The sequence below is a fragment of the Streptomyces sp. JN8 genome, from assembly GCF_055808075.1.
The window spans coordinates 6,356,337-6,468,658 of sequence record NZ_CM147852.1 but is presented as its reverse complement, the minus strand read 5'-3'; the positions used below and the strand labels follow the sequence as shown (position 1 = coordinate 6,468,658).

Below are 112,322 nucleotides of genomic sequence, written 5' to 3'. Positions count from 1 at the left end.
GCGGCGCACCCGCCGTTCACCCGGATCGACAACGGCGCCGTCCGCTCGGCGCCCTTCGACGAGACCGTGCCCGACCCCAACCGGCTCCGCTGGAACCCGCTGCCCGACCCCGCCCCCGGCACCGACTGGCTGGCCGGCCTGTGGACCCTCGGCGGCAACGGCGACGCGACGCAGCGGGCCGGCATGGCCGTGCACCTGTACCACGCGAACGCCTCGATGGACCGGGTCTTCGGCAACGCGGACGGCGAGCTGCTGATCGTGCCGGAGCGCGGCGGCCTCCTCCTCCGCACCGAACTCGGCCTGCTCGCCGTCCACCCCGGCGAGGTGGCGCTGATCCCGCGCGGGGTGCGCTTCCGGGTGGACGTCCTGGAGGAGAGCGCCCGCGGCTACGTCTGCGAGAACTACGGAACCCCGTTCCAGCTCCCGGACCTGGGCCCGATCGGCGCCAACGGCCTGGCCAACGCCCGCGACTTCCGGGCCCCGGTCGCCGCGTACGAGGACGTCGAGGGTCCGGTCGAGGTCGTCAACAAGTACTGCGGCAACCTCTGGTCGGCGACGTACGGCCACTCGCCGCTCGACGTCGTCGCCTGGCACGGCAACCACACCCCGTACGTGTACGACCTGCACCGCTTCAACGTCGTCGGGACGATCTCGTACGACCACCCGGACCCGTCGATCTTCACGGTGCTCACCTCGCCCTCCGACACCCCGGGGCTCGCGAGCGTGGACTTCGTGGTCTTCGCCCCGCGCTGGCTGGTCGGCGAGGACACCTTCCGGCCGCCGTACTTCCACCGCAACGTGATGAGCGAGTACATGGGCCTCATCGAGGGCGCGTACGACGCGAAGGCGGAGGGCTTCGTGCCCGGCGGCGGTTCGCTGCACAACATGATGTCCGCGCACGGCCCCGACCGGGAGACCTTCGACCGGGCGAGCGCCGCCGAGCTCAAGCCGCAGAAGATCGACGACGGCCTGGCCTTCATGTTCGAGACCCGCTGGCCGGTGACCGCGACCCCGCAGGCCGCGGAGGCCGACCACCTGCAGAACGGCTACGACGACGTATGGCAGGGTCTGGAGCGCCACTTCCGGCCGTAGTGTCTCGGCCGTAAGCCCGTAGCCTTCGTACGGAGAACCCGTGACCGCCTTCGCTCCCGACTCGCTGGTCCTGAACCGCAAGCTGCCGCTCTGGTACCAGGTCTCGCAGTCGCTGCGCGCCTCGATACTGGGGCGCACGCCCGACGCCTCGCTGCGACTGCCCACCGAGGAGCAGCTCGCGGCGCACTACGGCGTCAGCGTGCTCACGATGCGCCAGGCCCTCAAGGAACTGGAGGAGGAGGGCCTGATCAGCCGGCACCGGCGGCGCGGGACCTTCATCGAGCCGGGCGCGCGGCGGTCCACCCCGCGCCGGCTGCTCGGCTCGATCGACGCGATCGTGGCCCAGCAGTCCGGCGAGCGGACGACGGTCCTCGGACACGGCACCGCGTCGGTGCCGGGCGAGCTCGCCGAGCACTTCCCGGACCTGGCGGAGATCGTGGCGTACCGGCGGCTGCGCCGCGACGGCGAGAGCGGCGAGCCGACCAACTGGGCGGAGAACGCGGTGCGTCCCGAGCTGGCCGCCGCGGTCGATCCGGCCGACCTGGAGCGCTGGCCGATGACGAAGGTGCTGCGGGACGTCGTGGGGGTGCGGATCAGCCGCATCACGGACACGGTCGAGGCCCGGCTCGCCGACCCGGAGACGGCGTCGCTCCTGGAGATCCCGCTCCTGTCGCCGATCCTCCACTACACCGGCGTGACGTACGACGAGGAGGGGCGGGTCGTCGACGTGGCCCGCATCCGCTACCGCGGGGACCGCTTCTCCTTCACGGTCACGGTCGAAGCCCAGTAGAACCGTCGAGCCGTCGCCCCGCCGAGCCGACGGCCTCCCACCCCCCACCACCCGACCCGCACCGCCGCACGGCCCGCACCCCCGGCGAACCGCATCGCCGCACCGCCTCACCCGGCGGCACCCCGCCGAACCGCCTCACCGTCGCACCCCGCCGCACCCCCCGCACCGCACACCCCCGCACCCCTCACTCCCGCACTCCCGCACTCCCGCACTCCGCACCGGCGGGATCCCGCCGACGGTGGAGTCCCGCGGCCGGTCGTCGTTAGCATGCGGGGCGTGACGGAAGCCCCCGGAGCGAACGACGCCGATCCGCCCCGCCCCGTCGGCGCGCCGCCGGTCGACGACCTGCCCCTCCTCGACGACCTCATGCCGTGGTCCGTCGCGCCGCTGCGCTTCGGCCGCTCGTGGATCGTGGCGCCGGACGCGCGGACGCTGCGGTCCCGCTGGGACCGCCTGGTCGCCGCCGAAGGGGCCGAGCGCGAGGCCCTGTTCCGCCCCAGCCGGGCGCGCACCCCGGCGAGCGCGGTCGCCGCGCTGCCCGGCCAGCGGACCGGGACCGTGCGCTGGGCCCGCGAGTCGGGGCCGTGCCCGGAGCCCGTGCGGGTCGCGCGCGGACCCTTCGACGAGCAGCTGCTGCTGCCCGACCACCGGCTGATCGACACCGCGCGCCCGGAGCTGTGGCGGGTCGCCGGGGAGCCGCAGCTCTTCGCGGTCGAGCAGGGGTACGTGCCGGGGGCGGCCGGGCCCGCGGTCCTGGTGACGTCCGCGCTGCCCGAGGGCCGCTCCCCCGCCGGCCGTCCGGGCCGTATCCGCCCGCTGTTCCGGCGTCCCGGCGGGGTGGAGCCCAATCTCGCTCCGGGCCTCCTGGCCTTCCTCGGCGAGCGGTACGGGCGCCGGGTCGACGCCCTGGAGTGGCTCGCGTGGACGGTGGCGGCGGCCCGGCCCTCACCGGCCGGCTGCCGGGTGCCGCTCCCCGCGGACCCCGAGGTCTGGACGGCGGGCGTGGCCCTGGGCCGGGACCTCGTCGACGTCCAGGCGCGGGGCGCGCTCAGCGGGACGAAGCCGCGACTGCCGGGCGGGCGCCGCCCGTACGTGCGGGCGGCCGTGCCGCCCCGCCCGCGGACGGTGACGTACGAGGCGGGCGACGAGGCCCTGTGCCTCGACGCGGGCCGCGTCTCCCCCGTGCCCGCGGAGGCCTGGGAGTACAGCGTCGGCGGGACGCGGGTCCTGGAGCAGTGGTTCGCGCACCGGACCGCACCGGTGGAGCCCGGGTCGCTCGACGCGATCGGTCCGGCGGCCTGGCCGCAGGAGTGGACCTCGGAGCTGCTCGACCTGGTCACGGTGCTGGCGCTGCTCGGCGCGCGGGAGGCGGAGCGTGCCGCTCTCGCCCGGGAGGCGGCGGCCTCCGCGGACCGCGAGGAGCTGCGGGCCGCGGGCGTGCTGCCCCCGCCGGCCGGGTCCCGGCGGCCCGCCTCCGTGCTTGACCACCAGGAGGAGGGACCGGAGGGCCAGTTCATGCTGCTGTGACGGGCGCCCCTCCGGAGGTGCCGGCAGCCCGGACGGGGTCCCGCGGGTGACATGTCCCCTGGTGACAAGGACCGGCCCCGCAGGGTAGGCAGGGTTCTCATGAGCACTCAGCCACTCCCCCTCGACGGCATCACGGTCGTCGCCGTCGAGCAGGCCGTCGCCGCCCCCTTCGCCACGCGGCAGCTCGCCGACCTCGGCGCGCGCGTCATCAAGGTCGAGCGCCCCGACGGCGGGGACTTCGCCCGGGGGTACGACACGGCGGCGCGCGGACTCGCCTCCCACTTCGTGTGGTGCAACCGGGGCAAGGAGTCCGTGGCGGTCGACCTCAAGGACCCGCGCGGTCTGGCCCTCGTCCGCCGGCTGGTGGCGGGCGCGGACGTCTTCGTGCAGAACCTCGCCCAGGGCGCGGCCGCCCGGCTCGGCCTGGACGCCGCAGCCCTGTGCGCGGCCCACCCGCGGCTGATCGCGGTGGACGTCTCCGGGTACGGGGCGACGGGACCGTACGCGCACCGGCGGGCGTACGACATGCTCGTCCAGTGCGAGGCGGGCCTGGTCTCGGTGACGGGGACGCCGGAGCAGCCGGTCAAGTCGGGGATCCCCGCGGCCGACATCGCCGCCGGGATGTACGCCTTCTCCGGTGTCCTCGCCGCGCTCGTGCGGCGCGGCACCACCGGCCGGGGCGGTCCGGTGGAGGTGTCCCTGCTGGACTCGCTCGCGGAGTGGATGGGGCACCCGTTGCATCACGGCATGCACGGGGGCACGCCCCCGGCGCGAACGGGGCTCGCGCACGCGGTGATCGCGCCGTACGACGCCTACCCGACCGCGGACGGGGGCCTGGTGCTGCTCTCCGTGCAGAACGACCGGGAGTGGCGGCGGCTCGCGGGACAGGTGATCGGCCGGCCCGAGCTGGCGGAGGACCCGGACTTCGCGACGAACACGGCCCGGGTGGCCGGGCGGGCGGCCACGGACGCGGTGGTCGCCGCGGCGCTGGCCCCGCTGACGGCGGCCGAGGCGCTGGCCGGGCTCGACGCGGCGGGGATCGCCTGCGCCCGGCTCAACTCGGTCGCGGAGCTCGCCGACCATCCCCAGCTGACCGGCCGGGACCGCTGGCGGGAGGTGGAGTCGCAGGTGGGGCCGCTGCGTTCGCTGCTGCCGCCCCTCGTGTTCCCGGACGGTCCCGAGCCGCGCATGGGCCGGATCCCGGCCCTCGGGCAGGACACGGACGGGATCCTCGGGGAGATCGGGGTGCCGGAGGCCGAGGTGAGGGAGCTGAGGGGGGCGGGGGTGGTCGCCTGAGGACCGCGGGCCGCCCGGCCCCCGCGCGGGGAGGGATCGGGCCCGTGGCCGGACACGACGGATCGCCGGACGGGCGGGGACACGTCCGGCGATCTCGTGGTCGTGCGGTCGGAGTCGTACGGGCGACCGGGCGGGAGCGGGCGGGAACCTCGGGGTCGCTCGACCCGGCGCACCCGGCGGCTAGTGGCGCGTTCCGAAGAGGGAGCGGCGCAGGCGGCGGAGCGGGGCGAAGAGCGAGACCCGCGCGCTGCGGCTGCGGTGACCGTGCACCGGGACCTCGGGCGCACGCGAGGTGAGCTCGCGCATCAGCAGGGTCGCCTCGGCCACCTCCCGCTGAGGTATGGCGGGACCGCCGAGCACCGCGAGGTGGCGGTCGAGGCGCGAACTCGTCGCGCTGCTCCCGCAGGTGATGGCAGGCACTCGCGGCCTGCTGCGCATTGCTATCTGTTCCATGTCACTCCCCACCCGTACAAGGGCACCCGACCCAGGGCAGGTTAACCCTATCGCCCCGCGGTGACACCCGTGTATCCCGGCGACGGGATTCACGGCACTCGTACGGGGGTTGACGGTCACCGTGCGAATCCATCTGATTCCAGGGCGAGTTGGACAGGACTCGAACACCTGCCGAACCGTCACGAACCATCCTGCCCTCCTGACCCTCCCCACCGCCTACCCGGATCCGTGTGATCTCCACCACCAAGATCGCCACCGCGTCACCGCACGCGGCCGGCCGGGACACCGGCGCAGGACCGGGGACGGGAGGACCCCCCTCGGCTACCGTGGATCCATGACGGTGATCGCGGGTCGTTACCGGCTGCTGGACGTCCTCGCCGAGGGGGTGACGGGCACCGTCTGGCGCGCCCTGGACGAGACGGACCGCCGCGAGGTGGCCCTCAAGGAACTCCGGGCCCCGGACGGCCTCCCGGCGGACGAGGCGCTCCTCCTCTTCGCGCGGCGCGAGCGCGAGGCCCGGGCCGCCGCCCGGATCTCCCACCCCGCCGTCGTGCGGGTCCTCGGCGTCGCCACGGAGGACGGACGGCCGTGGGCCGCCATGGAGCTCGTACGGGGCCTCACCCTCGCCGAGACGCTGGAGGCCGACGGGCCGCTGCCGGCGCGGGAGGCCGCGCGGATGGGGGCCGAGGTGCTGGCCGGGCTGCGGGCGGAGCGGGAGGCGGGCGTCCCGCACCGGGAGGTGGACCCCGAGCACGTCCTCCTCGCCAACGACGGACGGATCGTCGTCACCGGCTTCGGCACCGCCCCGGGGGACGATCCGGGGCCGGCGGCCGAGCGGCGCGCCCTCGGACGGCTCCTCACGGCGGCACTGCCGCCGCCGTCGGCCGCGGAGGACGAGGGGGTCCGGGAGCTGCGCGCCCTCGCCGAGGAGTCGGCGGGCGAGGACCGGGACGTCCCCGCGGACCCGGATCGGGTCGAGCGGGAGCTGCGGCGGCTGGCGGCGGGCGGGGCGCGGCTCGCGCCGACCGGCTCGGCCGGAACCGCCGGACCCCCCGGAGCCCCGGCCGGCACGTCCGCAGGTCCCGCCGGAGCGGGGCGGGGCCGACGGGGCGAGGGCGACGGCGAGGGCCGCGGCGAGAACGCCTCCGCGGCGGGCGGCGGAGCGGCGCCGGACCCGGCCGGTCCGCCCGTCCGGGCGCGATCGCCCCGGCGCTCCCATGTCGTGCTCGCGGGAGTGGTCGGCGCGCTGCTCATCGCGGGGGCGCTGGCGTACCACCTGGTCCGCGACGACGAGAGCGGCACCGGGCCCGGGCCGGGCGGTGTCACGAGCACCGCTCCGGCCGACCCCGGCGCCGCGGACGGCGGTTCCGCCCCACCGCGTTCCTGAGGGGTTCCGCTACACCGCGTTCCTGAAGGTGGGCAGGTAGCCGCCGGACTGGCCCGAGGCCGTCGGGTGGTAGGACTCCCCGATGTTCAACCAGTTGACGCTGTGCAGCCAGGCGGAGCCGGAGCAGATCTCGTGTCCGGTGAAGGCCGGGACGACGCTGGCGAAGCTGTAGCCGTGGTCGGCCGCACGCTTGGCGACGGCCGCGTTGAGGTAGTCGGAGGCTCCGTTGATGGCGCGGCGTTCGTTCTCGCTCAGCCCCGCGATGCAGCTGCCGCTCAGCTGGTAGAAGCGCGGGTAGCCGAGGACGACGACGTGGGCGGCGGGGGCCTTGTTCCTGATCGCCGTGTAGACGGAGTCGAGCTTGCCGGGGAGCGTCGTGTCGACGTAGCTCTTGGCCTGATTCACACGGCTGATGCAGGTGGCTTCGGACTGCAGCACACAGGTGGTCATGACATCGGCGAAACCGGCGTCATTTCCCCCGATCGTGACGGAGACCAGGTCGGTGGCGGAGGAGAGGGGGCCGAGCTGATTGGCGGTCACATCACCCGTTCGGGCGCCGGAGCAGGCGGTGAACGCGAACGAGGAGGGGGCGTTCGCGTTCTTCCACAGCACCGGGTACGCCTTCGTGGAGCGCTTGCAGTCGCCGCTGGCGCTGTCGTAGCTCCCGGCGCCGACGCCGGAGGAGTACGAGTCTCCGAGGGCCACGTAGTCGAGCGCGGCGGTCTCGGCGGCCTGGGCGGCGCCCGCCCCGGTGAGGGCGAGGACGGCACCGAGGAGGAGCGAGGACGAAACGGCGGCAAAACGGGACAGTCTCATGGAACCTCCCTTTAGCAGGATCTCTGCGCTACCAGGTAGTAGCATCGGATCCGCCGCGCCGGAAGTGTTCATGTCAAAAGTGGGGGTGAACATCATCCGACCCTCCGTCATGGACCGTCGGTTTTCGGCCAGGGGCGGGTGGCGTCACCGGACGACAGGGAGCGGTCGGATTGAGTCAGGAAGCGGAAGCTCCGGTCCCGCGTAACGATCACATGTGAACGCGACACATTCGCACAACAAAGCACAGGAGACTGACTTCACCTCAGTGTTCTCTGCATGCAAACGGATTGACCGAATCCGATCGGGATGGTTGCACATCTGACCGTCGAAGCTTCGCCAAACTACGGAAAAGCGGGCCACAGATCAGGGACTTGCCATACAGTCCCATTCATCAATACCGTCGTACATCTCACCCGCACCGATCCATCACGCAAGCGGCTCAGGGGAGGGCTCTCGCGTCGCCGATGGCCTCGGTGCGGGGCGCGGTAGGGGGGTGCCGTGCTCGGTGTTCGAATGTGCGCCGGGTCGCGGGTACCGCGCGGCCAGACATGCCAACTCGCCGATTCCGCAAGGAGATCGTGCATCCGCGCGGGCGTGGCGAGAACCCCCCTTTCGAACCGGACACACCATCGGACCGCCCAAGGGGTGGGCGGCCCCACCGGACGAGAGGGAAGACCAGACCTATGAGCTCGTTCCTGCGCCCATCCGTCTCGGGCGAAGAAATAACCGAGCCGAGTCGAATAGCCGCCCAGTACCGGGCCATCACCTCTCATCTGGCGATCACTCCGCCGGTGAGTGTCGTCATTCCCGCGATGAACGAAGCCGAAAATCTTCCGTACGTCTTCAAGACGCTGCCGGAATGGATTCACGAAGTCGTCCTCGTCGACGGAAATTCCACGGACAACACGGTGGACGTCGCCCGTGAGCTCCGGCCCGACGTCAAGGTGGTCAAGCAGGTCGGCAAGGGCAAGGGCGACGCGCTGATCAGCGGTTTCGCGGCCTGCACCGGCGACATCATCGTGATGGTCGACGCGGACGGTTCGGCGGACGGCCAGGAGATCGTCTCGTACGTCTCCGCACTCGTCGGCGGCGCCGATTTCGCCAAGGGCTCCCGCTTCGCCAACGGCGGCGGCACGGACGACATGACGACGATCCGCAGACTGGGCAACTGGGCCCTCTGCACCCTCGTCAACCGCAAGTTCGGCGCCCGGTACACCGATCTCTGCTACGGCTACAACGCCTTCTGGCGGCACTGCCTCGACAAGATCACCCTCGACTGCACCGGATTCGAGATCGAGACCCTCATCAACATCCGCGTCGTCACCGCCGGCCTCAAGGTGCAGGAGGTGCCGAGCCACGAATACAACCGCATCCACGGCGTCAGCAACCTCAACGCCGTACGCGACGGAATCCGGGTCCTGAAGGTCATCCTCAAGGAGAAGGCCGTCAGCAAGGCCGCCCGCCGCCGGCCCGCCCCGTTCTCGGTCAGCGTCCCCCGGGGAGAGGCGTCTTGAACGACCGCACGTCCCCGCACGGCTTCTCGGTGGTGATCTGCGTCTACACGGAGGACCGGTGGGAGGACATCCTCGCCGCCGTCGACTCCGTCCGGAACCAGTCCCTGCCCGCCCTGGAGACCCTGCTCGTGGTCGACCACAACGAGCGGCTCCTGTCCCGGCTGACCGAGGAGTACGCGGAACCGCGGCCCACCGTGGAGGTGCGGGTGCTCGCCAACGCGGGCCCCCGCGGCCTCTCCGCCGGCCGCAACACCGGAATCGCCGCCGCCCGCGGCGAGTTCGTGGCCTTCCTCGACGACGACGCCGTCGCCGAGCGGGACTGGCTCCACCACTTCTCCGCGGCCTACGACGACCCGCGCGTCATGGCCGTCGGCGGCCGGACCGTGCCCTCCTGGGCCTCCGGCCGCAGGCCGGCCTGGTTCCCCGAGGAGTTCGACTGGGTCGTCGGCTGCACGTACCTGGGCCTGCCCCCCGGCCGCGTCCCGGTGCGCAACGTGCTCGGCGGCAACGCCTCCTTCCGCCGCACCGCCTTCGACGCGGCCGGCGGGTTCGCCACCGGAATCGGACGCGACGGCGACCGGCGGCCGCTGGGCGGCGAGGAGACCGAGCTGTGCATCCGGCTCGCCAAGGCCGTGCCCGAGGCGGTGCTCCTCATCGACGACCGGGCCGTCATCCACCACAAGGTGCCCGCCGTCCGGGAACGCTTCGCCTACTTCCGCACCCGGGTCTACGCCGAGGGCCTCTCGAAGGCGCTCGTCGCCCGCAGCGTCGGCGCGCAGAAGGGCCTGGAGTCCGAACGGCGCTACACCACAAGGGTGTTGCCCGCCGGTGTCCTGCGCGGGATGCGCGACGCGCTGCGCGGCCGCTCCGGCGGCGCGGGCCGGGCCGGGGCGATCGTCACCGGCGTGACGGTCGCCGCCGGCGGCTACGCCCTGGGCACGCTGCGGGCCCGGCGGCACGGCACGACCTTCTCCTGGGGGCCGATCGAACGGACCGGGGACACGGCGGAGGGGACCGCGCCGACCAGGGCGCTGACCGCGTCCGCGCTGACCGGCCTCGCGGGCGCGGAGGCCGCCACGAGCGCGCCCGCGTCCGGCGAGGAACCGGCCACCGCGGGCACGGAGGCACGGCCGGCGGAGGCCGTGGGCTCCGAAGGAGGGGCACGGTGACCGGCACCGGCCCGGCCGAGGGCTCCACCACCCCCGTCCCCATCCTCATGTACCACGCGGTCGCCCCCGACCCCGCGCCCGCGACCCTGGGGCTCTCCGTGACCCCCGAGGCCTTCGCGGCGCAGATGGACGTGGTCGCCGAGCGGGGGTTCACCCCGCTGACCACCGCCGCGCTCGCCGCGGCCTGGCGCACCGGCGGCGAGCTGCCGGCGCGGCCGCTGCTCGTCACCTTCGACGACGGCTACGAGGGCGTCCACCGGTACGCCCTGCCGGTGCTCGACAAGCACTCCTTCCCCAGCACCGTCTTCGTCTCGACCGGCTGGCTGCGCGGCCGGCACGAGACGGGCGGCGCCCTCGACACCATGCTGGACTGGGCGCAGGTGCGCGAACTCACCGACGCGGGAACGGAGATCGGCGGCCACAGCCACACCCACCCCCAGCTGGACCAGCTCGACGCACGCACGCTCCGGTTCGAGACGCTGCGCTGCCGGGAGATCGTCGGCGAGGAACTCGGAACGGCGCCGGTCTCCTTCGCGTACCCGTACGGCTACTCCAGCCGCCGGGTCCGACGGACCGTCCGGGAGTCCGGCTTCACCCAGGCCCTCGCCGTCGGCAACGCGCTGGCCAGGCGGCGCCAGGGACCGTACGCCCTGGAGCGGGTCACGGTGCGCCGGTCCACCGGCGTCGAGGAGTTCACCCGGCTCGTGGAGGGGCGGTCGATCGCCCGGACGTTCGCCGCGGACCGGGCCCTGACGAAGGGGTACGCGCTCGCGCGGCGCGCCCGGGGCGCGGCGCGGGGTCACTGGATCTGAGCCCCAGGTCCGGCTCGGGGAGGCGGACCTCCGGGGAATCGCCCCGTTCAAAACCCGGTGCACGGCATGCCCGGTTGCCCGATCATGGGCCCATGGCTGACACCCCACCGGTACCGTCCGAGCCGCAGCAGTCGCTGCCGATCCGGCTCACCCTCGACGACAGCGACTCGCCCGCGGACGTCGTGGACGCGCTGTTCCTCGGCCGCTTCGCGACCGGGGAGCAGCCCCACTCGCACAGCACCACCGTGGACCGGGTCCGGCCCGAGGCGACCCTGCTGCCCGCCGGCGCCACCGTGCTGCGCGCCGCGAAGGACGACGACCGGAGTGCCCTGCTCGCCGAGGGCGAGGGGTGGACGCTGCTGGTCTCCCGCTGGAACCGGGGCGCCGACGTCACCGTGACGGCCGCCGACCCCGAGCTCGCCGAGCGGATCCTGAAGGAGGCCACCGACGGGGCCAAGGACGAGCCGGAGCCCCAGCCGGAGAACGTGACGATGGGGTTCTGGTACGTCTCCCCGCGGCGCGGCCCGCACCGGACGACCCGGCAGATCAGCGCCGGGACCTGGGAGGAGGTCCGGCCCAACTACTCAGCGCCGGTGGCGGAGTCGATGGACCGGCTGATGCGGGTGACGCCCGACTCGATCTCCGGTCGTCTCCTGCTGCTGCACGGACCGCCCGGCACGGGCAAGACGTCCGCGCTGCGCACCCTGGCGCGGTCCTGGCGTGACTGGTGCCAGGTGGACTGCGTCCTCGACCCGGAGCGCCTGTTCAACGACGTCGGCTATCTGATGGACATCGCCATCGGGGAGGACGAGGGCACGGCGAAGGGGCGCTGGCGGCTGCTGCTCCTGGAGGACTGCGACGAGCTGATCCGGGGCGAGGCCAAGCACACGGCGGGCCAGGCCCTCTCCCGGCTGCTGAACCTGACGGACGGTCTGCTCGGGCAGGGGCGCAACGTCCTCGTCGGGGTCACCACCAACGAGGACCTGGAGCGGCTCCACCCCGCGGTGGTCCGGCCGGGCCGCTGCCTGGCCCGGATCGAGGTGGGCCCGCTGACCCGGACCGAGTCCGTGGAGTGGCTCGGGCGCGCGGACGACGTGCCGCGCGAGGGCGCGACGCTGGCCGAGCTGTTCGCCCTGCGCCGCGGCACGCCCCCGGCGGACCTCCCGGAACCCCGCACGGCGGGGGCGGGCCTGTACCTGTAGGACGGCCGGGGCCCCACCTGGTCCCCGGCCGGGTGGATCAGCTGTCGTAGGCCGCGCGCAGGGCCTCGTTCATCGCCGCCTCCGCCGCCTCGCGGCTGAGTCCGAGGCGGCGGGCCTCCTCGGCGTACTGGGCGGCGGCGGTGGCGGCCCGGCGGGTTGCCGCGTCCCCCGCGGCGGCGACGAACGTGCCGTGCCGCCCGCGCGTCTCGATCACCCCGTCCGCCTCCAGCGCCTTGTACGCCTTGGCGACCGTGTTCGCGGCGAGGCCCAGCTGCTCCGCGAGTCCTCGTACCGTCGGCAGCTTGTATCCGACCGGCAGCCTGCCCGACCGGGCCCGCTCCGAGATCTGGGCCCTCAGTTGTTCGTACGGAGCGGTGGTGGATTCGTGGTCCACGGCGATGGTGAGTGTCACCCCGCCGATTCTGCCCCCACCCCACCGGAAAATGGGAGGCGGCGGCACACCCCCGGCCCGTAGCGTGCGACCACATGACTGTGATCGTCCGTGATGTACGGGCCGAGGACGCCGAGGGCTTCGCCCGCGTCCGGCGGGCCGCGCTCCCCTTCATGCTCGCGACCGCCGAGCAGTTCCGCTTCGACTGGACGCACGCCCACCCCGACGGCCACGAGCGTCCCCTGGTCGCGGTGGCCGAGGACGGCGGGATCATCGGGACCGCGCAGGTGCGGATCGCCCATGACGCCCCCGAGCCCGGCATCGGCTCCGTCAACGTGTACATGGACCCCGCGCACGCGGGGCGGGGCGGCGGATCGCTCCTGCTGCGCGCCGCCGAGGAGCATCTCGCCGAGCGCGGTGCGCGGACCCTGTACAGCTGGGTCCTGGACGCACCGGAGAACCTGGCCTGGGCCGAGCGGCGCGGATACGCCCCCAGCCGGTCCGCCTACTTCCTGCGGCTCGACCTCACCGCCGCCGAACTGCCGCCGCTCCAGGCTCCCCCGGCCGGCGTCGAGTTGCTGACCGCGGAGGACTTCTCGGCGGACCCGCGGCCGCTCTTCGAGCTGGACGCGCTGACGACGGCCGACGAGCCGGGCGACGTGGGCGCGGAGCTCGACGACTACGCGCACTGGCTGGCGACCACCTGGGAGCACCCGCTGTTCGACCGGGCCCTGACGACGGTCGCGGTGGTGGACGGCGTGCCGGCGGCGTTCAGCGCGGCGCAGACCGACGGCCTGGGCCGCTACAGCACCGGGATGACGGGCACCGCGCCGGCGTACCGGGGGCGCGGGCTCGCGAAGCTGACCAAGAACGCCTCGCTGCACCGGGCTCGCGCGGCGGGCCGCACGGAGGCCTTGACCGGGAACGACACCGGGAACGCGCCGATTCTGGCGATCAACGAGTGGTTCGGCTACCAGGTCGCCGCACGGGAGGTACGGCATGTCCGGAAGATCGGTTGAGGTCACCCTGACGAAGGCGGGCCGCACGAAGATCCGCTACCCGGCGGAGGTGCTCGCGGAGGACGCGGCCCGGCTCTCGGTGCGCGCGCCGTGGGCGGCGGAGGGCGTGCGGGACTTCGGCTTCGTGCGGTTCGAGCCGGGTGACGTGTTCGTGGAGCACTTCTGGCGCGACCGCTGGTTCACGGTCAAGGAGGTGTGGTCCGCCGACGGCTCCCTGAAGGGCTGGTACTGCGACATCACCCGGCCGGCCGTGATCGACGGCTCCGCGGTGGTCGTCGAGGACCTGGACCTGGACCTGTGGGTGTCGGCGGACGGCAGCGAGGTGCTGCGGCTCGACGAGGACGAGTTCGCGGCGAGCGGGCTCGCCGCCTCCGACCCGGAGGCGGCGGCGTGTGCCGTGGTGGCCCTCGACGAGCTGGAGGTGCTGGGCCGCGAGGGGCTGATCGCCCTGCTGCGGTAGGCGCCGAGCCCGGTCGGGGCGGTTCCGCGGCACCGGGTCGGTCCCCGCGCGGCCCCCGGTCTCGGGACCGTGCTGCCGGGGCCGGTTCCGCGCCGCCCCGTCGCGAACGGCGTCAGCGGAGTTCGACGGACGCGTCCTCCGTGGCGAGGTAGCCGGGCTCCGGGAGGCCCGCCTCGCCGGTCGTCAGCTGCATCAGGGCGGCGCGGACCGTGGCCGCGCCCGGCCGGTACGCGGGGTCCTTCACGACGGCGGTGTTGACCCACTCGTGGAGGTGTCCGTCGCAGACGGCGCGGGTGCCGCCGATGCCGGCGGAACGGACCCCCTGGACGAGGGTGGAACCGACGAAGACGGGGCCGGCGCTGTCGTCGAGGCAGCGGTACATGCCGGAGAGCGTCACCGTGCTGTCCTCGCCGACGGTCCCGTAGCCGTAGACGGAGAGGTCGTCGAGGGTGCGGCTGTCGCCGGTCGCGGCGGGGCCGTCCGGGACGGGTCCTCCGGTGCGGCCGCCGGCGCCCTCCGCGTGGGCGAGGGGGGCGACGGCGGCGGAGGCGAGCAGAACGCCTGCGGCGAGGACGAGTCGGACGCGCATGAGCGGGGTCCCTTCGGGGTGGGGGGGGATGGTACTGCCCGCCAGGGATACCGGATCCGGTCGCCGACTGTCCGAACTCACCCGATCGGGGGCGAGTTGAGAACCTTTCGGTAGTGAATACGGTCGTACCGCCCGTCCGTGCGCCGCTCGACGACCTCGTACCCGTACCGCTCGTAGAGCTTCTGGTTCTCCCACATCATCGCGTTGGTCAGCAGCCGGACCTCGGGGCGTCCCAGCTCGCGCGCCCGGGACTCGACGAATCCGAGGAGCCGGCGGCCCAGGCCGGTGCCCTGGGCGTCGGGGTGGACGGCGATGTTGTCGAGGTAGAGGTGGTCGGCCTCGGTCCGGAGGACCACCAGGCCGACCACCGGGTCCCCCGCGACGAACACCCGCCCGGCGGCCACGTCCGCCGCGTGGTCCGCCTCCATCGGGGCCGGCACGACGCCGATCCGTTCGATGTAGTGGCGGTAGGCCGCGTCGGTCACGGCCTTCACCCCCGGTACGTCGGTGCTCGTGGCGCGGCGGATGTCGTGTGTCATGCCGACACGTTACGGCGCCGGACGATCACCCTCCTCAGCAGCGGCCAGCCGAGCAGCAGGACGACGGTCGTGTACACGGCGATCGAGAACGGGGTGTTCACCAGACCGGACACCGAGCCGTCGCTGATCTGCAGGGCGCGGCGGAGCTGCTGCTCGGCGGCCGGGCCGAGGATGACCCCGATGACGGCCGGCAGGACCGGCAGTCCGTAGCGCCGCATCCCCAGTCCGATCAGCCCGACGACGAGCAGGACGACCAGGTCGAGCGCCTCGCCGCCCACCGCGTACGCGCCGACGGCGGCGAAGAAGAGGATGCCCGCGTAGAGGTACGGGCGGGGGATGCGCAGCAGCTTGGCCCAGACGGGGGCGAGCGGCAGGTTGAGCGCGAGGAGCAGCACCATGCCGACGAACAGCGAGGCGATCAGCCCCCACACCAGATCGGGCTCCCGCTCGAAGAGCAGCGGGCCGGGCTGGATGCCGTACTGCTGGAACGCCGCGAGCATCACGGCGGCGACGGCCGTCGTGGGCAGCCCGAGGGTCAGCATCGAGACGAGCGTCCCGGCGGCCGAGGCCGAGGCCGCCGACTCCGGTCCCGCCACGCCCTCGATGGCTCCGCGGCCGAACTCGTCCCGGTGCTTCGAGAGGCGCTTCTCCGTCACGTACGAGAGGAAGGTGGGGATCTCGGCGCCGCCCGCCGGGATCGCGCCGAACGGGAAGCCGATGAAGGGGCCGCGCAGCCAGGACCTCCAGGTGCGGCGCACGTCGTCCCGGCCGAGCCACGGACGGCCGACCGGGAGGGCCTCCCCCGCCGTGCGGCGCAGGTGCGCCGCGACCCAGAGGGCCTCGCCGATGGCGAAGAGTCCGACCGCGACGATGACGACGTCGACGCCGTCGGCGAGCTGGAGGGAGCCGAAGGTGAGGCGCTGCTGCCCGGTCATCTGGTCGAGGCCGACCAGGCCGATCGTGAGGCCGACGAGCAGGGAGGCGAGACCGCGGATCCGGGAGGAGCCGAGGACCGAGGTCACCGCGATGAACGCGAGGACCATCAGGGCGAGGTAGTCGGGGGCGCCGATGTCGACGGCGAGCGCGGCGACGGTCGGGGCGAGGACGACGAGCAGGATCGTGCCGATCATGCCGCCGGTGAAGTGGCCGATGGCCGCCGCGGCGAGTGCCTGCGCGCCCCGGCCGGCCTTGGCCATCGGGTTGCCCTCGATCGCGGCCACGACGGCCGCGCTCTCCCCGGGGGTGTTGAGGAGGATCGAGGTCGTGGAGCCGCCGAACATGGCCCCGTAGTAGATGCCGGCGAACATGATGAACGCGCCGGTCGGTTCGAGGCCGTAGGTCACCGGGAGGAGCAGGGCCACGGCCATGGCGGGGCCGATGCCGGGCAGGACTCCGATGGCGGTGCCGAGGAGCACGCCGACGGCGGCCCACAGCAGGTTCATGGGGGTGAGGGCGGTGCCGAAGCCGTCGACGAGCGAGTTGAGGGAGTCCACGGGTCAGATCACTCCCATCAGCGGACCGCCGGGCAGCGGGACGCCGAGCAGCTTGTCGAAGACGGCGTACGTCAGGAACGAGAGGACGGCCGCGATCAGCGGGTCGCGGTGGAGGTGGCGGCTGCCGAGGGCGTACGCCGCGCCCCAGAAGAGGAGCGCTCCGGCGACCGGGAAGCCGAGGGGGCCGATGAGGACGGCGAAGGCGAGGAAGACACCCGCGAGCAGCAGGACCGTGCGCCAGTCGGCGGGTTCGGTCAGGTCGACGTCCTCACCGGCCTCGGCCTCGCCGCGGCCGCCGCGCAGGACGTCGACGGAGAGGAGGACGGCGACGACGAGCAGTCCGCAGCCGACGACGAGGGGGACGGTGGCGGGGCCGACGGGCCCGCGGCCCGCGAGATCGGCCCTCAGGGTGAGGGCGTCGGTGAGGACGAGCACGCCGAGGACGAACAGCAGGATGCCGAGGCCGAGTTCGGAGCGTTCGCGCAGCCGGTTCTTCACGGTGGTGGTCACAGTCCCAGCTCCTTCAGTACGGAGCCGACGCGGCGGTCCTGCTCGGCGAGGAAGGTGCCGAACTCCTCGCCGGGCAGGAAGGCGTCGTTCCAGCCGTGGGTCTTCAGGGACGCGCGCCACTGCGGGGAGTCGTGGAGCGCGGTCACCAGGGCGACGAGCTTCTCGCGCTCGGCGTCGGAGAGGCCGGGCGGGGCGACGATGCCGCGCCAGTTGGTGAACTCGGTGTCGAGGCCCGCCTCGCGGAGGGTGGGGGCGTCGAGGCCGGGGACGCGCTTCGGTCCCGTGACGGCGAGCAGGCGCAGCTCGCCGGCCTTGATCTGGTCGAGGTACTCGCCGACGCCGGAGACGCCGAAGGCGACCTTGTCGCCGAGGATGGAGGCGAGGAGCTCGCCGCCGCCGTCGAACGGGACGTAGTTGACGTCCCGGGGGGCGATGCCGGCGGCCTGGGCCATCAGCATCGGGGCGAGGTGGTCGGGGCCGCCGGGCGAGGAGCCGCCGCCGACGGGCAGCTTGCCGGGGTCCTTCCGCCAGGCGGCGAGCAGCTCGTCGATCGTCCGGTACGGGGAGTCCTTGCCGACCACGACGATGTCCTGCTCCTCGGTGAGCCGGGCGATCGGGGTGGTGTCGGCGAGGGTGCGGGCGGTCTCGTTGGTGTGGACGGCGCCGACGACGCCGAGGCCCATGGACATGGCGAGGCGGCCGTTGCCGCGTTCGCCGACGAGCCGGGTGAGGCCGACGGTGCCGCCCGCGCCGGGCAGGTTGAAGACCTCGACGTCGCCGGTGAGGTCGGCCTCCTCGGCGTTCTTGGCGGCGGTGCGGGCGGTGATGTCGTATCCGCCGCCGGGGGTGTTGGGGACCATGAGACGCAGGCCGGGTATCCGGGTGCCGGTGTCGGAGCCGCTGCCGGGACTGAGCAGCGGTGGACCCACCAGCACCAGGAGCGCGGCCCCGAGGAGGGCGAAGGGGGTGCGCAACCGCACGTGTGCCGCCTCTCAGCTGTAGGGGAAGGGGATGTGAGGTGGCCCACATGCTGCCCGCGCTCCGGGAGGCTGTCTCTCTTCCGCAACCAACGGACGTTGTGGTCGTTGTGGTCGGGGTGGCCAGGCCTTAGCGTCGGGCATCGTGACGAACGTGCTGGTGGTGGACGACGACTTCATGGTCGCCAAGCTGCACTGCCGCTATGTGTCGGCGGTGGCGGGCTTCACGGTGTCCGGGGTCGCGCACAGCGGCGCCGAGGCGCTGCGGGCGGCCGAGCGGCTGAGGCCGGACCTGGTGCTGCTCGACGTGTTCCTGCCGGACATGGACGGCATCCGGGTCCTGCGGGAGCTGCGCGCGGCGGGCCTGGGCACGGACGCGCTGTTCATCACCGCGGCGCGGGACGCGGGCACGATCCGGGAGGCGCTGCGGGCGGGGGCGCTGCACTACCTGATCAAGCCGTTCAGCCAGGCGGCGCTGCACGAGCAGCTGCGCCACGTGGCCTCGCTGCGCAGCCGCCTCGACGACCTCGACGAGGCCCGCCAGGAGGACGTCGACCAGATCTTCGGCACCCGCCCGCGCGGCTCCCGCGAACTCCCGAAGGGCCTGGCCGCCCACACCGCCGACCTGGTGGACTCCGTCCTCCGCGCCCACCCGGAGGGCCTCTCGGCCACGGAATGCGCGGAAGCCGGCTCCCTGTCCCGGGTGAGCGCCCGCCGCTACCTGGAGTACTTCACGGAAACGGGCCGCGCGGAGGTCACCCTCCGCTACGGGGGCACGGGCCGGCCGGAACGGCGGTACCGGCGGTTGGGGTGAGGCGGTCTCATATAGTGTCGGCGGCGCTCTCCCGATACGTATGGAGGAGCTCTTCGGCGTGCACCGTCCAGGGGTGGGCGGGGCCCAGTACGCGGTTGCGCCCTGCCACCAGCAGCTCGCCCTGCTCGATCGCGTCGGCGTGCTGTCCGAGGGCGGCGAGCACGACGCTGAGTGTCTGGCGCGCGTTGAGCAGCAGGGGGTAGTCCGGAGCGAGGATACGCTCGTACCCGGCGAGGGCTTTGCGGATATGGGGCAGTGCCTCAGCCGGCCTCTCCACGGACGCGAGCGCGTACGCGTAGCCCAGCTCGGCTCCGAGAGTCATGGGGTGATCGTCCCCGGCTGTACTGCGGCAGTCCGCGATGACGCCGGGTCCCAGGGCCAGCATCTCGTCCCGGTCGGGCAGCGTGGCCGCGTCCGGGCTCCCGGCCATCTCCACGATGCTCTTCCGCGCGATGAGGGTCAGCGGGTGGAGCCTCCCGAGGGTCGTCTCCCGGCCTTGAGCCGCACGCCTCATCAGAACCCTCGCGTCCTGGAGTCGGCCGAGGTGGGGAAGCACCATCGCAAGGCGCAGACACGCCTCCAGCGTCTCGGGGGCATCGGGTCCGAGGGCCCGCTCGCAGTCGCCGAGGACCTCTTCGTAGACGGTCCCGGACTCCTCGAACCGTCCGAGCCGGAAGAGCGCACGGCCCTCCCGCAGGCGGAGCCTCAGAGCGAACACGTCGTCGGCGGGAAGGCTTGGCGTGACGAGGGCGAGGGCTTCCCGCACCACTGTCAGCGCCGAGGCGTAGTCCCCCGACCTGTGCAGGGCGATGACGAGCCGGACGACGCAGTCGGCCGCGCCCTCCACCACGTCGGGGGCGCCGCCGCGGTCGACCGCTCTCCGCAGGTGGGCTGTGACATGGGGGGCGAGCAGGGTCACCGCGGGATCCTGCGCTCCCCGTTCGGGCACCTCCGGCAGGGCCGCCCTCAGAAGACGGGTGGCCTCCGTGGCGAGCAGGTCGCGCTGGCCCTCGGGGGTGGCCCGGGCCACGCTGTCGAGGAGGATCCCATGGACGCGCAGGCAGCGCACCCGGCCCGGGACGAGCTCGGCCAGCGAGTGGTCGAGGAGCCCCCGGAGCGCGGATTCGACACGGGACGGGTGGAGTTCCGCACCGAGACCGGCGCCGGAGAGCAGGGAGAGAGGGAGCGGGTCGCCGGCCCAGCAGGCGAGCAGGCGCAGCAGCACCGTGGCCTCTGGGAGCCCCTGAGCGGTGAGCGCGTCGAGGGAGAGCTGCCAGGTCCGGCTGAGCAGGTGGCGGGATTCGGCGCCGGTCTCGGCTCCCCGGTCGAGGAGTTCGATGGGGTGGTAGCCGGCGCCGCCGTCGAGGCCGTGCCGGTAGTCGGCGAGGTTCCACGGGTCGATGATCTGGTGGGCGAGGAATCCGCCGGCGAGGGTGAGCGCCAGGGGAAGGCGCCCGAGGCGGTCCGCGACCTCCGCCGCCTCTTCGGCGCTCCCCGCGTGGGGCGCGAGGTCCTGGAGGACGAGGGCGGCGTCCTCGCGCGGCAGGACGCCGAACTGGAGGAGTTCGGCGCCCGGCCACCAGTGGGCCGCCGCCTGGCGGGAGGTGACGAGGACGATGCCCCGGGGGCTCGTCCTCAGCCACCCGCCGTCGCGGAGGACGGCGGGGGTGTCGGCGTTGTCCAGGACGAGCAGCCAGGGCCGGTCGGAGGCGTCGAGGTGGTGCCAGACCAGGTCGGCGGCGGGCCGCAGTCCGCTGCGCGCGCCGGTGAGTTCGGAGTCGGTGGCGCCCCGGTCGGCGGCGACGGCGAGCATGCCGGCGCGCAGGGAGGCCGGGTCGGACGCGTTGACCCAGAGACCGATGCGTCCGGCCTGTTCGGTGGCGTGCCGGAAGAGGGCGTGGGCGACCGCGGTCTTGCCGCAGCCGCCCATGCCGTGGAGGACGTAGGCGCGGTTGCCGACGCCGGGCTCGACGGCGGCCCTCAGCCGGTCCATCTCGGCGACGCGGTCACGGAGCACGACGGGGGTCCGGCCGACCGCGGGGTGGCGCACCGAGTCGGGGCCGGCCCACTCGGGGGCGTGATGGTGGTGCTCGATGATGTGCTGGTCGCCCGAGGCCTGGTAGATCCGGCCGTGGCCGTCGGCGCGTGCCTCGTAGTCGCCGCTCATCGTTCCTCGATGTACTGATCGCGGCCCGCCTGGTACACGCGGGCGTATCCGGAGGCGGTGGCCTGCTGCGTCACCGCGGGAACGCCGGACGTGGGCGGCTGCAGCTCGTCCAGCAGCCGCCGGAGTGCCGCGGCCTCCTCGGGATGCGTCACGAGCAGCCGCCGGATGCGGCCCTGCCACTCCGCCCCGAGTTCGCGTCCGGACTCCTGGTCGTCGCCGTCCTGCGCGGCGAGGAGGTCCGCCCGGGTCGTCTCCAGCTCGGCGGAGATCGCCTCGGCCCGGTCCGGCTCCGCCCGGCGCCACAGGGAGGCGACGCCGTCGCTGACGCGTTGCCACGCCTCCGTCGTCAGCAAGGTGACCAATGTCGTCCCCGCCGTGCCCGCCAGCACGGCCAACTCCGCGTCCAAGTCCGCTCCCCCTCAGGTCGGTTGCCGCCTGTCGGCCCAGAGTAGTCGCACACCGGCCCCCGAAGGGGGCTTCCGGGGCTTCCTCAGCCGCTGCTTAGTGGTTCCTTAAAGCGGTCCTAAGGATCGGCCTCCGTGGCTTTCCAGCAGGGATTTCGTGGATTCGGGCGGCTAGCTTTCTCGGCGTCCCCCCACCTCACCCTCGTGAAGGAGCTGTCCCCCCATGACCTCTCGTCGCACTGCATCCGCCGTCGCCGCCACCACGGTGCTGGCCCTGTCCGGGGTCGGGATCGGGTCCGGGGTCGCTGTCGCGCACGGGTCGATGACCGATCCGGTGAGCCGGGTGTCGGCCTGTTACGCGGAGGGGCCCGAGTCGCCGAAGTCGGCCGCCTGCAAGGCGGCCGTGGCGGCGAGTGGGGCGCAGGCGTTCTACGACTGGAACGCGGTGAACATCGCCAACGCCGCCGGGAAGCACCGTGACCTGATCCCGGACGGCAAGCTGTGCAGCGCCGGGAACGACAAGTACCGGGGGCTCGACCTCGCGCGGGCCGACTGGCCGGCCAGCGCGCTGGCCTCGGGGGCGCACACCTTCCGTTACAAGGGGACCGCGCCGCACCGGGGTTCGTTCGAGCTGTACGTGACGAAGGACGGGTACGACCCGTCGAAGCCGCTGAAGTGGTCGGACCTGGAGGACAAGCCGTTCGCCACGGTGACCGACCCGCGGATGGAGAGCGGCGACTACGTCTTCCAGGGCACCGTGCCGAAGAAGTCGGGCCGTCACCTGATCTACTCGATCTGGCAGCGCTCCGACTCCCCCGAGGCCTTCTACACCTGCTCGGACGTGGTGTTCGGGAAGGACAGCGGCGGCGGTACGGCCCCGGCTCCGACCGCCTCCGCGCCGAGCGACGAGCAGATCGAGGACGGTCAGGACGAGTCCTCGGTGGAGCACGGCGGGCACGGGGACGGCGACGCCTCCACGGGCGCGGAGGCGACCGCGCCCGCCCCGGGTCACGAGACGGGCCAGGGGACGGGTCACGAGACGGGCCAGGGGGCGGGCCACGAGACGCAGCCCGCCCCGTCCGCCGAGGCCTCCACCGCCGCGCCCAACGCGCCCGCTCCCGCCGGTGCTTCGGACGCCGGCTCCGGTGAGGTGCTCGCCGAGACCGGTGGCGACTCCACCACCCCGTACCTCGCGGTCGGTGGCGCCGCCGTGCTCGCGATCGGCGCGGCCGTGCTCTTCGGGTCGACGCGCCGGCGCCGTACCCGGGGCCAGGCCCTCTAGCCGACGACCGAGAGGCAGGTGGTCGGGGTCGCGCGGGCCGGGTCGAGGGCGTTGGCGACCTCGTGGAAGGCGACCCGGTCCACCGTGCCGATCGCCACGTGCTCGGACAGGTCGAGCGCGCACTTGTCCTGGATGAGGACGTTGGTGACGTTCGGGCCGCTCAGGAACTGCGAGCGGTACGGGGTGACCACCTCGTCGTACTGGGTCGCGATGACGTGGTAGCGGACCCCGGGCACGGTGTCGCCGCCCGCGTTGAGCTTGGTGATGAAGGGCGAGCCGGCGATCTGGTCGGCGAGCCCGGGGGTGTTGGCCTTGATCAGGTCCTCGGCTCCGGGGAAGTACGGCAGGAGCCTGGTGAGGCCGAGCAGGGTGGTGCCGTGGTTGTCGGGGGCGATCCCGACCAGGGCGTTCACCTTCTCGGCCCCGCCGAGGAACTTGAGGTACCAGCGCGGCATCATGCCGCCCTGGGAGTGCCCGACGATGTCGACCTCGGGGGCGCCGGTGGCGGCGAGGACCCGGTCGACGTAGGCGTCGAGCTGTCCGGCGGAGGCCTCGATGGGGCCGAGGCCGTGGAAGAACGGGACGTTCGGCAGCTGGCCGTAGTCGAGCGAGAAGACGCAGTATCCGCGGTTGACCAGGTACGGCGCGAGGACGAGCCAGTTGTCGATGGAGTTGCCGAGGGTTCCGTGGACCAGGACGACGGGCCGCGGGTGGGCGGCGGAGGGCTTGCAGGAGTAGTCGTTCCAGCCACGGCTGGTGGTGGCGGTCTCGGCCCGGGCCGAAGCGGCGGTGGTCGGGGCGAGGACGGCGGCGACGGCCAGCAGCAGGACGGACAGCGCTCTGACGGCGTGTTTCCAGGGCAGCATCGGGCGATCTCCTTGCGGCTCAAGGGGATGGTGGGGGTGCTACGCCCTGCGGTCCGGACCACAAGTGGGGATGCGCGGTGGGGATGCGCTTCAGCCAAGCTACGCACGGGTAGCCTTGGCTGGGAAGTTACGCGTCGGTAAAAACTGATGTGTCGTCACCGGAGCCCGGCGGAAGGGCCCTCAGGCCGCCAGTGATCCCGGCAGGACCGCCCGCGGGCCGAACTTCGCCCGCACCCTGTCCGCCACCGCCTCGATCCGCCGGGCCTTCTCGTCCGACGGGTCGAGGGACAGCTGGTGCGCCGCCCCCTCCGCGCCCGCGAGGCCCTCGGCGCGCAGGGCGACGCCCCGCACCCGGGCCCGCTGGAGGCCGAAGGAGTCGTGGACCGCGTACGCGAGGGCGGTGAGCGCGGCCGAGTGGGCGGTGGGTTCGGGCAGGGCGCGGCTCCGGGTGGTCGTGGTCCGGTCCGCGTACCGCACGGTGACGGCGAGGGACCGGCACACCTGCCCCTCCGTGCGCAGCCGGGTGCCCAGTTCCTCGGCGAGCGAGAGCAGGGCCCGGCGCTGACGCGTCCGGTCGGTCTCGTCGTGCGGGAAGGAGCGCTCGGCCGCGACCGAGCGGGAGACCGCGTGCGGGACGACGGGGGTGCGGTCGACGCCCCGGGCGCGCTCCCACAGGTCGCGGCCGGCCTTCGCTCCGACGAGCCGCTGGAGCACGGCGAGGGGGGCGTCCGCGACGCGGCCGACGGAGTCGAGTCCGTAGCCGCAGAGGGTGCGGGCGGTGGCGCGGCCGACGCCGTCGAGTGCGACGACCGGCCGGTCGCGCAGGAAGGCCGCGGGGTCGTCGACGACCAGGGTGGCGCCGGGCCGGGCCTCGCTCGCGGCCATCCGGGCCAGCATCGGATTGGCCCCGGCGCCGATCACGCAGTCGACGCCGTACAGGGCGAGCGCCCTGACCCGGATCACCGAGGCGAGCTCGGCCGGGCCGCGGTCGAAGTAGCGCAGGGCGCCCCGTACGTCGGCGAGCGCCTCGCGGGGCGGGGCCGCCTCGACGACGGGGGTGAACTCGGCGAGCAGGTCGATCAGCGGGGGGAGCAGGGCCTCGGCCCCGCCGCTCGCGAAGGCGGGCCCGTCGAGACGGAACCGTACGCAGAGGATCATGTCGCCGCCCTCCGCTCCTCGCCCCGCCGACTGTCCCTGTTTGCCCATGAACGCCCCTTCCCGTCCTTCCACACTAAAGCATGTTCGAATGTTTGTGCGAGTCCGAAAGAGCGTCAACCTGGGTTGACGGTCGGCGAACTGTCAACGTAAGTTGACGTCATGACCGATGCGACCGATCTCGCCGCACGGGCGGGCGACCGCGACCCACGGGTCGGACTACGGGCCGTCTCCGCCCTCCGGCGACTCCTCGAACAGCTGGAGGCCGTCCAGGTGCGCGGTGCGCGCGACCAGGGCTGGTCGTGGCAGGAGATCGCCACCGAGCTGGGTGTCAGCCGGCAGGCCGTCCACAAGAAGTACGGGAGGCAGTGATGTTCGAACGGTTCACTAAGGCCGCGCGCACCGTGGTGAAGGGCGCGGTCGAGCACGCGGAGCGGGGCGGCGCGGCGGCCGTCACCCCGGAGCACCTGCTCCTCGCCCTCCTCGACGGGGAGGGCACCCGCGCGGCGGACGCCCTGCGCACACTGTGCCCGCCGGACCGCCGCCCCGCCCTGGCGGCCGCCCTGGCCGACGCGCGGCGCCGGGCGGGTCTCTCCCGCGCGGACCAGGAGGCCCTGGCGGAGCTCGGCATCGACGTCGGCGCGATCGTGGCCAGGGTGGAGGAGACCCACGGCGCGGGCGCGCTGGCCGGCGACCGCGGGGACTCCGGGCGGCGTTCGGGCCGCCGACCCTTCTCGCGGGAGGCCAAGACCGTCCTGGAGAAGTCCCTCCGGGTGGCACTGGCCCGCAAGGACCGGGAGATCGGCGACGAGCACATCCTGCTCGCGCTCACCACGACCGGCGGGGTCGTCGCGGAGGTCCTCGCCGACCACGGGGTGACGTACGCCTCCGTCGACACGGCGGTCTCCGGAGCGGCGACCGCCTGAGCCGGGGCGGGACTTCGCGCCGGAGCGGGCCCCAGCGCCGAAGCAGGGCCGGACGCCGGGGTGGCGACCACCTGAGCCGGGGCGGGACTTCGCGCCGGAGCGGGACCTCGCCCCGGGACAGGGCCGCACGCCGAAGCAGGGCTCGACGCCGAGGCGGCGACCGCCTGAGCCGGAGCGGGACCTCGTGCCGGGGCGGGCCCCCGCGCCGGAGCAGGGCCGCGCACCCGGGCAGGGCCGCGCCCCAGGGCAGGACCGCCGATCCGCGCGGCCCGGGCCGGTCATCCCGCCGAGCCCGGGCTGCTGTGCCACAGCTTCCGTCCGCTCGGGGTCCCCTCGCCCGCCGGCTTGAGGTCGGCCCAGGGGTTCATCTCGTACCCCGTGGACATCGTGATGCGCCGCCCGGAGTCGCCGCGGCCGGCGGCGGCCGCGGTGTCGTCGGCCGGGTCCGCCGGGTCGGGCTCGGCGAGCCGTTCGCCCACCGCGTCCAGGCCCCCGGACGCCCGGAGTTCGACGAGTTCGGCGAGGTTCCAGGCCGTGGCGCCGACCACGCTGACGCTGCGCGGACCGCGCCGCTGCACCACGCCCCGGACCAGCAGCAGCCAGGAGTGGAAGACGGTGTGGGCGCAGCGCTCGTGGGCGTCGTCGAAGAAGGCGAGGTCGACCAGGCCGGTGCCGTCGTCGAGGGTGGTGAAGATGACCCGCTTGCCGGAGCGGATCGGCGGGGTCTGGGTGGCGGCCTTGGCGCCCGCGACGAGGACGGTCCTGCCGTGCGGGGTCTCACGCAGGCGCTGGGCGGAGACGACGCCGAGCTCGCGGAGGAAGGCGTGGTGGTCGCCCATGAGGTGCCGGGAGGCGTCCATGCCGAGGATGCCGAGCTCGGCGCTGAGCCGTTCCGTCTCGTCCAGGTCGGGCAGACCCACGGGGGCCGTCTTCCCGCCCTGGGCGAGCGGGAGTTGGCCGCCGTGCGAGGCCGCGCCCCGCTGGATGCGCCGGAGTTCGGTGAGGTGCAGGAGGAGGTCGCGGCGGTTGGCGCCGAAGGCGTCCAACGCGCCGACCTGGGCGAGGCGTTCGGCCACGGGGGTGCGGGGGCGGGCCCGTTCCCAGAAGTCGAGGAGGGAGGCGTACGGCTGCCCGGCCTCGATCCGCGCGCCCTCGGCCTCGCTGATGCCGTGGACGTCGGTGAGGCCCAGCCGGAGCCCCCACCGCACCGTAGATTCAGACACCAGTTCGATACGGTGGGCGACCGCCGAGCGGTTCACGTCCAGCGGCAGCACCGGCACCCCGCGCCGCCGCGCGTCCGCGAGCAGCAGCCGCTTGGGGTACATGCCGGGGTCGTGGGTGAGCAGTCCGGCGTAGAAGGCGGCGGGGTGGTGCGCCTTGAGCCAGGCGGACTGGTACGTCGGCACGGCGAAGGCCACCGCGTGCGCCTTGCAGAAGCCGTACGAGCCGAAGGCGGCCACGATCTCCCAGGTGCGGGCGACGACCTCGTCCGCGTATCCGCGCCCCGAGGCCTCCCGGGCGAACCAGAGTTTGATCCGGCCCTGCGACTCCGGGTCGGAGAGCCCGCGCCGCACCTGGTCGGCCTCGTCCCGGCCGCAGCCGGTCATGATCCGTACGATCTCGATGATCTGCTCGTGGAAGACGACCACGCCGTACGTCTCCCGGAGCGTCTCCTCCAGGTCGGGGTGCGGGTAGCGGACGGGCGCGCGGCCGTGCCGGGACTCGATGAAGGGGCGGACCATGTCGGCGGCGACCGGGCCCGGCCGGAAGAGGGAGATGTCGACGACGAGGTCGTGGAAGGAGGCGGGCTGGAGCCGGCCGACCAGGTCGCGCTGGCCCGGCGACTCGATCTGGAAGCAGCCGAGGGTCTCGGTGGAGCGGATGAGCCGGTACGTCTCGGGGTCCCCCTCCGGAATCGCGTCGATGTCCGGGCGGGTCCCGGTGGCCCGCTCGACCTCGGCGACGGCGTGGGCCATCGCCGACTGCATCCGCACCCCGAGGACGTCGAGTTTGAGCAGCCCGAGGTCCTCCACGTCCTCCTTGTCGAACTGGGACATGGGGAAGCCCTCGCCGCTGGTGGGCACCACGGGGGTGCGGGCGAGCAGCGAGGCGTCGGAGAGCAGGACCCCGCAGGGGTGCATGGCGGTCCCGCGCGGGAGGGCGTCGAGGGCCTCGACGAGTTCCCAGAGCCTGCCGTACTTCTCCCGCTCCCCGGCGAGTTCCCGGAGTTCGGGCAGTTCGTCGAGGGCGGCGAGGGCGTCCCGGGCGCGGATGTGCGGGAAGGCCTTGGCGATCCGGTCGATCTCGGCCGGGTCCAGGGAGAGGGCCGCGCCCACGTCCCGGACGGCGTGCCGGACCCGGTAGGTCTCGGGCATGGAGACGGTGGCGACGCGTGCGGTGCCGAAGCGGTCGATGATCGCCCGGTAGACCTCCAGGCGGCGGGCGGACTCCACGTCGACGTCGATGTCGGGCAGGACGGTGCGGCGCTTGGAGAGGAAGCGCTCCATCAGGAGGCCGTGCTCGACCGGGTCGGCGTGCGCGATGCCGAGGAGGTGGTTGACGAGGGAGCCGGCGCCGGAGCCGCGGGCCGCGACCCGGATGCCCATGCCCCGTACGTCGTCGACGACCTGGGCGACCGTCAGGAAGTAGGGGGCGAAGCGGTGGTGGGCGATGACGTCCAGCTCGCGGTGCATCCGGTCCCAGTAGGCGCCCCGTCCCTCGTACCCCTTGAGGACCATGCCGGCGGCGGCGCGGGAGGCGAGGACGCGCTGCGCGGTGCGGTGCTCGGCGCCGACGAGGTGCGGTTCGGGGAAGTGGGCGGAGCCGATGCCGAGGTCGTCCTCGGGGTCGACCAGGCAGGCGGCGGCGACCGACGCGGTCCGGTCCAGGAGCCGGTGGGCGGTGTCCCGGCGGAATCCGGCGGCCTCGACGATCCGCTCGGCGGCGGCCAGCATGCCGTCGGCCCCCTTGAGCCAGGCGGCACCGCTGTCGAGCTCCTTGCGGGGGTCGACGGGGACGAGGCGGCGGGCCGAGTCGAGGACGTCGGCCACCGGGCCCTGGCCGGGGTCGGCGTACCGGACGGCGTTGCTGAGGACCGGCCGGACGCCCTGCTCGGCGGCGAAGCCGACGGTCCGAGCGGCGAGCCGCAGGGAGCCGGGGCCGGTGCCGGAGCGCCCGTGGTCGACGGCCGCGAGGCGGAGCGCGTCGCCGTAGCGCTCGCGCCAGGGCGCGAGCAGCCGGGCCGCCCGGTCGGGGCGGCCGGCGGCGAGGGCGCGTCCGACGTCGGAGTCGGGACCGAGGAGAACGAAGACCCCGTCGTCGCAGAGGGCGGCCCAGGGCAGCAGGGGCCGCTCCCCTCCCCCGGCGTGGGCGGCGGTGATCATCGCGCAGAGCGAGGCCCAGCCGGCGCGGGAACGGGCGAGGAAGACGGCGCGGGGCGCGGACTCGTCGACGAAGGCGCCGCCGCGGACGGGCACCCGCCGGATCTCCTGCGGGCCGCGGCCGGGCGTCCGCGCGGCGCCGCGCGGGCCGCCGCCGGACGCGGACGCACCCGGTCCGGACGGTCCCGGCCCCGGCACCGTCGCCTCGTACGCGAGGTCCACGCCGAACAGGGGGCGGACCCCCTCCTTCGCGCACGCCTTGGCGAAGCGGATCGTGCCCGCGAGGGTGTCGCGGTCGGTCAGGGCGAGCGCGTCCATGCCGCGCTCGGCGGCCCGTCCGGCGAGGCGCTCGGGGTGGGAGGCACCGTAGCGGAGGGAGTAGCCCGAGGCGGTGTGCAGATGCGTGAACCCCGGCATGGCGCGCCTCCCGGCTCCCGCATCGAAATCGTACGTACGTTCTCACCCCCTCGTTCCTCACTCTAACCCATATCGAACGTGCGTACGATAAGCACGCCGGGGCGTCCTCCGCTCAGCCATTCAGGTGCGTCCCACCTGCGCAAACGCACCCCGCCCCGGAGCGTGGGGGCATGAGCCTCGTCGACGAACTGAAAAGCGCCGTCACCCCCCGAGCCGCCCTCCTGGTCATCGGCGTCTTCGCGCTCCAGCTGCTGTTCATCACCTCGTACGTCGGAGCCCTGCACCACCCCCAGCCGCGGGACGTCCCCTTCGGCGTCGTCGCGCCGCAGCGGGTCTCCGCGCAGCTCGTCGGAGAGCTGGACCGGCTCCCCGGCTCCCCGCTCGACGCCCGCGCGGTCGCCGACGCGGCCACGGCGCGGAACCAGATCCTGAACCGGGACATCGACGGCGCCCTGGTGGTCGACCCCGCCGGCCGCACCGACACCCTGCTCGTGGCCTCCGGCGGCGGCACCGTGCTCTCCTCGACGCTGCAGGCGATGCTCACCCGCGTGGAGGCGAGCCAGGACCGCGCCGTGCGGACCGTCGACGTGGCCCCCGCGTCCCCCGAGGACTTCGACGGCCTCTCGGCCTTCTACCTCGTCGTCGGCTGGTGCGTCGGCGGCTACATCTGCGCCGCGATCCTGGCGATCAGCGCCGGCTCCCGGCCCGCCAACCGGGAACGCGCGATCATCCGCCTCGGCGTGCTGGCCGTCTACTCGGTCCTCGGCGGGCTCGGCGGCGCGATCATCGTCGGCCCGATCCTGGGCGCCCTGCCCGGCAGCGTCGCGGCCCTGTGGGGGCTCGGGACGCTGGTCGTCTTCGCCGTCGGGGCCGCCACCCTCGCCCTGCAGTCGGTCTTCGGGATCGTCGGCATCGGCCTGGCGATCCTGCTCATCGTGGTCGCGGGCAACCCGAGCGCGGGAGGCGCGTTCCCGCTGCCGATGCTGCCGCCGTTCTGGAACGCGATCGGCCCCGCCCTGCCGCCGGGCGCGGGCACCTGGGCCGCCCGCTCGATCGCCTACTTCAAGGGCAACGACATGACCACCTCGATGCTGGTCCTCTCGGCCTGGGCGGTCGTCGGCGTGGTCGTCACCCTGGTGATGTCCTCCCTCAAGCGCAAGCCGGAACCGGAGCCGATCGCGGAGGAGGTCGGCGGCGCGCCGACCCCCTGACCCCGCAAACCGCTGGCCCGTCCGGCCGACGGCCGCTACGTTCGCGGGGCAGACCGAACGCCCCCGAACGACAAGGCCCTCCGTGACAGTTGTGCGCCCCGCCCGTCCCGACGAACTCCCCGCCCTGGTCGAGCACCCCGACGACCCCGAACGCAACGCCGCCACCCGCGCGTACCTCGCCCAGCTCCTCGACAGCGGGTGCACCCGGCCCGAGTGGTGCCTGGTCGCCGAGGACGGCGACGGCCGCCCCACCGGCAGCGTGGTGCTGTGGACCCTGCCGGGACAGGAGGTCCCGCTCGCCCTGGTGCTGTTCGAGGCGCCGCGGGACGCCCCGGAGACCGCCGCCGCCCTGCTCGACGCGGCGGCCGCCGAGGCCGGGAAGCTGGGTGCGACGGAGCTGGAGCACGTCGTCGACTCCCCCGCCCAGGCCCCGCAGTTCCAGCGGAACCCGGAGGACCGCGGCGAGCTGCTGCGGGCGTCCGGCTTCGCGGTGGTCCGCGACGGACGCCGGTTCGTCCACCGGAGCCCCGGCGCACCGGACGCGCTGCCCGCGGACGACCCCCGGCTCACCTTCCGCTCGCTCGCCGAACTCGGCCGCGGACCCTTCGTCGAGGCCCTCGCCGAGCTGCTCGCGGACACCGCCGACGCCCGCCTCGCGGCCGACGTGCGCCGGCACGGCGCCCGGCGCGCGGCCGAGCTGCTCTTCGAGGAGACGGCCGAGCTGAAGCACGAGCCCGGCTGGTGGGAGCTCGGCTACGCCGCGGACGGCACGGTCGCCGTGATCAGCCTGCCCGCCGAGAACCCCGCCGTTCCGGTGATCGGATTCGTCGGCGTCACCCCCGCGCACCGGGGCAAGGGGTACGCCACCTCGGTCGTGGTCCGGGGCACGCGCATCCTGGCCGCCGCCGGGGCCACCGAGATCCGCGGCGACTGCGACGCCGCGAACGTGGCGATGGCCCGGGCCTTCGCGCGCGCCGGATACGTGAACTTCGCCGACCGCCTGGAGTTCGCCCGCGCCCTCTGAGCCGGCGCGCGCGGAGCCTCGCCTCCCGAACCACCCCCGCACCTGGCCGGGTACACCCCGGTGCCGCCCCGCGCGTCCTCGCGCGGGGCGGCACCGTCGGACCTCGGCGGACTACCGGCCGTAGTACGCCCGGGTCATCAGCTCCTTCATCTCGTCGATCATCGGCATCCTCGGGTTCGCCGGTGCGCACTGGTCGGCGTAGGCGTTCATCGCCTGCTGCGGCAGGGCCGCGAGGAAGGCCGCCTCGTCGACGCCCTCCTCCTGGAAGGAGGCGGGGATGCCGCAGCGGGTGCGCAGCTCCTCGACCGCCCGGGCGTAGGACTCCACGCCCTCCTCGGGGGTCGCGGCCGGCAGGCCGAGCATCCGCGCGATCTCCTGGAAGCGCTCCGGGGCCCGGTAGACCTCGGCCTTCGGCCACGGCACGGCCTTGTGGGTGACGGTGCCGTTGTGGCGGATCACGTGCGGGAGCAGCAGCGCGTTGGTGCGGCCGTGGGCGACGTGGAAGGTGTTGCCGAGGGTGTGGGCCATGGCGTGGACGAGGCCGAGGAAGGCGTTGGCGAAGGCCATGCCGGCGATGGTGGACGCGTTGTGCATCTTCTCGCGGGCCTCGGGCGCCCGGGCGCCCTGCGTCACACAGGTCTCCAGGTTCTCGAAGATCAGCTTGATCGCCTGGAGGCACTGGCCGTCGGTGAAGTCGTTCGCGTAGGCGGAGACGTAGGCCTCGGTGGCGTGGGTGAGGGCGTCGAAGCCGGAGTCGGCGGTGACCGTGGGCGGCAGGTGGAGCGGCAGTTCCGGGTCGACGACGGCGACGTCGGGGGTGAGCGCGTAGTCGGCGAGCGGGTACTTCTGGGCCGCCTCCGGGTCGGAGATCACCGCGAAGGGGGTGACCTCGCTGCCGGTGCCCGAGGTGGTCGGGATCGCGACGAGCCTCGCCTTCTCGCCGAGCTTCGGGAAGCGGTAGGCGCGCTTGCGGATGTCGAAGAACTTCTCCCTGGTGTCGGCGAACTCGACCTCGGGCCGCTCGTACATCAGCCACATGATCTTCGCCGCGTCCATCGGGGAGCCGCCGCCGAGGGCGATGACGGTGTCCGGGCGGAACTCCCGCATGGCGGCGGCGCCGGCCCGGACGGTGGCGAGCTCGGGGTTGGGCTCGACGGAGTCGATGACCTGGACGGTGACCGGCTCGGGGCGGCCGTTCAGGATGTCGGTGACCCTCCGGACGAGGCCGATCTCGCCCATGGTCCGGTCGGTGACGATGGTGACCCGCTCCAGGCCCTCCATCTCGCCGAGGTAGCGGAGGGCGCCCCGCTCGAAGTAGATCTTCGGCGGGACCTTGTACCACTGCATGCTCGTGTTGCGCCGTCCGATCCGCTTGATGTTGATCAGGTCGGCCGCGGTGACGTTGCCGGCGACGGAGTTGTGCCCGTAGGAGCCGCAGCCGAGGGTGAGGGAGGGCAGGAAGGCGTTGTAGACGTCGCCGATGCCGCCGAAGGTGGAGGGGGCGTTGACGATGACCCGGACCGCCTTGACGCGGCGGCCGAACTCCTCGGCGAGGGCCTCGTCCTCGGTGTGGACGGCGGCGCTGTGGCCGAGGCCGTGGAACTCGACCATGCGGGCGGAGAGCGCGAGGCCGTGCTCGGTGGAGTCGGCGCGGAGGACGGCGAGGATCGGGGAGAGCTTCTCGCGGGTGAGCGGTTCGCCCTCGCCGACCTCGGCGCATTCGGCGAGGAGGACCGAGGTGCCCTCGGGGACCTCGAAGCCGGCCTGTGCGGCGATCCAGTGGGGGGACCGGCCGACGACGGCCGCGTTGAGCTTCGCGCCGGCGCAGTCGGTGGCGTGGGCGGTGGTGCCGAAGACGTACTCCTCCAGCTTGGTCTTCTGGGCGGCGGTGAGGACGTGACCGCCGAGGCGCTCGAACTCGGCGACGCCGTCCTCGTACACCTCCGTGTCGAGGATGGCGGCCTGCTCGGAGGCGCAGATCATGCCGTGGTCGAAGGCCTTGGAGAGCACGATGTCGTGTATCGCCCGCGGGAGCTTCGCGCTCTTCGTGACGTACGCGGGGACGTTGCCCGCGCCGACGCCGAGGGCCGGCTTGCCGCACGAGTAGGCGGCCTTGACCATGGCGTTCCCGCCGGTGGCGAGGATGGTGGAGACGCCCTCGTGGTGCATCAGGAGGCCGGTGGCCGCCATGGAGGGCTCCTCGATCCACTGCACGCAGCCGGCGGGCGCGCCGGCGGCGACGGCGGCGTCGCGGACGATCCGGGCGGCCTCGGCCGAGCAGCGCTGGGCGGAGGGGTGGAAGGCGAAGACGATCGGGTTGCGGGTCTTGAGAGCGATCAGCGCCTTGAAGATCGTGGTCGAGGTGGGGTTGGTGACGGGGGTCATCGCGCAGATCACGCCGACGGGTTCGGCGATCTCGGTGATGCCGTTGACCTCGTCGCGGCGGATGACTCCGGCGGTCTTCAGGCCGGCCATCGAGTGGGTGACGTGCTCGCAGGCGAAGAGGTTCTTGACGGCCTTGTCCTCGAAGACGCCGCGGCCGGTCTCCTCGACGGCGAGTCTCGCCAGGTCGCCGTGGGCGCTCAGCGCGGCGAGCGAGGCCTTCTTGACGATGTGGTCGACCTGCTCCTGGTCGAGCTCCGTGAACCGGTCGAGTGCCCCGAGGGCCTCCCGTACCAGTCCGTCCACCCTCTCCTCGGTCTCCATGGCCGGCTCTCCTTCTTCGGTCCCGGTTTCTCCGATGTCTCCATTCGACACCCGGCGACCTGCGGAAAGGGGCGGAGAAGGGCCTGAGGGGAGGGGCCGGAAGTCCCTTTGCGAATGCTTTCACAAAGGGACTTCCGGCGGCGGCGCGCGCCGCCCGGGGCAGGGTTCGGCGCGGCCGGTCAGCCCTCGGCCGGCCGCCGCTCGCCCGCCGCGACGGCGGTGTCGAGGGTGTTCCCCGGCGGGGGGAACGGGCAGATGAAGTGATCGGCGAAGGCGCAGGGCGGCAGCAGCGCGCGGTTGAGGTCGACCGTCACCGAGCCGTCCGCCGCCGGGGCCGGCGGCCGCAGGAAGCGGAAGCGGTAGCTGTCCCGGCCGCTGGTGGCGTCGGCGAAGACGGCCCACAGGGAGCCGTCGTCCTCGACGGCCACCTGGAGGGTGTGCTCACCGCCGTGCAGTTCGAAGGCAAGTTCACCGGAGAGCCCGAGGCCCCGCTCGCGGCCGTCGGCGTTCTCCACCCGTACGCTCCGCGTCCGCTCGTACGGGCGGAAGACGCCGGGCACCACCCAGCGCTCGTCGTACGGGGTGGCCTCGATGCCCCGGAAGGCGGCGCGGGCCTCGGAGCGGGGGTCGAAGTCCCGTACGGCCCAGAGTCCTTCGCGGCGCAGCACGACGAGGCGCCGGCCCGCCGACTCGACGCGGGACTCGTGGATCGGGGCGTGGTCGGCGGTGAGCCGGACCGTGCCGGCGAAGGGCTTGCCGTCGACGGTGATCCCGTCCTCGGCGGCGGCGCTGAGGAGCACCTCGTCGCCGTCCTCCCGCCACTCCCCCGGAACGCCCGGAACGCGCCCCTCCGGGGCGTCCGAGAGCCAGTGGGTGCCCGTGAGGGAGAGCGGACCGTACGAGGAGGAGACCGCGGCCTCCCGCTGCTCGTGCCAGTGCCGCCACTCCTGCCGCGGGTCGGCTCCCGCGCTGGTGCCCGTGCCGCTGTCGTGGTGCGTGCTCATGGTGCTCAACCCTTCCATACGGGCTCGGGAAGCCCGAGGTGCGCCCGGAGCGTCGTGCCGGAGTACTCCGTCCGGAAGACGCCGCGCTCCTGGAGCAGCGGCACGACCCGGTCGACGAACTCGTCGAGGCCGCCGGGGGTCAGGTGCGGGACGAGGATGAAGCCGTCGGCCGCGTCCGCGGCGACGAACTCCTCCAGGGCCGCCGCCACCGTCGCCGGGCTGCCCACGAAGGACTGCCGGCTCGTGGACTCGACGACCGTCTGACGGATCGACATGCCCTTGGCCTCGGAGAGGGCCCGCCACTTCCGGGCCACCCCGACCGGGTCGGCGACCCGCACCCGGCCCTGGACCAGCGTCGAGTCGGGATCGGGGTCGACGTCGGGCAGCGGCCCGTCCGGGTCGTAGCCGGAGAGGTCGCGGCCCCAGACCTGTTCCAGGGCGAGGATCGCGTTCTGCGGGGAGACCTGCCGGCGGCGGATCTCCGCGGCGCGCTCCTGCGCCTCGGCGTCGGTGTCCCCGAGGACGTAGGTCACGCCGGGCATGATCCTGAGGTCGCCGGGCTCCCTGCCGTACCGGGCGAGCCGTCCCTTGACGTCGGCGTAGAACGCGCGGCCCGCCTCCAGGGTGGAGTGCCGGGTGAAGACCACGTCGGCGGCGGAGGCCGCGAACGCGCGTCCCTCGGCGGAGTCGCCGGCCTGGATGACGACCGGGTGCCCCTGCGGGGAGCGCGGGACGGTGAACTCGCCCTCGATCCCGAACTGCGGCCCGCTGTGGGCGAAGGGCCGCGGCCGGCCCTCCGGGGTCCAGGAGTCCCACAGCTCCCGGGCCGTGGCGAGGAACTCGGCGGCCCGGGTGTACCGGTCGGCCCGGTCCAGGAAGCCGCCGCGCCGGAAGTTCTCCCCGGTGAAGGCGTCCGAGGAGGTGACGACGTTCCAGGCGGCCCGGCCCGCGCTGAGGTGGTCGAGCGAGGCGAGCCGCCGGGCCAGTTCGTACGGTTCGTTGAAGGTGGCGTTGACCGTGCCGGCCAGGCCGAGCCGGTCGGTGACGGCGGCGAGCGCGTTCAGGACGGTGACCGACTCGGGCCGGCCGACCACGTCGAGGTCGTGGATGCGTCCGTTGTGCTCGCGCAGCCGCAGCCCCTCCGCCAGGAAGAAGAAGTCGAAGAGGCCGCGCTCCGCGGTCCTGGCGAGGTGCTCGAAGGAGGAGAAGTCGATCTGGGAGCCGGAGTGCGGATCGTCCCAGAGGGTGGTGGAGTTGACGCCGGGGAAGTGCGCGGCGAGGTGCATCCGCCGGCGTCCCTCACGGGTGCTCATGCGCGTGCTCCCGTCGTCGCGGGCGCCTCGGTGGCGTACTGGCTGACGGGGCGGACGAGCCCCAGGTGGTCGCGGAGAGTGGTGCCCTCGTAGGAGGTGCGGAAGAGGCCGCGGTCGCGCAGCGGGGCGACGGTGCCGGCGGTGAACCGCTCCAGGTCCCGCTCGGGGACCGCGGGCACGAGGTGGAAGCCGTCGACCGCCCCGCCGCCGTGCCAGCCCGCGATCAGTTCGGCGAGCGCGCCGGGCCCGCCCTCGTACGCGTCGAGGTCGACGGTCGCCGAGAGCAGGACGCGGAGCTGTCGGGGGTCCCGGCCGTGGGCGCGGGCCCCCTGGTGCAGTTCGGCGCGCAGGGCGGCGGCCTCCTCGGCGGAGGAGGCCCTGATGAGGGCCACGTCGGCGTGGTGGGCGGCGGTGTCGCGGGCGGCGGGGCGGGTGGCGTCGACGACCGTGACCGGGTTGCCCTGCGGGGGCCGGGGGACGATCGAGGGGCCGGTGACCGAGAAGGTCGCCCCCTGGAAGTTCACATGGTGGAGCTTCCTGCGGTCGACGAACCGCCCGGTCGCGGTGTCCCGTATCTCGGCGTCGTCCTCCCAGCTGTCCCACAGCCTGCGGGAGACCTCGGCGACCTCGCCGGCCTCCTGCCACAGTTCGGCGGTGGGCGGGGCCGGGCGGCGGCCGAAGAGCCGGGCCTCGGCCCCGGTCGGGGAGACCGCGATGCGCCAGCCGGCCCGGCCCCGGCTGACCCAGTCGAGGGTGGCGACGGCGGCCTGGACGTGGAAGGGCTCGGTGTGGGTGGTGGTCACGGTCGGCACGAGGCCGACCGAGCGGGTCTCCGGGGCGACCCGGGCCAGGACGGCGAGCGCGTCGAGGCCGGGCCGGGTGAAGGAGTCGTCGTGGGTGAGGAAGTCGAGCCCGGCGGCCTCGGCGAGCCGGGCGAGCGCGACCGTACGGGCGGCGGCGCCGGCGGCGGCGGGTGCGGCGGTGCGGGCGGCGGACGGGCCGGCCGGCCGGTCGCCGGCGCCCGGGGCGAGTTCGGCGGCGAGGTGGAGCGTTCGGCTGCTGGTCATGCGGTCTCTCTCGGAAGGACGGGGTGCGGACGGCGCGTGGTCAGTTCTTGGTGCGGGGCAGCCCCGGCGGGTTGATCTCCGACTTCGTCACGGCCTCGCTGTCGAGGCCCCACCGCTTGAGGACCTGGGCGTAGGTGCCGTTCCCGACGACGTGGTCGATGGCGGCGGCGTAGGCGGCGACGAGTCCGCTGTCCTTCTTGGTGGTGGCCGCGATCTTGCCCTGGAGGCCGGCGCCGGCACCGGAGAACTTGCCGACGATCTCGGTCTGTCCGGCGGAGAGCACGTGGTAGGCGGCGACCGGGTTGGGGCCGAGGTAGCCGTCGATGCGGCCGGACTGGAGCGCCAGGTAGTAGTCCGAGGTGTTCTGGTAGTACTTGATGTCGACCGGCTTGCGGCCTGCCTTCTCGTTCTGCGCGGACCAGTCGACGAGGATCTTCTCCTGGTTGGTGCCGGAGCCGACGGCGATCGCCTTCCCCGCCACGTCCTCGGGGCCCTTGACCGTCCAGCCGGAGCCCTTCTTCGCCTCGAAGGCGAGGTCGTCGAGGCGGTAGGTGGCGAAGTCGTACTTGTCCTTGCGCTCCTCGGTGACGGTGACGTTGGAGAAGACGGCGTCGTACTTGCCGCTGTCGAGGCCGACGAAGAGGTTCTCCCAGGAGACCGGGTTGAACTCCGGCTTCAGACCGAGGGCGTCGGCGACCAGGGTCGCGAGGTCGACCTCGACGCCGATGAGCGTCTTGTCGTCGGTGGCGTGGAAGGCCAGCGGCGGATTGCTCGTGGCGGAGACGCCGAGGACCAGGGTGCCTCTCTTGCGGACGGCCTCGGGCAGCTTGGCGGCGAGTGCGTCGACCTTGGGGGTGTGGACGCGGTCCTGCTCGGGGCTGAGGTTGATGCCGTCGGCGGCCTTCTTCGCCTCGGGCTTGGCCGCGTCGAGGGCGGCGTCACCCGAGCCGCAGGCGGTGAGGACGCCGAGGGCGGTGAGCGAGGCGAGGGCGGCGAGGACGGTGCGGCGGGTCTTCATGGCGGTACTCCTGAGAGGGATGGGGCGGGTGGGTGGGTGGTCAGAGGACCTTGGAGAGGAAGGCGCGGGTGCGCTCGTGGCGGGGGCTGTCCAGCACCTCGGCAGGTGGCCCCTGCTCGACGATCCGGCCCTCGTCCATGAAGACCACGGTGTCCGCGACCTCGCGGGCGAAGCCGATCTCGTGGGTGACGACGATCATGGTGGTGCCGGAGGCCGCGAGGTCCTTGATGACGTCGAGGACCTCGCCGACCAGCTCGGGGTCGAGCGCGGAGGTCGGCTCGTCGAAGAGGAGCAGCCCCGGTTCCAGGGCGAGCGCGCGGGCGATGGCGACCCGCTGCTGCTGTCCGCCGGAGAGCTGCTTGGGGTACGCCTCCGCCTTGTCGGCCAGTCCGACGCGCGCGAGCAGGCCGCGGGCCGCGGCCTCGGCCTCCTTGCGGGGGCGCTTGAGCGCCGAGACCGGGGCCTCGACGATGTTCTCCAGGACGGTGAGGTGCGGGAACAGGTGGAAGTTCTGGAAGACGAAGCCGATCCGGGTGCGCTGCTTGAGGATGTCGCGCTCGCGCAGTTCGTAGAGCTTGTCGCCGGAGCGGCGGTAGCCGACGAGGGTGCCGTCGACGCTGACGGTGCCGCTGTCGACCTTCTCCAGGTGGTTGATGGTGCGCAGGAGGGTGGACTTGCCGGAGCCGGAGGGGCCGAGGACGACGGTGACCTCGCCGGCGCGGACGTCGAGGTCGATCCCGCGCAGGACGTGGAGCGGGCCGAAGGTCTTGTGGACGGCCCGGATCTCGACCTTGGCGGTGTCGGCGGCCCGGGGGGCGGCGGTCGGGTCGGCGGTGACGGAGCTCATCGGACGCTCCCCTTCGCGTAGTGGCGTTCGACGTAGTGCTGGACGACGGAGAGCGCGGTGGTGAGCAGGACGTACCAGGCGGTGGCGACCATCAGGAGGGGGACGACCCGTCCGTTGCGGCCGTAGACGACCTGGACCTGGTAGAAGAGTTCGCCGATCGCCATGACGGAGACGATCGAGGTGCCCTTGAAGAGCGAGATGATCTCGTTGGCGGCGTTGGGCAGGATCGAGCGCATCGCCTGCGGCAGGACGATCCGCCGCACCTGCCGCAGCCGCGGGATGCCGAGGGAGGCCGCGGCCTGCAACTGGCCCTCGTCCACGGCGAGTACGCCGCCGCGGACGATCTCCGCCGCGTAGGCCGCCTGGTGCAGGGCGAGCCCCAGGACGGCGGCGCTCATCTCGCCGACCAGGCCCATCGTGTCGAAGGAGAGGAAGCTCGGCCCGAAGGGGATGCCGATGCTCAGCTCCTCGTAGAGGTAGGCGAGGTTGAACCAGAAGAGCAGCTGGACGATGAGCGGGATCGAGCGGAAGGCCCAGATGTAGCCGAAGGCGACGGACCGCAGGAAGGGGCTGGCCGACAGGCGCATGAAGGCGAGCACGATGCCGATCGCGAAGCCGAGCGCGGTGCCGTAGAAGGTGAGCTGGAGGGTGACCCAGACGGCCCGGAGGACGGTCTCGGTGGTGAAGAACGCGGCGAAGACGTCCCACTCCCAGCCGGGGTTGGTGACGAGTCCGTGGACGAACTGGACGAGCAGGACGGCGGTGACGACGACGGCCACCCAGCGCCAGGGGTGCCGCACGGGGACGACCACGAGCTCGGGGGCGGCCGCCGGTTCCTTCGGGACGGCTCTGGTGGCGGGCGGATCACTGGTGAGAGACATGGCGGTTCCTCGGAAGGGGGTCGGGCGGCCGGAGGGCGGCGGGATCAGGCGGACAGCGGGGCCGGGAGCCGACAGGCCCCGTCGCGCAGCAGCGTCAGCGCCTCGCGCGCGGCGACGTCGTTCTGCCGGAAGGCGACCCCGCCGGTGCGGGGCCGGGTGAAGGCGCTGTCCGTCCGCGCGGTGGTGTGCGGACCGAGCGCGAAGCGGCGCGGGTGGGGGCGCCCGTCGCGTTCGAGGATCCGGCCGTCGACCGGGTCGACGACGAGGAGGCCGCTGGTGGTGGCGCGGGCGCCCTCCTCGTGCAGGGCGCGCAGCAGCGGGCTGCCGGTGCGTTCGAGGCTGGGGTCGGGGAGCCGGGCCTCGACCAGGGCGCGCGCCTCGGTCCACTGCCCCGGTACGGCGGTGGACGCGGCCCGGAAGACCCCGCGCTCCTCGTCGGCCTCGACGGTGAGGCCGGGGCCGAGGAAGCGGACGACGCCCGCGCGGGAGAGGGCGAGGAGCTGGCGCAGCCGGGGGCCGGGCGGCCCGGACGCGAGGTAGCTGAAGAAGCCGTGCCACCAGTCGCCGGTGTCGACGCGGTCCCCGAGCCGGAGGAGCTGTCCGTAGACGGAGAGCAGTCCGGCGAAGACGGCGGCGTCGGCGCTGTGGGCGGGGTCGTGGCGGCGGGCGAGGTCGTCGGCGACGTAGGCGCGCAGGCCGTTCTGGAGGGCTTCCGGCGAGGCGAAGCGGATGCCGTCCAGGGGGCGGTCCAGGGCGTCCAGGTCGAGCCGGTCGGCCGGGTCGGGGACGGCCGCGGCGACGAGGGCGGCGAGCTCGGCGCTGCGCGGCGGCGCCGCGGCGTAGGCCCGTGCGAAGTCGTCGGGTCCGAGCGCGGTCCGCTCGGGGTGGGTGGAGAAGAGCCGGTGGTAGTGGGCCCAGCCGAGCTCCTTGTCGATCAGCGGCCACACGTCGCGCCGGAAGTCGACGCGGCCGGGCCGGCGGAGCAGGGCGTCGGTCTGCTCGGGGCCGAAGAACCGGGGCAGCGGGGGCCGTTCGCCGTCGAGGGCGTAGCCGAGCTTGGAGTGGTACGGGACGCCCCGGCGCGATCCGACGTGCAGGACGGGTTCCCTGCCGGAGGGCCGGTAGACCAGCGCGTCGCCCTCGCCCTCGTAGCGTCCGCCGCGGCCCTCGGTGAGCAGCACCATCAGGTCGACGAAGGCGAGTCCGAAGCCGCGGACGAGGACGTCCCGGCCGGCGGGCAGGGCGGACAGGTCGGTGTCGGCGGTGAAGTCGGGCGGCAGGTGGACGAGGCCGTGGCGGGCGGCGAAGCCGGCGAGGGCCCGCTGCTCCGGGTCGGGTTCGGCGTCGAGGTGGCCGACGGTGAGGATCACGGCGTCGGCGGCGAGCGGTGCGGCGGAGCCCTCCAGCCAGACCCGCTGGCGCCCCTCGCGCGGGCCGCCGATCCGCAGCGCGGTGGTGCGGTGCTCGTGGACGGAGACGGAGGCGGGCAGCGCGGCCCGCGCCTGCTCGAACACCCAGCGCAGGTAGGCGCCCTGCTGGAGGCGGGTGGGGAAGCTGCGGCCGTCGATGCCGGACCATTCGGCGACCGTCGGGCCGGGCCGCACGGGGCCGGTCAGGTCGACGGTCTCGTCGGTGAACATGGTGACGTCCTCGGCCCGGGAGTTCATCCAGAGCAGCGGGGACTGCGCGGTGCGCCAGATCCGGCCGGGGCCCGGCGGGTGCGGGTCGACGAGGTGCAGGTCGAGGGGGCGGTCGCCGTACAGCTCGGGCAGGTTGGCGGCGAGCCGTTCGAGGAAGCCGGTCCCCCGCGGACCGGCTCCCACGATCACCAGGGACGGGCGGGGGCTCACCGCGCACCCGCCGTGCCGCGGGCGTAGTGGCGCTCCACGTAGTGCTGGCCGAGGCTGAGGACGGAGGTGACGGCGACGTACCAGAGCGTGGCGACGAGGAGGAGCGGGATGACCTCGTAGGTGCGGTGGTAGATCAGCTGGGTCGAGTAGAGCAGGTCCTGGACGGCGATCACGGAGACGATCGAGGTGCCCTTGAGGGTGCCGATCAGCATGTTCCCGGCCGGCGGGACGATCGCGCGCATGGCCTGCGGCAGCACGATCCGGGAGAGCCGGCGCCACCGGCCGAGACCGAGGGACTGGGCGGCCTCCAGCTGGCCGCGGTCGACGGAGAGGATGCCGCCGCGCACGACCTCGGCGGCGTAGGCGGCCTCGTGCAGGGTGAGGCCGATGACGGCGACGGACACCGGGCCGAGGAGGTTGACGGTGCTGACGCCCAGGATCTGCGGGTAGAGGGCGCCGATGTTGAACCAGAAGAGCAGCTGGACCAGGATCGGGGTGGAGCGGAAAAACCAGACGTAGCCCCAACTCACCGCGCGCAGCACCGGGTTGTCGGAGAGCCTCAGGACCGCGAGCAGGGTCCCGAGGACGAAGCCGAGCACCATGACGAGGGCCGTCAGCCACAGGGTGAGGCCGAGTCCGCGCAGGACGGACGTGGAGGTGAAGTACTCGGCGACCACGTCCCACTGGAAGGCCTTGTTGCGGACGACCGAGACGAGGCCGAGCGCGAGGAGGACGAGGACGAGGCCGGCGGCCGCCCACTGCCCGGTGCGGCGGGCGGGGACGATGCGGGGCGGTGGTTCGGCCGGCGGGGCCGGCGAGGGGGTTTTCACGAGGGTCGCGGACATACGAAGACTCCGTGGATGCCAGAGGCGGATCGAACACGGGGGTGCGCCTTCACACGCGACGAGCACGGGACCGGGCCCCTCAGCCCGATCCGCCCTTCGAGGCTATGCGGTCAACAGGCCCTGTTGTCAAGGGTGTCCGCACTGTGAGCCGTACGTCTCATCGTGGTTGACGTGGGCACGGATGCCTGTTCCACTGTGGCCATGCATTCGCAGCAGCTGGTCACGCGCTCCCACATCGACTTCGGTCGCGTGTGGTCCTCCTCCTGTTGAGCCGACCCTCTGCTCGGTGAGCCGGTGGTCCGGCTCCGCCCCGTCCGCGTGCTGTCCTCCGCGGCGCCTTCACACCCAGGCCCTCTCGGCGCCTGAGCCCTCCCCTCCCCTCGTTCCGCCCTGCCGTCCTCCTTCGTTCCGGAGGGCTGCGGCTCTCTCGTCTCCTTCGTCCTGAAGGACCGTCATGACCTTCGCGTTGTCCGTGCACCGGACCACGACCACCGACCCCCTGGCGCGCCCGCTCCTCGACGAGCTGGCGTACGAGTACACGACCCGGTACGGCTCGGCGCACGATCTGAGCCGCTACCCGGCGGAGGAGTTCGCCCCGCCGCACGGCGCCTTCCTGCTCCTGCTGGAGCAGGGCCGGCCGGTGGCGGGCGGCGCCTACCGCCGCTACGACGACGACACCGCCGAACTGAAGCGGATCTGGACCCACTCGGCGCACCGCAGGCGCGGACTCGCCCGCCGGGTCCTCACCCTGCTCGAACGGGAGGCCGCCGCCCGCGGCTACTCCCGCCTCTACCTCACGACCGGACCGCGCCAGCCCGAGGCCAGGGGCCTCTATCTGGCGAGCGGCTACCGCCCGCTCTTCGACGTGTCCGCCGATCCCGAGTCGATCGGCCCGCTGCCGTTCGAGAAACTCCTGGAGAGACCGAAGCCATGACCACGCGCACGCGCCCCGGCACCGCACGCACCGCTCTCGTCTTCGCCCTGATCACCGGCGCCGCCCTGACCCTGACCGCCTGCGCGGGCGGTGACCCCGCGACGGCCCCGGCCGGCGCGTCGGGCGCTCCGGGCGCCGCGGGGGCGGCGCAGGGCGGACTTCCGACCGAGGACGTGGTGGCGGCGGTGAAGAAGAACGAGGCCGCGGCGAAGCTGCTCCCCGCGGACGTCCGGCAGCGGGGCGTCTTCACGCTCGCCTCCTCGGTCGCGACCCCGCCCAGCTCGGCCTATCTGCCCGACGGGAAGACCGTGGTGGGGGTGGACGCCGACTTCGCCGCGGCGGTGGCGAAGGCCCTCGGCCTGGAGGTGAAGCGCGAGGTGGTCGGGTTCGAGGCGATCCTGCCGGCCCTCGGCAGCGGCAAGTACGACGTCGGCACCGGGAACTTCGGGGTGACCGAGGAGCGGCGCAAGGCCATCGACTTCGTGACCTACATCAACGACGGCCAGGGGTTCGCGAGCCGTGCCGACAGCCCGTTGAAGGCGGTCACCGACCTCACGCAGCTGTGCGGCCTGAAGGTGGCCGTGAACGCGGGCACCACCTTCGAGCGGACCCTGGAGCAGAACAAGGGCCGGTGCGCGGAGGCGGGCAGGAAGCCGTACGAGGTGAACGTCTACAGCGAGACCGGGGCGATCTGGATGTCGCTCCAGCAGGGCCGCAGCGATGTCGTGATGAACACGATCAACGGGGTGCGGTACGCGGTGACGCAGCAGAAGAACGTGAAGTTCCTCAACGAGTACCGGCGGCTGGACGTCGGCTTCGCCTTCAAGAAGGGGACGCCGCTCGCGCCCGCCTTCCAGGCCGCGGTGAACGGCCTGAAGGCGGACGGCACGTACGACCGGATCCTCAGGAAGTGGGGCGTGACCGGGTCGGGCATCGCCACCTCGCGGATCTCCCCGCCGGAGATCCCGGCGCCGAAGAAGTAGCGGCGCGGGGATCCCGGCGGAAGGTCAGCAGTCGCAGCCGCAGTTGCAGTCGCCGCAGCAGCAGCCGTCGCCCTCGCAGCAGGAGGAGCAGTTGCTGCAGCAGTCACAGCAGTCGCAGCAGCTCCCGGGGTCGCACTGCTGGCAGAGCCCTTCGCGCCGCTGGCGGCTCCAGGGGTCCTCGAAGGTGCCGCAGCACATCTGGCAGGTGCAGGCCAGCCCGATCCAGAGCGCGCAGCCGGCGATCAGCCCGCGGCGGTTCGGAGGGCCGGGCGGGAGCGGCCCGCCGGGGCCTCCGGGTCCGCCGGGACCGGGGGCGTACGGACCTCCGGGGCCGGCCGGGCCGCCGGGGGCGTACGGGTTGCCGGGGCCGCCCGGCGCGGCGTAGGGGTTCCCCGGGACGGGGCCGTGCGCGTGCGGGGCGCCCTCGCCCTGCGCCGCTCCGGTGTGCGAGCAGCTCGTCGTGCCGAAGGCGCGGTCGACCGAGGTGCGGAGTTCGTGGGCGAGCAGCACGTGTGCCAGCTTGCCGTCGGCGAACTCGGCGTCCCGCAGCGCGAGGCGGATGCCGTGCAGGGCGTCGTCGGCGAGCCGACGGGCCTCCTCGCGGGAGGTGCCGGTCGCGGTGAGCGGGTTCCAGGCCCCCTTCTCGGCGTCGGCGGTCTGGTCCTCGACGGCGTCGAGGAGGTGGGCGAGGCGGCCGAAGAGCCGGCCCGCCTCGGCGAGCGGCTCCGCGTTGCCGGGCCGGCCGGCGAGGACGGCGGTGTGCGCGAAGGCGGCCGCGGTGGCGGTCTCGGTCGGTTCGGTGACGGTGAGCAGGGAGGTGCCGGGGCCGGCGAGGGCCTCGATGCCGGTCTGGCGGTCGACGGCGTCGACGAGGACGGCGGTGTCGAAGCCGAGGGCGCGTCCGGTCCTGGCTCCCGCCCGGTCCCAGGAGCGGGCGACGCGGCGGGCCGCGGCGGCGGCCGGCCGCCGGGCCAACAGGCCGTCCCGGTCGTCGACGTGGTCGCGGATCTTCGCCGAGGCGAGGACCAGGGAGACGGCTGCGGCGAGCCGGGCGCCCTCGCCCCTGGCCACCGGGGCGGTCCGCAGGGCCCGCAGCGCACAGGGCCCGGCCGTGCGGCGGCCCGCCTCGGTGACGCCGGTCTGAGCCTCCGTCAGGACCGAGACGATCAGCCCGTCGTAGTTGGTGACGATCCGGGCGAACTGCCCGTGGTCGGCGCGAAGTGCCAGGCAGAGGCCGCAGAGATGGGCCATCCACGCGGTCTTGAGCCCGTCGGTGAGCCGATGCGTGCAGGGTCTGACGATTCCGAACATGGTCTCCCCCGTGGAGCGTGGATCTGCGCCTGGCTATGGACCGCCGGGCGGCCTCGCGGCATCGTAGCGAGCGGGCCCGTTCACCCGTACGCGCCCATCGTCACCCTTCCGGCACGACTTTCATATTTTCAGCTACATGGCCCTCCCTCAGGCCCCGCATACCGCACGATTCCTGACGAATCGCCAGGAAACGGTGCTCACGTTCTGCACCAGTACCGTCACGAATCCCCTGCGCGCCGACTATCCACTTGGCGCGCGATCCGCATCATGAAGGACGATAGGGAAATGCGGAACCACAAGTGACCGCGCTGAAAGGAGGCGTCCATGGGATCGGTGCGCAAGGCGAGCGCCTGGCTGGGCCTCGTCGAGGACAACGACGAGCGTTACTACGACGACGAGTACGCCGACGGTGCCGAGGGCGGCGACGCCTGGGTGACGGACCCCCGCGTCCGGGTGGCCACCGACACCGCCGAGGACCGGGGCCGTCGGATCGCGACCGTCTCCCCGGACGGCTTCCGGGACGCCCGCGGCATCGGCGAGCTCTTCCGGGACGGCGTCCCGGTGATCGTGAACCTGACCGCGATGGAGTCGAACGACGCCAAGCGCGTGGTCGACTTCGCCGCCGGCCTCGCCTTCGGTCTGCGCGGTTCGATCGAGCGCGTGGCGACGCGGGTCTTCCTGCTGACCCCCGCCGACACCCAGATCGTCACGGGCGAGACGGGCCGCCGGCAGCAGGACGGCTTCTTCAACCAGAGCTGAGCGGGTCCGCCGGCCGGGCACCCCCGAGCGATCGGGTCAGTGCGCCGGACGCCCCGAGCCGGCGGGCTCGATCGCCTCCCGGGTCGCGGGCACCCGCGGCTCGGACGTCTTCGTGCGCTCCGACGGCTCCGCGGCCCGCACCTCCCCCGCCGGTTTCGACGGCACCGGCACGGACCGGCCGGGCACGGCCCCGTCCCGCTCCGACGGTGCCGGCCGTGACGGCACCGGCCGCTCCCCCTCCACCGCCCCGCCGGACACCGGATCCTCCGGATCCACCGGGCACTCCATCACCCGCGGCAGGCGCAGTGCCATCGCCGCACCGATCAGCAGCAGCCCCGCGCTCACGAAGAGCGTGAGGTGCAGCCCGTTCACGAAGGCGTGCCGGGCGGCCTGGTGCAGCGCCCCGCCGGCCTCCCCGCCCAGTCGGCCCGCCACCTGATAGGCCTCGCCCAGCGAGTTCGCCGCGGCCCGGCTCGCCTCCGCGGGCACCCCGGGGATCGCGGCGAGCCCGGGGGCGTACGCCGCGTTCATCACGCTGCCGAGCAGGGCGGTGCCCATGCCCGCGCCGAGCTGGTACGAGGTCTCGCCGATCGAGGCGGCGGCGCCCGCGCTCCGCTGCGGCGCCTCGCTGAGCATCGACTCGTACGCCGAGAAGAGCGTGGTCTGCAGGCCGAAGCCGAGCAGCACGAAGCCCACCGTGAGCAGCAGCGGCCGGTCGTGCTGCCCCATGAAGGTGAGCAGCAGCACGGCGGCGGCGGTGAGGACGAAGCCCCAGCCGACCATCCGGCGCGGTCCGATCCTGCGCAGGGTGTACGAGCCGGTGGCGCCGGCGGCCATGGCGGCGAAGGTGAGCGGCAGCAGGCGCAGCCCGGTCTCCAGCGGGCTCAGCCCGATGACCAGCTGGAGGTACTGGACGGCGATGAGCTGCAGGCCGACCAGGGCCAGCATGGCGAGCACGATGCAGCCGACCGAGGTGGTGAAGGCGGCGCGGGAGAAGAGCCGCATGTCGATCAGCGGATGGGGTCGCCGTCGCTGGCGCCGTACGAAGAGGTAGAGGAGCCCGGCGCCGAGCAGCAGCGGCCCGGCGGTGGGCAGCGCGAGGAGCGGTTCGCCCGCGCCCGCGCGCTTGACCCCGAGGACGCAGCCGAGCACGCCGGCCGCGGCCATGAGCGCGCCGAGGACGTCCCAGGGTCCGTCGGCTCCGCCGCGGGACTCGGGGAGCAGGCGGCGGCCGAGCGGCAGGATCAGCGCCATCAGCGGGATGTTGATGAGGAAGACGGAGCCCCACCAGTAGTGCTCGACGAGGAAGCCGCCGAGCACGGGCCCGGTGGCGGCCCCTATCGCGGCCACCGCGGTCCAGATCCCGATGGCGGTGGCCCGCTCGCGCCGGTCGGGGAAGACCGCCCGGAGGATGGAGAGCGTGGCGGGCATGATCATCGCGCCGCCGACGCCGAGGAGCACCCGGGCCCCGATGAGCACCGAGGGTTCGGTGGCGAGCGCGGCGACCGCCGAGGCGATGCCGAACAGCGCGTATCCGAGGAGCAGGACCCGGCGCCGCCCGACCCGGTCACCCAGGGTGCCGAAGAGGATCAGGAGCGAGGCGCAGATCAGCGGGTAGGCGTCGACGATCCACAGCAGGGCGGTGGAGCTCGGACGCAGGTCCTCGGTGAGCGAGGGGATGGCCACGTGGAGGATGGTCGAGTCGAGGGCGACCACGAGGAGGCTGACGCAGAGGACGACGAGGACGACCCAGCGGTTGGCTCCGCCGCCGGCTGCGGCACGGGGTCGTGCTGGGGCCGTGTTCGTCCGCGACATATACGTACCTCCCAGTGAAGCTCTCGCGCTCGGTGGGTCCCGACCAGGGCTTATACCCCCCGGGGGCCCGGCATCGACGGGCGAGTGAGCCGTCAGCGTACGCGAGTTCAAGGCCCGAGCGCGTGGTGCAGCTCTCACCCCGGCGGGCCGCGCGGTGTGGCGTACGCCACTCGGGTCGGGCCCGCGTCGCATGGAATTCCGTACGGACAGGCGTTTGAAGCGAATTCCGCGTGTTCAAACACGCTTCCGGAATCGGTCCCGTGACAATAGGGCGGAAGGTCATCGGATTTCCCGACGGACGCCGGTAAAAGGACGCCCACTGAGACCTACTCCACATCACATCAACATCACGAACAGACCGGAACGACCGGGTCTGCTTCTCACTCCCTGTAACGTCGATTGGGTGCGTACCGACATCTTTGCCCGGCTGGACCGGGAGCCGGAACCGCCGAAGATAGAGGTCCCGCGGATGACCCGCACGCGTCTCGCCCTCTTCGGCGGGACGTCGGCGTTCTATCTCGCCATGGTCGTCGCCGTGCTGCTCTCGACGTGGCTGGTGACCCTCGACTGGAAGATCATGCTCTTCCGGCCCTACCAGCAGTGGCCGGAGATCCACGGCTTCCTCGACTACTACGTCGTCCTCGGCCAGCGCGGTCCGACGGCCGTCATGGTGGCCGCCTGGCTGGGCTGGCGCTCCTGGCGCCAGCACACCCTGCGGCCCCTGCTCTGCCTCGGCGCCGCCCTCCTGCTGCTCAACGTCACGGTCGGCGCGGTCAAGCTCGGGCTCGGCCGTCTCGGACCCCACTACGCGACCGAGGTCGGATCCGCCGAGCTCTTCGCCGGCGGCGACATATTCCCTTCGGGTCACACCGCCAACGCGGTCGTGACCTGGGGCATCCTCGCCTACCTGGCGACCACTCCGAGGGCCCGGCGCTATCTGTCGGCGCTCTCCGCGGTGGTCGCGCTCGGCGTCGGACTCACCACGGTCTACCTGGGCACGCACTGGCTGAGCGACGTCCTCCTCGGCTGGGCCGCCGGCCTGCTGATCCTGCTCGCCCTGCCCTGGTGCGAGCCGGTGATCGCCGTCGCCGAGTCGTGGATCCTGGCCCTGCGCGACCGCGTACGGGACCGGCTGCGGGACCGCCGCCGCCTCGTCCCCTCGCTGCCCGTGGCCTCCGGAGGGCCCCGCCCGGGGTACTTCCCGCAGCGTCCGCCCGGCTCCGAGGAGCCGGTCCGCGGACCGGCCGGAGTGGCCGGCGGCCGCGCTCCGGCGACCCGCGGCTGACCGCGGGACCCCCGCGCACACGAGAAGGGCCCCGGCCGACGATCGGCCGGGGCCCTTCCGCGTGTCCGGGTCAGGGCGGCTCCGGGCGCGCCCGGAGGCCCGCCGCCGGCGCCTCAGCCGACCCAGCAGCGGGTGACCGTGCCGTCCTCGACCTCGAAGTTGATGCGTGCGGCGAGGTACTCCATGGTGATGATCGAGCCGGGCGGGAGGGACCTGACGGTGCTCCAACCCCGCGTCCTGGCGCGCCGTTCGGCGCTGTCCCCGTCGAGGCCCACATAGGACTCGGGGGCGTCGCGAGGCGGTTCGGGAGTGCGCGATGTGGATGCCATGGCCCTCACGTTAGTCCCTTGGCGGTCACGCTTGTGTCACAGGTTCTCGACGCGTGCTCGGCATGATCCCGGTCACTGTCGGCCAGGGATTCCGGCCGTTTCTCCAGTAATTCCGAGCGGCCTCGGGTAGTTCGCACCAAGGAACCGGAAGCGCGGATACCGGGCGGTAATTCGGCTCTTCCGGCTCCGCCCGTCCCGAATTGTCTCGGCGACGCGCACGCGAGCCGCCCACTCTTCCCTTACACCATGCTTACGCGTCCGCGGGAGCCCCGGCCGACCGGTCGAGGGAGCGGGACAGCAGGTCCCTGAGCGCCCGCACCCGGTCGACCAGCTCCGGCGGATCGAGCACCTCGAACTCGAAGCCGATCAAGGACACGTGGATCACCATCACGTCGAGGCTGTGCGCCCCGGTCCGCAGCAGGCAGGCGTCGGGCCCGTCCGCCGTCAGGACGCCGTCGGCCGCACCGACGGCCGCGGCCGCCTCCGCGAGCGGCACGTGCAGCCGGATCGTCGCCTCGGTCGTGTACGCCGCGGTGGACACGCCCTTCGCCACGTAGGCGGCGAGGTCCTCGGCGGGCGGCTCGCGGGGCGGGAAGCGGGGCCCGTGCGGCGGGGTCGGCACGATCCGGTCGGCGCGGAAGGTGCGCCAGTCGTCCCGGTCCACGTCCCAGGCGACCAGGTACCAGCGTCGCTCGCTGCACACCAGCCGGTGCGGCTCGACGTTCCTGCGGGTGCTCGCCCCGCCGTGGTCCCGGTACTCGAAGCGCAGCCGCTCGCCGTCCCGGCAGGCGTGGGCGAGCTCGGTGAGGACGGCCGGGTCGATCCGCTCGCGCGGGGTGCGGAGCATCGGGACGGTGAAGGCGTTCAGGGCGCTCACCCGGCGGCGCAGCCGCCCCGGGAGCACCTGCTCCAGCTTGGCCAGGGCGCGGACCGAGCTCTCGCCGATCCCCTCGACGCCCTGCCCCGCGGCGGCCCGGAGGCCGACGGCGACCGCGACGGCCTCCTCGTCGTCGAGGAGCAGCGGCGGGAGCTCGGCCCCGGCGCCCAGCTGGTAGCCGCCGCCCGTCCCGGGACTGGCGTTCACCGGATAGCCGAGCTCGCGGAGCCGGTCCACGTCCCGCCGTACGGTCCGGGGCGTGACCCCGAGGCGGTCGGCGAGATCGGCACCGGACCACTCGCGGTGGGCCTGGAGCAGCGAGAGCAGACGCAAGAGCCGTGCTGAGGTCTCCAACATGGACGCGAGTCTGCCAGCCCTCGCGGACGAGTTCTGTCCTCGATGAACGGACGGCGGACGACCGGGCCGCGCACGCACAGGCGGGGGCCGGGCCGCGCACGCACAGGCAGGACGCCGGCCCCGCACAGCACAGGCAGGACGCCGGGCCGCGTACGGACGCCCGGTGGACGACCGCGCCGCCCCGGAGCACGCGGCGGGGTCGGCCCGGACGCCGACGAACGGCGGGGGTCGGCCCGCGGCCGTGCGGGCCGGGCACCGGCCGTACCCGGAGGGCGCCGGCCCCACCCGGAGGACGCCTGGCGTACCGCGCGGGCGCCGGCCGCGGGAGGCGCGGACCGTGCGAGCGCGGCCCCGGTCAGCGGAAGCGGCGGACCAGCCGGCCGATCCGGGCCTTCAGGTCGTAGACCGCGTCGATCGCACGGCCGGTCGCGGTGTGCAGCGCCGTCCGGCCCTGCCCGTGGGTGCGGCGGCCCGCGCCCCGCTCCACGAGGTCCGCCCACAGCGCCTCGTGCCGGGCGGCGATCCGGGCCGGGTCGAACCGCTCGGACGCGTCCAGCGCCGCCCGGGCCGCCCTGGCCCGCAGCTCGTCGTCCTCGACCAGTCGGCGCAGCGCCCGCGCGAACGCCGCCGTGTCGTCGACCGGTACGAGGAAGCCGTCGACCCCGTCCTCGATGATCTCGCCCGGCCCGTGCGGGCAGTCGGTGGAGACCACCGGGAGACCACAGCGCATCGCCTCGACGATGGTCATGCCGAAGGACTCCCGCTGCGAGGTCACCGCGGCGATCGAGCCCTTGGCCAGTTCCGGTTCCAGCGGGTTCGCCGACCCCATGAGGAAGACCTGCCCGGTGAGCCCCCGCTCCTCGATCTGCCGGGTCAGCGGCCCCTTCAGGTTCTGCGCGGCGTCCCCGCTGCCGTAGATCCGCAGCCTCCAGTCGGGGTGGTCCGCCGCGACCTCGGCGAAGGCGTCGATCAGCAGGTCGTACCGCTTCACCCGGGTGAGCCGCCCCGCCGCGACGACGGTCCGCACCGCGGGGTCGGCGGGCGGCACCGGGGGCGCGGGCACGCTGTTGGGCACGGACTCGACGCGTACGCCGGGCAGCCGCAGCCGCCGGTAGGCGCGGGCGTCCGCCTCGGTGACGGTGGTGACGGCGTCCAGGAGCGCGTACTCGTGGCCGATGTCGCGGCGGAGCCGGAAGGTGTGGCCGTCGAGGATCAGGTGCTCCTGTCCCACGAGGACCGGCCCCCGCCGGGCCTGCCGGACGAGCTGCACGTTCAGCCCGGGGCGGGTGCCGACCAGGACGTCGGCCTCGACGCCGCGCAGGTGCTCCCCGATCCGGGCGTCGGTGAGGGCGCTGTACTGCTTCCAGCGGCCGTCGCCGCGCGGGAAGACCTCGGCGGGGCGGTGGAAGTCGGGGTGGTCGCCGTCGTATCCGGGACTGTCCTTGCGGACGTCGACGAGGTGGCGCAGGGTCACCCCGGCGGGCAGGCCGAGGAAGGGGCGGTCGCGGTGGCGGAACACCGAGACGATCTCGACCTCGTGACGCCTCGCCAGTTCCTCGGCGAGGGTGAACGTCGTCCGGATCGTGCCGCCGTAGTGGTAGCCGTTGTGGAGCAGAAAGGAGATACGCATCGCGCTGCCGGTTCCCCCCGGTCAGTTGATCGGTCGACCGACTGTAACGCCGGTCGAGGGGGCGCCGTTCGCGGGCGGTGACCGGGAAGGTTCACGGGCGGTGACCGGTCCGGGGCGCGGTCGCGCGGTTCCTCGACCCCACGCCCTGACCGAGCCGGCCCCGGCGATCCTGTCAACCGGCCACGCGCAGAGGGGTGTTCCGGGCCGCGGCCGGCCGTCCGCCCGCGCGCCGTGCGGGGCCGCCACGGCCTCCCGGAGCCCCCGCACGGCCGGACCCCGCCCCGGCCGCCGCGCGGCGGCCAAAGCGGGCGGCGCGGCCGCCGTCCCGCCCGGGCCGCGACGGCACCTCGTGTCCGGCGAGGGGGCCGCCCCGACCCTCCTCAGAGAGGGGCGATCCGCAGCATCGTCCCGACGACGACCCGGTTCGGATCGGGGCCGATGAGGGCCCGGTTCGCCTGGTAGAGCGCCTGCCAGCCGCCCTTGATCGCGAAACGGCGGGCGATCGAGCTGAGGGTGTCCCCCCGCTGGACGGTGTGGACGCGTCCGCTCAGCCCGTACCGCTTGGAGCAGACCGGCCAGGCTCCCCACCCCTGGGTGCGGAGCACCTCCTCGGCGACGGCGATCTGCTGGGCCCGGGTCGCCAGGTCGGCGCGCGGCGCGTACCGCAGTCCGCCGTGCTCGACCCAGGTCGGGTGCCAGAACTGGAGGCCTCCGTAGAAGCCGTTCCCGGTGTTGGTGTGCCAGTCGCCGCTGCTCTCGCACTCGGCGACGCACCCCCAGGGCCACTGGTCGCGGGCGCAGGGGTAGGCGGGCACGGCGGCGGACGCCCGCAGCCCCTCCGACACGTCACGGAGCACGGCGGACGTGTTCCGGGGCCCGTCCAGCACGTCCCGGGCCTGGGCGGGTGCCGGGGCCAGGGCCAGCAGCGCGGCGGCGGACGCCGCCACGAGCGAGCCCGTCGTCCAAAATCGGATCTTCGACATCGAGGCAGGCTAGGCAGCGGCCCGGCGCCCCCGGCCCGTGCCGCGCGGAACACCGTTCACACCCCACCCGGTCGGAGTCACCCGCCGTCGCGCCCTCCCCGCGCCGTCCGCCCGGCCCGCCCGCGACCGGTTCCGCACGGGCCGGCGGCAAGTTGCCCCGGTTCCACGCGTGACCCCGGCCGAGCCTGACCCGTTGAACTCGTCATGAGACGACCGGGAACGGCCCGGCGTCCCCCCGTACCGAGTCCAGGGAGCCCCCCGTGCCGCGCATGCTCGACGTCAGCGAGGACGTACGCGCCGAGATCGGCGACGAAGAAGCGGACCGGCTGCTCGCCGGCGACAACGCCCCGGGCAGCTACGACTGCACGTCCTGCCGCACGCCGGGGGACTCCGACCAGGAGCGCACCAGCACGGTGCTGTTCGTCGGCGACGAGACCGCGGTCCTCGCGTTCGCCCACGCCACCTGCATCCCGTCGCAGGTCGTCCGGGTCGCCGAGGAGCAGCTGCAGGGCGCCGTCGCCTCCATCACGGCCTCGGACACCGCCGACGCGCTGTCCGCCGCCCACCCCGAGCAGGCCGTGCTCGGGGTCACCAGCGGTCTCGTCCTGATCCAGGGCGAGCTGCACCCGGCCCTCGTCGTGGAGCCGACCGCGCCGGTGGCCCGTCCGGGTTCGGACGGCCTCACCGACGAGTTCCTGCCGCTCCTGGCCGACCAGGGCTTCCACCGGGTCGTGACGCTCGACGAGAAGCCGGCGGCGCTGCCGGGCTGGTCGGTCCTGGTGGCCATGGGCCAGCTGCACTCCGTCCTCCAGCCGGGCCCCGGCGGCGCCGGGCAGGCCGCCTGGTGGCAGGCCCACCAGCCGCTCCAGGTCACCGAGGGCTGGCGCGCGGCGGCCAACAAGTCGCACACGGTGCTGGTCTTCGCCGCCCCGGTCGGCTCGATCGGCCAGCAGCCGCGCGAGGACCTGCTGCGCGACGCCCTGGAGAAGGCCGCCGCGAACGGGCGCCTGGTCGCCGCCGCGATGCCGCTGGCCGGCACCTGATGGAGGGCCGCCGGCCGGGCATGGGGTGGGCGCGGGTCCACGGCGTGCCGGCGGGGCCGACGGGCTCCGGCGGCCCCGGGGCCCCGACCGTGCCGCGTCCCCGGCGGGCCCCCCTTTCGGAGAGCCGCCCGCATCCGACGGGCGGCGGGGTCGTTGGCACCTACGTGCACGCATACGACCCCTTCCTCCAGCCGTATCCGAGTCCGATCCCGTCGATGCGCCCTGCGCAGGACGTCACGGCGGGGGCCTCGCCCACGCCGATCTACGACGCCCTGTACTCGGAGTACCTCAGGACGTTCCGCACGCTGCCGGGTGACCGCAGCGGCGAGGAGGACCTCACGTTCCGGGCGTTCGGTACGGCGGTGAGCACGGGGGTGTACGGGCAGGGCCAGGGCCACGGGCAGGGCCACCGGTACGGGACGGCGTATCCGCAGGCCTGGTCCGCGCCGTACCCGCCCGCCCCCGCCCACACCCAGGCGGCGCTGCCTCCCGGTCCCCGGCGGGGCGTCTAGCGCGGAGGACGCACCGGGGGGGTACACGGCGGAGGGCCGGGGCGCGATCGCCCCGGCCCTCCGCCGTCTCCCGGCCCGACGACCGGGCCTACTTCTTGCGGCCGCGCTTCTCGCGCACGCGCACCGAGATGTGGAGCGGGGTGCCCTCGAAGCCGAACTCCTCGCGGAGGCGGCGCTCGATGAAGCGGCGGTAGCCGGCCTCCAGGAAGCCGGAGGCGAAGAGCACGAAGCGGGGCGGCTTGGTGCCGGCCTGCGTGCCGAAGAGGATGCGGGGCTGCTTGCCGCCGCGGATCGGGTGCGGGTGCGCCGCGACGATCTCCCCGAGGAAGGCGTTGAGCCGGCCGGTGGGGACGCGGGTCTCCCAGCCGGCGAGGGCGGTCTCGATGGCCGGGACCAGCTTCTCCATGTGGCGGCCGGTCTTGGCGGAGACGTTGACGCGGGGCGCCCAGGCGACCTGCTGCATCTCCGTCTCGATCTCGCGCTCCAGGTAGTAGCGGCGCTCCTCGTCGAGCTCGTCCCACTTGTTGTAGGCGATGACGATGGCGCGGCCCGACTCGACCGCCATCGTGATGATGCGCTGGTCCTGGACCGAGATCTTGTCGGTGGTGTCGATGAGGATGACGGCCACCTCGGCCTTCTCGACGGCGGCGGCCGTCCGCAGGGAGGCGTAGTAGTCCGCGCCCTCCTGGAGGTGGACCTTCTTGCGGATGCCCGCGGTGTCGACGAACTTCCACGTCACGCCGCCGAGCTCGATCAGCTCGTCGACCGGGTCGCGGGTGGTGCCGGCCAGCTCGTTGACGACGACGCGGTCCTCCCCCGCCACCTTGTTGAGCAGCGAGGACTTGCCGACGTTCGGGCGGCCGATGAGGGCGATGCGGCGGGGGCCGCCGACGGTGTTGCCGAAGCGCTGCTCGGGGGCCTCCGGCAGCTTCTTCAGGACCTCGTCGAGGAGGTCGCCGGTGCCGCGGCCGTGCAGCGAGGAGACCGGGAACGGCTCGCCGAGGCCCAGGGACCACAGCGTGGCGGCGTCGGCCTCGCCGGACTGTCCGTCGACCTTGTTGGCGGCGAGGACGACCGGCTTCCCGGCGCGGCGCAGCAGCTTGACGACGGCCTCGTCGGTGTCGGTGGCGCCGACGGTGGCGTCCACGACGAAGAGGCAGGCGTCGGCGGCCTCGATGGCGAACTCGGCCTGGGCGGCGACGGAGGCGTCGATGCCGAGGACGTCCTGCTCCCAGCCGCCGGTGTCGACGACCTTGAAGCGGCGCCCGGCCCATTCGGCCTCGTAGGTGACGCGGTCGCGGGTGACGCCCGGCTTGTCCTCGACGACGGCCTCGCGGCGGCCGATGATGCGGTTCACCAGGGTCGACTTGCCGACGTTCGGACGGCCGACGACGGCGAGGACGGGAAGCGGGCCGTGGCCGGCCTCCTCGATCGCGCCCTCGACCTCTTCGGCGTCGAAGCCTTCTTCGGAGGCGAGCTCCATGAACTCCGCGTACTCGGCGTCGCCAAGTGCCCCGTGGTCGTGCTGGTCGTTCATGAAGTCCGTTCCTTGATCATTCGTGGTCGGTGGGTCCCCGGGCCGCGGGGCCCACTACTGAAAGTCTCGCTCAGCGCCCCGTGAGGCGCCTGGCGTTTTCCAGGTGGTCGGTGAGCTTCCCCTGGATCCGTACGGTGGCCTCGTCGAGCGCCTTGCGCGTGCGGCGGCCGGAGCCGTCACCCGCGTCGAAGGCGTCGCCGAAGACGACGTCGACGCGGCCGCGCAGCGGAGGCAGTGCCTTGACCAACCGTCCGCGGCGCTCGGTGCTTCCCAGCACGGCCACCGGGACGATGGGCGCGCCGCTGCGGACGGCGAAGTACGCCAGGCCCGAGCGGAGCGAGGCGAAGTCGCCCTCTCCCCTGGTGCCCTCGGGGAAGATCCCGAGGACTCCGCCCTGCTCCAGGACGCCCAGGGCGTTGCCTATCGCGGTGCGGTCGGTGCTGTCGCGGTCCACCTTGACCTGCCCGATGCCCTCCAGGAAGCTGCCGAGCGGGCCGACGAACGCCTCCTTCTTGATGAGGAAGTGCACGGGCCGCGGTGCGGTGCCCATGAGCATGGGGCCGTCGATGTTGTGCGCGTGGTTGACGGCGAAGATCGCGGGGCCGGAGGCCGGCACCCGCCAGGCGCCGAGCACGCGCGGCTTCCAGAAGCCGTACATCAGCCCGATCCCGATGCGTCTGCCGACGGCGGCGCCCCTCTCCGAGGGCAGCGTCACTTGGCGGCTCCGCGCTTCTCGTCCACCAGGGTGACGACGCACTCGATGACCTGGTCGAGGGTGAGCTCGGTGGTGTCGACCTCGACGGCGTCGCCGGCCTTGGCGAGCGGCGAGGTCTTCCGGCTGGAGTCGGCGGCGTCCCGCTTGACCAGGGCCTCCTTGGTGGCCTGCACGTCGACGCCCTTGAGCTCGCCGGAGCGGCGGGCGGCGCGGGCCTCGGGCGAGGCGGTGAGGAAGATCTTGAGGTCGGCGTCGGGCAGGACGGTGGTGCCGATGTCCCGGCCCTCGACGACGATGCCGTGCTCGGCGCCGCGGGCGATGGACCGCTGGAGCTCGGTGATGAGGCTCCGCACCTCGGGGACGGCGCTGACGGCGCTGACCTTGGAGGTGACCTCGTCGGTCCGGATGGGTCCGGCCGCGTCGAGGCCGTCGACGGTGATCGTGGGCCGCGCCGGGTCGGTGCCGGAGACGATCACGGGCTTGGCGGCGGCGTTGGCGACGGCCTCGGCGTCGTGGACGTCCACGCCGTTGCTGATCATCCACCAGGTGATCGCCCGGTACTGGGCACCGGTGTCGAGGTAGCTCAGACCCAGCTTGGCGGCGACCGCCTTCGAGGTGCTGGACTTGCCCGTGCCGGAGGGCCCGTCGATGGCGACGATCACGGATTCCACGGTGGGAACACCTTCCTGGGGTGAGTGGCGGGCCCGGCGGAGTGCGGGGGACCCCCACAAGGTTACCGAGTCCCCGGCACCCGTTCGGCCCCGCCCGCGGGGGCGGTCCCGCCCGGCGGCCCCGCCCGCCCCGCGGGTCCCGCCCGTCGCGGGCGGGCGTGCGGGGCCGGGCGGGCGGCACGCGCGGGCGTGCGGGGCCGGCGGGTGCCGCGTCAGCTCGTCCGCAGGGCCCAGCCCCGCTCCTGCAGGGCCGCGCCGAGCACGGGCGCCGCCGAGGGCTCCACCATGAGCTGGACGAGACCCGCCTGCTGGCCCGTCGCGTGCTCGATGCGGACGTCCTCGATGTTGACCCCGGCGCGGCCCGCGTCGGCGAAGATCCGGGCCAGCTCGCCCGGCTGGTCGCTGATGAGGACGGCGACCGTCTCGTAGGCGGTGGGCGCCGCGCCGTGCTTGCCGGGGACGCGGGAGCGGCCGGCGTTGCCGCGGCGCAGCACGTCCTCGACGCCCGAGGCGCCGTCCCGCCGCTTGTCCTCGTCGGCGGACTGCAGGGAGCGCAGGGCGCGGACGGTCTCGTCGAGGTCGGCGGCGACCCCGGAGAGGACGTCGGCCACGGGGCCCGGGTTGGCGGAGAGGATCTCGACCCACATGCGGGGGTCGGAGGCCGCGATCCGGGTGACGTCCCGGATGCCCTGCCCGCACAGGCGGACGGCCGACTCGTCGGCCTCCTCCAGGCGCGCGGCGACCATGGACGAGACGAGCTGCGGGGTGTGGGAGACCAGGGCGACCGCGCGGTCGTGGGCGTCGGCGTCCATGACGACGGGCACGGCCCGGCACAGCGCCACGAGCTCCAGGGCCAGGTTGAGGACCTCGGTGTCGGTGTCCCGGGTCGGGGTGAGCACCCAGGGGCGTCCCTCGAAGAGGTCGGCGGTCGCGGCGAGCGGGCCCGAGCGCTCCTTGCCCGACATGGGGTGCGATCCGATGTACGCGGAGAGGTCGAGGCCCAGGGCCCGCAGCTCGCGCTGGGGGCCGCCCTTGACGCTCGCCACGTCCAGGTAGCCGCGGCCGAGCCCGGCGGCGAGGGCCTCGGCGAGGGTGGCCGCCACGTGCGCCGGGGGCACGGCGACGATGACGAGGTCCACGGGGCCCTCGGGCGCCTCGTCGGTGCCGGCGCCGAGCGCGGCGGCCGTGCTGGCCCGCGCCGGGTCGTGGTCGCGCAGGTGGACGGTCACGCCGCGGCCCGCGAGCGCGATCGCGGCGGAGGTGCCGATCAGTCCGGTGCCGATGACGAGGGCTGTTCTCACGGGGCGATGTCCTTGCGCAGAGCGGCCGCGGCGCCGAGGTAGACGTGCGCGATCCGGGACTTGGGGAGGTCGGTCTCGACGTGGGCGAGGAGGCGGACGACCCGCGGCATCGCGCCCTCGATGTCGAGCTCCTGCGCGCAGAGCAGGGGGACGTCGACGATGCCGGTGCGGCGGGCCGCCGCGGCGGGGAAGTCGCTGTGGAGGTCGGGGGTGGCCGTGAACCAGATGCTGATGAGGTCGTCGGCGTCGAGTCCGTTCCGTTCGAGGACGGCGGTGAGCAGTTCTTCGACCTGCTCGCTCATGTGCCCGGCCTCGTCCCGCTCCAGCTGGACGGCTCCTCGGACCGCTCGTACCGCCACGTCGTGCTCCTTCGCCTGCGTCAGTGCTCCGTTCAGCCTAGTCAGCGGCCGGACGGCGTGCCGGGGCGCCCGCCCTCCGAGACGGAGGGCGGGCGCCCGTGGGCGTGTCCGGGGCCGCCGGGGCGCCGGGACGCCGTCAGAGCCGCTGCTCGCGGATGATGTCCTCCAGCGAGCCCTGGGGCACGGAGCCCGTCGGGGTCAGCTTGTCGACGGCCTGCGGAAGCGACCGGGCGATCTCGTCGGCGGCCTCCTGGGTGCTGACGCCGGCGTCCTGGGCGACCTTCTGCAGGGTCTCGTCGGGGAGGGCCTCGGCGATCTGGGCGCCGCTGACGGACTGGTTCTCGCCGGTGCCGACCCAGGAGCGGGTCTGGTCGGTGAGGCCCGACTTGGTGAGCATGTCGAGGAGCCCGCCGAGCGGGTTGGACGCACCGCCCGCGCCGCCGCCCTGCGCGCCGCCCTGGCCGCCGGCGAGTGCGCCGATCAGGGAGCCGAGGATGCTGCCGCCGGCTCCGCCGCTCTGCCCGCCGCTTCCGCCGCCGCCGAGGAGGCTTCCGAGGAGACTGCCGAGGTCGTTTCCCGCCATGGTCCTGCCTTTCGTCCGGTTCGGAACAGCCTCAATGTCACCCGAACCGGTATGTTCCGCCACTCGGGGTAGGGGCCGGGCCGGTGGTCCCGCGCGGTAGAACTGTCGGCATGCTGCTGCACGTCGTACCGCTGGCCGACTGGTCCGCCGCCCCCGATGCCCCGTACGCCCCGCCGTCCCTCGCCGCCGAGGGCTTCGTCCACTGCTCGCCCGACGAGGCGGCCGCCCTCGTCATCGCCGACACCCGCTACCGGGACGTGCCGGGCCCGCTCCTGGTCCTGGTGATCGACGAGGGGCGGCTGGCCGCGGAGGTCCGCCGGGAGGGTGCGGGGGCGACGCTCTTCCCCCATGTGTACGGGCCGATCGAGCGGGAGGCGGTGACCGCGGTGCTGGAGGTGCGGCGGGACGCGGACGGCCGTGCGAGGGAGCTGACGGCCCGGGCGTAGGCGTGTTGCCGGGCCCCGCGGTGCCGCGGCGCCAAGGTGGCCGTATGACTTCACGCCTCACCCACCCGACCTCACTCGCCACGAGCCGCCGTGCCGTCCTGGTCGCCGCGGCGGCCCTGACGGCGGGCTGCGGCTCGGACGACGGAGGCGACGGCGGTACGGCCACCGACGCCCCGGCCACCCCCGACGGGACGGCGGGCACGAGCGCGCCGGCCGCGCCGAGCACGCCCGCCGGCGCCAGCGCCTCCCCCGCAGGCGAGCGCCTGGCCGCGACGGCCGACATCCCGGTGGGCGGCGGCAAGGTCTTCGCCGCGGAGAAGGTGGTCGTCACCCAGCCCACGGCCGGTGAATTCAAGGCGTTCTCCGCCGTCTGCACCCACCAGGGCTGCCTGGTGAACAAGGTCGCGGACGGCACCATCGACTGCCCCTGTCACGGCTCCCGGTTCAGCGTCACGGACGCCGCGGTGGTGACGGGACCGGCGACGCGCCCGCTGCCGCCGGAGCGGATCACCGTCTCGGGGGACTCGATCACCCTGGCGTAGGCCCGCGCCGCCCGCCGGGGGCGGGCCGGACGGCGAGGGGACGAGCCGGGCGGCGGGGGCGGGGGCGGGGGCGGGGCCGACGGGAGTACGGACCGGCCCGCGTCCCCGTACCGACCGGCCCGCATCCCGTACCGACCGGCCCGCGTCCCCGTGCCGACCGGCCCGCATCCCGTACCGACCGGCCCGCATCCCGTACCGACCGGCCCGCGTCCCCGTGCCGACCGGCCCGCGTCCCCGTGCCGACCGGTGCCTGCCGGCCCGCATCCCCCGCGGATCCGGCCCCCGCCACCGGACCCCCCATGACCCGTCCAGGCCCCACTCCGGGCCCGCACCACCCGCCCCGTCCCCCTGACAGAGCCCTGTCACGGCCCTGACGTAGCCTGACCGGCATGACTCCGGACGAGCTGGTGCGCGAGCACACGATCTACTCCTGTGTGATGGGCTCGCGCGCCTTCGGTCTCGCGACCGAGGGCAGCGACACGGACGTCCGGGGCGTGTACCTCGCCCCGACGCCGCTGTTCTGGCACTTCGACAAGCCCCCCGCGCACGTGGAGGGACCCGGCGAGGAGCAGTTCAGCTGGGAGCTGGAGCGCTTCTGCGAGCTGGCCCTGCGCAACAACCCGAACGTCCTGGAGTGCCTCCACTCCCCCGTGGTCGAGCACGTCGACGACCTCGGCCGCGAACTGCTCTCGCTCCGCGAGGCCTTCCTCTCCCGGCAGGCCCACCAGACCTTCGTCCGCTACGCCGGCGGGCAGCGCCGCAAGCTCGACGCGGACGTCCGCCAGTACGGCCACCCGCGCTGGAAGCACGCCATGCACCTGCTGCGGCTGCTGACGAGCTGCCGGGACCTGTTGCGCTCGGGCGAGCTGCGGATCGACGTCGGCGAGGACCGCGAGCGCCTCCTCGCGGTCAAGCGCGGCGAGGTGGCCTGGAGCGAGGTCGAGTCCTGGATGAACCGCCTCCAGGAGGAGGCCGACCACGCCCTCGACGCGACCCCGCTCCCGGCGGCGCCGGACCACGCGCGCGTGCAGGACTTCCTGATCCGCGCGCGCCGCGCCTCCGCGACGGCCGAGCTCCGGGCCTAGGGGACGTCGTTCGACGACAGGGCCTGGCCCGGCGCCCGGCCCTACGGCGCGGCCGTCCTCGCCCGGACGACCAGGTCGTGCAGCAGGGCGTGGGCCCGTTCCGACGTCTCCACCAGGGCCGACGCGGCCTGCGCCTCGTCCAGGACGGCGTGCAGGGCCTCGGTCTCGGCCCGTACGTCCTCGACCGCCGCCTCCGCGAGCCCGTGTTCCGCGGCCGCCTTCGCCGCGACGAGGTCGGGCAGCCGGGCGGGTGCCTCGGCGACCTCCCCGGCCAGGGTCGGCAGGTGCGCCTGCACCTCGCCCGACCGCATGAGGTGGATGCCGGTCAGCAGCGCCCGGTAGGTGTAGAGCAGCGGCTTGAGTTCACCGCTGCGCTCGAAGAGCCGCCACTGCGTGCCGGCGAACCCCCGGTAGTGGTGGGCGTGGTGGGAGGTGAGGACCTCGGGCACCAGCGCGACCAGCTCCGCGTGCGTCTCCGTGGTGTGCGCGACGAGCGGGGAGGTGAGCTGCTCCAGGACGTAGCCGTTGCGGCGCAGCATCAGCCGGGCGAACTTCCGCAGGTCGTGGGTGACCAGGTCCATCTCGACGCCGTCCCGGTCCCACATCCGGCTGCGGGTCTCCTCGGGCTCGCGCAGCCCGACCAGCGCCTCCACCGGCAGCAGGTGCGCGCCGCGCAGGTCCACGTCCGAGTCGCGGGACGGGAAGCCGTACAGGTGCGCGCCGGAGACGGTCGCGAAGAGCAGGGGGTCGGGCTGTTCGGCGACGACGGCCGAGAGATCCAGGTCCAGGGTGAGCGTCATGGGTCAAGCGTCCCAGAGGGCGCCGAAGGTCAGGAGGTCGCTCCGGTGCTCGACGCGCTCCTCCCACTCCTGGGGCCAGGCGTCCGAGCCGAGGTGGGCCCCGGCGAAGGCACCGGCGAGGGCCGCGATCGAGTCGGAGTCGCCCCGGGTGCAGGCGGCCCGGCGCAGCGCGGTGAGGGGTTCGCCGGGGAAGAGGAGGAAGCAGAGCAGCGCGGTCGCGAGCGCCTCCTCGGCGATCCAGCCGTCCCCGGTGTACGTGCAGGGGTCGAGTTGGGGGTCGGCCGTGCGCTGGACGGCGTCGAGGCGCTCCAGGACGGCCAGGCACTCGTCCCAGCCGCGCTCGACGAAGTGCCGGGCGGACGGGTCCTGGGAGCGGGTCCAGAGGTCGCCGAGCCAGTCCCGGTGGTAGCGGGAGCGGTTCTCGTACGCGTAGGAGCGGAGCTGTCCGACGAGGCCGGCCGGGTCGACGCCCTGGGCGAGGAGGTACACGGCGCGGGCGGTCAGGTCGGAGGCGGCGAGGGCGGTGGGGTGGCCGTGGGTCAGGGCCGCCTGGAGCTGCGCGGCCCCGGCCCGCTGCTCCTCGCTCAGCCCGGGGACGAGCCCGACGGGGGTGACGCGCATGTTGGCGCCGCAGCCCTTGGAGTGGATCTGGCTGGCGTCCTGCCAGGGCCGGTCGCCGTCGAGGAGCGCGCAGGCCGTCAGACAGGTGTTGCCGGGGGCTCGGTTGTTCTCCGGGGAGTGGTACCAGTCGACGAACTCGGCCCGGACGGGCCCGGCGAGCGCGTGCGGGGACAGCAGCTCCCGGTCCATGGCCGTGCGGATGCCGCGGGCGAGGGCGAGGGCCATCTGGGTGTCGTCGGTGACGTACGCCGTCCCGCCGCGGACCGGCAGGGGCATCTCCCGCCAGGGTCCGACCTTGGCGAGGATCGCGGGCACGTCGTTGAACTCGGTCGGGAAGCCCAGCGCGTCCCCGAGCGCCAGCCCGACCAGGGAGCCCGTCGCGGCCTGCTTGACCGCGGTGCGGTTCGGGTTCATGTGGATCGTCCTTCCGGTCGCAGGAGGGGCGGGTGGAGGGTGACGGCCTCACCCGCCCGGTAGAGGGCGGCCGGTTTCCCCCGTCCGCCGGTGAGGCGCGGCGGGCCTTCCACGGCCCGGACGAAGCCGGGCGTGGCGAGGACCTTGCGCCGGAAGTTGGGGCGGTCGAGTTCGACGCCCCAGACCGTCTCGTAGACCTGCCGGAGCTCGCCGAGGGTGAACTCGGGCGGGCAGAAGGCGGTCGCGAGGCAGGTGTACTCCAGCTTGGCGCCGACCCGTTCGTGGGCGTCGGCGAGGATGCGGTCGTGATCGAAGGCGAGCGTCCCGTGCGTCCCGTACGGCACCCACCGGGCCTGGGCCGCGTCCCCGCCGCCGCGGGGTTCGGGGGCGTCGGGCACGAGTGCGGCGAAGGCGACGGAGACGACCCGCATCCTCGGGTCGCGGTCGGGTTCGCTGTACGTGCGGAGCTGTTCGAGGTGGAGTCCGGCGACGGTGGCTCCGGAGAGTCCGGTCTCCTCGGCGAGTTCGCGGCGGGCGGCCAGCTCGGCGGACTCGCGGGGCAGGACGAAGCCGCCGGGGAGCGCCCAGGAGCCGGCGTACGGTGCCTGGCCGCGTTCGACGAGCAGGACGTGGAGGCGCTCCTCGCGGAGGGTGAGGACGGCGAGGTCGACGGTGACGGCGAACGGTTCGAAGGCGTGCGGGTCGTAGTCCTCGGGCGCGGCCCCGGGCGGTCCGGCCGGGCCGGCGCCCGCCGCCCGGTCCCCGGTCACCGGCGCTCCGGCAGCGGGTCGGCGAGGTCCCAGCCCTCGGCGAGCAGTCCGTCGACGGCGGCGACCGCGGCCGCCAGCCTCTCTTCGTGCGGGCCGGTGAGGACCGCGGTGCGGCGCCCGCTGTGGGCGAGCTGGGTGAGGAACCGCGCCGTCATCCAGGGCCGCAGGTGCTCCCCGTCGCGCAGTCCGTCGTCCTCGAAGTCGACGCCCCGGTGGTCGGTGAGCAGCCAGAGGTGCTGCCGGCCGCGGGCGGCGATCTCCCCCGTGGCGGCGCTGGTGGTGCCCATGTAGCGCTCGTGCCAGATGGTGGTGGCGAAGGCGTCGGTGTCGCAGAAGAGGACGGGTGAGCCGTCGCGGGCCGCCTCCTCCTCCAGTTCGGCCTGGCGCTGGGCGATGACGGGGAAGTCGGAGGAGTGGAAGGCGACGTCGGACCAGGCGGCGCCGGGGCGTTCGGCGCGGAGCTCGGCGAGTTTGAGTGCGCTGTACTCGCGCCCGTACTCGGGCACGTAGCGGGTCCGGGCCCAGACTCCGCCGCGCCGCCGGTAGTGGTCGGCGAGGGCGAGGGCCATGGTGGTGGTGCCGGTGGACTCGGCGCCGAGGACGACGACGCGGCGGGTGAGCGCGGCGCGGACGGGCGGCTCCAGGAAGTCCCAGGTGCCGGCGGGGTCCGCGCGGACGGCGGTCCCGGAGACGGGGTGGCGGACGCGTCCGGGGTCGACGCAGACGGACGCGGCGCCGAAGCGGCGGGCGAGCTCCTCCCCGTACGGCTCCGAGGTGAAGACGGCGTCGACGGGCTCGGGGACGGCGGCGCGGAAGACCGCCATGTGGGCGTCCCAGACGTCGGGGTCCTGGAGGTCGACGGGGTGGTCGTCGACGGCTCCGACGACGAGGGCGTCGGGATGGACCTCCCGCATCCAGGCGACGCGGTCCTCCAGGGCGATGCTCTCCACGGAGGAGGCGCAGACGAGGACGGTGAGGCACTCGCAGCGGTCGAGGGCCGTGTCGACGAGGTGGTGGTGGCCGGCGTGCGGCGGATAGAACTTGCCGAGGACCAGGCCGTGTCCGTAGCGGGTCACGCCGCCACCTCCATGCCCCGGGCGGGGCGGGCGGCGAGGTCCCTGGTCCAGCCGCGCAGGCCGAGGACGCAGAGCGTCATGAAGCCGACGTACAGCAGGGAGGTCAGGTAGAGCTCCTTGTACGCGTACAGGGGGACGTAGACGAGGTCGGCGGCGATCCACAGCCACCAGGACTCCAGGCGCTTGCGGCACTGGCCGTAGGTCGCCATGAGGGAGAGCGCGGTCGTCAGGGCGTCCCAGAAGGGGACGGTCGAGTCGGTGGCGCGGTCGAGCAGCAGGGTGAGCGCGAGGGTCCCCACCACCCCCGCCGCGAGCAGCCACGTCCACTCGGTGCGCGTGGTGCGGCGCACCGGGAGGGCGTCGGAGCCTGGTCCACCCCCGTGGGTCCAGGTCCACCAGCCGTACACGGCGAGGGTGATGAAGACGATCTGGAGGCCGGCGTCGGCGTACAGCCCGGCCTGCGTGAAGAGCAGGACGAAGAACAGGTTGTTGGCGATGCCGATGGGCCAGTTCGCGAGGTGCTGGCGGGCGACGAGCCAGACGCAGAGCGCACCGCTGCCGAAGCCCAGGACCTCGGTCCAGCTGACCGGGGTGTCCAGGATCGTGAAGAGCGGCTGCTGCAGGGGTTCGAGAATGCTTGCGAGGCTCACGCCCGCCTCCTTTAGAGTCAGGTTGACTATAAAGGGCGACGGCCTTCGGCCACAAGCCCCGTCGTTCCGGGACCCGGACGCGGAAGAGCCCGCGACCGACGGGCGGTCGCGGGCTCTCTCGTACGGCGGCGCGGGGCCTTACATGCCGACTTCCTTCATCAGCATGCCGACCTCCGTGTTGGTGAGGCGGCGCAGCCAGCCCGACTTCTGGTCGCCCAGGCCGATCGGGCCGAAGGCCGTGCGGACCAGCTTCTCGACCGGGAAGCCCGCCTCGGCGAGCATGCGGCGCACGATGTGCTTGCGGCCCTCGTGCAGCGTGACCTCGACCAGGTAGTTCTTGCCGGTCTGCTCGACCACGCGGAAGTGGTCGGCGCGGGCGTAGCCGTCCTCCAGCTGGATGCCGTCCTTGAGCCGCCGGCCGACCTCGCGGGGCAGCGGGCCGGTGATGGCGGCCAGGTAGGTCTTCTTCACGCCGTACTTCGGGTGCGTGAGGCGGTGGGCCAGCTCACCGTGGTTGGTGAGCAGGATGATGCCCTCGGTCTCCGTGTCGAGCCGGCCGACGTGGAAGAGCCGCGTCTCGCGGTTGGTGACGTAGTCGCCGAGGCACTGGCGGCCGTCCGGGTCCTCCATCGTGGAGACCACACCGGCCGGCTTGTTCAGCGCGAAGAACAGGTACGACTGGGTGGCGACGGTCAGGCCGTCCACCTTGATCTCGTCCCGCTCCGGGTCGACGCGCTTGCCCTGCTCCAGGACGATCTCGCCGTTGACCTCGACGCGGGCCTGCTCGATGAGCTCCTCGCAGGCGCGCCGCGAGCCCATGCCGGCGCGGGCGAGGACCTTCTGCAGCCGCTCGCCCTCCTGCTCGGCGCCGGGGAAGGTCTTCGGGGTCCTGATCTCGGGCCGGTTCTCGTACCGCTCCCGGTTGCGCTGCTCGATCTTGGCGTCGAGCTCGCGCGAGCGGGCCGGGGTCTGGCGCTGGCCGTGCGGGCCGCGACGCGGCGGGGTGCCGCCCTGCGGGGCCTTGGGGCCGCCCTTGGCGCCGCCGCGGGCCGCGGAGCCGCGGCCCTTCTTCGGGGCCTCGGGGGGGCTCACGTCGTAGGTGCGCTCCTCGGGGCGAGGCCGGCGCGGGTTGCTCTGGCTCTTCTGGCCGTCACGGCCGCCGCCCTGGTACCCGCCGCCGGAGCCGCTGCCGCCGCGGTAGCCGCCGCCACCGCCGCTGCCGCTACCGCCCCGGTAACCGCCGCCGCCGCTGCCGGAGCCGCCACCGGAGCCCCGGTAGCCGCCACCGCCGCCGCTGTTGCCACGGCCGCCACCGCTGCTGCCGCCGCGGCCGCCGCTGTTGCCACCACGGCTCCCGCCGTTGTTTCCGCTGCTGTTCCTGCCGCTGCTGCTTCGCATCAAACTTCCGTCTTGTCGTCGTCGTCCTCACGATCCGGGGCATCCGGATCGAACGACGGGACCCCTTCCAGTGAGTCCGGCTCGACCGCCTCGGCCTCGGGGAGGAAGGGCGCGAGCTCGGGGAGCTCGTCCAGGCCGCGCAGGCCCATCCGCTCCAGGAAGTAGTTCGTCGTCCTGTACAGGATCGCACCTGTTTCGGGTTCCGCGCCCGCCTCCTCCACCAGGCCCCGCTGGAGCAGGGTCCTCATGACGCCGTCGCAGTTCACTCCGCGCACCGCCGAGACCCGGGAACGGCTGACGGGCTGGCGGTACGCGACGACCGCGAGGGTCTCCAGGGCCGCCTGGGTGAGACGGGCCTGCTGCCCCTCCAGGACGAAGGCCTCGACGGCCGCGGCCTGGTCGGCGCGGGTGTAGTAGCGCCAGCCGCCGGCGACCTGCCGCAGCTCGAAGCCGCGGCCCTGGACGGTGTACTCGTCGGCCAGCTCGCGCAGGGCGTCGGCCACCTCGCGGGGGGTGCGCTCCAGGACCCTGGCGAGGTGCGCCTCGGTCGCGGGCTCGTCGACGACCATCAGGACCGCTTCGAGCGCGGGCTTGAGGGCGGGCTTCACGTCGCTCATACGGCGGTCTCCTGGTCGAACTCGTCTGTCACGGCCCCCGCGGGATCCGCCTCCCCGCCGGTCCAGGAGACCGTGAGGTCGCCCAGGGCGGTCTCCTGGTCGAGGGCGACGGCCTTCTCCCGGTAGAGCTCCAGGAGGGCGAGGAAGCGGGCGACGACGGTGAGGGTGTCGTCGCCCGCGTCCTCGACGAGCTCCCGAAAGAGCGCCGTCCCGCGCTCCCGCAGCAGCGCGACGACGACGGCGGCCTGCTCGCGGACGCTGACGAGCGGGGCGTGGATGTGGTCGACGTACACCTGCGGCTCGGCCTTGGGCTGCATGGCCTTCACGGCCAGCCGGGCGAAGCCCTCGGCGCCGATGGAGATGACCACCTCGGGGAGCAGCTCGGCGTGGTGCGGTTCGAGTCCGACGGTACGGGGACGGCGTCGCCCCTCGGCCTCCCACCGCTCCTCGAAGATCGCCGCGATGCGCTTGTACGCGCGGTACTGGAGGAGCCGGGCGAAGAGCAGGTCGCGGGCCTCCAGGAGCGCGAGGTCGGCCTCGTCCTCGACCTCGGCGGCGGGCAGCAGCCGGGCGGCCTTGAGATCGAGCAGGGTGGCGGCGACGACGAGGAACTCGGTGGTCTGGTCGAGGTCGCCGTCGGGCCCGAGGGCCCGGAGATGGGCCATGAACTCGTCGGTGACCTGCGAGAGGGCGACCTCGGTGACGTCGAGCTTGTGCTTGGTGATCAACTGCAGCAGGAGGTCGAAGGGCCCCTCGAAGTTCGCGAGCCGCACGGTGAACCGGCCGTCGCCGCTGTCGGCTGGGGTCTCGGGCCGGGGATCCGGCGGAGGCGCGGGCGCGGGCCCGGCCCCGGGCTCCCCCTGGGGCGCGTGCTCAGGCCCGGGCTCAAGGCGAGGCACCGGCTCGGCCGTGGGCGCGGGAGCCCCCGCCGCGGCTCCGGTCGCCGGAGGCGGTGCCGCCGCCGGAGGGCGTGCCGTCGCCTGCTCGGGCCCGGTCGCAGAAGGCCGTGCATCCGCCTGAGGCGCTGCCGTCACCACAGGCGGTGCCGTCGCCCGAGGCGGTGCCGTCGCCCGAGGCGGTGCCGTCGCCGTGGGCGGTGCCGGCATCGGGGCCGGTGCCGTCGCCGGCCCCTCGGTGCCGTCCTCCCCGCGCGGGGCGGCGGCGGAATCCTCCGGTGCCTCCTCCGGCGCGGCCGGCGGGTCGCCCGGGCCCCGCCCCAGGGCGCGGCGGCGTGGGGGGCGGGACGTTTCGTCAGGGGCGTGGTGCATGGAGGTCCAGGGGAGCGGGGAGCGCGGCAGCCCGCAGGCTACCGTCAGCGGCCGCGCAGGCGGCGCACGAGGATGCTCGCGTCGCCGCGGGACTCCAGGTCCGCCAGGACGACCGCGACGGCCTCCCGGACGATCCTGCCCCGGTCGACGGCGAGGCCGTGCTCACCGCGGAGCACCAGCCGGGCGTGCTCCAGGTCCATCAGCTCCTCGGCGGAGACGTAGACCGTGATCTTCTCGTCGTGGCGCTCACGGCCGCTGGGCCGCCGGTTCGGGGTACGGCCGCCGCGCCGCCGGGCCGCCGCCGGGGCGGGCGCCGCGGCGGGGGACGTCGCGGGCTTCGGGGCGGCGGCGCCCTCGGGCTCCGCCGTCCGGGCCCTCGGCTCCGACGCCTCGGAGTCCGCGGCGGTGTGCTCCGCGGAGCCCTCGGCCGCCGTCGTGTCGCTCTCGCCCGCGGGTGCCGGGACGGCCCGGCGGGGTGCGGACGCCTGGAGCGCCGTCCCCCCGGTCGTACGGAAGAGTTCGTCGGCGCCGGGCAGACTCACTCGGCGTGACACCGGGCGAGCACCTCCCTGGCGAGCTGGCGGTAGGCGGCGGCGCCCACGGAGTTGGAGGCGTACGTGGTGATGGGCTCGCCGGCGACCGTGGTCTCCGGGAAGCGCACCGTCCGCCCGATGACCGTGTGGTACACGTGGTCGTCGAAGGCCTCGACGACCCGCGCGAGGACCTCGCGGCTGTGCACGGTGCGGGAGTCGTACATCGTGGCGAGGATGCCGTCGAGCTCCAGCTCGGGGTTGAGCCGCTCCTGGACCTTCTCGATGGTCTCGGTCAGCAGCGCCACTCCGCGGAGCGCGAAGAACTCGCATTCCAGCGGCACGATGACCTTGTGAGCCGCCGTCAGGGCGTTCACGGTCAGCAGGCCGAGCGAGGGCTGACAGTCGATCACGATGTAGTCGTAGTCGTTCATCAGCGGCTTCAGGGCGCGCTGGAGCGTCGACTCGCGCGCGACCTCGCTGACGAGCTGGACTTCGGCGGCCGAGAGGTCGATGTTGCTCGGCAGCAGGTCCATGTTGGGCACGGCGGTCTTGAGGAGGACCTCGTCCGCCGACATGCCCCGCTCCATGAGCAGGTTGTAGACGGTGAGGTCGAGCTCCATCGGGTTCACGCCGAGGCCGACCGACAGGGCTCCCTGCGGGTCGAAGTCGACGAGCAGGACCCGCCGTCCGTACTCCGCGAGCGCGGCACCCAGGTTGATGGTCGACGTGGTCTTGCCGACGCCGCCCTTCTGGTTGCACATCGCGATGATCTTCGCGGGCCCGTGGTCCGTCAGCGGACCGGGGATCGGGAAGTACGGCAGGGGCCGTCCCGTCGGGCCGATCCGCTCGCGGCGCTGCCGGGCGGCGTCGGGCGCGAGGGTGGCCGCGTACTCGGGGTCGGGCTCGTACTCGGCGTCGGGGTCGTAGAAGTGCCCCTCGGGCACCTCGTCAAAGGCGGCGAAGTGGGTGGACTCTCGGCCCATCTCGTTGCCGGCCGTGGCGTTCACGTGTAGGCCGTCCATCGTCTTCATCGTGTGGGCTGTCGTCATGGGCTGGTGCGTCGCGAAGGTCCGCACCGCGACGGAGCCGATCGGAGCACCTGGCGCACCGCTCCCGGGAGTAATTGTCGACTCATTCACAAGTCGTCTTACCTCCTTGGATGTCACCAGGAACATTTATCGATAGGTCAGCGTGGCACCATGCCGACGGTTGGCGACTCTATGGCGTGTCACCGCTCCGCAGCAACACAATCCGCCGGACCCGGCCCGATGTGTCGGCAACCGAACACCTCTCTGTCAAGGGTGCGCAGGCATGCATCCGCACGTTTCGGGGGTGCGCGAAACGGTTAAAGGGTTACGTTCGAGGCGAGTTGGCCGAACGTTCCTCCGGGTGCCGAGACGCGTCCGGCCGGACCTTGTCGAACAAGGTCCGGCCGGGGGTGCGGCATTGACGGCACGCGTTGACGGCGGTGCCGCGGGGGTCAGGCCAGGAGGGTGCTCAGCTCGACGTGCTCGAGCCCGTGCGCCTCGGCGACCTCCTTGTAAACCACCTTGCCGTCATGGGTGTTGAGACCCAGACCGAGGGCGGCGTCGCGGCGCAGCGCCCCGACCCAGCCGTTGTTCGCCAGCGACACGATGTAGGGCAGCGTGGCGTTGGTGAGGGCGTAGGTGGAGGTGTTCGGGACCGCGCCCGGCATGTTGGCGACGCAGTAGAAGACCGAGTTGTGGACCTGGAAGGTCGGCTCGGCGTGGGTGGTCGCGTGGGAGTCCTCGAAGCAGCCACCCTGGTCGATCGCAATGTCGACAAGGACACTTCCGGGCTTCATCTTGGCGACGAGCTCGTTGGTGACCAGCTTCGGGGCCTTGGCGCCCGGGATGAGGACGGCGCCGATGACGAGGTCGGCCTCGATGACGGCCTTCTCCAGCTCGTAGGCGTTGGAGACGACGGTCTTCACCTTGGTGCCGAAGATCTTGTCGGCCTCGCGGAGCTTGTTGATGTCGCGGTCGAGCAGGGTCACGTGGAAGCCCATGCCGACGGCGATCTGGGTCGCGTTCCAGCCGGAGACGCCGCCGCCGATGACGACCGCCTCGCCCGCGTGGGTGCCGGGGACGCCGCCGGGGAGCACGCCGCGGCCGCCGACCGAGCGCATCAGGTGGTAGGCGCCGACCTGCGGGGCCAGGCGGCCCGCGACCTCGGACATCGGGGCGAGCAGCGGGAGCGCGCGGTTGGCGGTCTCGACGGTCTCGTACGCGATGGCGGTGGTGCCGGACGCCAGGAGCGCGTCGGTGCACTCCTTGGAGGCGGCGAGGTGCAGGTAGGTGAAGAGCGTCTGGTCCTTGCGGAGGCGGTGGTACTCCTCCGCGATGGGCTCCTTGACCTTGAGCAGCAGGTCGGCGATGGCCCAGACCTCGTCGGCGGTGGGGAGGATCTCGGCGCCGGCGGCGACGTACTCCTCGTCCGTGATCGAGGAGCCGACACCGGCGTTCTGCTCGATGAAGACCTGGTGGCCGTGGCGGACGAGCTCGTGGACACCCGCAGGGGTGATGGCCACGCGGAACTCGTTGTTCTTGACCTCGCGGGGGATGCCGACCTTCATCGTCGATCACGGTCCTTGAATCAGGGGGGATACATGGGGCACTGCGATACATACCCGGATGCACTGCGGCGCACCGGGGCAGACCACGTTCGAACGCGGCGCACCCAGTCTAATGAAGGAGTTCCCGCTGTCTAGCCTTTCAAAGTACTAATCTTCGATGGACCCACTGCGGATTTCGTAGGCTGATCGTTCCGTTTCCAGCAGTCTCTCCGCTGCGGCACGGTGCAGCCGGGCGGCCGCGGGGTCGCCGAGCCGGTCGAGGGTGTCGGCGAGCCGGAGCTGGAGCGCGGCCTGGAGCCGGGTGTCCTGGGCACGCCGGGCCCACTCGACGGCGTCCTCGCAGGTCCGGAGCGATTCCTCGGGGCGCCCCGCGTACTCCTGGACCCGGGCCGCCTCGCTCAACGCCCGCGCGTAGCCCGGCAGATCGTCGAGCCTCCGGTGGCCCGCGGCGGCGGCCCGCCAGTTCCGCAGGGCCTCGCCGTACCGGCCCGCGTAGGTGTGCACGGCGCCGAGGCGGCCGTACAGCCTGGCCTGGTCGGCCCGCTCGTCCCGGGCGAGACGCTGTGCGAGCGCCCGTCCGTACCAGTCGCCGGCCCGCTGCCAGTCCCCCAGCTCCTGATACGAGCCACCTACGGATTCCATTGCCCGACCCGTCGCGTACGGGTCATTTGCTGCGCGTCCGGCATCCAAAGCCGACCGATATCGCAGCAGGGCCTCCTTCGTCCGACCGGTGCGGGCGTCGAGGTCGGCCAGGTTCAGCAGGGCCGCGGCCCGCTCCCGGTGCAGCCCGCGCCGCTCGGCCACGTCGAGGACCAGCCGGTGGAGCCCGTACAGCTGGGGTGCGGCCGCCTCGGCGCCCCGGTGCGCGGCCAGCGCCCGGACCAGCGAGGCGACCAGGCGGCGGGCGAGCGTGTCGAGCTCCCCGTCGGCGACGGCGAGCCGGGCGGCGGCCAGCAGGAAGGCCTGCCGGGAGTCCAGCCACTGCGCCGCGGCGGCGGTGTGGGGGAAGCGCAGGGCGCGCGGCAGGCCGGCCAGCTTCCGGCGGGCCGGCGAGCCCTCGGGTTCGGTGACCGCACGGCAGGACTGGAGGAGCCGTACGGTCCGCTCCAGCATCCGGGCCCGGGCGAGCTGCACCTCGGCGGGCCGGTCGCGCTCCTCCAGCTGGGCGCGAAGGAGGGGGACGAGGTGGCCGGGGACCTGGTACTGCCCGTCCTCGCCGCCTTCGAGGAGCCCCAGGGCGGCGAAGTCAGCGAGGGTGGTCGCCGCGGCCGAGACGGAGCAGCCGGCCAGCGCGGAGGCCGTGTGGGCGTCGGCCCGGCCGAGCGGGGCCAGGCAGAGGAATCGCAGTATCCGGGCGGCGGTCGCGGGCAGCCCCTCGTGCGCGAGCAGGAAGGCGCGGGTGAGCGGGTCGCCGGAGAGGGCGCGGAGCCGCTTGGCGAGGTCGGCGACGGAGGCTTTGGGGCGGGAGGAGAGCCAGCCCCCGGCGAGCACGACCGCCGAGGGCAGCCCGCCGCACTCCTCGACGAGGCTCTCGGCGGCCTGCGGATCGACCGTGACGCGTACGGAGCCGGTGAAGGCGGTGAGCAGTTCGATGGCCGACTTGGGGTCGAGGCCGCCGAGGGTGCAGGGGCGCACGTCCGGGATGCCGGTGAGCGGCCCTCGGGCGACGCCGATCACCAGGGAGTCGGGGTTGTCGGGGATCAGCGGGTCCGCCTGCTCGGCGTCGACGGCGTCGTCGAGGACCAGCACGGCACGGCGCTCGCCGAGCGCCGTGCGGACCAGCTCGGTCAGCTCGTCCTCGGCGGCGCCCGGGGGCTCGGCGACGCCGAGGACGGCGAGGAGCTCCTGGGCGACGCGGGCGGTGGGGACGGGGTCGCCGCCCGGCTCGGTGAGCCGTGCGCGGAAGATCCCGTCGGGGTACCGGTCGGCGAGTCCGGCGGCGAGCTCCTCGGCGAGCGCGGTCCGTCCGGAGCCGGGCTTGCCGGCGACGAGGAGCACGCGGGCGCGGGGGGCCTTGCGGCCGGTGAGGGTGTCGAGGCCGGTCCGCTCGATGTCGGCGCGCAGGGCCTTCAGCTCCCGCTGCCGGCCGAAGAACTGCCGGCTGCCGGCCGCCGCCACCGCCTGATCCGTCACGGGCCACGCTCCCGTCCACCTGCGCACGAGCCGATCCCGCGGGGGGCTCCGCACGGGCGATCCCGAGCGTAGTTCAGGGCGCGTGCGGGACCTGGCGGAGCACGACCAACACGTCCCCCGATCGGATCAGCGGATCTTCACACCAACCCCTTGCCCGACTCCGAAGCCCACGCCCCCGCCACGACGGACCGCGCCCGCTGCCGCCGACGGCGGGGGGGCTGGCTCGGCCGGTCAAGACCCGGCGCCGGCCCGGGCCCCCGCCCGGACAGGCCCCCCTCCCGGCCCCTACGCCACGAACGGTCGCGCCGGCCACCCGGCGTCCGCCGCCCGGAGCGCCGCCACGCCGCCGCTCGACGCCCGCGCCGCGGCCAGCGACAGCACGCCCACCACCAGGCAGTTGTTGTGCAGCTCCCCCGCCAGCACCCCCCGCACCAGCTCGTCCAGCGGCACCCGCGCCAGCTCCATGTCCGCCTCCTCCTCGGAGACCGCGTACCGCTCCCCCTCCGCCTCGGAGAGCCCGCGCGCGAGGAAGATCCGTACGGCCTCGTCGCAGCCGCCCGGCGTCGTGTAGACGTCGGTCAGGACCCGCCAGTCCTCGGCCTTGACGTGCGCCTCCTCGTACAGCTCCCGCTGCGCCGCGTGCAGCGGGTTCTCGCCGGGCACGTCGAGGAGCCCCGCCGGGATCTCCCAGAGCTTCTGCCGCACCGGGTGCCGGTACTGCTTGAGCAGCAGGACCCGGTCCTGGTCGTCGAGCGCCAGGACGGCCACCGAGCCGGGGTGCACCTGGTAGTCGCGGCGCGCGACCGTCCCGTCCGGCATGACCACGTCGTCCGTGCGGACACTCGTCTTGTTTCCCTGGAACGGGGTCGTCGTCGCGACGACCCGCCACTCCTCCGGGGTGTCCTGCAACTCCATCTGCGTCCTCCCACGAACCGCACGCGAAAAACACGAGAACCACGAAAACCGGGGTACGGATCCGTCAGGACCCGCACCCCGGCAACGTTAACGCGCGACGACTACTGCGCCGGCTTGCCCGTCTTGCGCTCCACGGCCGCCTTCACCAGACCGGCGAAGAGCGGGTGCGGGCGCGTCGGACGCGACCGCAGCTCCGGGTGCGCCTGGGTGGCGACCAGGTAGGGGTGGATCTCGCGCGGGTACTCGACGTACTCGACGAGCTTGTTGTCCGGGGAGGTGCCGGAGAAGACCAGGCCTGCCTTCTTCTCCAGCTCCGCGCGGTAGGCGTTGTTGACCTCGTAGCGGTGACGGTGCCGCTCGTCGACGTACGGCTGGTCGTCGTAGACCTCGCGGACGATCGAGCCCTCGGCGAGCTTCGCCGGGTACAGGCCCAGACGCATCGTGCCGCCCAGGTCGCCGGCGCCCTCGACGAACGCGAGCTGCTCCTCCATCGTCGAGACGACGGGGTGCGCGGTGGCCGGGTCGAACTCGGTGGAGTTGGCCTCGGGGATGTCGGCCAGGTTCCGGGCCGCCTCGATGACGATGCACTGCAGGCCGAGGCAGATGCCGAGGAGCGGCACCTTGTTCTCGCGGGCGTACTGGATCGCGCCGACCTTGCCGCTCACACCGCGGTCGCCGAAGCCGCCGGGGATGAGGATCGCGTCGACGTCGCCGAGCTGCTTCTTCGCGTCGGCCGGGGTCTTGCAGTCGTCGGAGGTGACCCACTTGACCTTGACGCGGGCCTTGTTCGCGAAGCCGCCGGCCCGCATGGCCTCGGTGACCGAGAGGTACGCGTCGGGCAGGTCGATGTACTTGCCGACGAGCGCGACGGTGACCTCGTGGTCGGGGTTGTGGACGCGGTCGAGCAGGTCGTCCCAGGTCGACCAGTCCACGTCGCGGAACGGCAGGTCGAGCTTGCGGACGACGTAGGCGTCCAGGCCCTCGGTGTGGAGCACCTTGGGGATGTCGTAGATCGACTTGGCGTCGATCGCGGCGACGACCGCGGCCTCGTCGACGTCGCACATCAGCGAGATCTTGCGCTTGATGGAGGTCGGGACCTCGCGGTCGGCGCGCAGCACGATCGCGTCGGGCTGGATGCCGATGTTGCGGAGCGCGGCGACCGAGTGCTGGGTCGGCTTGGTCTTCAGCTCGCCGGAGGGGCCGATGTAGGGCAGCAGCGAGATGTGCACGACGAAGACGTTGTCGCGGCCGACCTCGTGGCGGACCTGGCGGACGGTCTCCAGGAACGGCAGCGACTCGATGTCGCCGACCGTGCCGCCGACCTCGGTGATGACCACGTCGACGTCGTCGGTCGCCATGCGGCGGATCCGGGACTTGATCTCGTTGGTGATGTGCGGGATGACCTGCACGGTGTCACCGAGGTACTCGCCGCGCCGCTCCTTGGCGATGACCTGGGAGTACACCTGGCCGGTGGTGACGTTGGCCGAACCGTCGAGGTCCACGTCGAGGAAGCGCTCGTAGTGGCCGATGTCCAGGTCGGTCTCCGCCCCGTCGTTGGTGACGAAGACCTCGCCGTGCTGGAACGGGTTCATCGTGCCCGGGTCGACGTTCAGGTACGGGTCGAGCTTCTGCATCGTGACCCGCAGGCCCCGGGCCTTGAGGAGCGCACCCAGGCTGGAGGCGGTCAGGCCCTTGCCGAGGCTGGAGGCGACACCCCCGGTGACGAAGATGTGCTTGGTCGTCGTGGTTTTGGGCGGCATCGCCAAGAGGGGGCTCCCGTGGTCGCGTTCTGGAGGTGCGTACCGGCGTCCCCTCCGGAAGAATCGGGGGGTGCCGTCGCTGCGGTTTCGGGGTCCTCGGCTGTCGCCGTTTCCCACCGGTCCACGGGGTACCAGGGTATCAGCGACATCGGGAGACCGCTTCCGGCCACACGCGGGAGTCGGGTGTTCACGGACCGCGACGCGAGGGCATGCGGAGTCTCCCGGAGGGTGGGGGAAACACCCTCACCGGGTGGGGGGAAGGACCTCCCGCCGAGCCGGAAGGGAGGAGTCGCCACGTCTCTCACCTGCGACGCACCGCACGGCCGCCGGGTCCGCCGGCCGGCGCTCCCCCAGGTCCCGCCTGTCACGGACGGCGGACCTTCACCAGGTGAACCGGACTCGTTCACCTGATCGGAGCAACGTCGTTACCGACGTGATCACCGGGTCCATAGAGTGCGACGTATCCTGCTCGGACACAGCCCGCCGAGCCGGCCGGCCAGCGGCACCACCCCGCCCGTCATCCGGACCAAGAGCTCGTCGAAGATCCCTTGACCGCTGACACACGCAGATCCGGCTGACAACCAGCCGGCGCATCTGAGCAAGCGCCCCGCGGGGCGAACGTGGCCGTTCGACTGGAGTGAAGCACGTGGCCGGGCGCATCGAGGATTACGCACTCATCGGAGACATGCAGACCGCTGCCCTGGTCTGCCGGGACGGCAGCGTCGACTGGCTGTGTCTCCCCCGATTCGACTCCCATGCGATCTTCGCCGGGCTGTTGGGGACCGAGGAGCACGGCTTCTGGCGGGTGGGCCCGGCAGGGCCCGCCGACGCCGAGCCGGCCCCCGCCGACCGGCGCCGCTACCGCGGCGACTCGCTGATCCTGGAGTCCGAGTGGGACACCCCGCGCGGAACGGTCCGGGTGACCGACTTCATGCCGCCGCGCGACGGGGCACCGCAGCTGATCCGCATCGTCGAGGGCGTCTCCGGCCGGGTCCGGATGCGCTCCTCGCTGCGCATGCGCTTCAGCTACGGGCGGATCGTGCCGTGGGTCCACAAGGTCGGGGAGCGCACGGTGGCCGTCGCCGGGCCCGACTCGGTGTGGCTGGACACCGACGCCGAGACGCACGGCAAGGACCTCACGACGTACTCCGACTTCACCGTGAACCCGGGCGACCGGATCACGTTCACGCTGTCCTGGCAGCCCTCCCACAAGGAGCCGCCGGCCCTGCCGGACCCCGAGGGCTCCCTGGAGGCGACCGCCGACTTCTGGCGCGAGTGGGTGGACCACTGCACGTACCACGGCCCCTACCGGGAGGCCGTGATCCGCTCCCTGATCACCCTGAAGGCGCTGACGTACGCGCCGACCGGCGGGATCGTGGCCGCGCCGACCACCTCGCTGCCCGAGGAGATCGGCGGCGTCCGCAACTGGGACTACCGCTACACCTGGCTGCGCGACGCGGCCATCACCCTCTCCTCCATGCTGCGCACCGGCTACCGCGAGGAGGCCCGCGCCTGGCGGGACTGGCTGCTCCGCGCGGTCGCCGGCGACCCGGAGAACCTGCAGATCATGTACGGGATCGCCGGTGAGCGGGAGCTCGGCGAGGCGGAGCTCGACTGGCTCCCCGGGTACGAGAACTCCGGCCCGGTCCGGGTCGGCAACGGCGCCGCCAACCAGCTCCAGCTGGACGTCTACGGCGAGGTCACCGAGGCCCTCCACCTCGCCCACATGACGGGCCTGTCCCGCAACGACTACGCCTCGTTGCTCCAGATCAAGCTGATCAACTACCTGGAGAAGCACTGGGACCAGCCCGACGAGGGCATCTGGGAGGTCCGCGGCCCGCGCCGGCACTTCGTCCACTCCAAGGTGATGGCCTGGGTGGCCGTGGACCGCACGATCAAGCTCATCGAGTCCGGGGACGCCGACGGCCCGCTGGAGCGCTGGCACGCCCTGCGCGACGACATCCACCGGGACGTCTGCGAGAAGGGCTACGACCCGGAGCGGAACACCTTCACGCAGTCGTACGGCTCCAAGGAGCTGGACGCCTCGCTGCTGCTGATCCCGCAGATGGGCTTCCTGCCGCCGGACGACAAGCGGGTCATCGGCACGATCGAGGCGATCCAGCGCGAGCTGTCCACGGAGGACGGCTTCGTCCTCCGCTACCCCACCTCCGGCGAGGAGGCGGGCGTCGACGGCCTGGAGGGCGACGAGGGCGCGTTCCTCGCCTGCTCGTTCTGGCTGGCCGACGACCTGGCGATGATCGGCCGGGTGGACGAGGCCCGCTCGCTCTTCGAGCGGCTGCTGGCCCTCCGGAACGACCTGGGACTGCTCGCCGAGGAGTGGGACCCGCGCCTCCAGCGGCAGGTCGGCAACTTCCCGCAGGCCTTCAGCCACGTCCCGCTGATCGACACCGCGCTGCGGCTGACCGCGAGCGGGGCCTACGGCGGCTGAGCCGCACGCCCGCCCGCGGACCGGGCGTGCCGGAGGGGCTCCCTCCGGCACGCGCGGGAGGGGCCCCGGACCTACGATGAAAGGGTCCGGTCCCCCCGTACGAAAGGGGGGTTCCCATGGGCCCCCACATCTCCGAGAGCGCGCTGTCCGGCCTCGTCGAGGACCTGGCGGGCGAGGTGATCGTCCCCGGTGACCCGGGCTACGACGAGGCGCGCGCCCTCCACAACGGCATGATCGACCACCGGCCCTCGGTGATCGCCCAGTGCGAGAGCCAGGCGGACGTGTCGAACGCCGTCCTCTTCGGCCGCTCGTGCGAGCTCCCGATCGCGGTCCGCGGCGGCGGCCACAGCGTCGCCGGCACGTCGGTGATCGACGGCTCGCTCGTGGTCGACCTGCGGCGGATGCACACGGTCGTGGTGGATCCCGAGGACATGACCGTCCGCGTCGGCGGCGGGACGACGATGGGGCAGATGGACCACGCCTGCCAGCCCTTCCACCTGGCGACCACCGGCGGGCGGGTGTCCACCACCGGGATCGGCGGCTTCACGCTGGGCGGCGGATCCGGCTGGCTGGAGCGGAAGTTCGGGCTGGCCAGCGACAACCTGCTGGCCGTCGACCTGATCACGGCCGAGGGCCGGCACGTCCACACGGACGCCGAGGAGCACCCGGACCTGTTCTGGGCGCTGCACGGCGGCGGCGGGAACTTCGGGGTGGCGACCTCGCTGACGCTGCGGCTGCACGAGCTGCCCCGGATGAGCGTCGTGATGCTGTTCTTCCTGCCGGACGACGCGCCGGAGGTCGTGCGCGCCTTCCGGGACATCGCGGAGAGCGCCCCGGACGAGGTGGGCGGCGGGACGATCTACCTGCCCGCGCCGCCGGAGCCGTTCGTGCCGCCGGAGCTGGTCGGCCGGCTGCTGTGCGGGACCCTGCTGACGTACGCGGGCCCGGTCGAGGAGGTACGGGAGCTGGCGTCCGCGCTGTTCGGCCTCAGGCCCGTGATCGAGATCGTGACGGACCTGCCGTACGCGGAGCTGCAGTCCATGCTCGACGACCCGCCGGGGCTGCGGAACTACTGGTCGGCCGAGTACCTCACCTCCCTCCCGGACGAGGCCGTGGACGTGTTCTGCGACCGGGGCGCGGGGATCCCGCTGCCCGCGGCGACCCAGCACGTGCTGTTCATGCAGGGCGGCGCGGTGGCGGCCGGGGCGGACTCCTACCCGCAGCCCTGGCGCCTCGCGCCCTGGGCCGTGCACCCGTTCGCGACCTGGGAGGACCCGGCGATGGACGAGGCGGAGATCCAGTGGGTGCGGGACGTCCGGGCCGACGCGCGGCCCTGGGCGATCGACTCCGTCTACCTGAACTTCGTCGGCGCCGAGGGTGAGCACCGGGTGGTCTCCTCCTTCGGCGAGGAGAACTACCGCCGGCTGGCCGCCGTGAAGGCCGTCTACGACCCGGAGAACGTGTTCCGCTTCAACCAGAACATCGTCCCGGCCGGCTGAGCGGCCGGGGTGACGCAGGACACAGTCGGCAGGTGGTCGGGCAAGTGCCTCCATGACTGGACGAGTTGTCGCCTGCGTGGACGAACCGTCCGGTTCCCGTGACCGTGGGGTGATGTCGTCGGCACGCGGACGCGGGTAGCGTCCGGCCCCATGGACAACCAGGGCGGGATCACCGTGCAGCGGGCGCTCGAACTCCCCGGGCTGCGCAGCGGGCTCCCGGAGGTGATCGCCGGCGCGGACCGGCTGCACCGCACGGTGCGCTGGGTGCACGCGGGCGAGGTGCCGAACATCGCGTCGCTGCTCAAGGGCGGCGAGCTGCTGCTGACCACCGGCCTCGGGCTGGGCACCCGGCCCGCCGAGCAGCGTGCCTTCGTGCGGCGGCTGGCCGACCGGGGCATCGCCGCGCTCGTGGTGGAGCTGGGGCCGCGGTTCGCCCGCCTCCCCGCGACCATAGTGGAGGCCGCGCGGGCCGCCGGCCTGCCCCTGGTGCAGCTGCACCGCGAGGTCCCCTTCGTGGCGGTGACGGAGGAGATCCACACCGAGATCGTCAACGGCCACTACGCGCTGCTGCGGCAGGCCGAGGAGGTCCACCGGCAGTGCACGGAGGCGCTGCTGGGCGGCGGCGGCATCCCGCAGGTCCTGCGCATCCTGTCGGACTTCGCCGCCAACCCGGTCTTCCTGGAGACCGCCGACGGCCAGCTGCTGTACGCGGCGGGCACCGAGTCGGGGCCCGCCGACCCGCTCCAGGTCTGGGACGGGCTGCGCGGCGGGCGGGCGGCCCGCGAGTCGGGCCCGCCGAGCGGCACGGTCCTGGTGGACGTGCCGGGCGGCGGTCCGGGGACGGCGTCGGTACGGGCGCGCCTCGTCCTGCTGTCCGTGTCCGGCGCCCTCTCCCCCGTCCACCGGATGGCGGCGGAGCGGGCGGCGGGCCTCCTCGCGGTCGTGCTCATGCAGGCGCGCCAGGAGGAGGAGCTGGCGGCGCGCGGCCGGGGCGACTTCCTGACGGACCTGGCGGAGGGCAGGATCACGGCGGAGGACGCGCCGGCGCAGGCGCGGGTCCTCGGCTTCAAGCCGGGCGACGGTCCGCTCCTGCCGGTGGTGATGCGCCTGGCCTCCGAACTGTCGCCCTCCGGGAACTGGGCCCTGCTGGCCCGCGCGGTGCTGGAGGAGCTGTCCTCCGTCGGCGTGCCGGTCCTGCTGGGCGTCCGCCCGGTCGAGGGCCGGGTTCCGCTCCTGCTGGGCCTGCGGTCGGAGTCGGAGCGCACGGCGGTGGCGGACCGGGTCGCGGCGGCGCTGCGCGCGGGCGTGGAGCGCGCCGGCCTCGAACGCGCCGGGGTGCATCCGCCGGTCGTCGTGGTGGGCGTCGCCGGCAGCTGGGCGGCGGCGTCGGCGGGGCTGCGGCACGCGGCGGAGACGGCGACGGCCGCCCAGGGCCTCTCGGACCGGCCCTGGTACGACGCCCGGCGCCTGGACATCGACCTGCTGCTGTGGCGGCTCCACTTCCACGGGGACACGGTCCTCGCGGCCTTCGTGGACCGGGCGATCGGCCCGCTGCGGGACCACGACCGCACGTCCCGCCCGCCGCTGCTGCCGACGCTGGAGACGTATCTGGCGCACGCGGGCCGCAAGGCGGAGACGGCCCGCGAGCTCCACCTCAACCGGCAGACCCTCTACAACCGGCTGGCCCGCATCTCCGAACTCCTGGGCACGGACCTGGACGACCCGCAGACCGTGCTGGCCCTGTCCCTGGCCCTGAGGGCCCGCCGCCACACGCCGTAGGACGCGCGCCCGTTCCCCGGAAGGGGGCGGGCGCCTACCGCCCCGCCAGTTCGTCGTACACGCTCAGCACGTGGGCCACCGTCTCGTCCTCCGTGGGCCAGGTCCGGGCCTGCACCCGTCCGGCCGCCGCGAGGTCCATCCGCCGCTCCACGTCCTCGAGGAGTCCCCGCACGGCCCCGGCGAGGGCGTCGGCGTCCCCGTAGGGCACCAGCTCGGCCGCGTCGCCGACGAGTTCGGGCACTCCGCCGACGGCCGTGGCGACCAGCGGCACGCCGAGCCGCAGCGCCTCCTGGGCGAGCAGGGACCGGGCCTCCCACCGCGAGGGCAGGACGGCGACGTCGGCCGCGGCGAGCAGCTCGGCGACGTCCTCGCGCCGCCCGATCAGGCGTACGGGCAGGTCCTCGGCCGCGATCTGCCGCTGGAGGGCGGCCCGTTCGCGGCCCTCCCCCGCGACGACGAGCAGCGGCTGCGGGTCGAGGTCCCGCCACGACCGGGCCGCGGCGAGCAGCGTCCGGTAGCCGCGGCCCCGTTCCAGCGCTCCGACCGCCATGATCAACGGCCTCTCGACGGCGCCCAGTTCGGCGCGGGCCTTGCCGTCGTGGAGGCAGACGGGCCCGCGTGCGGGCGGGACGGTGACGGGCGCGAGCCGGGCGTCCCGTGCCCCGCGCCGGCGGGCCCGGTCGACGAGTTCGGAGGAGGTGCCGAGGACGACGGTCGCGGCCCGCACGGTCCGCCGCTCCAGCAGCCGGAGCATTCCGCTCTGCGCGGCCCCGCGGGCCCGGGGGCGACTGTCCCAGGTGGTCACGAGCGGGGCGCGGTCCCCGCCGCCGGACAGGGCGAGCGCGGCCCGTACGGAGGCCTCGAGTCCGTGTGCGTGGACGACGTCGGCGCCGATGCAGGCGTTGCGGAGCGCGGCGACGGTCGCGGGGTCGCCGAGGCGGGGCAGCGGCACGAAGTGCGCGCCGGCCCCCAGGTAGTCGTAGACGCGGTCGAGTTCGGCCGGGGCGCACACGGTCACCCGCACGCCCCTCGCCACCAGCCCCGAGGCGAGTGATCGGACGTGAGCGCTGCTTCCCGCGCCGCCGCCGCCCAGCACTTGGACCGTACGGAGCTGTGTCACGCGCCCAAGGATGCCAGCCCGTGCCGCCGACCGTACGCACGTTCCGGCACCGAAGTGGCGTCGTTCCCCTGTACGGAAGGCGTACGGCCCCGGCACCCGGTCCACGGGTTCACCCACTTGAGGGAGCGCGCGCTCGACGCCGCACGCCCCCAGGTGTGCGCGGGACCCACCGGGGCGCCGCAGGCCCGCGCCCGTCCCCGCGCCCGGCGGCCCACGCCGGGCGCCCGGCATCCCCGGCGCCCGGTCGCCTCCGGGCGGGGTCAGCCGTCCGCGCGGGCGGTGGCCAGCAGTTCCTCCGCGTGGGCCCTGGCCGTCTCGGAGTCCTCCTGGCCGGCGAGCATCCGGGACAGCTCCCGTACGCGCTCCTCGCCCTCCAGGACCGTGACGCCGGACCGGGTCACGGACCCGTCGTTGGTCTTCTCGACGAGCAGCTGCCGGTCGGCGAACGCCGCGACCTGGGGCAGGTGGGTGACGACCACGACCTGCGCGGTCCTGGCGAGCTTGGCGAGCCGGCGGCCGATCTCGACCGCCGCCTTGCCGCCCACTCCGGCGTCGACCTCGTCGAAGAGGTACGTGGGCACCGGGTCGACCCCGGCGAAGACGACCTCCACCGCCAGCATCACCCGGGACAGCTCACCGCCGGATGCGCCCTTGGCGATCGGCCGCGGCGGCGCCCCGGGGTGCGGGGCGAGCAGCAGCTCGACCTCGTCGGCGCCGGAGGGGCCGTAGGCGACCCGGCGGCCGCCGACCTCGACGCCGTCGGCGTCCTCGGTCTGCCGGATGTCGAAGGACACGCGCGCGTGGGGCATGGCGAGCGAGGCGAGTTCGGCGGTGACGGCGTCGGCGAACCGGTCGGCGGCCTCCGTGCGCGCGTCGGTCAGCCGCTGGGCGAGCACCGACAGCTCGTCGCGCAGCCGGTCGCGCTCGGCGGTGAGTTCCTCGATGCGGTCGTCGTCGCCGTCCAGCTCGCCGAGCCGGCCCGCGCTCTCCTCAGCCCAGGCGAGGACCGTGGCGATGTCCTCGCCGTACTTCCGCGTCAGCTGCACGAGCGCCGCACGCCGCTCCTCGACGGCGGCGAGCCGCAGCGGGTCGGCGTCCAGGTCGTCGGCGTACCCGGCGAGCTCGGTGGCCACGTCGCCGAGGAGGATCGAGATCTCCCCCATCCGGTCGGCGAGGGCGGCGAGCGCCGGGTCGTGCGACCGCACGGCCTCCAGGGCCCGGCCCGCGCCCGCGACCAGGGTCGTGGCGTCGACGGACTCGGGGTCCTCGGGAACGCCCGCGAGCGCGGCGTGCGCGAGCGCGGCGGCGGAGGCCAGGGCCTCGGCGTGGCCGAGCCGCTCGGCCTCGGCGGCCAGCTCGACGTCCTCCCCGGCGAGCGGGGCGACCGCCTCGATCTCGCCGAGCCCGAAGCGCAGCAGATCGGCCTCCTGGGCACGCTCCCGGGCCCGGGTGGTGATCTCGTCCAGTTCTCCGGTGACGGCACGCAACCGCCGGTACGCCTCCGTGTAGCCGGCGAGCGGCACGGAGACCGCCTCGCCCGCGTACCGGTCGAGCGCCCCGCGCTGCCGGGCCGGCTTGAGCAGGCCCTGCTGGTCGGTCTGGCCGTGGACGGCGACGAGTTCGTCGGCGAGTTCGGCGAGCACCCCGACGGGCACGGAACGCCCGCCCAGGTGGGCGCGCGAGCGGCCCTCGGCCGAGACGGTGCGGCTGACGAGCAGCACCCCGTCCTCCAGCTCCGCACCGGCCTCCTCGGCGCGCACGGCGGCGGGCGCGCCCGCGGGCACGCTGATCCGCCCCTCGACGACGGCCGAGGCCGCGCCGATCCGCACCAGGGCCGCATCGGCCCTGCCGCCGAGCAGCAGGCCCAGGCTGGTCACCACCATGGTCTTGCCCGCACCGGTCTCACCGGTCACCGCGGTGAAGCCGGGCGACAGCTCGACCACCGCGTCGTCGATGACCCCGAGCGACCGTATCCGCATCTCCTCCAGCACGCCCCAGACCATACGAGGTTTCCCGGGTGCGATGCGACATCACCCCCGGGCGTAACTCTCCGGCGTGCCGATCGTTCGCCCCCGCCGGGGCCGGTCCGGGGACCGGATGCGGGCGGGCGCGCCGCCGGCCGGAGCCGCGTGCGGCGCGCCCCGCGTCAGCGGGCCCCGCCGCGCCACCCGGACACGGGCAGGGCGAACTTCGCCACGAGCCGGTCCGTGAAGGAGGCGTGGTGGAGCCGGGCGAGGCGGACCGGGACGGCGCCCCGCCGCACCTCGACCCGCGCGCCCGCCGGGAGTTCCACCGTCCGCCGCCCGTCACACCACAGCACCCCGTGCGGGGTGTGCGGCTCGACCTCGACGGCGAGCACCGACTCGGGGGTGGTGACGAGCGGCTTGGCGAAGAGGGCGTGCGCCCCGATCGGGACCATGAGCAGGGCCTCGACCTCGGGCCAGACGACCGGACCGCCCGCAGAGAAGGCGTACGCGGTGGAGCCGGTGGGTGTCGCGCAGATCACGCCGTCGCAGCCGAATCCGGTGACCGGGCGCCCGTCGATCGCGAGGACGACCTCCAGCATCCGTTCGGGGGACACCTTCTGGACGGCCGCCTCGTTGAGCGCCCAGTCGCGGTGCAGGACGTCGCCGTTCTCGTACACGACGACGTCGAGGGTCATCCGCTCCTCGACCTCGTACGCCTTCGTCACGACCCGGTCGACGACCTTGTCGAGGTCGTCCCGCTCGGCCTCCGCGAGGAAGCCGACGCGGCCGAGGTTGACGCCGAGCATCGGGACGCCGGAGGCGCGGGAGAACTCCGCGCCGCGCAGCAGGGTGCCGTCACCGCCGAGGACGACGAGGAGTTCGCAGCCGTCGAGCGCGTCGGAGCAGTCCTCCTTCACCTTCTCGACGGACGGCGGCAGCGGCAGGTCCGCCGCCTCGCCCTCCAGGACGCGGACGCCGATGCCGCAGCGCAGCAGTCCGAGGACGACCAGTTCGGCGCTGCGCACGGCGGCCGGCCGGCCGGTGTGCGCGAGCAGGAAGACGGTACGGGGTGCGGTCTCTGGTGCTGCTGCCGTTGAGCTCAACGAGGTCCTTCCGCCACGGCGCGGTCGACATCCGCCGGATCGAGCGCGGGCGCCCCGGCCCGCAGCCACAGAAAGTACTCGACGTTGCCGGAGGGGCCGGGCAGCGGGCTCGCGGTGACGCCCAGGACGCCCAGGCCGAGCTCGGCGGCGCGCCGGGCGACGTTCTTCACGGCGTCGGCGCGGAGTTCGGTGCTCCGGACGACCCCGCCGGTGCCGAGCCGCTCCTTGCCCACCTCGAACTGCGGCTTCACCATCAGGACGAGGTCGGCGTCGGGCGCCGTGCAGGCCGCGAGGGCCGGCAGCACGAGGCCGAGCGGGATGAACGAGAGGTCGCCGACGACCAGGTCGACGGGCACGCCGTCGATCGCGTCGAGTGTCAACTCCCTGACGTTCGTGCGGTCCTTCACGGTGACCCGCTCGTCGCTCTGCAGCGACCAGGCGAGCTGTCCGTAGCCGACGTCGACGGCGACGACGTGGGCGGCGCCGGCCCGCAGCAGGACGTCGGTGAAGCCGCCGGTGGAGGCCCCGGCGTCGAGGGCGCGCCGGCCCTCGACCTTCAGCCCGAGCGGGACGAAGGCCTCGAAGGCCCCGGCCAGCTTGTGGCCGCCGCGCGAGACGTAGTCGGGGTCGGAGTCGTCCTGGACGACGACGATGGCCGCGGCGGTCTCGACCTGGGTGGCGGGCTTGGTGGCGACGGTCTTGCCGACGGTCACCCGGCCCGCGGCGATCAGCTGGCTGGCGTGCTCGCGCGAGCGCGCGAGCTTGCGCCGGACCAGCTCGGCGTCGAGACGGCGGCGTGCCACTCCTGCCACGTTCGGTTCAGCTCCTGTGGTCGTGCGGACGAGGGGCGGGGTGCGCGTCCAGCGAGGTCAGCTCGGCGCGCAGTCCACGGTGTACATCCTCGTACACCTCCGGGTGCCCGTCCGCCGGGAGGTCGTCGACCTCGGCGAGACGCGCCAGGTGGGCGTCGACCCCGGGGTGCCCGGTGAGCTCCCGTACGACCTCCAGCGGCGCGGCCGCGGCGGGCTCGGGGGCGCCCTCCCGCGGGGCCCGCGCGTCCGGGGCCCCGGGTTCGGGGAGGGCGTCCACGGGCTCGGGCTCGGCCATCGCGTCGTTCATGGTCCCGACGCTACCGCGAACCCCTGGGGTACGGTCGACGGCGATGGCGACGATCACGGAGTGCCGCGACGCACTCGACACACTCTCGGACAACCTGGCGCGGGCGGACGGCGACGTCCGCGGCGCGGCGGCGTTCGACCGCACCCTGAGCTGCCACATCACCGACCTGGACACCACGTTCACGGGCCGCCTCGCGGACGGCCGGATCGAGGTCGCGTCCACGGTGCCGGGCCCGCCTCCGGGCAAGGCGCAGATCCGGCTGGCGATGACCGGCGACGACCTGGTGTCGATGGTGCGCGGGGACCTGAACTTCGCGAAGGCCTGGGCCTCGGGCCGGGTCAGGCTGGAGGCGGGCTTCCGCGACCTGCTCCGCCTCCGCTCCCTCCTCTAGGGGGAGTCCTGCCCGCTCCGGGCACGGACGGCCGACTCCGGGCACGGACGGCCCGCACCCGGCACGGCCGCCGCGCGCACCCGGAAGCGCCGGCGCGCTCACCCGGAAGGGCCGGCGCCTCACCCGCCGGCGACGGGCTCCGCCGGGCGCGGGACCCGCGCCTTCCGCCCGGCGGGCACGACCAGCGGCGTCCCCGTCTCGGGGTCGGCGATGACCTGGCAGCGCAACCCGAAGACCCGCTCGACCAGCTCGGCCGTCACCACCTCGGCCGGCGGCCCCTCGGCGACCACCTCGCCGTCACGGACGGCGATGAGGTGGGTGGCGTACCGGGCCGCGTGGTTGAGGTCGTGCAGGACGGCGACGAGCGTCCGTCCCTGCGTCTCGTGCAGCTCGGCGCAGAGGTCGAGGACGTCGATCTGGTGCTGGATGTCGAGGTACGTCGTCGGCTCGTCCAGGAGCAGCAGCGGTGTCTGCTGGGCGAGCGCCATGGCGATCCAGACGCGCTGCCGCTGACCGCCGGAGAGCTCGTCCACGTACCGCTCGGCCAGCTCGGCGACACCGGTCGCCTCCATGGACTCGCGGGTGATCCGCTCGTCCTCCGGCGACCACTGCCGCAGCAGCCCCTGGTGGGGGTAGCGCCCGCGGGCGACGAGGTCGGCGACCGTGATCCCGTCGGGCGCCACGGAGGTCTGCGGCAGCAGCCCCAGGGTCTTGGCGACCTTCTTGGCGGGCATCGACTGGATCGACTGCCCGTCGAGCAGGACGCGCCCCTCGCTGGGCTTCAGCATCCGGGACAGCGCGCGGAGCAGGGTCGACTTGCCGCATGCGTTCGGTCCGACGATGACGGTGAACGAGTGGTCGGGGATCTCGACGGACAGGTCGCGGGCGATGACCCGCTGCTCGTACGCCAGGGTGACCGATTCCGCGCTCAGCCGCTGCTGCCGACCATCCATGACCGTACTCCCGTACCCGAAGCCTCGATAAAGTTAGGTTAGCCTACCCAATTTCCTCGCCCGTTCGGATGTCAGAGTCCGAGCCGCGCCAGCACCTTGCCCGCGTCCGGCGCCCCGCCGTCCCCCGCGTCCGCGGCCGACCAGGCCGCCCCGCACAGGGCCCGCACGGCGTCCAGGGGATCCGCCTCCCCGGCCCCCGCCGGACCGTCGAGCACCAGCTCGCCCCCGCGCGGCGCGCTCACGGAAGCGCGCCAGTCCCCGCACACGAAGCTCCCGTCCTCCTCCGCGACGACCTCGGGCTGCCCCTCCAGCAGCCCCCGCAGATCGGCCGCGACATAGGTCGGCCGGTGCTCCGGCACGGCCCGCAGCAGCTGCGCCGCGTCCGTCACCCCGGTGAGGACGAGCAGCGAGTCCACCCCGCCGTTGAACGCGCCCTCGATGTCCGTGTCCAACCGGTCGCCGACCACGAGCGGCCGCCGCGCGCCGGTCCGCAGCACCGTCTCCCGGTGCATCGGCGGCAGCGGCTTCCCCGCGACCTTCGGCTCGAACCGGCCGCCGGTGGCGATCCGTACGACCTCCACCGCCGCCCCGTTCCCGGGCCCGATCCCCCGCGCACCGGGAATCGTCAGGTCCGTGTTCGACGCGTACCAGGGAAGACCCCGCGCCACCGCGTAGCTCGCCTCGGCGAACCGCCCCCACGGCATCTCGGGCCCTCCGTACCCCTGCACCACGGCCACCGGACCGTCCTCCGCCGAGTCCACCGGCACCAGGCCGCGCTCGCGCAGCGCCACCCGCAGCCCGTCGCCGCCGATGACGAGGACCCGGGACCCGGACGGCACGTCGTCGGCGATCAGCCGGGCCACGGCCTGCGCCGAGGTGATCACGTCCGCGGCCTCGGCGGGCACCCCGAGCTCGGTGAGGTGCTCGGCCACCGCGTCGGGCGTCCGCAGCGCGTTGTTGGTGACGTACGCCAGGTGCATCCCGCCGGCCCGGGCGGTCCCGAGCGCCTCCACGGCGTGCGGAACGGCCTCCCCGCCCGCGTAGACGACCCCGTCCAGGTCGAGGAGCGCGGTGTCGTACGCCTCGCTCAGCGGCGCCGCGCTGCCTCCCGGCCGCCGCCTGACCTCGCCCTGCCGTTCCTGGCCGTTCCGCACCGTCACCGCGCACTCCTCGCCTCACCGGGTGGGTTCCCCGCTCCCCCGATCATCGCTCATCATCCCGGCCACATACGATGACGAGATGAACACCTCAGGTCACGCGGCCGACGACGTCCGCGACGACGCAGCCGGACTGCGCCTGGCGCCGTTCCGCGGGCTCCGTTACGTCCCCGAACGGGTCGGCAGCCTTGCCGCCGTGACGTCCCCGCCCTACGACGTCGTCGTACGACCTGACGGACTCCTCCATCTGGAGTCCGCGGATCCCCACAACATCGTCCGGCTGATCCTCCCGCAGGCGATCACCGCCGGCACCCGCCACCGCAAGGCCGCCGTCACCCTCGACCGCTGGCTCGCGGACGGCGTCCTCGCCCCGGACCCGGAGCCCGCGCTCTACGTGTACGAGCAGCACGGCGACGGCATCCTGCAGCGCGGCATCATCGGGGCCCTGGAGCTCTCCACCCCGGCGGAGGGCGTCGTCCTCCCGCACGAGGACGTCATGCCGCACGTCGTCGAGGACCGGGCCGCCCTGATGCGGACCACCGCCGCCAACCTGGAGCCGTTGCTCCTCACGTACGTCGGCGAGGGGGACGGCGCGGACGAGGTCGTCGAACGGACCGTCCAGCGCCCGCCGCTGCTCGCCACCACCACCGAGGACGGCTTCCACCACCGCCTCTGGGCCGTGACCGACCCGGCCGAGCAGGCCGCCGTCTCGGCCGAACTCGCCCGCCACCAGGCCCTCATCGCCGACGGCCACCACCGCTGGGCGACCTATCTGCGCCTCCGCGAGGAGCACCCCTCCCCCGGCCCCTGGAACTACGGCCTGGTCCTCCTCATCGACACCGCCCGCTACCCGCTCCGGGTCCGCGCGATCCACCGGCTCCTCAACCGCCTGCCGCTCGCCGACGCCCTCGGGGCCCTCGACGGCTCCTTCCGGGTGCGCCCGGTCGACGGGCCCCTGCGGACGGCCATGGACGCCCTGGCCGAGGCGTCGGCCGAGGGCAACGCCTTCCTCCTGGCCGGCGACGGCGGCTTCCACCTCGTCGACCGCCCGGACCCCGCGCTGCTCGACCGCACGATCCGCACGGACCGCCCGGACGCCTGGCGCACCCTGGACGCCACGGTCCTGCACTCGACGCTCCTCGAACACGTCTGGCACATCCCGGACGCGCCCGAGGACATCGCGTACATCCATGACACCGAGGCCGCGGTGGAGCAGGCGGAGCGCCGCGGCGGTACGGCGGTCCTGATGCATCCGGTGCGCGAGGAGGTCGTACGGGACCTGGCCCGCCAGGGCGTCACGATGCCCCGCAAGTCCACCTCGTTCGGCCCGAAGCCGGCGACCGGCCTGGTCCTACGGAGCCTGGCGCTCGACTGAGGGGTCCGGGAGAACGCGAGAAGGGCGGCACCCGCAGGGGTGCCGCCCTTCTCAGCGTCCGACCGGATCAGCCCTTGTCGCCGACGCTGTCGTCCTCGTCGAGGTCGTCGTCCTCGTCGTCATCGAGGTCTGCATCGGCGTCGAGGGCCTCGCCCCGCTCCGAGTCCTCCGCGATCTCGTCGTCCTCGTCGAACGCGTCGACGAACTCGACGCCGTCCATCTCGGCGAGGCGGTCCGAGGCGTCCGTGGAGCCGTCCTTGTCGGCTTCCAGGGCCTTGGCGAACCACTCCCGGGCCTCGCGCTCCCGGCCGGCGGCGAGCAGCGCGTCGGCGTAGGCGTAGCGCAGGCGCGCGGTCCACGGGTGGACGGCGCTGGAGGCGAGCTCGGGGCTCTGCAGCGTCACGATGGCCGCGTCGAGCTGGCCGAGGTCCCGGCGGGCGCCGGCGGCCACGAGCCGCATCTCGACCTGGCCGGCCTTGTCCAGCTTCTGCACCTCGGGCTCACCGGCCATCGCCAGCGCGCGCTCGGGGCGGTTGAGCCCGCGCTCGCAGTCGGCCATGACGGGCCACAGCTCCACGCCGCCGCTCATCCGGCGGGCGGCACGGAACTCGGCGAGCGCCTCGGAGTACTTCTGCGTGGCGTACGCGGCGAAGCCGGCGGCCTCGCGCACGGCGGCGACACGAGAGGCGAGCCGCAGGGCGACCCGGGAGTAGCCGTACGCCTTCTCCGGGTCCTCGTCGATCAGCTGGGCGACCATGACGAGGTTGCGCGAGACGTCCTCGGCGAGCCCCTTGGGCAGGCTCATGAGCTCCTGGCGCACGTCCGGGTCGATCTCCTCACCGGTGACCTCCGGGGGGATCGGCAGCCGCTTGATGGGCGCGCGGTCGCTGCGCTCGCGGTCGTCACGGCGCCCGAAACCACCGCGGTCGTCGCGCCCGCGGTACCCGCCGCGGCTGTCGCCGCCACGGTCGTCACGACGGAAACCGCCACCGCGGTTGTCACCGCCACGGTCGTCGCGGCGGAACCCACCGCCGCGGTTGTCACCGCCTCGGTCATCGCGACGGAAGGAGGACGGACGCTCGTCACGCCGGTCGTCACGACGGAACCCACCACCACGGTTGTCACCGCCACGGTCGTCACGCGAGGGGTACGAGGGCCGGTCGTCCCGACGGAACGACGACGGACGCTCGTCACGCCGGTCATCACGACGGAACCCACCACCACGGTTGTCACCGCCACGGTCGTCACGCGAGGGGTACGAGGGCCGGTCGTCCCGACGGAACGACGACGGACGCTCGTCCCGCCGGTCATCACGACGGAACCCACCACCGCGATTGTCGCCACCACGGTCGTCGCGACGGAAACCGCCACCACGGTTGTCGCCACGGCGGTCGTCACGCGAGGGGTACGAGGGCCGGTCGTCCCGACGGAACGACGACGGACGCTCGTCCCGCCGGTCATCACGACGGAACCCACCACCGCGATTGTCACCGCCACGGTCATCGCGACGGAACCCGCCACCACCACGGTTGTCGCCACCGCGGTCGTCGCGACGGAACCCACCACCACGGTTGTCACCGCCACGGTCATCACGACGGAAACCGCCACCACGGTTGTCGTCACGGCGGTCGTCACGCGAGGGGTACGAGGGCCGGTCGTCCCGACGGAACGACGACGGACGCTCGTCACGCCGGTCATCACGACGGAAACCGCCACCGCGGTTGTCGCCGCCGCGGTCGTCACGACGGAACCCACCGCCACGGTTGTCACCGCCACGGTTGTCGTCACGACGGAAACCGCCACCACGGTTGTCGCCACCACGGTCATCGCGACGGAACCCACCGCCACGGTTGTCGTCACGGCGGTCATCGCGACGGAACCCACCACCGCGGTTGTCGTCACGGCGGAAGCCGCCGCCACCACGGTTGTCTCCACCGCGGTCATCACGACGGAACCCGCCACCACCGCGGTTGTCACCGCCACGGTCATCGCGACGGAAGCCACCACCACGGTTGTCGCCACCGCGGTTGTCGTCACGGCGCGGCCCACGGTAGCCGCCCCGGTCACCGCCGGCGCCGGCCCCGTCCCTGCGACGCGGCTCGCGCTCCGGACGGTCGTCGGGAGAGTTGGTGGACATCGACGTGACTCCTGTCTTCGGGTACTGCAGTCATTCTCGCGCAGCCGGCACTCGGCCGCGCATCGGAAAAGTCTAGTGAAAAACAAAAGGACCCCTGGTCCCAGCGTGAACGCTGGGACCAGGGGTCCTGAAGAATTGTTCGGCGGCGTCCTACTCTCCCACAGGGTCCCCCCTGCAGTACCATCGGCGCTGAAAGGCTTAGCTTCCGGGTTCGGAATGTAACCGGGCGTTTCCCTAACGCTATGACCACCGAAACCCTATCGGTTTCGAGCGAACAAGCACACTTTGTAGTTGTGTTCTAGCTCTAGAAACCAGCAACTGTTCGTTGCTTCAGAACTAACACAGTGGACGCGAGCAACTGAGGACAAGCCCTCGGCCTATTAGTACCGGTCAGCTCCACCCATTACTGGGCTTCCACATCCGGCCTATCAACCCAGTCGTCTACTGGGAGCCTTACCCTCTCAAGGAGGTGGGAATACTCATCTCGAAGCAGGCTTCCCGCTTAGATGCTTTCAGCGGTTATCCCTCCCGAACGTAGCCAACCAGCCATGCCCTTGGCAGGACAACTGGCACACCAGAGGTTCGTCCGTCCCGGTCCTCTCGTACTAGGGACAGCCCTTCTCAATATTCCTACGCGCACAGCGGATAGGGACCGAACTGTCTCACGACGTTCTAAACCCAGCTCGCGTACCGCTTTAATGGGCGAACAGCCCAACCCTTGGGACCGACTCCAGCCCCAGGATGCGACGAGCCGACATCGAGGTGCCAAACCATCCCGTCGATATGGACTCTTGGGGAAGATCAGCCTGTTATCCCCGGGGTACCTTTTATCCGTTGAGCGACGGCGCTTCCACAAGCCACCGCCGGATCACTAGTCCCGACTTTCGTCCCTGCTCGACCCGTCGGTCTCACAGTCAAGCTCCCTTGTGCACTTACACTCAACACCTGATTGCCAACCAGGCTGAGGGAACCTTTGGGCGCCTCCGTTACCCTTTGGGAGGCAACCGCCCCAGTTAAACTACCCATCAGACACTGTCCCTGATCCGGATCACGGACCGAGGTTAGACATCCAGCACGACCAGAGTGGTATTTCAACGGCGACTCCACCATGACTGGCGTCACGGCTTCAAAGTCTCCCACCTATCCTACACAAGCCGAACCGAACACCAATATCAAACTGTAGTAAAGGTCCCGGGGTCTTTCCGTCCTGCTGCGCGAAACGAGCATCTTTACTCGTAGTGCAATTTCACCGGGCCTATGGTTGAGACAGTCGAGAAGTCGTTACGCCATTCGTGCAGGTCGGAACTTACCCGACAAGGAATTTCGCTACCTTAGGATGGTTATAGTTACCACCGCCGTTTACTGGCGCTTAAGTTCTCAGCTTCGCCCTGTCGAAACAGAGCTAACCGGTCCCCTTAACGTTCCAGCACCGGGCAGGCGTCAGTCCGTATACATCGCCTTACGGCTTCGCACGGACCTGTGTTTTTAGTAAACAGTCGCTTCTCGCTGGTCTCTGCGGCCACCCCCAGCTCACGGAGTAAATCCGATCACCAGTGATGGCCCCCCTTCTCCCGAAGTTACGGGGGCATTTTGCCGAGTTCCTTAACCATAGTTCACCCGAACGCCTCGGTATTCTCTACCTGACCACCTGAGTCGGTTTAGGGTACGGGCCGCCATGAAACTCGCTAGAGGCTTTTCTCGACAGCATAGGATCATCCACTTCACCACAATCGGCTCGGCATCAGGTCTCAGCCTTAATGTGTGACGGATTTGCCTATCACACGGCCTACACCCTTACCCCGGGACAACCACCGCCCGGGCTGGACTACCTTCCTGCGTCACCCCATCGCTTACCTACTACCACCTTGGGTCGACGGCTCCACCACTTTCCATTCCCCGAAGGGTCCGGAACGGCTTCACGGCCTTAGCATTAATGGGCTCGATATTGGGCGTTTCAAAGCGGGTACCGGAATATCAACCGGTTGTCCATCGACTACGCCTGTCGGCCTCGCCTTAGGTCCCGACTTACCCTGGGCAGATCAGCTTGACCCAGGAACCCTTAGTCAATCGGCGCACACGTTTCTCACGTGTGTATCGCTACTCATGCCTGCATTCTCACTCGTGAACCGTCCACAACTCGCTTCCGCGGCTGCTTCACCCGGCACACGACGCTCCCCTACCCATCACAACACCCGTTGGGGCTTAACGCTGCAATGACACGACTTCGGCGGTACGCTTGAGCCCCGCTACATTGTCGGCGCGGAATCACTTGACCAGTGAGCTATTACGCACTCTTTCAAGGGTGGCTGCTTCTAAGCCAACCTCCTGGTTGTCTCTGCGACTCCACATCCTTTCCCACTTAGCGTACGCTTAGGGGCCTTAGTCGATGCTCTGGGCTGTTTCCCTCTCGACCATGGAGCTTATCCCCCACAGTCTCACTGCCGTGCTCTCACTTACCGGCATTCGGAGTTTGGCTAAGGTCAGTAACCCGGTAGGGCCCATCGCCTATCCAGTGCTCTACCTCCGGCAAGAAACACACGACGCTGCACCTAAATGCATTTCGGGGAGAACCAGCTATCACGGAGTTTGATTGGCCTTTCACCCCTAACCACAGGTCATCCCCCAGGTTTTCAACCCTGGTGGGTTCGGTCCTCCACGAAGTCTTACCTCCGCTTCAACCTGCCCATGGCTAGATCACTCCGCTTCGGGTCTTGAGCGCGCTACTGAATCGCCCTATTCGGACTCGCTTTCGCTACGGCTTCCCCACACGGGTTAACCTCGCAACGCACCGCAAACTCGCAGGCTCATTCTTCAAAAGGCACGCAGTCACGACATACAGCAAGCTGTATGCGACGCTCCCACGGCTTGTAGGCACACGGTTTCAGGTACTATTTCACTCCGCTCCCGCGGTACTTTTCACCATTCCCTCACGGTACTATCCGCTATCGGTCACCAGGGAATATTTAGGCTTAGCGGGTGGTCCCGCCAGATTCACACGGGATTTCTCGGGCCCCGTGCTACTTGGGTGTCTCTCAAACGAGCCGCATGAATTTCAGCTACGGGGGTCTTACCCTCTACGCCGGACCTTTCGCATGTCCTTCGCCTATCCATACGGTTTCTGACTCGTCCTGTCGCCGGCAGACGACAGAAGAGAGATCCCACAACCCCGCATGCGCAACCCCTGCCGGGTATCACACGCATACGGTTTGGCCTCATCCGGTTTCGCTCGCCACTACTCCCGGAATCACGGTTGTTTTCTCTTCCTGAGGGTACTGAGATGTTTCACTTCCCCTCGTTCCCTCCACATGCCCTATGTGTTCAGGCATGGGTGACAGCCCATGACGACTGCCGGGTTTCCCCATTCGGAAACCCCCGGATCAAAGCCTGGTTGACGGCTCCCCGGGGACTATCGTGGCCTCCCACGTCCTTCATCGGTTCCTGGTGCCAAGGCATCCACCGTGCGCCCTTAAAAACTTGGCCACAGATGCTCGCGTCCACTGTGTAGTTCTCAAACAACGACCAGCCACCCATCACCCTGACTTAACAAGCCAAGTTCACTGGGGCCGGAATCTTGAAGGACGACCAGCCGGCCGTACCCTCAGACACCCAACAACGTGCCAAGCACAGTCCGTTCCTCGAATCTCGTTTTCCACGCCGAAGCAGTACTCACGGTCACTCGGATCAAGACTGTGCCAACTAATCAACGTTCCACCCATGAGCTGACCGTGCAGAACGTTTGCCTGCAATCGGTACTGTGCTCCTTAGAAAGGAGGTGATCCAGCCGCACCTTCCGGTACGGCTACCTTGTTACGACTTCGTCCCAATCGCCAGTCCCACCTTCGACAGCTCCCTCCCACAAGGGGTTGGGCCACCGGCTTCGGGTGTTACCGACTTTCGTGACGTGACGGGCGGTGTGTACAAGGCCCGGGAACGTATTCACCGCAGCAATGCTGATCTGCGATTACTAGCAACTCCGACTTCATGGGGTCGAGTTGCAGACCCCAATCCGAACTGAGACCGGCTTTTTGAGATTCGCTCCGCCTCGCGGCATCGCAGCTCTTTGTACCGGCCATTGTAGCACGTGTGCAGCCCAAGACATAAGGGGCATGATGACTTGACGTCGTCCCCACCTTCCTCCGAGTTGACCCCGGCGGTCTCCTGTGAGTCCCCATCACCCCGAAGGGCATGCTGGCAACACAGGACAAGGGTTGCGCTCGTTGCGGGACTTAACCCAACATCTCACGACACGAGCTGACGACAGCCATGCACCACCTGTATACCGACCACAAGGGGGGCACTATCTCTAATGCTTTCCGGTATATGTCAAGCCTTGGTAAGGTTCTTCGCGTTGCGTCGAATTAAGCCACATGCTCCGCTGCTTGTGCGGGCCCCCGTCAATTCCTTTGAGTTTTAGCCTTGCGGCCGTACTCCCCAGGCGGGGAACTTAATGCGTTAGCTGCGGCACCGACGACGTGGAATGTCGCCAACACCTAGTTCCCAACGTTTACGGCGTGGACTACCAGGGTATCTAATCCTGTTCGCTCCCCACGCTTTCGCTCCTCAGCGTCAGTAATGGCCCAGAGATCCGCCTTCGCCACCGGTGTTCCTCCTGATATCTGCGCATTTCACCGCTACACCAGGAATTCCGATCTCCCCTACCACACTCTAGCCTGCCCGTATCGGATGCAGACCCGGGGTTAAGCCCCGGGCTTTCACACCCGACGTGACAAGCCGCCTACGAGCTCTTTACGCCCAATAATTCCGGACAACGCTTGCGCCCTACGTATTACCGCGGCTGCTGGCACGTAGTTAGCCGGCGCTTCTTCTGCAGGTACCGTCACTTTCGCTTCTTCCCTGCTGAAAGAGGTTTACAACCCGAAGGCCGTCATCCCTCACGCGGCGTCGCTGCATCAGGCTTTCGCCCATTGTGCAATATTCCCCACTGCTGCCTCCCGTAGGAGTCTGGGCCGTGTCTCAGTCCCAGTGTGGCCGGTCGCCCTCTCAGGCCGGCTACCCGTCGTCGCCTTGGTAGGCCATTACCCCACCAACAAGCTGATAGGCCGCGGGCTCATCCTTCACCGCCGGAGCTTTCAACCAGCCCCCATGCGGAAGCCGGTGTTATCCGGTATTAGACCCCGTTTCCAGGGCTTGTCCCAGAGTGAAGGGCAGATTGCCCACGTGTTACTCACCCGTTCGCCACTAATCCACCCCGAAGGGCTTCATCGTTCGACTTGCATGTGTTAAGCACGCCGCCAGCGTTCGTCCTGAGCCAGGATCAAACTCTCCGTGAATGTTTACCGGATATCCGGTTGCACACTCGCGTTGAGCGGGACGGTCATGCCGGAATGTGGCCGACCGTCCACAGCGTCCTCGCTGTGTATGTCGCCTACCAACCACAAGGGCCGGCAGGACTTTCAAAGGAACCTCGCCATCCGAAGATGGACGGGGTATCAACTAATCTGGCGTTGATTTTTGGCACGCTGTTGAGTTCTCAAGGAACGGACGCTTCCTTCGTACTCACCCTCTCGGGCTTTCCTCCGGGCTTTCCCTTCGTGTTTCCAACCTTACCAGATCCTTTTCCGTTCCGTTTCCGGTTCGGAGTTTGTTTCCGGTGGCCTGTTGGCTGCCTTTGCCTTTCGGCGTGTCCACTACGTTAGCTGATTTCCTCGGCGACTCATAATCGAGTCAATCGAATTCGAATTCCGGCATGCCGAAATAAGCCCCTGCTGGGGAATCATCGAGAGTAGTGGGTGGCCGCTGCGGGGTGCTTGAACAAGCAGGCCCGTAACCAGCTGCTCGGGCCACATTAGGCGGTCGGGCGATCCGAGTCAAGCCGACGTTTCCGGGGCGTGTGGGGGCGATACGGACTGACCGTCGGGTCGCCGTCGATCCAGAAGCGCCAGGGGTGCGGGGCGCCTTCGCCCCCGACTCCCGTACGGGGGCCGCTCCGCACCAGGCCGGGCGCCGGCGGCCTGCCCGTGAGGAGGGACAGGGGGGCGTCCGGACCGGCGCAGGCGTCGGTGCCGTTGAGGGAGAGCCCGACGTCGAGGGCCGTGGCCAGGCGGGCGGGCCCCTTGGCCAGCTCGTGGTCGGTCCGGGCCGAGCGGCGCCGGGGGCGGGCGCGGTCGGCGCCCTCCAGGATCTCGCCCGCGCGCAGCAGTACCCCGCCGGCCCGTCCCTCGGGGCCGCAGACCAGGTTCAGGCAGTGCCACATCCCGTAGGTGAAGTAGACGTACGCGTGTCCGGGCGGGCCGAACATGACGGCGTTGCGCGCCGTGCGGCCGCGGAAGGCGTGCGAGCCGGGGTCGATCTCCCCGGCGTACGCCTCCACCTCCGTGAGGCGCAGTTCCATCGGGCCCTCGGGGGAGCTGCGGACGAGGACGCGGCCGAGGAGGTCGGGGGCGACGTCCAGGACCGGGCGGTCGAAGAAGGCCCGCGGGAGCGGCGTACGGTCGGGACTCTCGCTCATGGCGCACGAGCGTAGTGGGGGTCCGGCGGGGAACCGACTACGGTCGTCGCGCGTATGTAGGGGTCAGGACTGAGAAGGAGTGAAGGTCATGGGATTCAAGAAGCTGCTCGCGAGCCTGGGTGCCGGCGGGGCGACCGTGGAGACGGTGCTCACCGAGGAGAACGTGGTTCCGGGCGGTGTCGTCCAGGGTGAGGTCCGCATCCAGGGCGGCAGCGTCGACCAGCAGATCGAGGGCCTCTCGGTCGGTCTGCAGGCGCGGGTCGAGGTCGAGGGCGGCGACCAGGAGCACAAGCAGGACATCGAGTTCGTCAAGGTCCGGCTGGGCGGTGCCTTCGAGGTGAAGGCCGGCGCGGTGCACGTGGTGCCGTTCGGTCTGGAGATCCCGTGGGAGACCCCGGTGACGGCCGTCTCGGGTCAGCAGCTCCGGGGGATGAACATCGGTGTGACGACCGAGCTGGAGATCGCCCGCGCCGTGGACTCCGGTGACCTCGACCCGGTCAACGTGCACCCGCTGCCGGCGCAGCAGGCGATCCTCGACGCCTTCCTCCAGCTGGGCTTCCGCTTCAAGAGCGCGGACATGGAGCGCGGGCACATCCGCGGCACGCGGCAGAAGCTGCCCTTCTACCAGGAGATCGAGTTCTTCGCGCCGCAGCAGTACCGGGGGCTGAACCAGGTCGAGGTCAGCTTCGTCGCGGACGACCGCGAGATGGACGTCGTCCTGGAGATGGACAAGAAGCCGGGTCTGTTCGGTGAGGGCAGCGACTCGTTCCGTGCCTTCAAGGTGGGTCTGCACGACTTCCACGCCACCGACTGGGCGGCGTACCTGAACCAGTGGCTCGCCGAGGTCGGCGGCCGTCGCAACTGGCTCTAGGCTCGGCCACGAAAGGCTGCTGAGGCAGTACGCGCGATACGGAGGTTTCGACGTGTCCGAGGGCAAGAGGGCGCCGCTCCCCCATGACTTCCATCCGCCGGTGGCGGCGTTCACCGTGGTGAGCGACGACATCGCGCCGGGCGGGGTCCTGAAGGACGCCCAGGTGTACGCGGAGGGGAACACCTCGCCGCACCTGCGCTGGGAGGGGTTCCCGGCGGAGACGAAGAGCTTCGCCGTGACCTGCTTCGATCCGGATGCCCCGACGGGCAGCGGGTTCTGGCACTGGGTGCTGTTCGACATCCCGGCGTCGGTGACCGAGCTGCCCGCCGGTGCCGGGTCGGGTGCGTTCGCGGGGCTGCCGGACGGGGTCGTGCACGTCCGGAACGACTACGGCTCGAAGGACTTCGGCGGTGCCGCTCCCCCGGCGGGTGAGGAGCACCGGTACGTGTTCACGGTGTACGCGGTGGACAGCGAGAAGCTCGGTCCGGACGGTGACGTGTCGCCGGCGGTGGTGGGGTTCAACCTGCGTTTCCACACGCTGGGGCGCGCCCAGTTGGTCGGTGAGTACACGGCTCCCGCGACGGGCTGATCGTTCGTTTGTTGTTTGCCCGCTTCTGGTCTTGGAGAGATCAGAAGCGGGCATCTTTTGTTGCGCGGGAAATATTGCGTTGTCCGACCCCGGCCGGCCCGGCCATCGTTGATCCAGGCTTCACCGCCCCGTCCGGGGCCGGGCCTGCACACGGGAGGTGGGCACAATGCGGGACACGCTGGTACTCAACGCGAGCTTCGAGCCGCTGTCGACGGTCTCTCTCAACCGTGCGGTGGTGCTTGTCCTGACGGACAAGGCCGTCGTCGAGCACGCCCATCCCGATCTCCGGGTCCGCGGTGCGGCCGTCGACCTCCCGGTGCCGCGGGTGATCAGGCTCTGCCGGTACGTACGGGTGCCGTTCCGAAGACAGGCACCGTGGTCGAGGAGGGGGGTGCTGGTGCGGGACCAGCACCGGTGCGCCTACTGCGGGCGGCGGGCGACGACGGTCGACCACGTGGTGCCGCGTGCCCAGGGCGGTGGGGACACCTGGTTGAACACGGTCGCCTCCTGTGCCGAGGACAACCACCGCAAGGCGGCGCGGACGCCGGAGCAGGCGGGGATGCCGCTGCTGTTCCAGCCGTTCGAGCCGACGCCCGCGGACGCGATGCTGCTGGCGATGCGGGCGAGCGAGCGGGCGGAGCTTCCGGAGTGGCTCGCGAAGGCCGCCGCGTGACGCGGTCCCGGGGGCGTGGCGCTCGGGTGTGAGCTTCGTGCGGAGGGCCTGCCTCCCCCTGGTGAGGGGGAGGCAGGCCCTCCGTCGTGTCCGGCGGGCCGGGCTAGCGGAGTGTCAGCTGGAGGATGGCGACGACGCCGACGGCGATGATCACCCCGCGCAGGACCGTGGGGGGCAGTCTGCGGCCCACCTCGGCGCCGATCTGGCCGCCGATGGTGGAGCCGACGGCGATGAGCAGGACGGCCGTCCAGTCGAACTCGGCGACGAAGAGGAAGAAGACGGCGGCGACGCCGTTGACGAGGGCGCCGAGGATGTTCTTGACGGCATTGATCCGCTGCAGGGTGTCGTGGAGCAGCAGCCCCATGAGGGAGAGGTAGAGCACGCCCTGGGCGGCGCCGAAGTACCCGCCGTACATGCTGGCGAGGAGGAGGCCGACGAGGAGTGCGGGGCCTCCGTCGGGGTGGGCCTCGGTGCCGGTCTGCTCGCGGCGGCGCTTGACGGCCGCGGCGATGCGGGGCTGGAGGACGACCAGGACGAGCGCGAGGCCGATGAGGACGGGGACGATCGCGTCGAAGGCGTCGGACGGCAGGGCGAGGAGCAGGATCGCGCCGATCAGGCCGCCGACGAGGGCGGCGGCGCCGAGGCGGATGACGCGGTGCTTCTGGCCCTTGAGTTCGGCGCGGTAGCCGATGGCTCCGCTGATGGAGCCGGGGACGAGTCCCAGGGCGTTGGAGACGTTCGCGGTGATCGGGGGGAGTCCGGTCGCGAGGAGGACCGGGAACGTGAGGAGCGTTCCCGATCCGACGATGGTGTTGATGGTGCCGGCGCCGATGCCGGCGGCGAAGACTGCCAGGGCTTCCCAGATGGACAACGCCATCTCCTTACATGGTCAGTGAGTCGCCTCCCCGCCCTGAGGCCGTCAGGGTCGAGGGGCTCGCACCGATCATGCACGAAGATTACGTGTACGTGTCAGTCAACCGGGGGTTCGTCCCGTCGCTGGGCCCCGACCGTCTTGGTGTTGAAGCCGGGAACGCTGCCGTCCTTGTTGCCGAAGGCGCCCGAGAGGCCCTTGAGTGCGTCGCCGATCTCGCTGGGCACGATCCAGAGCTTGTTGGCGTCGCCCTCGGCGATCTTCGGGAGCATCTGGAGGTACTGGTAGGAGAGCAGCTTCTGGTCCGGGTCGCCGGCGTGGATGGCCTCGAAGACCGTGCGGACGGCCTGGGCCTCGCCCTCGGCGCGGAGGGCGGCCGCCTTGGACTCGCCCTCGGCGCGCAGGATCGCGGACTGCTTCTCGCCCTCGGCGGTGAGGATGGCGGACTGGCGGGTGCCCTCGGCGGTGAGGATGGCGGCGCGCTTGTCGCGCTCGGCGCGCATCTGCTTCTCCATCGAGTCCTGGATGGAGGTCGGCGGCTCGATGGCCTTGAGCTCGACGCGGTTGACGCGGATGCCCCACTTGCCGGTTGCCTCGTCGAGGACGCCGCGGAGGGCCGCGTTGATCTCCTCGCGGGAGGTCAGGGTCCGCTCCAGGTCCATGCCGCCGATGATGTTGCGGAGGGTGGTGACGGTGAGCTGCTCGATCGCCTGGATGTAGCTGGCGACCTCGTAGGTCGCGGCCCTCGCGTCGGTGACCTGGTAGTAGATGACCGTGTCGATGTTGACGACGAGGTTGTCCTGGGTGATCACCGGCTGCGGCGGGAACGGGACGACCTGCTCGCGGAGGTCGATCCGGTTGCGGATGGAGTCGATGAACGGGACGACGATGTTCAGTCCTGCGTTGAGCGTGCGGGTGTAGCGGCCGAAGCGCTCCACGATCGCCGCGCTCGCCTGCGGGATGACCTGGATCGTCTTGATCAGGGCGATGAAGACGAGCACCACCAGAATGATCAGGACGATGATGACTGCTGACATCGTGTTCCCCGTGCCCTTCGCTGCCGGTTGACTGCCGGGTGGCTTTCGATGATCGAGTTTCCCAGATGACCGGGCGTCATGGGTGAGGTTCGGTCACATGACGACGGCGGTGGCCCCGTCGATGTCCACGACGTCGACCTGCCGGCCCGGTTCGAAGGTCTGGTCGGAGTCGAGCGCGCGGGCGGACCAGATCTCCCCCGCGAGCTTGATGCGGCCGCCGCCGGACGCGTCGACCCGTTCCAGCACGACCGCCTGACGCCCCTTCAGGGCGTCCACCCCGGAGGTGTGCTGGGGTCCGCGGTGCCGGGCGGCGATCGGGCGGACCACCGCGATCAGCGCGACCGAGACGACCACGAAGACGAGTACCTGGGGGACGACGCCGAAGCCGAGGGCCGCGGTCACCGCCCCTGCCACCGCTCCGACGGAGAACATGCCGAATTCGGGCATCGCGGTCAGCACCAGCGGAATGCCGAGCCCCACCGCGCCGATCAGCCACCACACCCATGCGTCGATGTCCACATGGTCATGGTAGGGCGGTGGGGTCCTCCGGGACAGGGCGCGGACGGCTGTGCGGGACGTCGGCGCCGCGTCGGCTACTTGAGGGGCAGTCCGTGGGCGGTCCAGCGGTCGCCGACGCGCTCGACGACGAGCGGCAGGCCGAAGCAGTGCGAGAGGTTGCGCGAGGTCAGTTCCATCTCGACCGGGCCGGCCGCGAGGACCTTGCCCTGACGGATCATCAGGACGTGGGTGAAGCCCGGCGCGATCTCCTCGACGTGGTGGGTGACCATGATCATGGAGGGGGCGTACGGGTCGCGGGCGAGGCGGCCGAGGCGGCGGACCAGGTCCTCGCGGCCGCCGAGGTCGAGGCCCGCGGCGGGCTCGTCGAGGAGGAGGAGCTCGGGGTCGGTCATCATGGCGCGGGCGATCAGGGTGCGCTTGCGCTCTCCCTCGGAGAGGGTGCCGAACCTCCGGTCGAGGTAGTCGTTCATGCCGAGGCGGTCGAGGAAGGCCTTGGCGCGCTGCTCGTCGACCGGGTCGTAGTCCTCGTTCCAGGTGGCGGTCATGCCGTACGCGGCGGTGAGGACGGTCTGCAGGACGGTCTGGCGCTTGGGGAGCTTCTCCGCCATGGCGATGCCGGCCATGCCGATGCGGGGGCGGAGCTCGAACACGTCCGTGCCGACGCCGCCGAGCTGCTCGCCCAGGATGCGGGCGGTGCCCCTGGTGGGGAAGAGGTAGCTGGAGGCGATGTTCAGAAGGGTGGTCTTGCCGGCGCCGTTGGGTCCGAGGATCACCCAGCGCTCGCCCTCCTTGACCGACCAGGAGACCTCGTCCACCAGAGCCCGTCCGTCGCGGACCACGGATACGTCCACCAGCTCCAGTACATCGCTCATGAGCGCGTTGTCTCCCCTTGCGGTCGAGTCGTCGCCTTGCGCCGGTGGGCGCGGCGTCCAGGGGAAAACCTACGTTATCGACGGAGCGGGCCGGTCCCCAGGCCGTCCTTAGAGTCCCCCGGTGCGCCCGGGGCTCCCCCTAGCATTGGGGAATGCTTTCGGAACCACGCTCAGGACGCCTGGCCGCTTGGGGCAACGCCCTGCTGGCCGGGGCGGTGTCGCCGGACGAGGCGGCGCTGGCCATTGTCGGGGAGGACGCGGTGCACCGCGTGGAGGGGCTGCCGGGTGAGGCGCGGCCGGTGGGGCTGACGCTGGCGCTGGGGCGGCTGCGGCGGCTCGGGGTGACCGGGTGGCGGGTGGCGCTGCCCGCGCCGGGGCATCCGCTGGGGCTGAGCGGGCCGCCGGACTTCAACGCGCGCGCGTTGGAGGCGGAGGAGGCGGTGGTGGGCCACGGCGCGCCGTACGGCCTGGTGCCGGAGGTCTCGGAGGCGGGGCCCGTCGGCGACGTCCACGTGGAGGTGGTCTGGCGCTGCCTCGCGGTGCGGGAGGCGCCTCCGGCGGACGTGCCGTCGCTCGGCGAGGCCGAGCGGGAGCTCGCGGAGGCTCTGCGGGACGCCACGGCGGTCCTGACCCGGCTGGACGTGGCGGCCTCGGGGCCGGCGGCGGACGCTGCCCGCGAGGCGTACCGGGCCCGGTCGGAGGTGGGCCGGGAGGTGCTGGCCCCGGGCTACCCGGCGCGCGCGGTGCGGGTGCTGGAGCTGGCGCAGCGGGTGGGGCTGCTGGTGGACCTGGCGTACGACCACGGGCACGGGGGCGCGGTGAGCGCCTCGGAGATGGCGGCGCGGGGCGAGGCGCTGCGGCCGGTGGAGCGGGTGGCGCGGCGGGCCCAGGTCGCCGCGTACAACGCGTATGTCGAGGAGCGGGAGCGGGAGCAGGGGTTCTGACGGGGACAGTGGCCGGGGCGCGGCGGCAGGCGCGCGCCTGAGCGGCGCGGTGCCGGCAGGAGCGGGGGTGCGTCCCCGCCTCCGCGGGCCCGACTCGGGGGGGCTCCGTCCGTGCGCCGGGGGCGGGCGGCACAGGGAGCGCGCGGACCGGCCCCCGGGGGAGGTTCCCCGGGGGCCGGTCCGTCGGTGCGGGCGGTCAGCCGTTGAGGGCGTGGTTGCCGAAGGCCGGGTTGAGCAGGCCGATCACGTTGACCGTGTTGCCGGAGACGTTCACGGGGACGTGGACCGGGACCTGCACCAGGTTGCCGGACGCGACGCCCGGCGAGTGGAGGGCCTGTCCCGTGGCCTCGGCGCCGTGGGCGGAGGCGACACCGGCACCGGCGGCGACGATGCCGCCGGCGACCATGGTGAGGGCAGCGGCCTTCTTGAGGTTCTTCACTTGGTACATCCTCCTGGTCGTCGCTGCGGCCGGTCAGCCGCAGCACGCCATGGAGAACGCGGCACGCCCCGCCGGGTTGCGCCGAACGGGGGACATCCACACGACGGTATGAAGGACAGAACGGTCGTGCGCCCGGCGCATCCGGGGGCGCGTCAGGTGCTGAGGCCGTGGCGGACCGCCCAGAGGGCCGCCTGTGTGCGGTCCGCGAGGTCGAGCTTCATGAGGATGTTCGAGACGTGCGTCTTGACCGTCTTCTCGGAGAGGACGAGCGCGCGGGCGATCTCGCGGTTGGACCGGCCGTCCGCGATCAGGCCGAGGACCTCGCGCTCCCGCTCCGTGAGGGTCGAGCCGCGCCCGGTGCCCCCGTGGGAGTCGTCCTGGGCGAGCAGGGCGCCCGCGACCTCGGGCTGGAGCAGGACGTGCCCGGCGTGTACGGAGCGGATCGCGCCGGCCAGCGCCTCGGGGTCGATGTCCTTGTAGACGTAGCCGGAGGCGCCGGCGCGCAGCGCGGGCACCACCGTCCGCTGCTCGGTGAAGCTGGTGACGACGAGCACCCTCGCGGGGTTGTCGAGCGCGCGCAGCCGCTTCAGCGCCTCGATGCCGTCGGTCCCCGGCATCTTCACGTCCATGAGGACCACGTCGGGGCGGAGCTCCTCGGCCCGGGCGACGCCCTCGGCGCCGTCGGAGGCCTCCCCCACCACCTCTATGTCGTCCTGCACCTCCAGGAAGGTGCGCAGTCCCCTGCGGACCACCTGGTGGTCGTCGACCAGCAGGACACGGATCCGTCCGTCAGCCACCGGGAACCTCCATCTCGATCGTGGTGCCCTCGCCGGGGGCCGAGGTCACGGTGAGCGATCCGCCGACGCCGCCCGCCCGGTCCCGCATGGAGACCAGGCCGAGGTGGCGCCCCGCACTGCGGACCGTACGCGGGTCGAAGCCCTTGCCGTCGTCGGTGACGGTGAGCCGGGCGCCCTGGCCCGCGCGGGTGAGGGCGACGGCGACGCGGGCGGCGTCCGCGTGCCGCAGGGCGTTGTGCAGGGCCTCCTGGGCGACCCGGAGCACGGCCTCCTCCTGTGCGGCGGGCAGCGCCCGGGTGCCGGGGCTCTCGAAGGTGACCCGGGCGGTGTGGGCGCGGTCCAGGACCTGGATGTGGGTGCGGAGGGTGTGGACGAGGCCGTCCTCGTCGAGCGCGGCGGGGCGGAGCTCGACGACGGCGGCGCGGAGCTCGTCGGCGGCCTCGGCGGCGAGCGCGGCCACCTGCTGGAGCTCGCCCTTGGCGCGGGCCGGGTCGCGGTCCACGAGCGCGGCGGCGGCCTGGGCGGTCAGCCGGAGCGAGAAGAGCTTCTGGCTGACGGCGTCGTGCAGCTCGTGGGCCAGGCGGGAGCGCTCCTCGGCGATGGTCAGCTCGCGGCTGCGTTCGTACAGGCGCGCGTTGGTGAGGGCGATGGCCGCGTGCTGGGCCAGGATCGACAGGAGCTCCTCGTCCTCCGCCGTGAAGCCGCAGCCCCCCGTCTCCTTGGCGCAGCGCTTGTTGGCGAGGAAGAGGGCGCCGAGGGTCTCGTCCCCGTCCCTGACGGGGAGGCCGAGGAAGTCGGACATCTCGGGGTGGGCGTCGGGCCAGCCCTCGAAGCGGGGGTCCTCCCGGACGTCGGCGAGCCGCTCGGGCTCGGCCTTGTGGAGCATCGCCGCGAGGATGCCGTGCTGCCGGGGCAGCGGGCCGATCGCCTTCCACTGCTCGTCGCTGACGCCGTCGACCACGAACTGGGCGAAGCCCCCGTGGTCGTCGGGGACGCCCAGGGCCGCGTACTCGGCGTCGAGCAGCTCGCGGGCGGAGGCGACGATCGTCTTGAGGACGTCGCGGACCTCCAGACGGCGGCTCATCGCGAGGAGCGCGGTGCTCACGGCGGCCAGGCCGGAGCTCGGTCGGTGGCTCATGTGCTCACCGTACCGGCGGGCCGTGACGGTCCGTATCCGTCCGGAGACCGCGGAGGAGGGGGACCGGAGACCTAGGTCGGAGGGTCGCGGGGGTTCTGTCCTCCTTGCGGAGGAGGGGACTTACCCTGCGCATTGCTCACGCAACGCCTGGTCAGTTCGTTACGTGCCCGATGTGAGCCCGCGCATAGGACCCAGGTCACTTACGAACCACCCTAGTGGACCCCGGAAGGGCGGGGCAGGGTGGTGTGAGACGGACATAAGGGCGCTTCTGTGGCTCGTGCACGGGCCCCTGATCCACTACCCGGGATCGTACGTCACACCTTTGCCACAGCATTTTGCGGCCGCTAAGAATTGCCCTCGTCGCCGCCGATGAAGGCGCAGCGCCGCCCCGGCCGTGCGACGACCCCCAGCGATGCGAAGAGGTAGTCCGTTATGTCTGCGAACACCCCTGGCCACACTCGTGGTCTGAAGAAGACCCACAAGGCCGCGATCGCCGGCGTCGCCGCTCTGGGCGCCGCCGCGCTCACCCTGTCCCTGGTGCCCCACAACGGCTCCACCGAGACCGAGCCCCAGGCTCTCTCCGGTACGCAGCAGGTGGCCTGGTCGTACAACGAGAACAGCCCCCAGGCGAAGGCCCTGGCGGCCAGCGTCACCGAGCAGCAGACCACCGTCGGTCTGAAGGCCCAGCAGGAGGCCGCGGCGAAGGCCAAGGCCGCCGCCAAGGCGAAGGCCGACGCGGCCGCGAAGGCCAAGGCGGACGCCCAGGCCAAGGCCGCCGCGAAGGCGAAGGCCGCCGCGAAGGCCAAGGCCGACGCGAAGAAGCGCGCCGCGGCGAAGGCGGCCGCGAGCCGTTCCGTGGCCCGTACCCCCGTCTTCGCGAACAACCTCGACGGCTGGATCCGCGAGGCCCTGTTCATCATGGACAAGCACAACATCCCGGGCACGTACAACGGCCTGCACAAGAACATCATGCGGGAGTCCAGCGGCAACCCGCGGGCCATCAACAACTGGGACATCAACGCCATCAACGGCGTCCCGTCGAAGGGCCTGCTGCAGGTCATCTACCCGACCTTCAAGGCCTACCACATCCCCGGCACCAAGTTCGACCAGTACGACCCGGTCGCCAACCTCGTCGCCGCCGCCAACTACGCGGCCGACCGCTACGGCTCGATCGACAACGTCAACAGCGCGTACTGACCGGACCCGGTCACCCGCTGTCGTACGCCGAAGGGC

100 protein-coding genes, 3 rRNA genes and 1 pseudogene (1 of these 104 only partly in view) are annotated in these 112,322 nt (G+C 72.7%); 36 read left to right on the top strand and 68 right to left on the bottom strand.

What is annotated here, in order from left to right; all coding sequences use genetic code 11:
- From hmgA to ACY0MR_RS28515, 4 genes are all read left to right on the top strand, one after another.
- Positions 1-1,092: the 3' portion of a homogentisate 1,2-dioxygenase gene (gene hmgA, locus ACY0MR_RS28530; RefSeq protein WP_473556126.1), read on the top strand. It extends 240 nt beyond the left edge of the window; only the last 1,092 of its 1,332 coding nucleotides appear in the window; its start codon lies beyond the left edge, outside the window; its stop codon occupies positions 1,090-1,092.
- A gap of 40 nt (positions 1,093-1,132) precedes the next feature.
- Positions 1,133-1,882, top strand: coding sequence for a GntR family transcriptional regulator (locus ACY0MR_RS28525; protein WP_473556124.1), 750 nt, complete (start codon positions 1,133-1,135; stop codon positions 1,880-1,882).
- 267 nt (positions 1,883-2,149) lie between these two features.
- The gene (locus tag ACY0MR_RS28520; protein ID WP_473556122.1) at positions 2,150-3,409 is read left to right on the top strand and encodes a type ISP restriction/modification enzyme; all 1,260 of its coding nucleotides are present in this window, start codon (positions 2,150-2,152) and stop codon (positions 3,407-3,409) included.
- A gap of 99 nt (positions 3,410-3,508) precedes the next feature.
- Entirely contained in the window at positions 3,509-4,705 is a 1,197-nt protein-coding gene (locus tag ACY0MR_RS28515; RefSeq protein ID WP_361862811.1) for a CaiB/BaiF CoA transferase family protein, read from the top strand.
- A 180-nt stretch (positions 4,706-4,885) separates the two neighbouring features.
- On the opposite strand, the gene ACY0MR_RS28510 is transcribed toward ACY0MR_RS28515, so the two are convergent.
- A complete protein-coding gene (locus ACY0MR_RS28510) occupies positions 4,886-5,158 on the bottom strand; it encodes a hypothetical protein (RefSeq protein ID WP_361862808.1) in 273 nt (90 codons plus the stop codon).
- A 334-nt stretch (positions 5,159-5,492) separates the two neighbouring features.
- Between ACY0MR_RS28510 and ACY0MR_RS28505 the strand changes: the two genes are divergently transcribed.
- Complete coding sequence (locus ACY0MR_RS28505) at positions 5,493-6,545, top strand: protein kinase domain-containing protein (protein WP_473556119.1); 1,053 nt, start codon at positions 5,493-5,495, stop codon at positions 6,543-6,545.
- A gap of 9 nt (positions 6,546-6,554) precedes the next feature.
- On the opposite strand, the gene ACY0MR_RS28500 is transcribed toward ACY0MR_RS28505, so the two are convergent.
- A complete protein-coding gene (locus ACY0MR_RS28500) occupies positions 6,555-7,361 on the bottom strand; it encodes an SGNH/GDSL hydrolase family protein (protein WP_361855772.1) in 807 nt (268 codons plus the stop codon).
- A gap of 683 nt (positions 7,362-8,044) precedes the next feature.
- On the opposite strand from ACY0MR_RS28500, the gene ACY0MR_RS28495 reads away from it, so the two are divergent.
- The 4 genes from ACY0MR_RS28495 to ACY0MR_RS28480 all read left to right on the top strand — a co-directional run bounded on the left by ACY0MR_RS28495 (position 8,045) and on the right by ACY0MR_RS28480 (position 12,058).
- Entirely contained in the window at positions 8,045-8,875 is an 831-nt protein-coding gene (locus tag ACY0MR_RS28495; protein WP_388804354.1) for a glycosyltransferase family 2 protein, read from the top strand.
- Entirely contained in the window at positions 8,872-10,044 is a 1,173-nt protein-coding gene (locus ACY0MR_RS28490; protein ID WP_473556115.1) for a glycosyltransferase family 2 protein, read from the top strand. Before ACY0MR_RS28495 ends, ACY0MR_RS28490 begins: the two co-directional genes overlap by 4 nt.
- Positions 10,045-10,091: 47 nt before the next feature.
- Positions 10,092-10,856, top strand: coding sequence for a polysaccharide deacetylase family protein (locus tag ACY0MR_RS28485; RefSeq protein ID WP_473561906.1), 765 nt, complete (start codon positions 10,092-10,094; stop codon positions 10,854-10,856).
- Positions 10,857-10,948: 92 nt separating this feature from the next.
- Positions 10,949-12,058, top strand: coding sequence for a DUF5925 domain-containing protein (locus ACY0MR_RS28480; RefSeq protein WP_473556113.1), 1,110 nt, complete (start codon positions 10,949-10,951; stop codon positions 12,056-12,058).
- 37 nt (positions 12,059-12,095) lie between these two features.
- Here ACY0MR_RS28480 and ACY0MR_RS28475 read toward each other — a convergent pair whose 3' ends face one another.
- A complete protein-coding gene (locus ACY0MR_RS28475) occupies positions 12,096-12,470 on the bottom strand; it encodes a GntR family transcriptional regulator (RefSeq protein ID WP_055599231.1) in 375 nt (124 codons plus the stop codon).
- A gap of 74 nt (positions 12,471-12,544) precedes the next feature.
- On the opposite strand from ACY0MR_RS28475, the gene ACY0MR_RS28470 reads away from it, so the two are divergent.
- Positions 12,545-13,468 (top strand): GNAT family N-acetyltransferase, encoded by a 924-nt coding sequence (locus tag ACY0MR_RS28470; protein WP_473556110.1) that lies wholly within the window; start codon positions 12,545-12,547, stop codon positions 13,466-13,468.
- A complete protein-coding gene (locus ACY0MR_RS28465) occupies positions 13,449-13,928 on the top strand; it encodes a ribonuclease FAU-1 family protein (protein WP_361855788.1) in 480 nt (159 codons plus the stop codon). Before ACY0MR_RS28470 ends, ACY0MR_RS28465 begins: the two co-directional genes overlap by 20 nt.
- A gap of 112 nt (positions 13,929-14,040) precedes the next feature.
- On the opposite strand, the gene ACY0MR_RS28460 is transcribed toward ACY0MR_RS28465, so the two are convergent.
- From ACY0MR_RS28460 to ACY0MR_RS28440, 5 genes are all read right to left on the bottom strand, one after another.
- Positions 14,041-14,517, bottom strand: coding sequence for a DUF6299 family protein (locus ACY0MR_RS28460; RefSeq protein WP_392865259.1), 477 nt, complete (start codon positions 14,515-14,517; stop codon positions 14,041-14,043).
- Between the two features lie 77 nt (positions 14,518-14,594).
- Positions 14,595-15,056 (bottom strand): GNAT family N-acetyltransferase, encoded by a 462-nt coding sequence (locus ACY0MR_RS28455; RefSeq protein ID WP_473556106.1) that lies wholly within the window; start codon positions 15,054-15,056, stop codon positions 14,595-14,597.
- Positions 15,053-16,549 (bottom strand): tripartite tricarboxylate transporter permease, encoded by a 1,497-nt coding sequence (locus ACY0MR_RS28450; protein ID WP_388804336.1) that lies wholly within the window; start codon positions 16,547-16,549, stop codon positions 15,053-15,055. Before ACY0MR_RS28450 ends, ACY0MR_RS28455 begins: the two co-directional genes overlap by 4 nt.
- Positions 16,550-16,552: 3 nt before the next feature.
- A complete protein-coding gene (locus ACY0MR_RS28445) occupies positions 16,553-17,059 on the bottom strand; it encodes a tripartite tricarboxylate transporter TctB family protein (RefSeq protein WP_473556103.1) in 507 nt (168 codons plus the stop codon).
- Complete coding sequence (locus tag ACY0MR_RS28440) at positions 17,056-18,039, bottom strand: Bug family tripartite tricarboxylate transporter substrate binding protein (protein ID WP_388804330.1); 984 nt, start codon at positions 18,037-18,039, stop codon at positions 17,056-17,058. Before ACY0MR_RS28440 ends, ACY0MR_RS28445 begins: the two co-directional genes overlap by 4 nt.
- A gap of 142 nt (positions 18,040-18,181) precedes the next feature.
- Here ACY0MR_RS28440 and ACY0MR_RS28435 point away from each other — a divergent pair, with 142 nt between their 5' ends.
- Entirely contained in the window at positions 18,182-18,850 is a 669-nt protein-coding gene (locus tag ACY0MR_RS28435; RefSeq protein ID WP_361855806.1) for a response regulator, read from the top strand.
- A gap of 7 nt (positions 18,851-18,857) precedes the next feature.
- Here ACY0MR_RS28435 and ACY0MR_RS28430 read toward each other — a convergent pair whose 3' ends face one another.
- Positions 18,858-21,017 (bottom strand): tetratricopeptide repeat protein, encoded by a 2,160-nt coding sequence (locus ACY0MR_RS28430; RefSeq protein ID WP_388804326.1) that lies wholly within the window; start codon positions 21,015-21,017, stop codon positions 18,858-18,860.
- Positions 21,014-21,424: a hypothetical protein gene (locus ACY0MR_RS28425; protein ID WP_388804324.1), complete on the bottom strand. Its 411-nt coding sequence runs from the start codon at positions 21,422-21,424 to the stop codon at positions 21,014-21,016. Before ACY0MR_RS28425 ends, ACY0MR_RS28430 begins: the two co-directional genes overlap by 4 nt.
- Positions 21,425-21,644: 220 nt before the next feature.
- Between ACY0MR_RS28425 and ACY0MR_RS28420 the strand changes: the two genes are divergently transcribed.
- Positions 21,645-22,703, top strand: coding sequence for a lytic polysaccharide monooxygenase (locus ACY0MR_RS28420; protein WP_404084531.1), 1,059 nt, complete (start codon positions 21,645-21,647; stop codon positions 22,701-22,703).
- On the opposite strand, the gene ACY0MR_RS28415 is transcribed toward ACY0MR_RS28420, so the two are convergent.
- Positions 22,700-23,569, bottom strand: a complete 870-nt coding sequence (locus ACY0MR_RS28415; RefSeq protein ID WP_404084533.1) for an esterase/lipase family protein — start codon at positions 23,567-23,569, stop codon at positions 22,700-22,702. The genes ACY0MR_RS28420 and ACY0MR_RS28415 overlap by 4 nt on opposite strands.
- Before the next feature lie 180 nt (positions 23,570-23,749).
- Positions 23,750-24,775 carry a DNA polymerase Y family protein gene (locus tag ACY0MR_RS28410; protein ID WP_451060946.1) on the bottom strand — a complete coding sequence of 342 codons (1,026 nt, stop codon included), beginning with the start codon at positions 24,773-24,775 and terminating at the stop codon, positions 23,750-23,752.
- A 111-nt stretch (positions 24,776-24,886) separates the two neighbouring features.
- Here ACY0MR_RS28410 and ACY0MR_RS28405 point away from each other — a divergent pair, with 111 nt between their 5' ends.
- Together ACY0MR_RS28405 and ACY0MR_RS28400 are read left to right on the top strand one after the other, a co-directional pair.
- Entirely contained in the window at positions 24,887-25,096 is a 210-nt protein-coding gene (locus tag ACY0MR_RS28405; protein ID WP_360609349.1) for a helix-turn-helix domain-containing protein, read from the top strand.
- On the top strand, positions 25,096-25,650 hold the full coding sequence (locus ACY0MR_RS28400) for a Clp protease N-terminal domain-containing protein (RefSeq protein ID WP_392865251.1): 555 nt from the start codon (positions 25,096-25,098) through the stop codon (positions 25,648-25,650). Before ACY0MR_RS28405 ends, ACY0MR_RS28400 begins: the two co-directional genes overlap by 1 nt.
- 278 nt (positions 25,651-25,928) lie before the next feature.
- On the opposite strand, the gene ACY0MR_RS28395 is transcribed toward ACY0MR_RS28400, so the two are convergent.
- On the bottom strand, positions 25,929-29,447 hold the full coding sequence (locus tag ACY0MR_RS28395; protein WP_473556097.1) for a DNA polymerase III subunit alpha: 3,519 nt from the start codon (positions 29,445-29,447) through the stop codon (positions 25,929-25,931).
- A 170-nt stretch (positions 29,448-29,617) separates the two neighbouring features.
- Here ACY0MR_RS28395 and ACY0MR_RS28390 point away from each other — a divergent pair, with 170 nt between their 5' ends.
- Positions 29,618-30,658 (top strand): ABC-2 transporter permease, encoded by a 1,041-nt coding sequence (locus tag ACY0MR_RS28390; protein WP_473556094.1) that lies wholly within the window; start codon positions 29,618-29,620, stop codon positions 30,656-30,658.
- Between the two features lie 82 nt (positions 30,659-30,740).
- Positions 30,741-31,682 (top strand): GNAT family N-acetyltransferase, encoded by a 942-nt coding sequence (locus ACY0MR_RS28385; RefSeq protein ID WP_388804306.1) that lies wholly within the window; start codon positions 30,741-30,743, stop codon positions 31,680-31,682.
- 111 nt (positions 31,683-31,793) lie between these two features.
- Here the strand turns inward: ACY0MR_RS28385 and adhE are convergent, their stop codons facing one another.
- The 9 genes from adhE to ACY0MR_RS28340 all read right to left on the bottom strand — a co-directional run bounded on the left by adhE (position 31,794) and on the right by ACY0MR_RS28340 (position 43,213).
- Positions 31,794-34,424, bottom strand: coding sequence for a bifunctional acetaldehyde-CoA/alcohol dehydrogenase (gene adhE, locus ACY0MR_RS28380; protein ID WP_388804734.1), 2,631 nt, complete (start codon positions 34,422-34,424; stop codon positions 31,794-31,796).
- Positions 34,425-34,567: 143 nt separating this feature from the next.
- Entirely contained in the window at positions 34,568-35,392 is an 825-nt protein-coding gene (locus tag ACY0MR_RS28375; RefSeq protein ID WP_388804303.1) for a DUF1684 domain-containing protein, read from the bottom strand.
- 5 nt (positions 35,393-35,397) lie between these two features.
- Complete coding sequence (locus ACY0MR_RS28370; RefSeq protein ID WP_473561904.1) at positions 35,398-36,678, bottom strand: NtaA/DmoA family FMN-dependent monooxygenase; 1,281 nt, start codon at positions 36,676-36,678, stop codon at positions 35,398-35,400.
- A gap of 23 nt (positions 36,679-36,701) precedes the next feature.
- Positions 36,702-37,772 carry an LLM class flavin-dependent oxidoreductase gene (locus tag ACY0MR_RS28365; RefSeq protein ID WP_473556092.1) on the bottom strand — a complete coding sequence of 357 codons (1,071 nt, stop codon included), beginning with the start codon at positions 37,770-37,772 and terminating at the stop codon, positions 36,702-36,704.
- A 40-nt stretch (positions 37,773-37,812) separates the two neighbouring features.
- Positions 37,813-38,790, bottom strand: coding sequence for an ABC transporter substrate-binding protein (locus tag ACY0MR_RS28360; protein ID WP_403316588.1), 978 nt, complete (start codon positions 38,788-38,790; stop codon positions 37,813-37,815).
- A 40-nt stretch (positions 38,791-38,830) separates the two neighbouring features.
- Positions 38,831-39,637 carry an amino acid ABC transporter ATP-binding protein gene (locus ACY0MR_RS28355; RefSeq protein ID WP_361852275.1) on the bottom strand — a complete coding sequence of 269 codons (807 nt, stop codon included), beginning with the start codon at positions 39,635-39,637 and terminating at the stop codon, positions 38,831-38,833.
- On the bottom strand, positions 39,634-40,518 hold the full coding sequence (locus ACY0MR_RS28350; RefSeq protein WP_473556090.1) for an amino acid ABC transporter permease: 885 nt from the start codon (positions 40,516-40,518) through the stop codon (positions 39,634-39,636). Before ACY0MR_RS28350 ends, ACY0MR_RS28355 begins: the two co-directional genes overlap by 4 nt.
- Positions 40,519-40,562: 44 nt before the next feature.
- Positions 40,563-42,368, bottom strand: coding sequence for an FAD/NAD(P)-binding protein (locus tag ACY0MR_RS28345; RefSeq protein WP_392865241.1), 1,806 nt, complete (start codon positions 42,366-42,368; stop codon positions 40,563-40,565).
- Positions 42,365-43,213 (bottom strand): amino acid ABC transporter permease, encoded by an 849-nt coding sequence (locus ACY0MR_RS28340; protein WP_388804285.1) that lies wholly within the window; start codon positions 43,211-43,213, stop codon positions 42,365-42,367. The genes ACY0MR_RS28345 and ACY0MR_RS28340 overlap by 4 nt, the downstream gene beginning before the upstream one ends.
- Before the next feature lie 454 nt (positions 43,214-43,667).
- Between ACY0MR_RS28340 and ACY0MR_RS28335 the strand changes: the two genes are divergently transcribed.
- Together ACY0MR_RS28335 and ACY0MR_RS28330 are read left to right on the top strand one after the other, a co-directional pair.
- The gene (locus ACY0MR_RS28335) at positions 43,668-44,147 is read left to right on the top strand and encodes a GNAT family N-acetyltransferase (RefSeq protein ID WP_392865237.1); all 480 of its coding nucleotides are present in this window, start codon (positions 43,668-43,670) and stop codon (positions 44,145-44,147) included.
- The gene (locus ACY0MR_RS28330; protein ID WP_388804281.1) at positions 44,144-45,130 is read left to right on the top strand and encodes an ABC transporter substrate-binding protein; all 987 of its coding nucleotides are present in this window, start codon (positions 44,144-44,146) and stop codon (positions 45,128-45,130) included. Before ACY0MR_RS28335 ends, ACY0MR_RS28330 begins: the two co-directional genes overlap by 4 nt.
- A gap of 24 nt (positions 45,131-45,154) precedes the next feature.
- Here ACY0MR_RS28330 and ACY0MR_RS28325 read toward each other — a convergent pair whose 3' ends face one another.
- The gene (locus ACY0MR_RS28325; protein WP_473556086.1) at positions 45,155-46,441 is read right to left on the bottom strand and encodes a DUF5685 family protein; all 1,287 of its coding nucleotides are present in this window, start codon (positions 46,439-46,441) and stop codon (positions 45,155-45,157) included.
- 324 nt (positions 46,442-46,765) lie between these two features.
- On the opposite strand from ACY0MR_RS28325, the gene ACY0MR_RS28320 reads away from it, so the two are divergent.
- A complete protein-coding gene (locus tag ACY0MR_RS28320; RefSeq protein WP_361852294.1) occupies positions 46,766-47,200 on the top strand; it encodes a cell division protein SepF in 435 nt (144 codons plus the stop codon).
- Between the two features lie 36 nt (positions 47,201-47,236).
- On the opposite strand, the gene ACY0MR_RS28315 is transcribed toward ACY0MR_RS28320, so the two are convergent.
- Complete coding sequence (locus ACY0MR_RS28315; protein WP_392865231.1) at positions 47,237-49,015, bottom strand: MFS transporter; 1,779 nt, start codon at positions 49,013-49,015, stop codon at positions 47,237-47,239.
- A 469-nt stretch (positions 49,016-49,484) separates the two neighbouring features.
- On the opposite strand from ACY0MR_RS28315, the gene ACY0MR_RS28310 reads away from it, so the two are divergent.
- Positions 49,485-50,300 (top strand): phosphatase PAP2 family protein, encoded by an 816-nt coding sequence (locus ACY0MR_RS28310; protein ID WP_388804272.1) that lies wholly within the window; start codon positions 49,485-49,487, stop codon positions 50,298-50,300.
- Between the two features lie 113 nt (positions 50,301-50,413).
- Here ACY0MR_RS28310 and ACY0MR_RS28305 read toward each other — a convergent pair whose 3' ends face one another.
- From ACY0MR_RS28305 to ACY0MR_RS28290, 4 genes are all read right to left on the bottom strand, one after another.
- Positions 50,414-50,629: an I78 family peptidase inhibitor gene (locus ACY0MR_RS28305; RefSeq protein ID WP_361863551.1), complete on the bottom strand. Its 216-nt coding sequence runs from the start codon at positions 50,627-50,629 to the stop codon at positions 50,414-50,416.
- 250 nt (positions 50,630-50,879) lie between these two features.
- The gene (locus ACY0MR_RS28300) at positions 50,880-51,863 is read right to left on the bottom strand and encodes a helix-turn-helix transcriptional regulator (RefSeq protein WP_388804269.1); all 984 of its coding nucleotides are present in this window, start codon (positions 51,861-51,863) and stop codon (positions 50,880-50,882) included.
- Between the two features lie 355 nt (positions 51,864-52,218).
- Positions 52,219-53,493: a glycosyltransferase gene (locus ACY0MR_RS28295; RefSeq protein ID WP_388804266.1), complete on the bottom strand. Its 1,275-nt coding sequence runs from the start codon at positions 53,491-53,493 to the stop codon at positions 52,219-52,221.
- Positions 53,494-53,873: 380 nt separating this feature from the next.
- Entirely contained in the window at positions 53,874-54,476 is a 603-nt protein-coding gene (locus tag ACY0MR_RS28290) for a LysM peptidoglycan-binding domain-containing protein (RefSeq protein ID WP_361862007.1), read from the bottom strand.
- Between the two features lie 260 nt (positions 54,477-54,736).
- On the opposite strand from ACY0MR_RS28290, the gene ACY0MR_RS28285 reads away from it, so the two are divergent.
- Positions 54,737-55,519 carry a hypothetical protein gene (locus ACY0MR_RS28285; RefSeq protein WP_361862009.1) on the top strand — a complete coding sequence of 261 codons (783 nt, stop codon included), beginning with the start codon at positions 54,737-54,739 and terminating at the stop codon, positions 55,517-55,519.
- A 215-nt stretch (positions 55,520-55,734) separates the two neighbouring features.
- Positions 55,735-56,031, top strand: a complete 297-nt coding sequence (locus ACY0MR_RS28280; protein ID WP_388804261.1) for a hypothetical protein — start codon at positions 55,735-55,737, stop codon at positions 56,029-56,031.
- Between the two features lie 88 nt (positions 56,032-56,119).
- Here the strand turns inward: ACY0MR_RS28280 and der are convergent, their stop codons facing one another.
- The 6 genes from der to ACY0MR_RS28250 all read right to left on the bottom strand — a co-directional run bounded on the left by der (position 56,120) and on the right by ACY0MR_RS28250 (position 61,197).
- Positions 56,120-57,568, bottom strand: a complete 1,449-nt coding sequence (der, locus tag ACY0MR_RS28275; RefSeq protein ID WP_388804258.1) for a ribosome biogenesis GTPase Der — start codon at positions 57,566-57,568, stop codon at positions 56,120-56,122.
- Between the two features lie 70 nt (positions 57,569-57,638).
- Positions 57,639-58,226 carry a lysophospholipid acyltransferase family protein gene (locus ACY0MR_RS28270; RefSeq protein WP_388804728.1) on the bottom strand — a complete coding sequence of 196 codons (588 nt, stop codon included), beginning with the start codon at positions 58,224-58,226 and terminating at the stop codon, positions 57,639-57,641.
- 53 nt (positions 58,227-58,279) lie between these two features.
- On the bottom strand, positions 58,280-58,954 hold the full coding sequence (cmk, locus tag ACY0MR_RS28265) for a (d)CMP kinase (RefSeq protein ID WP_361862018.1): 675 nt from the start codon (positions 58,952-58,954) through the stop codon (positions 58,280-58,282).
- A 212-nt stretch (positions 58,955-59,166) separates the two neighbouring features.
- Complete coding sequence (locus ACY0MR_RS28260; protein WP_388804255.1) at positions 59,167-60,255, bottom strand: prephenate dehydrogenase; 1,089 nt, start codon at positions 60,253-60,255, stop codon at positions 59,167-59,169.
- Complete coding sequence (aroH, locus tag ACY0MR_RS28255; RefSeq protein ID WP_361858376.1) at positions 60,252-60,614, bottom strand: chorismate mutase; 363 nt, start codon at positions 60,612-60,614, stop codon at positions 60,252-60,254. The genes ACY0MR_RS28260 and aroH overlap by 4 nt, the downstream gene beginning before the upstream one ends.
- Positions 60,615-60,750: 136 nt before the next feature.
- The gene (locus ACY0MR_RS28250; protein ID WP_473556080.1) at positions 60,751-61,197 is read right to left on the bottom strand and encodes a YidB family protein; all 447 of its coding nucleotides are present in this window, start codon (positions 61,195-61,197) and stop codon (positions 60,751-60,753) included.
- A 110-nt stretch (positions 61,198-61,307) separates the two neighbouring features.
- On the opposite strand from ACY0MR_RS28250, the gene ACY0MR_RS28245 reads away from it, so the two are divergent.
- The 3 genes from ACY0MR_RS28245 to ACY0MR_RS28235 all read left to right on the top strand — a co-directional run bounded on the left by ACY0MR_RS28245 (position 61,308) and on the right by ACY0MR_RS28235 (position 63,270).
- On the top strand, positions 61,308-61,643 hold the full coding sequence (locus tag ACY0MR_RS28245; RefSeq protein ID WP_361858370.1) for a DUF952 domain-containing protein: 336 nt from the start codon (positions 61,308-61,310) through the stop codon (positions 61,641-61,643).
- 44 nt (positions 61,644-61,687) lie between these two features.
- Positions 61,688-62,185, top strand: a complete 498-nt coding sequence (locus ACY0MR_RS28240; RefSeq protein ID WP_473556077.1) for a Rieske (2Fe-2S) protein — start codon at positions 61,688-61,690, stop codon at positions 62,183-62,185.
- A 389-nt stretch (positions 62,186-62,574) separates the two neighbouring features.
- Positions 62,575-63,270, top strand: coding sequence for a nucleotidyltransferase domain-containing protein (locus ACY0MR_RS28235; protein ID WP_388804245.1), 696 nt, complete (start codon positions 62,575-62,577; stop codon positions 63,268-63,270).
- A 41-nt stretch (positions 63,271-63,311) separates the two neighbouring features.
- Here the strand turns inward: ACY0MR_RS28235 and ACY0MR_RS28230 are convergent, their stop codons facing one another.
- From ACY0MR_RS28230 to ACY0MR_RS28165, 14 genes are all read right to left on the bottom strand, one after another.
- Complete coding sequence (locus ACY0MR_RS28230) at positions 63,312-64,070, bottom strand: nucleotidyltransferase domain-containing protein (RefSeq protein WP_473556074.1); 759 nt, start codon at positions 64,068-64,070, stop codon at positions 63,312-63,314.
- A 3-nt stretch (positions 64,071-64,073) separates the two neighbouring features.
- Positions 64,074-65,105 carry an ADP-ribosylglycohydrolase family protein gene (locus ACY0MR_RS28225; RefSeq protein ID WP_473556071.1) on the bottom strand — a complete coding sequence of 344 codons (1,032 nt, stop codon included), beginning with the start codon at positions 65,103-65,105 and terminating at the stop codon, positions 64,074-64,076.
- A complete protein-coding gene (locus ACY0MR_RS28220; protein WP_388804236.1) occupies positions 65,102-65,875 on the bottom strand; it encodes an NUDIX hydrolase in 774 nt (257 codons plus the stop codon). Before ACY0MR_RS28220 ends, ACY0MR_RS28225 begins: the two co-directional genes overlap by 4 nt.
- The gene (locus tag ACY0MR_RS28215; protein WP_473556069.1) at positions 65,872-66,951 is read right to left on the bottom strand and encodes an AAA family ATPase; all 1,080 of its coding nucleotides are present in this window, start codon (positions 66,949-66,951) and stop codon (positions 65,872-65,874) included. The genes ACY0MR_RS28220 and ACY0MR_RS28215 overlap by 4 nt, the downstream gene beginning before the upstream one ends.
- Entirely contained in the window at positions 66,948-67,601 is a 654-nt protein-coding gene (gene pnuC, locus ACY0MR_RS28210; RefSeq protein ID WP_473556066.1) for a nicotinamide riboside transporter PnuC, read from the bottom strand. Before pnuC ends, ACY0MR_RS28215 begins: the two co-directional genes overlap by 4 nt.
- Positions 67,602-67,739: 138 nt before the next feature.
- Complete coding sequence (locus ACY0MR_RS28205; protein WP_388804227.1) at positions 67,740-68,999, bottom strand: pseudouridine synthase; 1,260 nt, start codon at positions 68,997-68,999, stop codon at positions 67,740-67,742.
- The gene (gene scpB, locus ACY0MR_RS28200; RefSeq protein WP_361858345.1) at positions 68,999-69,616 is read right to left on the bottom strand and encodes an SMC-Scp complex subunit ScpB; all 618 of its coding nucleotides are present in this window, start codon (positions 69,614-69,616) and stop codon (positions 68,999-69,001) included. Before scpB ends, ACY0MR_RS28205 begins: the two co-directional genes overlap by 1 nt.
- Positions 69,613-70,884, bottom strand: coding sequence for a segregation and condensation protein A (locus ACY0MR_RS28195; RefSeq protein WP_473556064.1), 1,272 nt, complete (start codon positions 70,882-70,884; stop codon positions 69,613-69,615). Before ACY0MR_RS28195 ends, scpB begins: the two co-directional genes overlap by 4 nt.
- Positions 70,885-70,928: 44 nt before the next feature.
- Positions 70,929-71,438, bottom strand: a complete 510-nt coding sequence (locus ACY0MR_RS28190; protein WP_388804221.1) for a hypothetical protein — start codon at positions 71,436-71,438, stop codon at positions 70,929-70,931.
- Complete coding sequence (locus ACY0MR_RS28185; protein WP_037637819.1) at positions 71,423-72,448, bottom strand: ParA family protein; 1,026 nt, start codon at positions 72,446-72,448, stop codon at positions 71,423-71,425. The genes ACY0MR_RS28190 and ACY0MR_RS28185 overlap by 16 nt, the downstream gene beginning before the upstream one ends.
- Positions 72,449-72,897: 449 nt before the next feature.
- A complete protein-coding gene (gene ald / locus ACY0MR_RS28180; protein ID WP_361856049.1) occupies positions 72,898-74,013 on the bottom strand; it encodes an alanine dehydrogenase in 1,116 nt (371 codons plus the stop codon).
- Between the two features lie 147 nt (positions 74,014-74,160).
- Entirely contained in the window at positions 74,161-76,146 is a 1,986-nt protein-coding gene (locus ACY0MR_RS28175; RefSeq protein ID WP_392865208.1) for a tetratricopeptide repeat protein, read from the bottom strand.
- Between the two features lie 285 nt (positions 76,147-76,431).
- Complete coding sequence (locus ACY0MR_RS28170; RefSeq protein ID WP_361856043.1) at positions 76,432-77,061, bottom strand: NUDIX hydrolase; 630 nt, start codon at positions 77,059-77,061, stop codon at positions 76,432-76,434.
- Between the two features lie 101 nt (positions 77,062-77,162).
- Positions 77,163-78,821, bottom strand: coding sequence for a CTP synthase (locus ACY0MR_RS28165; protein ID WP_388804214.1), 1,659 nt, complete (start codon positions 78,819-78,821; stop codon positions 77,163-77,165).
- A gap of 646 nt (positions 78,822-79,467) precedes the next feature.
- Between ACY0MR_RS28165 and ACY0MR_RS28160 the strand changes: the two genes are divergently transcribed.
- The 3 genes from ACY0MR_RS28160 (at position 79,468) to ACY0MR_RS28150 (ending at position 84,548) form a co-directional block, all read left to right on the top strand.
- Positions 79,468-81,270 carry a glycoside hydrolase family 15 protein gene (locus ACY0MR_RS28160; RefSeq protein WP_148005071.1) on the top strand — a complete coding sequence of 601 codons (1,803 nt, stop codon included), beginning with the start codon at positions 79,468-79,470 and terminating at the stop codon, positions 81,268-81,270.
- 116 nt (positions 81,271-81,386) lie between these two features.
- Positions 81,387-82,769, top strand: coding sequence for an FAD-binding oxidoreductase (locus tag ACY0MR_RS28155; RefSeq protein ID WP_404084574.1), 1,383 nt, complete (start codon positions 81,387-81,389; stop codon positions 82,767-82,769).
- Between the two features lie 150 nt (positions 82,770-82,919).
- Positions 82,920-84,548 (top strand): PucR family transcriptional regulator, encoded by a 1,629-nt coding sequence (locus ACY0MR_RS28150; protein WP_361856033.1) that lies wholly within the window; start codon positions 82,920-82,922, stop codon positions 84,546-84,548.
- Positions 84,549-84,582: 34 nt separating this feature from the next.
- On the opposite strand, the gene ACY0MR_RS28145 is transcribed toward ACY0MR_RS28150, so the two are convergent.
- From ACY0MR_RS28145 to ACY0MR_RS28125, 5 genes are all read right to left on the bottom strand, one after another.
- Entirely contained in the window at positions 84,583-85,668 is a 1,086-nt protein-coding gene (locus ACY0MR_RS28145; protein WP_361856030.1) for a glycosyltransferase family 4 protein, read from the bottom strand.
- 260 nt (positions 85,669-85,928) lie between these two features.
- Positions 85,929-87,671, bottom strand: a complete 1,743-nt coding sequence (gene recN / locus ACY0MR_RS28140; RefSeq protein WP_388804203.1) for a DNA repair protein RecN — start codon at positions 87,669-87,671, stop codon at positions 85,929-85,931.
- A 143-nt stretch (positions 87,672-87,814) separates the two neighbouring features.
- Entirely contained in the window at positions 87,815-88,738 is a 924-nt protein-coding gene (locus ACY0MR_RS28135) for an NAD kinase (RefSeq protein WP_361861551.1), read from the bottom strand.
- Complete coding sequence (locus ACY0MR_RS28130; protein WP_030315644.1) at positions 88,735-89,550, bottom strand: TlyA family RNA methyltransferase; 816 nt, start codon at positions 89,548-89,550, stop codon at positions 88,735-88,737. The genes ACY0MR_RS28135 and ACY0MR_RS28130 overlap by 4 nt, the downstream gene beginning before the upstream one ends.
- A 7-nt stretch (positions 89,551-89,557) precedes the next feature.
- Complete coding sequence (locus ACY0MR_RS28125; RefSeq protein WP_473556057.1) at positions 89,558-89,857, bottom strand: hypothetical protein; 300 nt, start codon at positions 89,855-89,857, stop codon at positions 89,558-89,560.
- A 43-nt stretch (positions 89,858-89,900) separates the two neighbouring features.
- On the opposite strand from ACY0MR_RS28125, the gene ACY0MR_RS28120 reads away from it, so the two are divergent.
- A complete protein-coding gene (locus ACY0MR_RS28120; RefSeq protein WP_361861558.1) occupies positions 89,901-90,248 on the top strand; it encodes an SCP2 sterol-binding domain-containing protein in 348 nt (115 codons plus the stop codon).
- A gap of 119 nt (positions 90,249-90,367) precedes the next feature.
- Here ACY0MR_RS28120 and ACY0MR_RS28115 read toward each other — a convergent pair whose 3' ends face one another.
- A complete protein-coding gene (locus ACY0MR_RS28115; RefSeq protein ID WP_388804193.1) occupies positions 90,368-91,201 on the bottom strand; it encodes an ABC transporter ATP-binding protein in 834 nt (277 codons plus the stop codon).
- A gap of 71 nt (positions 91,202-91,272) precedes the next feature.
- On the bottom strand, positions 91,273-92,361 hold the full coding sequence (locus tag ACY0MR_RS28110) for an HAD hydrolase-like protein (RefSeq protein WP_392865198.1): 1,089 nt from the start codon (positions 92,359-92,361) through the stop codon (positions 91,273-91,275).
- 79 nt (positions 92,362-92,440) lie between these two features.
- On the opposite strand from ACY0MR_RS28110, the gene ACY0MR_RS28105 reads away from it, so the two are divergent.
- The gene (locus ACY0MR_RS28105) at positions 92,441-93,733 is read left to right on the top strand and encodes a DUF1015 domain-containing protein (RefSeq protein WP_392865196.1); all 1,293 of its coding nucleotides are present in this window, start codon (positions 92,441-92,443) and stop codon (positions 93,731-93,733) included.
- A 67-nt stretch (positions 93,734-93,800) separates the two neighbouring features.
- On the opposite strand, the gene ACY0MR_RS28100 is transcribed toward ACY0MR_RS28105, so the two are convergent.
- The 6 genes and pseudogenes from ACY0MR_RS28100 to ACY0MR_RS28075 all read right to left on the bottom strand — a co-directional run bounded on the left by ACY0MR_RS28100 (position 93,801) and on the right by ACY0MR_RS28075 (position 102,339).
- Entirely contained in the window at positions 93,801-94,598 is a 798-nt protein-coding gene (locus ACY0MR_RS28100) for a tetratricopeptide repeat protein (protein ID WP_473561901.1), read from the bottom strand.
- A 423-nt stretch (positions 94,599-95,021) separates the two neighbouring features.
- Positions 95,022-95,684 (bottom strand): annotated as a pseudogene (locus tag ACY0MR_RS28095) (hypothetical protein); the annotation flags it as partial.
- Positions 95,685-96,007: 323 nt separating this feature from the next.
- A 5S ribosomal RNA gene (gene rrf / locus ACY0MR_RS28090) occupies positions 96,008-96,124 on the bottom strand.
- A 106-nt stretch (positions 96,125-96,230) separates the two neighbouring features.
- Positions 96,231-99,350, bottom strand: a 23S ribosomal RNA gene (locus ACY0MR_RS28085).
- 285 nt (positions 99,351-99,635) lie between these two features.
- Positions 99,636-101,161: ribosomal RNA gene (locus ACY0MR_RS28080) — 16S ribosomal RNA — on the bottom strand.
- The 16S, 23S and 5S rRNA genes sit together here, the layout of an rRNA operon.
- A gap of 515 nt (positions 101,162-101,676) precedes the next feature.
- The gene (locus ACY0MR_RS28075) at positions 101,677-102,339 is read right to left on the bottom strand and encodes a DNA-3-methyladenine glycosylase (RefSeq protein ID WP_388807228.1); all 663 of its coding nucleotides are present in this window, start codon (positions 102,337-102,339) and stop codon (positions 101,677-101,679) included.
- Positions 102,340-102,427: 88 nt separating this feature from the next.
- Between ACY0MR_RS28075 and ACY0MR_RS28070 the strand changes: the two genes are divergently transcribed.
- The 3 genes from ACY0MR_RS28070 to ACY0MR_RS28060 all read left to right on the top strand — a co-directional run bounded on the left by ACY0MR_RS28070 (position 102,428) and on the right by ACY0MR_RS28060 (position 104,472).
- Complete coding sequence (locus ACY0MR_RS28070; RefSeq protein ID WP_361860730.1) at positions 102,428-103,210, top strand: sporulation protein; 783 nt, start codon at positions 102,428-102,430, stop codon at positions 103,208-103,210.
- Between the two features lie 52 nt (positions 103,211-103,262).
- On the top strand, positions 103,263-103,799 hold the full coding sequence (locus ACY0MR_RS28065) for a YbhB/YbcL family Raf kinase inhibitor-like protein (RefSeq protein ID WP_388807230.1): 537 nt from the start codon (positions 103,263-103,265) through the stop codon (positions 103,797-103,799).
- Positions 103,800-103,965: 166 nt separating this feature from the next.
- Positions 103,966-104,472 (top strand): HNH endonuclease, encoded by a 507-nt coding sequence (locus ACY0MR_RS28060; RefSeq protein WP_361860736.1) that lies wholly within the window; start codon positions 103,966-103,968, stop codon positions 104,470-104,472.
- A gap of 103 nt (positions 104,473-104,575) precedes the next feature.
- Here ACY0MR_RS28060 and ACY0MR_RS28055 read toward each other — a convergent pair whose 3' ends face one another.
- From ACY0MR_RS28055 to ACY0MR_RS28040, 4 genes are all read right to left on the bottom strand, one after another.
- Positions 104,576-105,349 (bottom strand): sulfite exporter TauE/SafE family protein, encoded by a 774-nt coding sequence (locus tag ACY0MR_RS28055; protein ID WP_473556051.1) that lies wholly within the window; start codon positions 105,347-105,349, stop codon positions 104,576-104,578.
- Positions 105,350-105,441: 92 nt separating this feature from the next.
- Positions 105,442-106,380 carry an SPFH domain-containing protein gene (locus ACY0MR_RS28050; protein WP_148004710.1) on the bottom strand — a complete coding sequence of 313 codons (939 nt, stop codon included), beginning with the start codon at positions 106,378-106,380 and terminating at the stop codon, positions 105,442-105,444.
- 93 nt (positions 106,381-106,473) lie between these two features.
- The gene (locus ACY0MR_RS28045; protein ID WP_388807234.1) at positions 106,474-106,899 is read right to left on the bottom strand and encodes an NfeD family protein; all 426 of its coding nucleotides are present in this window, start codon (positions 106,897-106,899) and stop codon (positions 106,474-106,476) included.
- 74 nt (positions 106,900-106,973) lie between these two features.
- A complete protein-coding gene (locus tag ACY0MR_RS28040; RefSeq protein ID WP_361860748.1) occupies positions 106,974-107,771 on the bottom strand; it encodes an ABC transporter ATP-binding protein in 798 nt (265 codons plus the stop codon).
- Positions 107,772-107,923: 152 nt separating this feature from the next.
- Between ACY0MR_RS28040 and ACY0MR_RS28035 the strand changes: the two genes are divergently transcribed.
- Positions 107,924-108,715, top strand: a complete 792-nt coding sequence (locus tag ACY0MR_RS28035; RefSeq protein WP_341624462.1) for a hypothetical protein — start codon at positions 107,924-107,926, stop codon at positions 108,713-108,715.
- Positions 108,716-108,911: 196 nt separating this feature from the next.
- Here ACY0MR_RS28035 and ACY0MR_RS28030 read toward each other — a convergent pair whose 3' ends face one another.
- The 3 genes from ACY0MR_RS28030 to ACY0MR_RS28020 all read right to left on the bottom strand — a co-directional run bounded on the left by ACY0MR_RS28030 (position 108,912) and on the right by ACY0MR_RS28020 (position 111,089).
- Positions 108,912-109,154, bottom strand: a complete 243-nt coding sequence (locus tag ACY0MR_RS28030; RefSeq protein WP_361860627.1) for a chaplin — start codon at positions 109,152-109,154, stop codon at positions 108,912-108,914.
- A gap of 152 nt (positions 109,155-109,306) precedes the next feature.
- Positions 109,307-109,951 carry a response regulator transcription factor gene (locus tag ACY0MR_RS28025; RefSeq protein ID WP_361860629.1) on the bottom strand — a complete coding sequence of 215 codons (645 nt, stop codon included), beginning with the start codon at positions 109,949-109,951 and terminating at the stop codon, positions 109,307-109,309.
- A complete protein-coding gene (locus ACY0MR_RS28020; protein WP_361860632.1) occupies positions 109,944-111,089 on the bottom strand; it encodes a GAF domain-containing sensor histidine kinase in 1,146 nt (381 codons plus the stop codon). The genes ACY0MR_RS28025 and ACY0MR_RS28020 overlap by 8 nt, the downstream gene beginning before the upstream one ends.
- Before the next feature lie 432 nt (positions 111,090-111,521).
- On the opposite strand from ACY0MR_RS28020, the gene ACY0MR_RS28015 reads away from it, so the two are divergent.
- Positions 111,522-112,286, top strand: a complete 765-nt coding sequence (locus ACY0MR_RS28015) for a transglycosylase SLT domain-containing protein (RefSeq protein WP_392862842.1) — start codon at positions 111,522-111,524, stop codon at positions 112,284-112,286.
- The last annotated feature ends 36 nt before the right edge of the window (positions 112,287-112,322 follow it).

What these genes read in the sequence shown, in the direction of transcription:
- ACY0MR_RS28520 (WP_473556122.1), top strand. Translation starts at nt 2,150, where the DNA reads ATGCGGGGCGTGACGGAAGCCCCCGGAGCGAACGACGCCGATCCGCCC.
- ACY0MR_RS28515 (WP_361862811.1), top strand. Translation starts at nt 3,509, where the DNA reads ATGAGCACTCAGCCACTCCCCCTCGACGGCATCACGGTCGTCGCCGTC.
- ACY0MR_RS28510 (WP_361862808.1), bottom strand. Translation starts at nt 5,158, where the DNA reads ATGGAACAGATAGCAATGCGCAGCAGGCCGCGAGTGCCTGCCATCACC.
- ACY0MR_RS28505 (WP_473556119.1), top strand. Translation starts at nt 5,493, where the DNA reads ATGACGGTGATCGCGGGTCGTTACCGGCTGCTGGACGTCCTCGCCGAG.
- ACY0MR_RS28500 (WP_361855772.1), bottom strand. Translation starts at nt 7,361, where the DNA reads ATGAGACTGTCCCGTTTTGCCGCCGTTTCGTCCTCGCTCCTCCTCGGT.
- ACY0MR_RS28495 (WP_388804354.1), top strand. Translation starts at nt 8,045, where the DNA reads ATGAGCTCGTTCCTGCGCCCATCCGTCTCGGGCGAAGAAATAACCGAG.
- ACY0MR_RS28485 (WP_473561906.1), top strand. Translation starts at nt 10,092, where the DNA reads ATGTACCACGCGGTCGCCCCCGACCCCGCGCCCGCGACCCTGGGGCTC.
- ACY0MR_RS28480 (WP_473556113.1), top strand. Translation starts at nt 10,949, where the DNA reads ATGGCTGACACCCCACCGGTACCGTCCGAGCCGCAGCAGTCGCTGCCG.
- ACY0MR_RS28470 (WP_473556110.1), top strand. Translation starts at nt 12,545, where the DNA reads ATGACTGTGATCGTCCGTGATGTACGGGCCGAGGACGCCGAGGGCTTC.
- ACY0MR_RS28465 (WP_361855788.1), top strand. Translation starts at nt 13,449, where the DNA reads ATGTCCGGAAGATCGGTTGAGGTCACCCTGACGAAGGCGGGCCGCACG.
- ACY0MR_RS28460 (WP_392865259.1), bottom strand. Translation starts at nt 14,517, where the DNA reads ATGCGCGTCCGACTCGTCCTCGCCGCAGGCGTTCTGCTCGCCTCCGCC.
- ACY0MR_RS28455 (WP_473556106.1), bottom strand. Translation starts at nt 15,056, where the DNA reads ATGACACACGACATCCGCCGCGCCACGAGCACCGACGTACCGGGGGTG.
- ACY0MR_RS28430 (WP_388804326.1), bottom strand. Translation starts at nt 21,017, where the DNA reads ATGAGCGGCGACTACGAGGCACGCGCCGACGGCCACGGCCGGATCTAC.
- ACY0MR_RS28420 (WP_404084531.1), top strand. Translation starts at nt 21,645, where the DNA reads ATGACCTCTCGTCGCACTGCATCCGCCGTCGCCGCCACCACGGTGCTG.
- ACY0MR_RS28415 (WP_404084533.1), bottom strand. Translation starts at nt 23,569, where the DNA reads ATGCTGCCCTGGAAACACGCCGTCAGAGCGCTGTCCGTCCTGCTGCTG.
- ACY0MR_RS28410 (WP_451060946.1), bottom strand. Translation starts at nt 24,775, where the DNA reads ATGGGCAAACAGGGACAGTCGGCGGGGCGAGGAGCGGAGGGCGGCGAC.
- ACY0MR_RS28405 (WP_360609349.1), top strand. Translation starts at nt 24,887, where the DNA reads ATGACCGATGCGACCGATCTCGCCGCACGGGCGGGCGACCGCGACCCA.
- ACY0MR_RS28400 (WP_392865251.1), top strand. Translation starts at nt 25,096, where the DNA reads ATGTTCGAACGGTTCACTAAGGCCGCGCGCACCGTGGTGAAGGGCGCG.
- ACY0MR_RS28395 (WP_473556097.1), bottom strand. Translation starts at nt 29,447, where the DNA reads ATGCCGGGGTTCACGCATCTGCACACCGCCTCGGGCTACTCCCTCCGC.
- ACY0MR_RS28390 (WP_473556094.1), top strand. Translation starts at nt 29,618, where the DNA reads ATGAGCCTCGTCGACGAACTGAAAAGCGCCGTCACCCCCCGAGCCGCC.
- ACY0MR_RS28375 (WP_388804303.1), bottom strand. Translation starts at nt 35,392, where the DNA reads ATGAGCACGCACCACGACAGCGGCACGGGCACCAGCGCGGGAGCCGAC.
- ACY0MR_RS28370 (WP_473561904.1), bottom strand. Translation starts at nt 36,678, where the DNA reads ATGCACCTCGCCGCGCACTTCCCCGGCGTCAACTCCACCACCCTCTGG.
- ACY0MR_RS28365 (WP_473556092.1), bottom strand. Translation starts at nt 37,772, where the DNA reads ATGACCAGCAGCCGAACGCTCCACCTCGCCGCCGAACTCGCCCCGGGC.
- ACY0MR_RS28360 (WP_403316588.1), bottom strand. Translation starts at nt 38,790, where the DNA reads ATGAAGACCCGCCGCACCGTCCTCGCCGCCCTCGCCTCGCTCACCGCC.
- ACY0MR_RS28355 (WP_361852275.1), bottom strand. Translation starts at nt 39,637, where the DNA reads ATGAGCTCCGTCACCGCCGACCCGACCGCCGCCCCCCGGGCCGCCGAC.
- ACY0MR_RS28350 (WP_473556090.1), bottom strand. Translation starts at nt 40,518, where the DNA reads ATGTCTCTCACCAGTGATCCGCCCGCCACCAGAGCCGTCCCGAAGGAA.
- ACY0MR_RS28340 (WP_388804285.1), bottom strand. Translation starts at nt 43,213, where the DNA reads ATGTCCGCGACCCTCGTGAAAACCCCCTCGCCGGCCCCGCCGGCCGAA.
- ACY0MR_RS28335 (WP_392865237.1), top strand. Translation starts at nt 43,668, where the DNA reads ATGACCTTCGCGTTGTCCGTGCACCGGACCACGACCACCGACCCCCTG.
- ACY0MR_RS28330 (WP_388804281.1), top strand. Translation starts at nt 44,144, where the DNA reads ATGACCACGCGCACGCGCCCCGGCACCGCACGCACCGCTCTCGTCTTC.
- ACY0MR_RS28325 (WP_473556086.1), bottom strand. Translation starts at nt 46,441, where the DNA reads ATGTTCGGAATCGTCAGACCCTGCACGCATCGGCTCACCGACGGGCTC.
- ACY0MR_RS28320 (WP_361852294.1), top strand. Translation starts at nt 46,766, where the DNA reads ATGGGATCGGTGCGCAAGGCGAGCGCCTGGCTGGGCCTCGTCGAGGAC.
- ACY0MR_RS28315 (WP_392865231.1), bottom strand. Translation starts at nt 49,015, where the DNA reads ATGTCGCGGACGAACACGGCCCCAGCACGACCCCGTGCCGCAGCCGGC.
- ACY0MR_RS28310 (WP_388804272.1), top strand. Translation starts at nt 49,485, where the DNA reads ATGACCCGCACGCGTCTCGCCCTCTTCGGCGGGACGTCGGCGTTCTAT.
- ACY0MR_RS28305 (WP_361863551.1), bottom strand. Translation starts at nt 50,629, where the DNA reads ATGGCATCCACATCGCGCACTCCCGAACCGCCTCGCGACGCCCCCGAG.
- ACY0MR_RS28300 (WP_388804269.1), bottom strand. Translation starts at nt 51,863, where the DNA reads ATGTTGGAGACCTCAGCACGGCTCTTGCGTCTGCTCTCGCTGCTCCAG.
- ACY0MR_RS28295 (WP_388804266.1), bottom strand. Translation starts at nt 53,493, where the DNA reads ATGCGTATCTCCTTTCTGCTCCACAACGGCTACCACTACGGCGGCACG.
- ACY0MR_RS28290 (WP_361862007.1), bottom strand. Translation starts at nt 54,476, where the DNA reads ATGTCGAAGATCCGATTTTGGACGACGGGCTCGCTCGTGGCGGCGTCC.
- ACY0MR_RS28280 (WP_388804261.1), top strand. Translation starts at nt 55,735, where the DNA reads ATGCGCCCTGCGCAGGACGTCACGGCGGGGGCCTCGCCCACGCCGATC.
- der (WP_388804258.1), bottom strand. Translation starts at nt 57,568, where the DNA reads ATGAACGACCAGCACGACCACGGGGCACTTGGCGACGCCGAGTACGCG.
- ACY0MR_RS28270 (WP_388804728.1), bottom strand. Translation starts at nt 58,226, where the DNA reads ATGTACGGCTTCTGGAAGCCGCGCGTGCTCGGCGCCTGGCGGGTGCCG.
- ACY0MR_RS28250 (WP_473556080.1), bottom strand. Translation starts at nt 61,197, where the DNA reads ATGGCGGGAAACGACCTCGGCAGTCTCCTCGGAAGCCTCCTCGGCGGC.
- ACY0MR_RS28245 (WP_361858370.1), top strand. Translation starts at nt 61,308, where the DNA reads ATGCTGCTGCACGTCGTACCGCTGGCCGACTGGTCCGCCGCCCCCGAT.
- ACY0MR_RS28240 (WP_473556077.1), top strand. Translation starts at nt 61,688, where the DNA reads ATGACTTCACGCCTCACCCACCCGACCTCACTCGCCACGAGCCGCCGT.
- ACY0MR_RS28235 (WP_388804245.1), top strand. Translation starts at nt 62,575, where the DNA reads ATGACTCCGGACGAGCTGGTGCGCGAGCACACGATCTACTCCTGTGTG.
- ACY0MR_RS28230 (WP_473556074.1), bottom strand. Translation starts at nt 64,070, where the DNA reads ATGACGCTCACCCTGGACCTGGATCTCTCGGCCGTCGTCGCCGAACAG.
- ACY0MR_RS28225 (WP_473556071.1), bottom strand. Translation starts at nt 65,105, where the DNA reads ATGAACCCGAACCGCACCGCGGTCAAGCAGGCCGCGACGGGCTCCCTG.
- ACY0MR_RS28205 (WP_388804227.1), bottom strand. Translation starts at nt 68,999, where the DNA reads ATGCGAAGCAGCAGCGGCAGGAACAGCAGCGGAAACAACGGCGGGAGC.
- scpB (WP_361858345.1), bottom strand. Translation starts at nt 69,616, where the DNA reads ATGAGCGACGTGAAGCCCGCCCTCAAGCCCGCGCTCGAAGCGGTCCTG.
- ACY0MR_RS28195 (WP_473556064.1), bottom strand. Translation starts at nt 70,884, where the DNA reads ATGCACCACGCCCCTGACGAAACGTCCCGCCCCCCACGCCGCCGCGCC.
- ACY0MR_RS28185 (WP_037637819.1), bottom strand. Translation starts at nt 72,448, where the DNA reads ATGAAGACGATGGACGGCCTACACGTGAACGCCACGGCCGGCAACGAG.
- ald (WP_361856049.1), bottom strand. Translation starts at nt 74,013, where the DNA reads ATGAAGGTCGGCATCCCCCGCGAGGTCAAGAACAACGAGTTCCGCGTG.
- ACY0MR_RS28170 (WP_361856043.1), bottom strand. Translation starts at nt 77,061, where the DNA reads ATGGAGTTGCAGGACACCCCGGAGGAGTGGCGGGTCGTCGCGACGACG.
- ACY0MR_RS28165 (WP_388804214.1), bottom strand. Translation starts at nt 78,821, where the DNA reads ATGCCGCCCAAAACCACGACGACCAAGCACATCTTCGTCACCGGGGGT.
- ACY0MR_RS28155 (WP_404084574.1), top strand. Translation starts at nt 81,387, where the DNA reads ATGGGCCCCCACATCTCCGAGAGCGCGCTGTCCGGCCTCGTCGAGGAC.
- ACY0MR_RS28150 (WP_361856033.1), top strand. Translation starts at nt 82,920, where the DNA reads ATGGACAACCAGGGCGGGATCACCGTGCAGCGGGCGCTCGAACTCCCC.
- recN (WP_388804203.1), bottom strand. Translation starts at nt 87,671, where the DNA reads ATGGTCTGGGGCGTGCTGGAGGAGATGCGGATACGGTCGCTCGGGGTC.
- ACY0MR_RS28125 (WP_473556057.1), bottom strand. Translation starts at nt 89,857, where the DNA reads ATGAACGACGCGATGGCCGAGCCCGAGCCCGTGGACGCCCTCCCCGAA.
- ACY0MR_RS28120 (WP_361861558.1), top strand. Translation starts at nt 89,901, where the DNA reads ATGGCGACGATCACGGAGTGCCGCGACGCACTCGACACACTCTCGGAC.
- ACY0MR_RS28115 (WP_388804193.1), bottom strand. Translation starts at nt 91,201, where the DNA reads ATGGATGGTCGGCAGCAGCGGCTGAGCGCGGAATCGGTCACCCTGGCG.
- ACY0MR_RS28105 (WP_392865196.1), top strand. Translation starts at nt 92,441, where the DNA reads ATGAACACCTCAGGTCACGCGGCCGACGACGTCCGCGACGACGCAGCC.
- ACY0MR_RS28075 (WP_388807228.1), bottom strand. Translation starts at nt 102,339, where the DNA reads ATGAGCGAGAGTCCCGACCGTACGCCGCTCCCGCGGGCCTTCTTCGAC.
- ACY0MR_RS28070 (WP_361860730.1), top strand. Translation starts at nt 102,428, where the DNA reads ATGGGATTCAAGAAGCTGCTCGCGAGCCTGGGTGCCGGCGGGGCGACC.
- ACY0MR_RS28060 (WP_361860736.1), top strand. Translation starts at nt 103,966, where the DNA reads ATGCGGGACACGCTGGTACTCAACGCGAGCTTCGAGCCGCTGTCGACG.
- ACY0MR_RS28055 (WP_473556051.1), bottom strand. Translation starts at nt 105,349, where the DNA reads ATGGCGTTGTCCATCTGGGAAGCCCTGGCAGTCTTCGCCGCCGGCATC.
- ACY0MR_RS28050 (WP_148004710.1), bottom strand. Translation starts at nt 106,380, where the DNA reads ATGTCAGCAGTCATCATCGTCCTGATCATTCTGGTGGTGCTCGTCTTC.
- ACY0MR_RS28040 (WP_361860748.1), bottom strand. Translation starts at nt 107,771, where the DNA reads ATGAGCGATGTACTGGAGCTGGTGGACGTATCCGTGGTCCGCGACGGA.
- ACY0MR_RS28035 (WP_341624462.1), top strand. Translation starts at nt 107,924, where the DNA reads ATGCTTTCGGAACCACGCTCAGGACGCCTGGCCGCTTGGGGCAACGCC.
- ACY0MR_RS28020 (WP_361860632.1), bottom strand. Translation starts at nt 111,089, where the DNA reads ATGAGCCACCGACCGAGCTCCGGCCTGGCCGCCGTGAGCACCGCGCTC.
- ACY0MR_RS28015 (WP_392862842.1), top strand. Translation starts at nt 111,522, where the DNA reads ATGTCTGCGAACACCCCTGGCCACACTCGTGGTCTGAAGAAGACCCAC.